Source organism: Acinetobacter sp. YH12205, assembly GCF_013418125.1.
Classification (GTDB): Bacteria; Pseudomonadota; Gammaproteobacteria; order Pseudomonadales; family Moraxellaceae; genus Acinetobacter; species Acinetobacter towneri.
In genome coordinates this window covers 1-115,343 of the sequence record NZ_VPCQ01000001.1, presented here as the reverse complement: position 1 = coordinate 115,343, position 115,343 = coordinate 1, and the positions used below count along the sequence as shown (strand labels likewise).

103 protein-coding genes, 1 rRNA gene, 1 pseudogene and 1 riboswitch (1 of these 106 running past the window's edge) are annotated in these 115,343 nt (G+C 41.1%); of the genes and pseudogenes, 70 read left to right on the top strand and 35 right to left on the bottom strand.

Features of this window, described 5'->3' with window-relative positions:
• The 3 genes from FTU92_RS00520 to ilvC all read left to right on the top strand — a co-directional run.
• On the top strand, positions 1-1,315 hold the 3' portion of the coding sequence (locus tag FTU92_RS00520) for an acetolactate synthase 3 large subunit (protein ID WP_096902629.1). 413 nt of this gene lie to the left of the window's left edge; only the last 1,315 of its 1,728 coding nucleotides appear in the window; its start codon lies off the left edge, out of view; it ends in the stop codon at positions 1,313-1,315.
• Positions 1,312-1,803 carry an acetolactate synthase small subunit gene (gene ilvN, locus FTU92_RS00515; protein ID WP_004974986.1) on the top strand — a complete coding sequence of 164 codons (492 nt, stop codon included), beginning with the start codon at positions 1,312-1,314 and terminating at the stop codon, positions 1,801-1,803. The genes FTU92_RS00520 and ilvN overlap by 4 nt, the downstream gene beginning before the upstream one ends.
• A 124-nt stretch (positions 1,804-1,927) precedes the next feature.
• Positions 1,928-2,944: a ketol-acid reductoisomerase gene (ilvC, locus tag FTU92_RS00510; RefSeq protein WP_004974988.1), complete on the top strand. Its 1,017-nt coding sequence runs from the start codon at positions 1,928-1,930 to the stop codon at positions 2,942-2,944.
• A 57-nt stretch (positions 2,945-3,001) separates the two neighbouring features.
• Here the strand turns inward: ilvC and FTU92_RS00505 are convergent, their stop codons facing one another.
• Positions 3,002-4,171, bottom strand: coding sequence for a nucleotide sugar dehydrogenase (locus FTU92_RS00505; RefSeq protein WP_180009006.1), 1,170 nt, complete (start codon positions 4,169-4,171; stop codon positions 3,002-3,004).
• Between the two features lie 177 nt (positions 4,172-4,348).
• Between FTU92_RS00505 and FTU92_RS00500 the strand changes: the two genes are divergently transcribed.
• From FTU92_RS00500 to FTU92_RS00480, 5 genes are all read left to right on the top strand, one after another.
• Positions 4,349-5,239 carry a mitochondrial fission ELM1 family protein gene (locus FTU92_RS00500; RefSeq protein ID WP_180009008.1) on the top strand — a complete coding sequence of 297 codons (891 nt, stop codon included), beginning with the start codon at positions 4,349-4,351 and terminating at the stop codon, positions 5,237-5,239.
• Between the two features lie 116 nt (positions 5,240-5,355).
• Positions 5,356-6,384, top strand: coding sequence for a glycosyltransferase (locus FTU92_RS00495; RefSeq protein WP_180043948.1), 1,029 nt, complete (start codon positions 5,356-5,358; stop codon positions 6,382-6,384).
• A complete protein-coding gene (locus FTU92_RS00490) occupies positions 6,384-7,136 on the top strand; it encodes a polysaccharide deacetylase family protein (RefSeq protein ID WP_180009012.1) in 753 nt (250 codons plus the stop codon). Before FTU92_RS00495 ends, FTU92_RS00490 begins: the two co-directional genes overlap by 1 nt.
• Complete coding sequence (locus FTU92_RS00485) at positions 7,133-7,903, top strand: glycosyltransferase family 2 protein (protein ID WP_178318719.1); 771 nt, start codon at positions 7,133-7,135, stop codon at positions 7,901-7,903. Before FTU92_RS00490 ends, FTU92_RS00485 begins: the two co-directional genes overlap by 4 nt.
• A complete protein-coding gene (locus FTU92_RS00480) occupies positions 7,900-8,931 on the top strand; it encodes a glycosyltransferase (protein ID WP_180009014.1) in 1,032 nt (343 codons plus the stop codon). Before FTU92_RS00485 ends, FTU92_RS00480 begins: the two co-directional genes overlap by 4 nt.
• Before the next feature lie 15 nt (positions 8,932-8,946).
• Here FTU92_RS00480 and FTU92_RS00475 read toward each other — a convergent pair whose 3' ends face one another.
• Positions 8,947-9,831 (bottom strand): hypothetical protein, encoded by an 885-nt coding sequence (locus tag FTU92_RS00475; RefSeq protein ID WP_180009016.1) that lies wholly within the window; start codon positions 9,829-9,831, stop codon positions 8,947-8,949.
• A 78-nt stretch (positions 9,832-9,909) separates the two neighbouring features.
• On the opposite strand from FTU92_RS00475, the gene FTU92_RS00470 reads away from it, so the two are divergent.
• Both FTU92_RS00470 and wecB read left to right on the top strand, forming a co-directional pair.
• Positions 9,910-10,671, top strand: a complete 762-nt coding sequence (locus FTU92_RS00470) for a glycosyltransferase family 25 protein (protein ID WP_180095295.1) — start codon at positions 9,910-9,912, stop codon at positions 10,669-10,671.
• Positions 10,672-10,685: 14 nt separating this feature from the next.
• Complete coding sequence (gene wecB / locus FTU92_RS00465) at positions 10,686-11,807, top strand: non-hydrolyzing UDP-N-acetylglucosamine 2-epimerase (protein WP_180095292.1); 1,122 nt, start codon at positions 10,686-10,688, stop codon at positions 11,805-11,807.
• A gap of 1 nt (position 11,808) precedes the next feature.
• Here wecB and FTU92_RS00460 read toward each other — a convergent pair whose 3' ends face one another.
• From FTU92_RS00460 to FTU92_RS00435, 6 genes are all read right to left on the bottom strand, one after another.
• Positions 11,809-12,582, bottom strand: a complete 774-nt coding sequence (locus FTU92_RS00460) for a glycosyltransferase family 32 protein (protein WP_180095289.1) — start codon at positions 12,580-12,582, stop codon at positions 11,809-11,811.
• Between the two features lie 29 nt (positions 12,583-12,611).
• Positions 12,612-13,517, bottom strand: coding sequence for a glycosyltransferase family 2 protein (locus FTU92_RS00455; protein ID WP_180095286.1), 906 nt, complete (start codon positions 13,515-13,517; stop codon positions 12,612-12,614).
• 71 nt (positions 13,518-13,588) lie between these two features.
• The gene (locus FTU92_RS00450) at positions 13,589-13,804 is read right to left on the bottom strand and encodes a hypothetical protein (protein WP_180095283.1); all 216 of its coding nucleotides are present in this window, start codon (positions 13,802-13,804) and stop codon (positions 13,589-13,591) included.
• A 123-nt stretch (positions 13,805-13,927) separates the two neighbouring features.
• The gene (locus FTU92_RS00445; RefSeq protein WP_179988699.1) at positions 13,928-14,797 is read right to left on the bottom strand and encodes a lysophospholipid acyltransferase family protein; all 870 of its coding nucleotides are present in this window, start codon (positions 14,795-14,797) and stop codon (positions 13,928-13,930) included.
• A gap of 297 nt (positions 14,798-15,094) precedes the next feature.
• A complete protein-coding gene (aspS, locus tag FTU92_RS00440) occupies positions 15,095-16,879 on the bottom strand; it encodes an aspartate--tRNA ligase (RefSeq protein WP_180095280.1) in 1,785 nt (594 codons plus the stop codon).
• A 195-nt stretch (positions 16,880-17,074) separates the two neighbouring features.
• A complete protein-coding gene (locus FTU92_RS00435; RefSeq protein ID WP_180095277.1) occupies positions 17,075-17,839 on the bottom strand; it encodes a DUF4184 family protein in 765 nt (254 codons plus the stop codon).
• Positions 17,840-17,987: 148 nt separating this feature from the next.
• Between FTU92_RS00435 and znuD the strand changes: the two genes are divergently transcribed.
• Entirely contained in the window at positions 17,988-20,123 is a 2,136-nt protein-coding gene (znuD, locus tag FTU92_RS00430) for a zinc piracy TonB-dependent receptor ZnuD (RefSeq protein ID WP_180095274.1), read from the top strand.
• A gap of 105 nt (positions 20,124-20,228) precedes the next feature.
• The gene (locus tag FTU92_RS00425) at positions 20,229-21,692 is read left to right on the top strand and encodes a phospholipase D family protein (protein ID WP_180095269.1); all 1,464 of its coding nucleotides are present in this window, start codon (positions 20,229-20,231) and stop codon (positions 21,690-21,692) included.
• Positions 21,693-21,759: 67 nt separating this feature from the next.
• On the opposite strand, the gene FTU92_RS00420 is transcribed toward FTU92_RS00425, so the two are convergent.
• A complete protein-coding gene (locus FTU92_RS00420; RefSeq protein WP_004975032.1) occupies positions 21,760-22,212 on the bottom strand; it encodes a hypothetical protein in 453 nt (150 codons plus the stop codon).
• Between the two features lie 183 nt (positions 22,213-22,395).
• Between FTU92_RS00420 and FTU92_RS00415 the strand changes: the two genes are divergently transcribed.
• Positions 22,396-22,866, top strand: coding sequence for an RcnB family protein (locus FTU92_RS00415; protein ID WP_004975035.1), 471 nt, complete (start codon positions 22,396-22,398; stop codon positions 22,864-22,866).
• A gap of 78 nt (positions 22,867-22,944) precedes the next feature.
• Here the strand turns inward: FTU92_RS00415 and FTU92_RS00410 are convergent, their stop codons facing one another.
• From FTU92_RS00410 to FTU92_RS00395, 4 genes are all read right to left on the bottom strand, one after another.
• Positions 22,945-23,454 (bottom strand): phosphate-starvation-inducible protein PsiE, encoded by a 510-nt coding sequence (locus FTU92_RS00410; protein WP_004975036.1) that lies wholly within the window; start codon positions 23,452-23,454, stop codon positions 22,945-22,947.
• Between the two features lie 138 nt (positions 23,455-23,592).
• Positions 23,593-25,374, bottom strand: coding sequence for an acyl-CoA dehydrogenase C-terminal domain-containing protein (locus FTU92_RS00405; protein ID WP_180095266.1), 1,782 nt, complete (start codon positions 25,372-25,374; stop codon positions 23,593-23,595).
• Positions 25,375-25,593: 219 nt separating this feature from the next.
• Positions 25,594-27,396, bottom strand: coding sequence for an acyl-CoA dehydrogenase C-terminal domain-containing protein (locus tag FTU92_RS00400; protein WP_026438352.1), 1,803 nt, complete (start codon positions 27,394-27,396; stop codon positions 25,594-25,596).
• Between the two features lie 338 nt (positions 27,397-27,734).
• A complete protein-coding gene (locus FTU92_RS00395) occupies positions 27,735-28,361 on the bottom strand; it encodes a hypothetical protein (RefSeq protein ID WP_004975043.1) in 627 nt (208 codons plus the stop codon).
• A 135-nt stretch (positions 28,362-28,496) separates the two neighbouring features.
• On the opposite strand from FTU92_RS00395, the gene baeS reads away from it, so the two are divergent.
• The 4 genes from baeS to FTU92_RS14010 all read left to right on the top strand — a co-directional run bounded on the left by baeS (position 28,497) and on the right by FTU92_RS14010 (position 33,510).
• Positions 28,497-30,152 carry a sensor histidine kinase efflux regulator BaeS gene (gene baeS / locus FTU92_RS00390; RefSeq protein ID WP_180095263.1) on the top strand — a complete coding sequence of 552 codons (1,656 nt, stop codon included), beginning with the start codon at positions 28,497-28,499 and terminating at the stop codon, positions 30,150-30,152.
• 20 nt (positions 30,153-30,172) lie between these two features.
• The gene (locus tag FTU92_RS00385) at positions 30,173-30,859 is read left to right on the top strand and encodes a response regulator (protein ID WP_168418565.1); all 687 of its coding nucleotides are present in this window, start codon (positions 30,173-30,175) and stop codon (positions 30,857-30,859) included.
• 98 nt (positions 30,860-30,957) lie between these two features.
• Entirely contained in the window at positions 30,958-32,358 is a 1,401-nt protein-coding gene (locus FTU92_RS00380) for a hypothetical protein (protein ID WP_180095260.1), read from the top strand.
• Between the two features lie 138 nt (positions 32,359-32,496).
• Positions 32,497-33,510, top strand: a complete 1,014-nt coding sequence (locus FTU92_RS14010; protein ID WP_225543645.1) for a hypothetical protein — start codon at positions 32,497-32,499, stop codon at positions 33,508-33,510.
• A 64-nt stretch (positions 33,511-33,574) separates the two neighbouring features.
• Here the strand turns inward: FTU92_RS14010 and FTU92_RS00370 are convergent, their stop codons facing one another.
• The 6 genes from FTU92_RS00370 to FTU92_RS00345 all read right to left on the bottom strand — a co-directional run bounded on the left by FTU92_RS00370 (position 33,575) and on the right by FTU92_RS00345 (position 40,595).
• The gene (locus FTU92_RS00370) at positions 33,575-33,952 is read right to left on the bottom strand and encodes an MmcQ/YjbR family DNA-binding protein (protein ID WP_131260790.1); all 378 of its coding nucleotides are present in this window, start codon (positions 33,950-33,952) and stop codon (positions 33,575-33,577) included.
• A gap of 128 nt (positions 33,953-34,080) precedes the next feature.
• Positions 34,081-35,526: a YdiU family protein gene (locus FTU92_RS00365; protein WP_180060992.1), complete on the bottom strand. Its 1,446-nt coding sequence runs from the start codon at positions 35,524-35,526 to the stop codon at positions 34,081-34,083.
• A 124-nt stretch (positions 35,527-35,650) separates the two neighbouring features.
• Positions 35,651-36,817 carry an acyl-CoA desaturase gene (locus FTU92_RS00360; RefSeq protein WP_180095255.1) on the bottom strand — a complete coding sequence of 389 codons (1,167 nt, stop codon included), beginning with the start codon at positions 36,815-36,817 and terminating at the stop codon, positions 35,651-35,653.
• A gap of 291 nt (positions 36,818-37,108) precedes the next feature.
• On the bottom strand, positions 37,109-37,822 hold the full coding sequence (locus FTU92_RS00355; protein WP_180095252.1) for a glycerophosphodiester phosphodiesterase: 714 nt from the start codon (positions 37,820-37,822) through the stop codon (positions 37,109-37,111).
• Between the two features lie 168 nt (positions 37,823-37,990).
• Positions 37,991-38,575 (bottom strand): cob(I)yrinic acid a,c-diamide adenosyltransferase, encoded by a 585-nt coding sequence (locus FTU92_RS00350; RefSeq protein WP_178318738.1) that lies wholly within the window; start codon positions 38,573-38,575, stop codon positions 37,991-37,993.
• A gap of 139 nt (positions 38,576-38,714) precedes the next feature.
• Positions 38,715-40,595 (bottom strand): TonB-dependent siderophore receptor, encoded by a 1,881-nt coding sequence (locus tag FTU92_RS00345; RefSeq protein WP_004975058.1) that lies wholly within the window; start codon positions 40,593-40,595, stop codon positions 38,715-38,717.
• A 35-nt stretch (positions 40,596-40,630) separates the two neighbouring features.
• Positions 40,631-40,855, bottom strand: a riboswitch (cobalamin riboswitch).
• Positions 40,856-41,047: 192 nt separating this feature from the next.
• Here FTU92_RS00345 and FTU92_RS00340 point away from each other — a divergent pair.
• The 23 genes from FTU92_RS00340 (at position 41,048) to der (ending at position 66,564) form a co-directional block, all read left to right on the top strand.
• Positions 41,048-41,701 (top strand): phosphoribosylanthranilate isomerase, encoded by a 654-nt coding sequence (locus FTU92_RS00340; protein ID WP_004975062.1) that lies wholly within the window; start codon positions 41,048-41,050, stop codon positions 41,699-41,701.
• Positions 41,673-42,917, top strand: a complete 1,245-nt coding sequence (gene trpB, locus FTU92_RS00335; protein ID WP_004975067.1) for a tryptophan synthase subunit beta — start codon at positions 41,673-41,675, stop codon at positions 42,915-42,917. The genes FTU92_RS00340 and trpB overlap by 29 nt, the downstream gene beginning before the upstream one ends.
• A gap of 174 nt (positions 42,918-43,091) precedes the next feature.
• Positions 43,092-43,613: a DUF1543 domain-containing protein gene (locus FTU92_RS00330; RefSeq protein WP_131260766.1), complete on the top strand. Its 522-nt coding sequence runs from the start codon at positions 43,092-43,094 to the stop codon at positions 43,611-43,613.
• A gap of 203 nt (positions 43,614-43,816) precedes the next feature.
• The gene (locus FTU92_RS00325; protein WP_004975070.1) at positions 43,817-44,809 is read left to right on the top strand and encodes a DUF2804 domain-containing protein; all 993 of its coding nucleotides are present in this window, start codon (positions 43,817-43,819) and stop codon (positions 44,807-44,809) included.
• A 179-nt stretch (positions 44,810-44,988) separates the two neighbouring features.
• Entirely contained in the window at positions 44,989-45,795 is an 807-nt protein-coding gene (locus FTU92_RS00320; RefSeq protein WP_004975071.1) for an enoyl-ACP reductase, read from the top strand.
• A 176-nt stretch (positions 45,796-45,971) separates the two neighbouring features.
• Positions 45,972-48,716 carry a bifunctional [glutamate--ammonia ligase]-adenylyl-L-tyrosine phosphorylase/[glutamate--ammonia-ligase] adenylyltransferase gene (glnE, locus tag FTU92_RS00315; protein WP_180095249.1) on the top strand — a complete coding sequence of 915 codons (2,745 nt, stop codon included), beginning with the start codon at positions 45,972-45,974 and terminating at the stop codon, positions 48,714-48,716.
• A 34-nt stretch (positions 48,717-48,750) separates the two neighbouring features.
• Complete coding sequence (locus tag FTU92_RS00310; protein WP_004975074.1) at positions 48,751-49,677, top strand: branched-chain amino acid transaminase; 927 nt, start codon at positions 48,751-48,753, stop codon at positions 49,675-49,677.
• Positions 49,678-50,430: 753 nt separating this feature from the next.
• Positions 50,431-50,961 (top strand): hypothetical protein, encoded by a 531-nt coding sequence (locus tag FTU92_RS00305; protein WP_004975075.1) that lies wholly within the window; start codon positions 50,431-50,433, stop codon positions 50,959-50,961.
• 98 nt (positions 50,962-51,059) lie between these two features.
• Positions 51,060-51,776 carry a molecular chaperone gene (locus tag FTU92_RS00300; protein ID WP_004975079.1) on the top strand — a complete coding sequence of 239 codons (717 nt, stop codon included), beginning with the start codon at positions 51,060-51,062 and terminating at the stop codon, positions 51,774-51,776.
• A gap of 3 nt (positions 51,777-51,779) precedes the next feature.
• A complete protein-coding gene (locus FTU92_RS00295) occupies positions 51,780-54,098 on the top strand; it encodes a fimbria/pilus outer membrane usher protein (protein WP_180095246.1) in 2,319 nt (772 codons plus the stop codon).
• 31 nt (positions 54,099-54,129) lie between these two features.
• On the top strand, positions 54,130-54,555 hold the full coding sequence (locus tag FTU92_RS00290; RefSeq protein ID WP_004975083.1) for a hypothetical protein: 426 nt from the start codon (positions 54,130-54,132) through the stop codon (positions 54,553-54,555).
• A 266-nt stretch (positions 54,556-54,821) separates the two neighbouring features.
• On the top strand, positions 54,822-56,105 hold the full coding sequence (locus FTU92_RS00285; protein WP_180043967.1) for a glycosyltransferase family 1 protein: 1,284 nt from the start codon (positions 54,822-54,824) through the stop codon (positions 56,103-56,105).
• 25 nt (positions 56,106-56,130) lie between these two features.
• The gene (locus tag FTU92_RS00280) at positions 56,131-56,682 is read left to right on the top strand and encodes a phosphatase PAP2 family protein (protein ID WP_004975087.1); all 552 of its coding nucleotides are present in this window, start codon (positions 56,131-56,133) and stop codon (positions 56,680-56,682) included.
• Positions 56,683-56,783: 101 nt separating this feature from the next.
• Complete coding sequence (gene iscX, locus FTU92_RS00275) at positions 56,784-56,984, top strand: Fe-S cluster assembly protein IscX (protein WP_004975089.1); 201 nt, start codon at positions 56,784-56,786, stop codon at positions 56,982-56,984.
• 161 nt (positions 56,985-57,145) lie between these two features.
• Entirely contained in the window at positions 57,146-57,577 is a 432-nt protein-coding gene (ndk, locus tag FTU92_RS00270; RefSeq protein WP_004975092.1) for a nucleoside-diphosphate kinase, read from the top strand.
• Positions 57,578-57,713: 136 nt separating this feature from the next.
• On the top strand, positions 57,714-58,946 hold the full coding sequence (rlmN, locus tag FTU92_RS00265) for a 23S rRNA (adenine(2503)-C(2))-methyltransferase RlmN (RefSeq protein WP_004975094.1): 1,233 nt from the start codon (positions 57,714-57,716) through the stop codon (positions 58,944-58,946).
• Between the two features lie 75 nt (positions 58,947-59,021).
• Entirely contained in the window at positions 59,022-59,810 is a 789-nt protein-coding gene (gene pilW, locus FTU92_RS00260) for a type IV pilus biogenesis/stability protein PilW (RefSeq protein ID WP_371971077.1), read from the top strand.
• Positions 59,801-60,610, top strand: coding sequence for a RodZ domain-containing protein (locus tag FTU92_RS00255; protein WP_004975098.1), 810 nt, complete (start codon positions 59,801-59,803; stop codon positions 60,608-60,610). The genes pilW and FTU92_RS00255 overlap by 10 nt, the downstream gene beginning before the upstream one ends.
• 22 nt (positions 60,611-60,632) lie before the next feature.
• On the top strand, positions 60,633-61,754 hold the full coding sequence (gene ispG / locus FTU92_RS00250) for a flavodoxin-dependent (E)-4-hydroxy-3-methylbut-2-enyl-diphosphate synthase (RefSeq protein WP_004975100.1): 1,122 nt from the start codon (positions 60,633-60,635) through the stop codon (positions 61,752-61,754).
• Between the two features lie 3 nt (positions 61,755-61,757).
• On the top strand, positions 61,758-63,053 hold the full coding sequence (gene hisS / locus FTU92_RS00245) for a histidine--tRNA ligase (RefSeq protein ID WP_004975101.1): 1,296 nt from the start codon (positions 61,758-61,760) through the stop codon (positions 63,051-63,053).
• Positions 63,054-63,083: 30 nt separating this feature from the next.
• Complete coding sequence (locus tag FTU92_RS00240) at positions 63,084-63,785, top strand: tetratricopeptide repeat protein (RefSeq protein WP_096901519.1); 702 nt, start codon at positions 63,084-63,086, stop codon at positions 63,783-63,785.
• On the top strand, positions 63,785-64,933 hold the full coding sequence (gene bamB, locus FTU92_RS00235; RefSeq protein ID WP_096901518.1) for an outer membrane protein assembly factor BamB: 1,149 nt from the start codon (positions 63,785-63,787) through the stop codon (positions 64,931-64,933). Before FTU92_RS00240 ends, bamB begins: the two co-directional genes overlap by 1 nt.
• Before the next feature lie 218 nt (positions 64,934-65,151).
• Positions 65,152-66,564: a ribosome biogenesis GTPase Der gene (gene der / locus FTU92_RS00230; protein WP_154320373.1), complete on the top strand. Its 1,413-nt coding sequence runs from the start codon at positions 65,152-65,154 to the stop codon at positions 66,562-66,564.
• A gap of 91 nt (positions 66,565-66,655) precedes the next feature.
• On the opposite strand, the gene FTU92_RS00225 is transcribed toward der, so the two are convergent.
• Positions 66,656-67,429 carry an SDR family oxidoreductase gene (locus FTU92_RS00225; RefSeq protein WP_180095243.1) on the bottom strand — a complete coding sequence of 258 codons (774 nt, stop codon included), beginning with the start codon at positions 67,427-67,429 and terminating at the stop codon, positions 66,656-66,658.
• Between the two features lie 107 nt (positions 67,430-67,536).
• On the opposite strand from FTU92_RS00225, the gene mazG reads away from it, so the two are divergent.
• From mazG to yjgA, 9 genes are all read left to right on the top strand, one after another.
• The gene (gene mazG, locus FTU92_RS00220) at positions 67,537-68,298 is read left to right on the top strand and encodes a nucleoside triphosphate pyrophosphohydrolase (RefSeq protein WP_004975111.1); all 762 of its coding nucleotides are present in this window, start codon (positions 67,537-67,539) and stop codon (positions 68,296-68,298) included.
• 16 nt (positions 68,299-68,314) lie between these two features.
• Complete coding sequence (locus FTU92_RS00215) at positions 68,315-68,782, top strand: ComEA family DNA-binding protein (RefSeq protein WP_096901517.1); 468 nt, start codon at positions 68,315-68,317, stop codon at positions 68,780-68,782.
• 129 nt (positions 68,783-68,911) lie between these two features.
• Complete coding sequence (gene pcnB, locus FTU92_RS00210) at positions 68,912-70,378, top strand: polynucleotide adenylyltransferase PcnB (protein ID WP_136144688.1); 1,467 nt, start codon at positions 68,912-68,914, stop codon at positions 70,376-70,378.
• On the top strand, positions 70,375-70,863 hold the full coding sequence (gene folK / locus FTU92_RS00205; protein ID WP_180095240.1) for a 2-amino-4-hydroxy-6-hydroxymethyldihydropteridine diphosphokinase: 489 nt from the start codon (positions 70,375-70,377) through the stop codon (positions 70,861-70,863). The genes pcnB and folK overlap by 4 nt, the downstream gene beginning before the upstream one ends.
• Positions 70,864-70,912: 49 nt before the next feature.
• Positions 70,913-71,722 carry a 3-methyl-2-oxobutanoate hydroxymethyltransferase gene (gene panB / locus FTU92_RS00200; RefSeq protein WP_096901515.1) on the top strand — a complete coding sequence of 270 codons (810 nt, stop codon included), beginning with the start codon at positions 70,913-70,915 and terminating at the stop codon, positions 71,720-71,722.
• A 1-nt stretch (position 71,723) separates the two neighbouring features.
• Positions 71,724-72,569: a pantoate--beta-alanine ligase gene (panC, locus tag FTU92_RS00195; protein WP_004975122.1), complete on the top strand. Its 846-nt coding sequence runs from the start codon at positions 71,724-71,726 to the stop codon at positions 72,567-72,569.
• Between the two features lie 24 nt (positions 72,570-72,593).
• Positions 72,594-73,445 (top strand): RNase adapter RapZ, encoded by an 852-nt coding sequence (rapZ, locus tag FTU92_RS00190; protein ID WP_180095237.1) that lies wholly within the window; start codon positions 72,594-72,596, stop codon positions 73,443-73,445.
• Positions 73,442-73,711: an HPr family phosphocarrier protein gene (locus FTU92_RS00185; protein ID WP_026438354.1), complete on the top strand. Its 270-nt coding sequence runs from the start codon at positions 73,442-73,444 to the stop codon at positions 73,709-73,711. The genes rapZ and FTU92_RS00185 overlap by 4 nt, the downstream gene beginning before the upstream one ends.
• A gap of 2 nt (positions 73,712-73,713) precedes the next feature.
• On the top strand, positions 73,714-74,247 hold the full coding sequence (gene yjgA / locus FTU92_RS00180; protein ID WP_131260753.1) for a ribosome biogenesis factor YjgA: 534 nt from the start codon (positions 73,714-73,716) through the stop codon (positions 74,245-74,247).
• A 107-nt stretch (positions 74,248-74,354) separates the two neighbouring features.
• Here the strand turns inward: yjgA and FTU92_RS00175 are convergent, their stop codons facing one another.
• The 3 genes from FTU92_RS00175 to FTU92_RS14000 form a co-directional block, all read right to left on the bottom strand.
• The gene (locus FTU92_RS00175; RefSeq protein ID WP_131260752.1) at positions 74,355-76,001 is read right to left on the bottom strand and encodes an acyl-CoA synthetase; all 1,647 of its coding nucleotides are present in this window, start codon (positions 75,999-76,001) and stop codon (positions 74,355-74,357) included.
• 202 nt (positions 76,002-76,203) lie between these two features.
• Positions 76,204-76,755 carry a helix-turn-helix domain-containing protein gene (locus tag FTU92_RS14210; protein ID WP_322873888.1) on the bottom strand — a complete coding sequence of 184 codons (552 nt, stop codon included), beginning with the start codon at positions 76,753-76,755 and terminating at the stop codon, positions 76,204-76,206.
• 5 nt (positions 76,756-76,760) lie between these two features.
• A complete protein-coding gene (locus FTU92_RS14000) occupies positions 76,761-77,231 on the bottom strand; it encodes an AraC family transcriptional regulator (RefSeq protein ID WP_257230254.1) in 471 nt (156 codons plus the stop codon).
• 121 nt (positions 77,232-77,352) lie between these two features.
• Here FTU92_RS14000 and FTU92_RS00165 point away from each other — a divergent pair.
• From FTU92_RS00165 to FTU92_RS00130, 8 genes and pseudogenes are all read left to right on the top strand, one after another.
• Positions 77,353-79,136 (top strand): annotated as a pseudogene (locus tag FTU92_RS00165) (neutral/alkaline non-lysosomal ceramidase N-terminal domain-containing protein).
• Positions 79,137-79,261: 125 nt separating this feature from the next.
• Positions 79,262-80,545 carry a D-arabinono-1,4-lactone oxidase gene (locus tag FTU92_RS00160; RefSeq protein WP_131260750.1) on the top strand — a complete coding sequence of 428 codons (1,284 nt, stop codon included), beginning with the start codon at positions 79,262-79,264 and terminating at the stop codon, positions 80,543-80,545.
• Positions 80,546-80,603: 58 nt separating this feature from the next.
• Positions 80,604-81,773, top strand: coding sequence for an alanine racemase (locus FTU92_RS00155; protein WP_178318757.1), 1,170 nt, complete (start codon positions 80,604-80,606; stop codon positions 81,771-81,773).
• Between the two features lie 188 nt (positions 81,774-81,961).
• Positions 81,962-83,884: a threonine--tRNA ligase gene (gene thrS / locus FTU92_RS00150; protein WP_004975142.1), complete on the top strand. Its 1,923-nt coding sequence runs from the start codon at positions 81,962-81,964 to the stop codon at positions 83,882-83,884.
• 5 nt (positions 83,885-83,889) lie between these two features.
• Positions 83,890-84,438: a translation initiation factor IF-3 gene (infC, locus tag FTU92_RS00145; protein ID WP_096902435.1), complete on the top strand. Its 549-nt coding sequence runs from the start codon at positions 83,890-83,892 to the stop codon at positions 84,436-84,438.
• A 211-nt stretch (positions 84,439-84,649) separates the two neighbouring features.
• On the top strand, positions 84,650-85,267 hold the full coding sequence (locus tag FTU92_RS00140; protein WP_004975146.1) for a glutathione S-transferase N-terminal domain-containing protein: 618 nt from the start codon (positions 84,650-84,652) through the stop codon (positions 85,265-85,267).
• Between the two features lie 72 nt (positions 85,268-85,339).
• Positions 85,340-85,624, top strand: coding sequence for a hypothetical protein (locus FTU92_RS00135; RefSeq protein WP_179991363.1), 285 nt, complete (start codon positions 85,340-85,342; stop codon positions 85,622-85,624).
• Between the two features lie 7 nt (positions 85,625-85,631).
• Positions 85,632-86,060: a YqaA family protein gene (locus FTU92_RS00130; protein ID WP_004975149.1), complete on the top strand. Its 429-nt coding sequence runs from the start codon at positions 85,632-85,634 to the stop codon at positions 86,058-86,060.
• 28 nt (positions 86,061-86,088) lie between these two features.
• Here the strand turns inward: FTU92_RS00130 and FTU92_RS00125 are convergent, their stop codons facing one another.
• Positions 86,089-86,847: an energy transducer TonB gene (locus FTU92_RS00125; RefSeq protein WP_026438356.1), complete on the bottom strand. Its 759-nt coding sequence runs from the start codon at positions 86,845-86,847 to the stop codon at positions 86,089-86,091.
• A 340-nt stretch (positions 86,848-87,187) separates the two neighbouring features.
• Here FTU92_RS00125 and rpmI point away from each other — a divergent pair, with 340 nt between their 5' ends.
• A complete protein-coding gene (gene rpmI, locus FTU92_RS00120; protein WP_004975152.1) occupies positions 87,188-87,382 on the top strand; it encodes a 50S ribosomal protein L35 in 195 nt (64 codons plus the stop codon).
• An 11-nt stretch (positions 87,383-87,393) separates the two neighbouring features.
• A complete protein-coding gene (rplT, locus tag FTU92_RS00115; RefSeq protein WP_004975153.1) occupies positions 87,394-87,753 on the top strand; it encodes a 50S ribosomal protein L20 in 360 nt (119 codons plus the stop codon).
• Between the two features lie 292 nt (positions 87,754-88,045).
• Here rplT and FTU92_RS00110 read toward each other — a convergent pair whose 3' ends face one another.
• Complete coding sequence (locus tag FTU92_RS00110) at positions 88,046-89,074, bottom strand: hypothetical protein (RefSeq protein ID WP_180062341.1); 1,029 nt, start codon at positions 89,072-89,074, stop codon at positions 88,046-88,048.
• A gap of 159 nt (positions 89,075-89,233) precedes the next feature.
• Between FTU92_RS00110 and pheS the strand changes: the two genes are divergently transcribed.
• From pheS to FTU92_RS00095, 3 genes are all read left to right on the top strand, one after another.
• Positions 89,234-90,214 (top strand): phenylalanine--tRNA ligase subunit alpha, encoded by a 981-nt coding sequence (pheS, locus tag FTU92_RS00105; protein WP_004975156.1) that lies wholly within the window; start codon positions 89,234-89,236, stop codon positions 90,212-90,214.
• Positions 90,215-90,388: 174 nt separating this feature from the next.
• On the top strand, positions 90,389-92,770 hold the full coding sequence (gene pheT, locus FTU92_RS00100; protein WP_104852457.1) for a phenylalanine--tRNA ligase subunit beta: 2,382 nt from the start codon (positions 90,389-90,391) through the stop codon (positions 92,768-92,770).
• Positions 92,767-93,063 (top strand): integration host factor subunit alpha, encoded by a 297-nt coding sequence (locus FTU92_RS00095; protein ID WP_004649746.1) that lies wholly within the window; start codon positions 92,767-92,769, stop codon positions 93,061-93,063. Before pheT ends, FTU92_RS00095 begins: the two co-directional genes overlap by 4 nt.
• 370 nt (positions 93,064-93,433) lie before the next feature.
• Here FTU92_RS00095 and FTU92_RS00090 read toward each other — a convergent pair whose 3' ends face one another.
• From FTU92_RS00090 to trxA, 3 genes are all read right to left on the bottom strand, one after another.
• Positions 93,434-93,733, bottom strand: coding sequence for a hypothetical protein (locus FTU92_RS00090; protein WP_131260745.1), 300 nt, complete (start codon positions 93,731-93,733; stop codon positions 93,434-93,436).
• A gap of 421 nt (positions 93,734-94,154) precedes the next feature.
• Positions 94,155-95,423: a transcription termination factor Rho gene (gene rho, locus FTU92_RS00085; RefSeq protein ID WP_004975162.1), complete on the bottom strand. Its 1,269-nt coding sequence runs from the start codon at positions 95,421-95,423 to the stop codon at positions 94,155-94,157.
• 336 nt (positions 95,424-95,759) lie between these two features.
• Entirely contained in the window at positions 95,760-96,086 is a 327-nt protein-coding gene (gene trxA / locus FTU92_RS00080) for a thioredoxin (RefSeq protein ID WP_004975164.1), read from the bottom strand.
• 271 nt (positions 96,087-96,357) lie between these two features.
• On the opposite strand from trxA, the gene ppx reads away from it, so the two are divergent.
• Genes ppx through FTU92_RS00055 form a run of 5 tightly spaced genes read left to right on the top strand, consistent with a single transcriptional unit; the run spans position 96,358 to position 101,485 of the window.
• Positions 96,358-97,878: an exopolyphosphatase gene (gene ppx / locus FTU92_RS00075; RefSeq protein WP_004975167.1), complete on the top strand. Its 1,521-nt coding sequence runs from the start codon at positions 96,358-96,360 to the stop codon at positions 97,876-97,878.
• Between the two features lie 32 nt (positions 97,879-97,910).
• A complete protein-coding gene (locus FTU92_RS00070) occupies positions 97,911-98,732 on the top strand; it encodes an acetyl-CoA carboxylase carboxyltransferase subunit alpha (protein ID WP_004975170.1) in 822 nt (273 codons plus the stop codon).
• Positions 98,669-100,015 carry a tRNA lysidine(34) synthetase TilS gene (gene tilS / locus FTU92_RS00065; protein WP_179990638.1) on the top strand — a complete coding sequence of 449 codons (1,347 nt, stop codon included), beginning with the start codon at positions 98,669-98,671 and terminating at the stop codon, positions 100,013-100,015. The genes FTU92_RS00070 and tilS overlap by 64 nt, the downstream gene beginning before the upstream one ends.
• A 30-nt stretch (positions 100,016-100,045) precedes the next feature.
• The gene (proC, locus tag FTU92_RS00060; RefSeq protein WP_096902428.1) at positions 100,046-100,873 is read left to right on the top strand and encodes a pyrroline-5-carboxylate reductase; all 828 of its coding nucleotides are present in this window, start codon (positions 100,046-100,048) and stop codon (positions 100,871-100,873) included.
• 42 nt (positions 100,874-100,915) lie between these two features.
• Positions 100,916-101,485: a YggT family protein gene (locus FTU92_RS00055; RefSeq protein WP_004975174.1), complete on the top strand. Its 570-nt coding sequence runs from the start codon at positions 100,916-100,918 to the stop codon at positions 101,483-101,485.
• Between the two features lie 162 nt (positions 101,486-101,647).
• On the opposite strand, the gene polA is transcribed toward FTU92_RS00055, so the two are convergent.
• On the bottom strand, positions 101,648-104,407 hold the full coding sequence (polA, locus tag FTU92_RS00050) for a DNA polymerase I (RefSeq protein ID WP_004975176.1): 2,760 nt from the start codon (positions 104,405-104,407) through the stop codon (positions 101,648-101,650).
• Positions 104,408-104,589: 182 nt separating this feature from the next.
• Between polA and FTU92_RS00045 the strand changes: the two genes are divergently transcribed.
• Entirely contained in the window at positions 104,590-107,601 is a 3,012-nt protein-coding gene (locus FTU92_RS00045; RefSeq protein ID WP_180095234.1) for a DUF2339 domain-containing protein, read from the top strand.
• A gap of 48 nt (positions 107,602-107,649) precedes the next feature.
• On the opposite strand, the gene FTU92_RS00040 is transcribed toward FTU92_RS00045, so the two are convergent.
• Entirely contained in the window at positions 107,650-108,573 is a 924-nt protein-coding gene (locus FTU92_RS00040) for a mechanosensitive ion channel family protein (RefSeq protein ID WP_096902425.1), read from the bottom strand.
• 9 nt (positions 108,574-108,582) lie between these two features.
• A complete protein-coding gene (locus tag FTU92_RS00035; protein WP_004975182.1) occupies positions 108,583-109,404 on the bottom strand; it encodes a hypothetical protein in 822 nt (273 codons plus the stop codon).
• A 102-nt stretch (positions 109,405-109,506) separates the two neighbouring features.
• Here FTU92_RS00035 and gspE point away from each other — a divergent pair, with 102 nt between their 5' ends.
• A complete protein-coding gene (gene gspE / locus FTU92_RS00030) occupies positions 109,507-110,994 on the top strand; it encodes a type II secretion system ATPase GspE (protein WP_004975184.1) in 1,488 nt (495 codons plus the stop codon).
• Between the two features lie 80 nt (positions 110,995-111,074).
• Here the strand turns inward: gspE and FTU92_RS00025 are convergent, their stop codons facing one another.
• From FTU92_RS00025 to FTU92_RS00010, 4 genes are all read right to left on the bottom strand, one after another.
• Positions 111,075-111,899, bottom strand: a complete 825-nt coding sequence (locus FTU92_RS00025; RefSeq protein WP_004975186.1) for a carbon-nitrogen hydrolase family protein — start codon at positions 111,897-111,899, stop codon at positions 111,075-111,077.
• A 21-nt stretch (positions 111,900-111,920) separates the two neighbouring features.
• Positions 111,921-112,448, bottom strand: a complete 528-nt coding sequence (gigB, locus tag FTU92_RS00020; protein ID WP_004975187.1) for an anti-anti-sigma factor GigB — start codon at positions 112,446-112,448, stop codon at positions 111,921-111,923.
• Between the two features lie 113 nt (positions 112,449-112,561).
• Complete coding sequence (gene gigA / locus FTU92_RS00015) at positions 112,562-113,530, bottom strand: RsbU family protein phosphatase GigA (RefSeq protein ID WP_131260741.1); 969 nt, start codon at positions 113,528-113,530, stop codon at positions 112,562-112,564.
• A 101-nt stretch (positions 113,531-113,631) separates the two neighbouring features.
• The gene (locus FTU92_RS00010; protein WP_180095231.1) at positions 113,632-114,555 is read right to left on the bottom strand and encodes a VacJ family lipoprotein; all 924 of its coding nucleotides are present in this window, start codon (positions 114,553-114,555) and stop codon (positions 113,632-113,634) included.
• 546 nt (positions 114,556-115,101) lie between these two features.
• Here FTU92_RS00010 and FTU92_RS00005 point away from each other — a divergent pair.
• A 16S ribosomal RNA gene (locus FTU92_RS00005) occupies positions 115,102-115,343 on the top strand; the annotation flags it as partial.

The following is a 115,343-nucleotide window of genomic DNA, read 5'->3' as shown; positions in this document are numbered from 1 at the left end:
TCCTTCAGTGATTAAGAAGGCATTCTATATTGCATCTTCAGGTCGTCCTGGTCCTGTGGTGGTTGATATTCCTAAGGATGCAACCAACCCAGCAGAAAAATTTGCTTACGAATACCCAGAAAAAGTGAAGATGCGTTCGTATCAACCGCCGCATCGTGGTCACTCAGGTCAAATTCGCAAAGCAATTGATGAGCTATTAAATGCCAAACGTCCTGTGATTTATTCAGGCGGTGGTGTTGTACAAGGCAATGCTTCTGAGCAATTGACTGAACTTGCACACATCTTGGGCTTCCCTGTAACCAATACATTAATGGGCTTGGGCGCGTTCCCGGGTAATGATCCACAATTTATTGGTATGTTGGGCATGCATGGTACGTATGAAGCCAACATGACCATGCACAATGCCGATGTGATTTTGTGTATTGGTGCGCGTTTTGATGACCGTGTAACCAATAACCCTGCAAAATTCTGTCCAAATGCTAAAGTCATTCATATTGACATTGACCCTGCGACAATTTCAAAAACCATCATGGCACACATTCCAATTGTAGGTGCGGTTGAACCTGTACTTCAGGAAATGTTGGTTCAATTGAAGCAATTAAATGTGTCCAAGCCAAACCCTGAAGCGATTGCTGCATGGTGGAATCAGATCAATGAATGGCGTAAAGTTCATGGTTTGAAATATGACAAACCAACCGATGGCACGATGAAGCCGCAACAAGTAGTTGAAGCTTTAGACAAAGTGACCAATGGTGATGCGATCATTACTTCTGACGTAGGTCAGCACCAAATGTTTGGCGCGAACTACTATAAGTACAAGCGTCCACGTCAATGGTTGAACTCTGGTGGTCTAGGTACTATGGGTGTAGGTTTACCGTATGCTATGGCGGCTAAACTGGCTTATCCAGATCAACAGGTTGTATGTATCACGGGTGAAGCATCGATTCAGATGTGTATCCAAGAGCTTTCTACCTGTAAGCAATATGGTTTAAACGTTAAGATCTTATGCTTGAATAACCAAGCTTTAGGTATGGTTAAACAATGGCAAGATATGAATTATGAAGGTCGTCACTCAAGTTCTTATGTTGACTCATTGCCTGACTTCCCTAAATTGATGGAAGCTTATGGTCACGTTGGTATTCAAATTAACCATGCCGATGAGCTTGAGTCTAAGCTTGCAGAAGCGATGGCGATTAATGACAAATGCGTATTCATTAACGTAATGGTTGACCGTACAGAGCACGTTTATCCGATGCAAATTGCGGGTCAATCCATGAAAGATATGTGGTTAGGTAAAGGGGAGCGCACAGAATGAGACACATTATTTCCGTTCTCGTTGAAAACGAATCAGGTGCGCTTTCTCGTTTAGTGGGTTTATTCTCTCAACGTGGTTATAACATTGAGACTTTAAACGTTGCGCCAACCGAAGACCCAACACTTTCACGTTTAACGCTTACAACTTATGGTGATGATCATAAAATTGAGCAAATCACCAAACAACTGAATAAATTGGTTGAAGTGGTTAAAGTGGTCGACCTGTCAGAAGGCCCGCATATTGAACGCGAATTGATGCTGATTAAAGTCAAAGCATCGGGTGCTGCACGTGCTGAAATTAAACGTACTGCAGACATCTTCCGTGGTCAAATTGTGGATGTCACACCAACGACTTATACGGTGCAGCTTGCGGGTACAACTGAAAAACTTGACGGTTTTATTGATGCGATTGCAGAAAATACGATTTTAGAAGTTGTACGTTCAGGTGTATCTGGTATTGCACGTGGCGAAAAAGTTTTAACCATTTAACTGAATTTAGTTAATTTTATTCATCGAATTCATTCCATCTCAAAGGATGGAGAGCTTGCTCAAGTACTGAATAGACAAGTACTTGAGTAAGATAGGAATCCTAAGCATTTTAGCGGAGACAGCAATGCAAATTTTTTACGATAAAGACTGCGACTTATCTATCATTCAATCTAAGAAAGTAGCGATCATTGGTTACGGTTCACAAGGTCACGCGCACGCGCTTAACCTTAAAGATTCAGGTGTTGACGTAACTGTAGGTTTACGTGCTGGTTCTGCTTCTTGGAAAAAAGCTGAAAATTCGGGTCTTAAAGTTTCTGAAGTTCCTGCTGCTGTTGCTCAAGCTGACTTAGTTATGATTTTGACTCCAGATGAGTTCCAATCACAACTTTATCGTGACGTAATCGAGCCAAATATCAAGCAAGGCGCAACTTTAGCATTTGCTCACGGCTTCTCTGTACTTTATAACCAAGTTGTTCCACGTGCAGACTTAGATGTAATCATGGTTGCACCTAAAGCACCTGGTCACACTGTACGTTCTGAATTCCAACGTGGTTCAGGTGTTCCTGATCTTATCGCGATTCATCAAGATGCTTCTGGTAATGCACGTAACGTTGCACTTTCTTACGCTTCAGGTGTAGGTGGTGGTCGTACAGGTATCATCGAAACTTCTTTCCGTGAAGAAACTGAAACTGACTTATTTGGTGAGCAAGCAGTTCTTTGTGGTGGTGCTGTTGAATTGGTTAAAATGGGCTTCGAAACTCTTGTTGAAGCTGGTTATGCACCAGAAATGGCTTACTTCGAATGCTTACACGAGCTTAAATTGATCGTTGACTTGATGTTCGAAGGCGGTATCGCTGACATGAACTATTCAGTATCTAACAACGCTGAATATGGCGAGTATGTAACGGGTACTGAAGTGATTAACGAACAGTCTCGTGAAGCAATGCGCAATGCACTTAAACGTATTCAATCTGGTGAATATGCGAAAATGTTCATCCAAGAAGGTGCGTTGAACTACCCATCAATGACAGCTCGTCGTCGTCAAAATGCGGCGCATGGTATCGAAGTTACGGGTAACAAATTACGTGCAATGATGCCTTGGATTCAAGCGAACAAGATTGTAGATAAAGAGAAAAACTAATTTCTCGAATCAGTCGATTTGAATGCGAAAACCCACTCAATTTGAGTGGGTTTTTATTTAATCATCCATCCCAAATACGTCGCGCGTATACACCTTGTTTTGCACATCATGAAGTAATGAACATTTACGGTTACAGACAATTAAATCAGCACGTTGTTTAAACTCGGCTAAATCGTGAATCACTTTGGAATTTAAAAACTTTTTCTGATCTAATTCGGGTTCATAAATAATCACTTTTATGCCATAGGCTTTCAGATATTGCATCACGCCTTGTATAGCAGAGGCACGAAAATTATCTGAACCACTTTTCATGGTCAGGCGATAAATCCCAACCACTTTGGGTTGCTGTTTGCGAATGGATTCTGCAATAAATTCTTGACGGGTTTGATTGGCATCTACCACGGCTTTAATCAAGTTGCTTGGAACTTGAGCATAGTTTGCCAGTAATTGTTTGGTGTCTTTGGGTAAGCAATATCCGCCATAACCGAAGGATGGGTTATTGTAAAACTGACCAATACGTGAGTCTAAACAGACACCATCAATAATTTGACGTGTGTCTAGGTTGTAGATTTGAGCATAGGTATCTAACTCATTGAAATAAGCGACACGCATCGCCAGAAAAGTATTGGCGAATAGCTTAATCGCTTCGGCTTCGGTAGCTTCGGTAAACAGCACTGGACAGTCTTTTATGATTGAGCCTTCTAACAGCATATTCGCAAAAAGTTTGGCACGTTCTGATTTTTCACCCACAATAATCCGCGAAGGATAAAGGTTGTCATGTAGCGCTTTACCTTCGCGCAAAAATTCAGGTGAAAAAATAATATTTTCGGTGTGATATTTTTGTTTGATGTGTTGGGTAAAACCTACAGGTACAGTGGATTTAATCACCATGGTTGCCAAAGGATTAATCGCCAATACATCTTGAATGACCGCTTCAACACTTTGTGTATTGAAGTAATTGGTTTCTGGGTCATAATCGGTAGGGGTGGCAATAATCACAAAATCGGCATGTTGATAGGCATCGATTTTGCAATGAGTGGCTTGAAAATTTAATTCTGATTTTGTTAAAAATTCAGAAATTTCTTGGTCGCGAATGGGTGAGATGCGTTGATTGAGTAGTTTAATTTTTTCTGCTTGAAGATCGTAGGCCACGACCTGATGATGTTGAGCAAAAATCATGGCATTAGATAAACCGACGTAACCTGTACCTGCAATTGCGATTTTCATATTCAATCAAATTTCTTATTATTTATATGTTTTTAATGTGGTGAAAATTTGTTCAAGCTCGATGACGGTTTGGTGAAGGTTATATGTCGAATCATTGGGGATAGATCGCTTTGCTTACTTTAACTGCTTTGATCGAGTAAAATAATATGATTCGTGCTTTAGATCTGGTGGGTGAATATGCATATTGTATATGTGAGTGATGGCAAGGCTGGTCATCGCTCTCAGGCATTAGGTCTTTTTAAGGCAATGCAAAAGCAAACACATATTGAGCTCACTTTTGAAGAAATTTCGATTGATCATTTACCATTGTTGAGTTTGTTGGCCGCATATAAGAAACAAAAACTTGCAGCAGTATCGCAGCCACCAGATTATATTGTTGGGGTAGGCAGTCATACACAATTCCGTGTTTTTTGGATGGGCAAGGTTTTTCCGCAAGCGAAAACTGTAATTTTAATGAAGCCAAATTTTCCATTGTCTTGGTTTGATCATGTGATTATTCCTGAACATGATGGTCTTACTGAACAGGGCAATGTGATTGTTACACAAGGTGCGCTGAATCCAATTGAAAATGAGCAGCGACACATAGCAAACCGTATTTTGATTGCATTAGGTGGTTCATCTAAACGGCATGTATGGAATGCAGATAAGGTGTTGTCTGCGATTGAGCAGATCGTGCAGCAGAATATGCAGTGTGAGATTATTTTGACGAGTTCTAGGCGTACACCTGCAGATTTTTTAGCGACATTGGCTCAGCAAAGTTTTGCTTCACGACTACAAATTTTTCCAGTTGAAGAAACGCCGCAGGGTTGGATTTTTGAAGAGATGCAAAAAGCGGAAGCTGTATGGGTGACTGAAGATAGTGTATCTATGATATACGAGGCACTCACCGCAGGCTGTAAAGTGGGGCTTATTCAGATAGATCGAGCGAAAGAGGATCGTATCACGCGTTCGGTACAGCATTTGATTGATCAGAAACTTGTATCGAATGCTAGACAAATTGCTGAATTATATTCTACTACTGCTTTTAAAGAAGCTGAGCGTGTGGCGAATAGGATGCTAGGTAAATGAGATGTAGTTGTTTAAATTTTTATGATGGACTAGTTTATATCCTATTATTCTTTTTTAACAATGATTAAAATATACCAATCTATAAATGGAACATTCATTTGTTTCTTGAGTGATTTATGAAAATATTACATATTGCAAATTTTGGGTTTAACAAACAAGGTTCTCATTTTTATTGTACTGACCGTAAGATTTCTGCGGGTTTGATTGAAAATGGTCATTTTGTATATGACTTTAGTTTTCGTGATATGGCTAGAATGGGAACTATTTTTAAAACAAAAAAATTAGGGGCAAATTGGGCAAATAAAGAAGTTCTTAAAATAGTTTCTAATTTAGAACCAGATCTAGTTTTGATTGGACATAGCGATTTAATGAGTCCAACGGTGTTAAAAGAGATAAAGCAACAATTCCCAAAGACAAAAATTGCATTTTGGTATGTTGATCCTTTGTATTTGGAGCAAAAACTTGGTTTTGTTCGTGAATTTTCTCCATATTTAGATGCTATTTTTTGTACGACTGGTGGAGAATATCTTCAAAAATTGAAACAGCCAAATTTAAAAGTAGCTTATTTTCCTAACGTCGGGCATTCAAATGTTGAAATACTAAAACAATTTGAATCTACAAATATTGATAAAGAATTTATATTCTGTGGTGTTGTTTATAAAGAGCCAGAACGTGAAAAATTTTTGAAAGACTTGGCAAATACTCTCCAAGCACATTCATTGAAATACCAATATTATGGTTGTTTTGAGCAAGCTGGCGTGTATGGAAAAGGTTATTATAAAGTGCTTTCAGAAGCGCGTATGGGGTTAAATTATTCACGTAAAAACGATGTAACTTTATACAGTTCAGATCGTATTGTGCAGTTAACGGGTAATGGCCTATTGACTTTTAGCCCTCGTATCCCTGATTTTGAAAAACTGTATAGTGAACAAGAAATTGTCTATTTTAACGACCAAAATGATTTAGCTGAAAAAATTAAGTACTATGCAGATCATCCTGATGAGGCAAGAAAAATTGCAGAATTGGGTTGGAGCAAAACGCGTCATAGTTTTAATGCTAAACGTATTACTCAATTTATGCTTGAAGTTACTTTTGATCAGCCTTTATCTGAAGCATATGAGTGGGCACATGAGGTGTATATCTAATGTGGTTTATTTATGTGGTACTTGGTTTAATTGTTTTTGCTGCAATACTTTACTTATTAGGTAATTATACCTTTTGGTTACCATTACGCAGTGCGAAATTGCCACGTATTGTGATGTTGCATCAAGTAACTCCCCATGCAGAAGCTTCAGGTATGAATATGCCACCGGCTAAATTTGAACAGTTGTTGCAGTATTTGGTAAAAAAACAGGCTGTTTTTTGTTTCGTTTCCGAACTTGACCAGTATGAGGGGCAGAGTAATGTTTTTGCCCTGTCATTTGATGATGGCTTTCAGGATAACTACCAATATGCATTTCCTTTACTCAAAAAATATAATGCGAAAGCAACAATTTATTTAGCAACACAAATTGAAGGTATTGAGAAGTTAGATACAGCACAAATTCAAGAAATGTCAGCTTCGGGCTTAATTGAGTTTGGTGCACATACTCAGCATCATGTAAATTTGTTGAAATTATCTGATGAGGAAGCATTTGCAGAAATGCAGGCATCAAAAAAAGATGTAGAAGTTTTAGTAGGGAAATGTCCAAGCTTTGCTTATCCATTTGGGCGTTTTAATGACAAACATCAACAAATGGCAAAAAAAATTGGTTTTAAAAATGCTGTATCTACACGTAAAAAAGTAGAAGCTTATACAGAAACTAACCAATTTAATATTCCACGTGTCAGTACACATGGCGCAATGAATGCTTTGCAAATGCGTATTGCTTTAGCCAAAGGACGTTATAAATTATGATTCCGTGTAGTGTTTATATCGTAACCTTAAATTGTGCTGAATGGCTTGAGAGTACACTGGAAAGTGTAAAAGACTTTTCAGAGGTCATTATTTTAGACTCAGGCAGTACAGATCTTACTTATGCTATTGCAGAATCATTTCCCAATACGCGAATTTCTCATCAAGATTGGCAGGGGTATGCGGGTCAAAAAAGCTTAGCTTTAGCGCAATGTAAAAATGATTGGGTTTTAAATTTAGATGGTGATGAAGTTTTATCTTCTGAATTAAAAGCTGAAATTGAGCAAACGATACAAAGTAATCAATTGGATGCTTTAATTACACCAATTAACGATGTGTTTTTAGGTGTTCCCAATAGTAAATATACAAAAAAGCATGCCAAGGTACGTTTTTTTCGTAAATCTAAAGGGCGATATGACTTGGAAAATAAAGTGCATGAAAATGTGATTGTAGATGGTCAGAGTGTTCGTGCAGAAGGTGATATTTACCATTATGGTGAATCAAGTATTTTTGTTAAAGTTGAAAAGAATAATCAATATTCTGAATTAAAAGCACAAGAAAAATACCAAAAAGGTAAAGTGCCGAGTTTATTAAAGTTGGTTTTAGTTATGCCTCTTACTTTTATAAAGTCTTATTTTATTAGACGTAGCTGCTTAAATGGGTGGAGAGGCTTTGTAAACAGCATGGTAAATGCTTTTTATGCATTTTTAAAGGAAGCTAAATTATTTGAGCAACATCAAAAAATGAAAAATAAACAGGATAATCTATGAAGATTGTTCAAGTTTTGGCAACAAGTGGTGGTGTTGGTGGTTTAGAACAACACACTTTTAACTTGGTTAATGAATTATCTCAGCAACATGAAGTACATATTATTGCACACCCTTGCTACGCGGATAAATTTAATGCGCATGTATGTTTTCATGCTGTAGATTTTTCTCGTAGTCGTTGGAATATATTTTTACTTTGCCAGCTAAAATCTATTATTAATAAAATTCAGCCAGATATTGTACATGCACAAGCAGGAAAAGCTGCTGAATTGATCTCTAAAATAAGAACATGGCTAAAACCTGTTAAATTTGTAACAACAGTCCATGGTACGAAAAAGAACAAATCAATTTATACTTTTGCAGATGCCGTTATTGCAGTTAGTCAGGCTTTAACGCAGGGAATTCCTAGTGAAAAAGCGTATGTGGTTTATAATGGGGTATATACACAACCAAATTTATCTGACGAGCAAAAACAACAACTAAAGTCGGAAATCTACATTCAACATTCTTTATTAAATTCTTCTAAAAAAATAGTAATGTGTATCGGACGTTTAGAGCCTGTAAAAAATATAAGTTTACTACTTCACGCAATGTCTAATATAGATGCACATCTTTTTATTGTTGGTGATGGGTCATTGCGATCAGATTTAGAACAACAAACAGCAGCACAAAAAATGCAAGATCGTGTTGCTTTTTTAGGTTTTAGGACAGATGCTCGTGATTTAATCCAAATCGCTGATGTTGTTGTATTGTCCTCGGATCGTGAAGGATTTCCATTAGTGATGGTTGAAGCTTTACAAGCAAATAAAACGATGGCATCTACTCGTGTAAATGGTGTTATTGAATGGTTGCCAGAGCCATATCTTGCAAATATTGGACAAGCGAAAGAGTTGCAACAAGCAATAGAAAATGCTTTAACTGTACAAGCACAAGAAGATTTCTCCCCTTTATTTATGAAAGCAAAGCAAGAATTAACTGTTACAGCTATGGCACAGCAAACGCTCAATATTTATGAGCATTTGCTAAAATAGTTGTTTTGGGCTTATTTACTTTTTAACTGATAAGCGTATTGCATCTAAAACTACAAAATTATGTTCAACATTTATTGTATGGCAACCATCATCATTATTGTTCCATGTGGGTAAAACAACTTCTAAAAGTTGCTCTTTATATGAGGTTGGGCTAAGTTCAAGAATTTCTTTGAATTCAATATTTCCACCATAACGCTTTAATGAGTCTTGACTAGGTCGTATAAGTTTTTCTTTATAAATAAAAGGCTTACCAGCCATTCTGAATTGCTGATGACCTTTGCAGACTGGATTTTGTGGGTGTTCTTGCCAGTTAGGATTTAAAATATCTTCAGTAAAGAAAATATCTAAACGGTCACCAAATTTTTTGCAGTTTCTACGTGTGGACGTCAATAAATACCACATCCCGTCATGATGAAGAGGAGTGGTATCTACAGCATCAATATTTTCAAATAAGTTTGAATGTTTTTCCCATTTGAGAGGGAAATCAGTACATTTCCATAGTTCAATAGTTTTATTAGCACTGGTTTCAGGAATCATGTACCAGTTATTTTCTACCTTAAATACACAAGGATAAGATAGGTGATAGTCCAATTTTAAAATAGTTTGTGGCTTTGAGTAGCTTCCATCTTTAAAAACCTCTAAGACTGATAAAAAGCCCACGGGATGAACATCATCTACTTCTTCAAAAAATATAAAGTGTTGATTATTCTCTTGTGCATAAAAACAATCAGCAAAAGTGAATTTTTGAGGTGAATGAATTTCAAAAAGATCTTTTAGCTGTTTTTGATTGTTAAAGGATTCGTCTAACCAACCAAAACGCATATACCAGTGCGAATTAAATTTTTTTGCTTGTTGGTTTTGTTGAAATTTATACCATTTCTTTAAAATTGTACGCATCATAAAAATTGGATATATAAGACTATCTATCTAATTCTACATTAGATATTATGTTCAGCAATACAGTATTGGCTTATATGTATGAAAGTTTTTGTTATTAGTATCGAAGAAGAAAACTCTCTAAGACTAAATACATTTTTATGTCAGTCTTTTTTTCAGAATGGAAATTTAGAATATACAAAAGTTGGGGTGAAGGGGGGAGAACTTTCCGCAAAAGAATATTTTGAATTAGCTGTTAAAGGGCGTGATAAGCCATTAACACCAGGTGAGTTAGGCTGTACCTTATCACATTTGGCAGCATTAAAGAGGTTCTTGGAAACTAGTGATGAGTTTGCATTAATTTTAGAAGATGATGCTATTTTGAAAAATGATCTTTCATATCAAATGCTGAGTGACGGATTAAGCAAGATAGATTTGCCTAAAAATTTGCTATTAAGTATTGGTGGTATTCAAATGAAAGAATGCCGTAAAGTTAGAGGGAAATTTTGCGAATTTAGTCTATTAAATAAAAAAGTTTTAAAGGTGGTTCCTGATTTTTATCATCGAGTAAATTATACAGTATCTTATATCGTAGATCGAAAAATGGCGAAAACTTTATTGGAATATCATAAGCCAGTTAGACGTGCAGATGATTGGAGTTATCTATATGATTTTGACACTTCTTCTAACATTTTAATGACTTATCTTGTTGATCATCCTGTTATCGATAAAGGAGAGAGGGATCAGGGTTTAAGTATTATTGAAAGTGAAAGAAATACTACTGCTGACCTTCTCAAAAGTAAATATGGTACGAATTTGCGTAAGAGTATTGCTAAAATTAAATTCAAAAAGTTTACAATTTAAAGGTTATTTTTTTCATGATTAAAGTCTTAGTTTCCTTCGGTACTCGTCCTGAAGCGATAAAAATGATTCCTTTAATTCAATGTCTGAAAAAAGATAGTAGATTTGAAGTAAAGGTATTGGTGACGGCACAACATCGTGAAATGTTAGATCAAGTGTTGGAAATTTTTAATATTATTCCTGACTTTGATTTGGACTTAATGAGAGAGAATCAAAGCCTTAGTCTACTTGCATCAAATATTTTAAAAAAAATGGATGATATTTACAAAAAATTTCATCCTAATATTGTATTGGTACATGGTGATACTTTATCAGCCTTTGTTGTTGCTCAATCTGCATTTTATAATCAGATTGATATTGGGCATGTGGAAGCAGGTTTAAGAACTTTTAATTTAAAGTCACCTTGGCCTGAGGAGGGAAATAGACAATTAATATCTAAAATTTCTAATTTACATTTTGCTCCTACTGAATTGGCTGCAAGCTATTTAATAAAAGAGAAAATTAGTTCTGAGAAAGTTTTTATAACTGGAAATACAGTAATAGATATATTGCTTGATGTTTCTATAAGAAAATTACCTGAACCAATAGGCTTTGATGGCAATAAACTTAATTTGGATGCAAGCATTAAAAAAGTTTTGATAACAGGGCATCGTCGTGAAAATTTTGGTCAAGGTTTTATAAATATATGTTCTGCTATAAAAAGTTTAGCATTAAATAATCCTGAAATAGAATTTATTTATCCTGTACACTTGAATCCTAATGTTAAAAATATTGTTTTTGAAATCTTGAAAAATATAAATAATATTATTCTTTTACCTCCACAAGCTTACTTGGAGTTCGTTAATTTAATGAAAAATAGCTATATTATTTTGACTGATTCGGGAGGAATTCAAGAGGAAGCCCCTAGTCTTGGTATACCTGTTCTAGTTATGCGGAATACAACAGAAAGACAAGAGGCTGTAAATGCTGGTACTGTCAAGTTGGTAGGAACTGATGAAAGCTCTATTAAACTTGCTGTTCAGAGTTTATTGGATAATAAGCAATTATATAGGAAAATGGCAAATGCTAATAATCCATATGGTGATGGAAATGCTAGTCTAAAAATAAAAAATATTTTAGTCGAAAAATATAAAATATAAGTTATTGAAACTTATATTTTATAAAATAACGTATCAGATTTAGAATGTCTCTAAGTGTAGCTTTTTTTGCTATAATTTTGAGAAAATCTTTATTGTGAATAATGTTATTTGATGACTCAATTTGCTCATTAAAGTAATTTTCTGCTGTATTTTCTTTGTAGCTTCTTACTTTATTGGGTAACCATGAGCCATAAAAATGATGTGTTGCAAAATTTTTAGGTAAGTCTAAACAAAAATGTGTTGATGGATATATATGAATAGTATTTTTTGTATCACTCCCTATTTGTAATATATTTTTTAATGGGTCGATAAGAAACTGATTTTTTAAAATCTCAGATATTGAATAGGTGTTTGTATTTTCTTTTTCAGTATATATTCGATTATCATAATAGCTTAATACAGTATCAGTTAAGCTGTGATTTGCTATTGCTCCCCAAACAGCAGTAAAAGGTGCTCCTTTATTTTCAAATCCAGAGAATGCTTGATGATGTAAAAATACATCTAGACTTTCTTTTAATTCAACATCGGTATCGAGATATATTCCACCATAATTTTTAAGAGCATAAGCTCTTACGTAATCAGATACATAAGCATACTTCTTTTTTTCATACGCTGTCTTTGTAAAAGGATGGCTATTTACATCAAATGAACTTTCATTCCAAATTTTGATTTCGTAATCAGGACAGAATACCTTCCATGACTGCATATATTGAAGTAATTGATCAGGTATTTTGTTAGGACCAAACCAACAGTAATGTATTATACGTGGAATCATATTTAAAACCTTTTATAGAATTTAAAATATTATAACTTAAATTTTAAATATAGCTTTATGTATGGGCGTATTATTTTATAAAAAAACCATGGAAGGATTATAGATTTTTTATTGTATTTTTTTAGTTCATTGAATAATTTTACATTTCTTTTTTTTATAGAGTAGTATAACCAATATTGAAATTCTTTATTTGTTAAGTCATCAATTGAAGTTAAAATATTCGTATTTTCTTTAATTTTTGATAGAAAGTCACGAGCCTCTGTATAGCTTTCAAGAATTGAAATGGCTGCCTTTTCAGAAGGGTTATTTGTTGCAGAGTCAACTCGACCTAAACGATACTCAAATAAATTTTCTGGACAAGCATTTACATTGGCAAGAGCGAGTAGTTTTATTAAAAAAGCTGTGTCTTCACCATTAGTTTTTCCATTGTTAAACTTAATATTATTATGTTTTAAAAATGAAGAGCTTATTAATACTGAACAAATTGATAAAATATGTTTTTGTTTCTTTAAGAAGTTCAAGTAATCATAAATTATATTTCCATTTTTTTGAAAAATTTGACTTGTATTAGAGAAATGATTATTAATGTATCGATTAAAACCACAATAACTAGCATCATACAGAATATTTTTTGTTTGTACTGAATTTAGTAATTTGCGTAAAAAATCTTGATGATAGGTATCATCGGAATCTAAAAAAGATATATAGTCCCCGTTACATATATTTATTCCTCTATTTCTTGAATATGAAACCCCACTATTAGTTTGTGTATAAACTTTTATTTTAGGGTTTTTTTTTGAATATTTTTGACAAATTTTTAATGTGTTATCTGTTGAGCCATCATTAATAATGATTAACTCCCATTTTTTGTATGTTTGGTTAATAACGGAAAGAATAGATTTTTCTATATAATTCTCGCAATTATATGTGGGCATAATTATTGAGATCAGAGGTTTTTTTGAGATTTTCAATTAAATATACTCAAGACGCTTACAAATTAATAGTTTTATTTATCCGCATTCCCCGCCAACACCATATAAATCAGCCCCACAAAAATCACAAATGCACCGCCAATAGAACTTAAGCTAAAGTATAAAATACGGTCATTGGTGTCTAAGGCAAATAGGTTATTGGCCAGAATATAACGCATGAACAACCATTGAGCGACAGCAAATACAATTAGCATAATGCCACGATTACGAACTGCAGGACGCATAGCCATAGTAACGCTCAACTTAAAACTCAAAACGAAGCGCTATTATGCCATTGTTGAAAATTGATCTCAATTGAATAACCTAAATCTTGGTTTTATACGTGCAAAAAGAGCAAACGTATTTAAAAAAATCTACTCTTTACGGTACATATTGACATTGCCCAAGCAATTTCTAAAGCGCTTGTATGACCAAATATATTGCTCAGGTGCTTGTTCAATCATATTTTGCATTGAAAGGTTTAGACAGTCTACAGAGTGTTGTAAATCTTGAGACAGAATAGCATCTGGCAATTTTTGACAGTGAATATTGAAATATCTTAAATTTGGACTTCGAATACAGCTTAAACCAATAATATTGCACTGTGTTTTTGCTGCAAGCTTGGAAACTAGTGTGATGGATAAAGTCTTTTTCCCAAAAAAAGCAGAATATATACCACCAGATGGCTTGGGTAAATGATCTGGTAAAATGACTGTTAAACCGCCGTGTTTCAAATGTTTAAAAATAGAACGAATACCAGTTTCATTGGTGGGTACTAAAGTGGCATTAAATTTTTCTCTAGCTTCTAGTAAATATCTGTTTATCCCTTTGTTTTTATTGGGCTTATACATAATCATGGGGGCTGTATATACACTGAGCCATGCATTGAGTAACTCCCAGCAACCAAAATGAGGAACTACCACGATAACTCCTTTTTTATTTGCAAGAGCGTCAGTTAAAACCGTTTCACCATAAACATTTTTTAGCAGATTCAAACTGTAATTTGGTGGCATTCCCCAGCATTTAATAAACTCTAGATAACTGAGACATTGACTTTGTACACTCTTTTTTATGAGCTGTTCTTGTTCGGCAGATGAAAGCTTTGGATAAGCCAGTTTAATATTAATTGCAGTGATGCGTTTGATAGATAAATTAAAATAATAAATAAGACCAGCAGCCATCATTGCAATTGCTTGCAGCAGGCGTAACGGAAAGACAGATATTATTTTTAAAATTAAGTACATCAGACAGCCGATCTCAAAATATAAGGTACAAATGAAGCATAAATTTTGCAGTGAACGCGAACGTGCTTGTTTCACAAGAAAAATGATCAGAAGCCTTAAAACAAAATAAAATGAGGTATGAAATTGAATTATTCAATGTTATTTATAATTAGCCAGTTTAGCATAGTGCAGTGTAATCGTTTTGCTATTAGCCAAGTAAAGTAATTATTATTTTTATTGTTCAACTTGGAATTTATCCAAATTGAAGTTAATAAAAAACCCTGCAAATTTGCAGGGTTCTTCTCACATTCTCAAAACTTATTCTTGAGATTCTGCTTTTGGTTTTTCACGTAAACGAATACCTAAATCACGCAATTGAGTCGCCTCAACTGGTGCAGGTGCTTGAGTCAATGGACATTCAGCTGTCTTGGTTTTCGGGAAGGCAATCACATCACGAATAGACGATGCACCTGTCATCAACATCACCAAACGGTCTAAACCAAATGCCAAACCACCGTGCGGAGGCGCACCGTATTTCAATGCATTCAGTAAGAAGCTGAATTTCTCTTCGGCTTCTTCTTCTTCAATACCTAAAGCTTCAAAAATCGCTTTTTGCATTTCTAAAGTATAAATACGCAGTGAACCACCACCAATTTCAGTACCGTTCAATACCATGTCATACGCGACAGATAAAGCTTCACCAGGGTTGCTTTTCACATCTTCAACGCTTGATTTTGGTAAAGTGAATGGGTGATGCACAGAGGTCCATTTACCATCATCAGTTTCTTCAAACATTGGGAAATCAACCACCCAAAGCGGTGCCCATTCGCAGGTTGCAAGGTTCAAATCGTGACCGATTTTGACACGGAGTGCGCCCATTGCATCGTTTACCACTTTGGCTTTATCTGCACCAAAGAATACGATGTCGCCATTTTCAGCGCCTACACGTTTTAATAAATCAAGCACGATTGGCTCAATAAATTTCACAATTGGAGATTGTAAACCTTCAATGCCTTTTTCAAGTTCATTGACTTTAATATACGCCAAACCTTTCGCACCGTAGATGCCAACATATTTAGTGTATTCATCAATCGCACTACGTGGTAATGAACCCGCGCCAGGAACACGAAGCGCAACAATACGACCTTTCGGATCTTTCGCTGGGCCAGAAAACACTTTGAACTCAACGTCTTGCATTAAGTCTGCTACGTCTACCAATTTCAGTGGAATACGCAAGTCTGGCTTATCAGACGCATAATCACGCATTGCTTCTGAATACGGCATACGTTGGAATTTGTCGAATTTCACGCCTAGAAGTTCATCGAACATCTTCACGGTCATGCCTTCCATCAAATCCATAATGTCATCGTCACTCATGAACGATGTTTCAATGTCGATTTGAGTAAATTCAGGCTGACGGTCTGCGCGTAAATCTTCGTCACGGAAACATTTAGCGATTTGGTAGTAACGGTCAATACCGCCCACCATCAACAATTGTTTAAATAATTGTGGAGATTGTGGCAGGGCATAGAAGCTACCGTTAGATACTCGGCTTGGTACTAAATAGTCACGCGCGCCTTCAGGCGTTGCACGTGTCAAAATTGGTGTTTCAACATCCAAGAAACCATGATCGTCTAAATAGTTACGAATTAGGTTGGTGACTTTAGAACGGAAACGTAAGCGATCTAACATTTCTGGACGACGGATGTCCAAGAAACGGTATTTCAAACGAATTTCTTCTGAAATGTTGGTATTTTCATCGTTCAATGGGAACGGAGGCGTTTCAGATGCTGCAAGAACTTCAATTTCCTTGCCTAAAACTTCAATTTGTCCACTGACCATATTGGCATTTTCTGTGCCTGCATAGCGACGACGTACACGACCTGTGATTTTTAATACAAATTCTGAACGTGCTTTGTCTGCAGTTGCAAATGCTTCTGGAGTGTCTGGGTCAATTACGACTTGCACAAGACCATCGCGGTCACGCATGTCTAGGAAAATTACACCACCGTGGTCACGACGACGGTGTACCCAACCACACAGGGTCACGGTTTGATCAATTTGAGCTTCGGTTAAAGAACCGCAATAATGAGTTCGCATCATAGCGTTAAAAATCCAACTATATGGGTTAAGGAAGCGAATACGTAAACAGCGCACCGCCTTTAGCAAAGGTAGGATTATGCCTCTTTGGACATGTGGCTACAAGAACCTGCTGCAAAAACAGTGGGTTTTTAGCGGGAATCTGCTTGAAACTGAAGAATGTCGGCAGATGAAAGCGAAAGTAGAGCGATAGAGTTTTTATTCCATCCGCCTTTGAAAATCTAAAATCAGAAATAGCAGGCAGCCCAAACTCAACATAAGTAACGTACCTTGGCTAAACTCATTGATGGCACGTCCCATAAAGTAATACAGTTCGGCTTGCCAAGTCGCATCGGGGATATAACGCGCATAATCCCAAAGGGAAAAACCACCAAATACAATCGACAAGATAATTAGAGCAATGGCATAAACGCGAATTTTAGTGCTTACAGAACTGACCTGCCGATGCTTGCGATAATAATGCAGGCTCATCCATAACAAAAAAGGCAACGCCAAAATAGAACTGCCAATTTGTAGTACGCGATGCATCGGATAAACACCTGTTCCTAATTGTACCGATTGTGCTAAAAAATCCTGAAAGGCAAAACTACGAAAGTCGTGATGGGTTAAACCATCCCAAATTAAATGGGTGGCATTGCCAATCAATAAGGCGAGAATCATGCCACCTACAAACCCAAGTGCAGATTTTATTGTGTTTAGATTTAAAGGGTGATGCACGCCCACAAAGCGATACAATGCAGGGCGATAGAGCAAATACCACAGCGCACAAAACACAAGACCCAATAATAAATTCGGATACAGCAATGCTGACCATAAATGAGGAGTGGGATCATGACGCAAAGTAAACAGGCGATGTAAATCTGGCAACATCGTACCTATAGCGAGTGCAGCGATGGGCAGACGTTGTCCTGAAAGCTTGGCGAGTGGTGGGGCAAGTACTGCATGTGAGAGCGTAAAGGGCATACCAATTCAAAGTAAAGAATATAAAAAATCAGAATAAATTGTGATGAATAGCTTAATTGAGAATACAGAATAACAATGTTTTTTATTGCAATGTTAATGAAATGTTATATTATAACATCAATTATTTTTGCTAATTTGAGCATGGGTCATGTCGTTCCATAAAAATTTAATAACACTTTCCATTTTTTCAGTGCTGACACCTGCAGCATTCGCCAATACTGAAAGCAGTAGCACACAACTGGCAACCATTCAGTTACAAGCACATCCTTTGGTGCAAACTGCTGCAGACTTTGCAGTGGCAGATCATGTGATTGATCAAAAAACGTTGGCAGAGCGCAGTACCACCATTGGTGATGCGATGGCAGATGAGCTAGGTGTATATTCCAATCAATATGGCTCAGGTTCTAGCCGCCCTGTGATTCGTGGACAAGATGGCCCACGGGTTAAAGTGCTGCAACATGCTTCAGAAACTGCCGATGTATCTACCCTTTCACCTGACCATGCCATCACTGTCGACCCAATTTTAGCCAAGCAAGTTGAAATTATTCGTGGCCCATCAACATTACTTTATGGTGCAGGAACGGTTGGTGGCTTAGTCAATGTGACCGATCAAAAAATTCCAACTCAAATGCCAAATAATGGTTTAGAAGGACAGGTAGGTTTACGTTACAACACAGCTAGCGATGAAAAGCTAGTGAGTGCGGGGGTAACTGCAGCACTCAGTGATCAATTTGCGCTGCGTATTGAAGGTTCAAAACGTAAAGCCAATGATTACATCACGCCAAATTATTGGGTAGAACACCATGATGATGAAGCAGGGCATGAAGATCATGATCATGATGATGAGGGCACACATTTAGATAAAGCACGCCGTGTAGACAATACCTTTGCCGAAGGCCAAACGGTGAATATTGGTGGATCATGGATTCATGACCGTGGTTTTGTGGGGTTGTCGTACAGTAACCGTCAGGACAAATATGGTTTGCCAGGGCATAGTCATGAGTATCATGATTGCCATCCACATGGAAATAAATTGCATTGCGGAAGTCATGACCCTGCACCACAACCAGATCCACATGACGAACACGAACATACACATGGTGGCCCGTGGATTGATTTGGAATCACACCGTTATGATTTGCGTACTGAACTTGATCAGCCCTTTGCAGGCTTTGAGAAACTTCGTGCGCATGCCAGCTTTACCGATTATGAGCATGATGAATTAGAAGAAAGTAAAGTCATCAGTAACTTTAGAAGTAAAGGCTACGATGCTCGATTAGAGTTGGTTCATCAACCTATTGCGGGTTGGGAAGGGGTGTTTGGTACACAGTATAGTCAGCAAAAAATTGATTTAACTGGACAAGTAGAACAACACGGCGATCATTCTCACGAAACCGTACCTATGCCTGATACCAAAACTCAAAAATATAGTTTGTTCGGTTTAGAACATAAACAATTTGGCGATGTGCATGTTGAACTTGGTGCACGGGTTGAACATCAAAAAATTGATGTCGATGCAGAGCTAAGAGATTATTCAGATACAGGTATATCTGCTTCTGCAGCAGCCACCTGGCAGTTTGCACCGAACTATAAACTATCCTTTACAGGCTCACATCAGCAGCGCTTACCGTTGGCACAAGAGCTTTATGCAAATGGCATCCACTTTGCAACCAACACCTATGAGCGTGGAAATGCAAATTTAGATGTGGAAAAGTCGAATAATTTAGAACTTGGTTTGCACTATGAAGCTGACAAACTGGATTATTCATTGCATGTCTATCATAACTGGTTTGATAACTATATTTATGGTGCAACCACCGACCATAAAGAAACTTTCCGTTTAATTGATTATCAACAAGACAAAGCCAAGTTTTATGGCACAGAAGCCAAGCTAGGTTATCAGATCAGCCCAGATTATAAACTCAGTGTATTTGGTGATTATGTCCGTGGTGAGATTGACAATCAAAATGCACCACGTGTACCTGCAGGGCGTTTGGGGACTAAAGTGGATGCCAACTTTGCCGATGGTTGGTCGGGTATGGCGGAATATTATCGTGTCTTCAAACAAGACAAGGTTGCTTATTTAGAGCAAGAAACAGCAGGCTATAATATGGTCAATGTTGGTGTGGCTTATGCGGGCAACTATGCCAACAAACAAGATTACCGTGTGTATTTTAAAGCCAACAACTTGCTCGATGATGAAGTGTATTCACATACATCGTTCTTGTCGAATATTCCACAAGTGGGTCGTAACTTTACAGTCGGCGTGGAATTTGGCTTCTAAAATTCAATTTGCCTTGAGCAGGATGTCTGCGTGAAAACACAGAAATCCTCTTGAAAATCCAAACAATTAAACCTAGTCTGAGCGCATCGGACTAGGTTTTTTGTTATGCGTATCTTTCAGCGAATTCATCAAAAATTGAATTGGTCGCCTCGGGCGTATGTGGGACTTATTTTAGGTTTTTTAGCTTTAGGTTATTTGGCGTCTGCGACCTACCACAGCTTAAAACCATTACCCGAAGGGCTGAATTACACTGGAAAATTACGTCATGCGCCTATTAAATTTATTGCCGATCAGACCTATATTGATGCGCAAGGCGTTCAGCAACAACAGCATCAAATTTTTAATGAAATTTTAGGGCTGATTGATGCAGCACAAAGCACCATTGTGTTGGATATGTTCTTATTTAACTCTGAAGTGGGAACGTCTAAACAGCAGCATCAACCGCTAACGCAGCAACTCACCGATGCTTTAATTCATAAACGTCGGATGCAGCCGAATATTGAAATCAAAGTCATTACCGATCCCATTAATTCGGTATATGGCGGCATCGCGCCTGAGCATTATCGTCAATTGCGTCAGGCGGGCATTGATGTGATTGAAACAGATTTAACCCCGCTGCGCGCATCGAATCCTTTGTGGTCAGGTTTTTGGTATCTCTGCTGTCAGGGTATTCCAAATAATGCAGAAAAAGGTTGGCTACCCAGTCCTTTCGGGCAAGATAAAATTACCCTGCGCAGTTATTTCAGCCTGTTTAATTTTAAAGCCAACCATCGTAAAACCATTGTGGTTGATACCACCGAAGGTTGGAAAGCGTTGGTGACCTCATTGAATCCGCATGATGGTAGTTCGCGTCATTCTAATATTGCCTTAGTGGTCACAGGCAATACAGCGGTTGATATTTTGCAGACTGAACAAGCCGTAGCACGTATGTCGCAAGGCAATGTGTCTGGGGTGATTGTGGGAGAGTTTGAGGCAGATCGCTCTTACCCTCAAGTGCAAGTTTTAACGGAAAAGGCTATTTGGGATGCTAGTTTAGCAATGATTGAAAATGCTAAGGCGCAAGAGCATCTTGATTTGGCAATGTTTTATTTGTCAGAACGTAAAGTGATTCAGGCTTTAATTGCTGCACAGCAACGTGGCGTACAGGTACGGGTATTGTTAGACCCGAATAAAGATGCCTTTGGTCGTGAAAAAAATGGCATTCCAAACCGACAAGTAGCAGCAGAATTGCATGCTGCAGGGGTGAAGATACGTTGGTGTAATACCCAAGGCGAGCAATGCCACAATAAAATGCTGATAAAATCGAATGCCACACAGGCCGAATTGATTTTAGGTTCTGCCAATTTCACCGCACGTAATTTAAAAAACTATAATTTAGAAAGCAACTTGCGTGTGGTCGGACAGGTGCAAGACCCTGTATTTCAGGATGCTCAACACTATTTTAATACCGCATGGTCAAACCTTGAGGGTAAAAATATGAGTGTGGATTATGCGGTGTATGCCGATGAGTCGAAGTGGAAATATGCGTTGTATCGCTTTATGGAATGGAGTGGTTTATCGACCTTTTGATTTTTAAATTCTATGCCTTGAACTCAAAAATCCCTCTTGTTGAAAGAGGGATTTTTTGAGCCGAATATTACTTTACAGGATTTGGCGGCACCATTTCATCCAAATCTTTATCACTCATTTGATCTAACTCGGCAATATCGGTTTTGATTTTCCATTGTGCTTCATCATCCACAGGATTCGGTAAACGCGCTTCTAACCAATCACAAACCACATCTGGGCTAAATTCTGGATGGTTGCATTGAATTACCCACGATAAAAAATCTTTGGCTTCACCATTCATATACGGTGGCGGTGAAACAGGTAAGAATTGAGTCGGTAAGCGTTCATCTCTGGAAATATAATTCAGCACATGTCCCAATTCCTGCACAGTTTGCCATGCCAACGGGTGTTCTACATCAATTTGAAATTTGAACCACCATGCATGCTGACCGTCTGAACCATAAGCGTCTACACGGGCTTGCTGTACACTTGGAACTTTGCAGAAAAACTGATGAAGGCGGTCAAAATTTAATTCAGGCACGAGGTTTCATCCAATTTCAAAAAAAATGTATCTTAGCATAGGGGTTGGAGATATTTCATAAATGGCGAGCCGTGTCGGTGAAATCTGCGGAGACGAAAGTTTAAAATTGCTGATTTTTTATTCATTGTTTATCCTTAATTTGAGCTTAGAATAAAAATATGAAAAAAAATAGGAGTGCTAGATATGAAAGTGGCGATTTTAACTGCATTGAGTGGCATGCTATTTTTAGGTGTGTCGATGCAGAGCTTGGCCGAAACCAATCGTTGGGCAGGATATACAGGCGTCAATACACAGCGTGATCAGCATCGTCCTTATTCGCCACAACATCGTCCTGCTTATCCGCAGCATCGACCTTATCATTCACAGCAACCCTATTCCTATCCACCACATTATCCATACCATCAACGACCTGTGCCGCAGTGGGGGCAGCCCACGATTCGTAGTGGCATCAATATTCAATACAATGCGCCAAGTACTGTGCAATATAACCACCAAAGTTACAGTTGGGTAAATGGTGAGCCAAGTAGCGCACATATTGAAAGTTCGACCTATCGTGTGGTGACCGACTGGCAGCACTTGGGTTTACCCGCTCCGCCACGAGGTATGTACTGGATTTTTGAACATGGGCGTTATGTGTTGGTGGCAAATCGTTGAGAAAAAAGTGAAATCATAGACATCAATGCTTCTAGATATTGAGTATCTAGAAGCATTTTTTTGACCTATTTTAGATTTTTACGCCAATTCATCATCTTCTGGGCGAGGGGTTTTGCCTTGTGCTAAAGGCTTTTCACTGTGCTTGTCTCGAATAACGGAAGGGTAATGCCAAGATGCAAAACGCACCACTAAAATTGCAGCGGCTAAAATTAAAATTGAACCAGTAATAATCACTAAGTCGAGATCAGCTTTATGGTCGTGTTGAATATCTGAAATTAGCAAACGGGTTAGTGCGGTAATGGCAATATAAATTAAAAAACGCACAGGCATGTGATTGGTTTTAAAATAAATACCCACCATTGCACCTAGTTCTAAATAGATAAAAAGCAATAAGATGTCATCAATAGTGGCATATTGTTTGATGGTGAAAATATCAATTACCGTATGTCCAGCAGACCAAATGACCATACAGCCAATGATAAAGAGCGCAAGATAATGAAAACTTTCTACAGCCCAATTGCCATATTTGTCTAATAGGCTTTCAACTGCTTGAATATTTTTATCTATTTTTGAACGACGTACTGCCATTTTCACCTCCTGTTTGAGTATGGATATTCAGACTTCAACAAAGGTGATGCAAATTTCATGCACAAATTAGAATAGGGATATAAAATTTAGTACAAAAAAACGCCTGATGATTCAGGCGTTTTTGCGATAATGTATTAATTAAGACTGGTTAGTGAAGTAATCTTCGCTGAAGTTCATCACCACTTCTGCACCCGCTTTCACTTTGGTAATGCGTAAAGTCAGTTCTGGCAAAATACGTTGTACAAAGTACAGTGCCAATGACAATTTGTTTTGATAGAACTCACCCTCTTTTTGCTTGGCTGCATTGGCAATGCGCGCAAACATATATGAGAAGCTGAGCAAACCTACCGCATGTAAATAATCAACCGCTGCTGCGTTCGGGAAATCTACATTTTCTTTGGCTGCATTTAAAACGTATTGAGTCACGGATTCAACTTCAGTCGCTGCATCTAAAGTTGCATCTTTAATGAAGTTGAGGTCTGCATCTAAACCATTGGTGAAATCACGGATTTCTGCAATGTATTCTGCAATAAATTCGCCATTACATTTAATGGTTTTACGACCAATCAAGTCTTGCGATTGTACGCCGTTGGTGCCTTCATAAATTTGGGCGATACGTAAATCACGAACACATTGCTCCATACCCCATTCACGGATATAACCATGACCACCGAAGACCATTTGCGCATCAAGTGTCGCATTGAAAGCAGTATCGGTTAAGTAGGCTTTGGCAATTGGAGTTAACAATGCAACACGGTCATTGGCTTTTTTCACAGCTTCTGCATCGGTAGAGAATTTAGTGATATCCAATTGTTGACCCACATATACCGCAAATGCACGCGAAGCTTCATTATTGGCACGCGCATTAAGTAACATACGACGTACATCGCCATGTACCAAAATGCTGTCTGCAGCTTTGTTTGGTGATTTTACACCCGATGCACTACGACCTTGGATACGGTCAGTCGCATATTGTGCAGCATTTTGATAGGCAAATTCTGATGCACCTAAACCTTGAATTCCCATAGACAGGCGTTCGTAGTTCATCATGATGAACATGGCTGCCAAACCTTCATTTTCTTTGCCGACCAAGTAACCTTTGGCGCCATCAAAGTTCATCACACAAGTTGCAGAGGCTTTAATGCCCATTTTGTGTTCGATTGAGCCTGGACCTACTGGGTTGCGCTCACCCAACGAACCATCTTCATTCACCAAGAATTTTGGCACGATGAATAAAGAAATACCGCGTGAACCTGCAGGAGCGTCTGGTGTTTTCGCTAAAACTAAGTGAATGATGTTTTCTGCGAGGTCGTGATCACCACCTGTAATAAAGATTTTAGTCCCTGTGATGTTGTACGTACCATCTGCATTTGGCTCTGCTTTGGTTTTAATAATCCCGAGGTCTGTTCCTGCATGTGGTTCAGTCAAACACATGGTACCTGACCATTCACCTGAGTAAATTTTAGGTAAATAGGTTTCTTTCTGTTCTTGTGATGCATAGCTGCTTAATGCCATGCCTGCACCGACAGATAGCAGTGGATACAACATGAAGGATGGGTTGGTGGCAAACAGCATTTCATCTGACAATACTGTCAGCATTTTTGGCATGCCTTGACCACCCCATTCTTCATCTGCGCCTAAACCAATCCAGCCGCCTTCGGCATATTGTTTAAATGCTTCTTTAAATCCAGCAGGTGTGGTGACTTCGCCATTGTTATAGGTCGCGCCTTCTTCATCACCGCTACGGTTAATAGGCAACGTCACATTTTGGGCAAATTTTGCCATTTCTTCCAAAATTGCTTCAGCCGTTGCAGCATCAAGGTGAGCGAGGTTTTCATTGTTTTGCCAGAATTGTTCTGCATTGAATACATCATTTAAGATGAATTTCATATCGGCAAGTGGGGCATTATAAATTGGCATGTGAGTTCACCTGTTTATTGTTTGAATCTTGATTCGTTGAGTTCAGTGTAATCTACAATTGTGAATGTTGTAGGCGACTAAAGCGAAAGAATGCTTTATTTATAAAGAAAAAGGACTGTCAATGCTATGACCGTCCTTTCTCAATTTCTGTACTCAAGAGTACAACATTTTGAATATCCCGCTAAATATGTTCAATATTTAGCGAGTTTCAATTTTCGCTTAGAAAGCAAAGTGTTCAGCATCTAATGCAAATAGTGGCTCTACACCTGTTGCAATCACGTCTACGTGTGAGCGAACACGTGGCAAGATTTTCTTGAAGTAGAAACGTGCAGTCGTCACTTTAGCATTGTAGAAGTCTACATCGGTTGTGCCTGCTGCAAGTGCTTCTTGAGCGACCAATGCCATACGTGCCCATAGGTAAGCTAGTGTTACATAACCAGAGAAGTACATGTAGTCTACTGCTGCAGCACCTACTTCCTCAGGGTTTTGCATTGCACGCATACCAATTTGCATGGTCAAATCGCCCCATTCTTTATTGAGCGCTGCGAGCGGTTCAACAAATTCTTGCATTGCTGCGTTGTCTTTGTTGGCTTCTGCAAATTTATGGATGATTTTGGTGAAGTCTTTCAACATTGCACCTTGTGTACCCAAAACTTTACGACCTAACAAATCGATTGCTTGAATTTCAGTTGTACCTTCGTACAAGCATGAAATACGTGTATCACGCACAATTTGTTCCATGCCATGCTCAGAAATGAAGCCATGACCGCCGAAGACTTGCACACCATGTTTTGCAGATTCAGAACCTGTTTCAGTTAAGAATGCTTTTGCAATAGGCGTCAATAAAGACAAGATGTTGTCAGAGAACTTACGTTCTTCTTCAGTTGCACCTTGTTCAACGATATCTGCGTGTAGAGACAACAGATACACTAGTGCGCGACCACCTTCAGCAAACGCTTTTTGAGTCAATAGCATATTGCGTACAGCAGGATGCACAATAATTGGATCTGCTTCTTTTTCAGGAGCTTTCGGACCAGAAAGTGAGCGCATTGCTAAACGGTCTTTGGCATAAGTCAACGCACCTTGGAAAGAACCTTCAGATGCTGCAAGACCTTGTACCGCTGTACCGATACGTGCAGTGTTCATGAACGTGAACATGCAGTTTAGACCACGGTTTTCAGGGCCAATCAAGAAACCTTTCGCATTATCAAAGTTGATGACGCAAGTTGCATTGCCATGAATACCCATTTTGTGTTCGATTGAACCACAACGTACACCATTACGCTCCCCTAAAGAACCATCTGCATTCAGGTTGAACTTAGGAACGATGAACAGAGAAATACCTTTAGTTCCTTTAGGTGCACCAGGTAAACGTGCCAATACGATGTGCACGATATTCTCTGCCATGTCATGTTCACCAGCAGAGATAAAGATTTTCTCGCCCGAGATTGCATAGCTTCCGTCGGCCTGAGGTTCAGCTTTAGTACGGATAATACCCAAGTCAGAACCTGCATGAGATTCGGTTAAACACATGGTACCTGTCCACTCACCTGAAACAAGCTTTGGCAGATAGGTTGCTTTTTGTTCATCTGAACCGTGGTGTTCTAAAGTACGTACAGCACCATGAGAAAGACCTGGGTACATGCCCCATGCCCAGTTTGCTGTACCTACCATTTCTGAAATCACGTTTCCTAGAGAAACAGGTAGACCTTGACCGCCGTATTGTTCTTCAGCAGAAAGAGACGGGAAGCCAAGTTCGATATATTTTTGATACGCTTCTTTAAAGCCCGTTGGTGTAGTCACCACGCCATCATTCCAAGTACAACCTTCACGGTCACCCACTTGGTTTAACGGAGATAATTCGTTTTCACAGAAATCTGCTGCAGCTTCCAAATATTGGTCAACCAATTCACGGCTTACGTTTTCTTGGAATGCAGGTAATTTTGCATAGTGATCTTCGGCATTTAATAATTCATGCAAAACGAATTGCATATCACGTAAAGGCGCTTTGTATTGTGGCATATCGGTTTCCTCAATACTGGTTTGACCAGCGTTATATTTTAAATGGATTTCAGCGCATGCCTTCTCAGACATGCCATGTTGGAATGGTTGTAATCGTGCAACATCTTCTAATTCGGTACAAGCATCTGCATAGCATTTCTTGGTGACTGCAAAGTCAAAGATTTTTATCTTGAAATGGCTAAGTTACTTGAGTGTAAACAGTTTTGCTGAATTTGAAATGATACAAATAGTCAAAAAGCGTAAAGAGATATGTCTAAGTGAAGTGGATAAAAAGGTAAATAAAAAGGCACTCAATCGAGTGCCTTAGAGTCGTGTAAGTGTGTGCTCACCTGAATGCATTAGCGCGAAGTAGGTGATATTCTCATTTGTTGCATAGGTTGATTCGGCTGAAAACGAACCAAGCATTGTCCCTTGAGTTGTAGTTCGCCCAGTTTCACTTGAACGTGTTGTCCATGCATTTTTCCTTCACAGGCAGCACGCATGGCCTTTTGATGCGCTTGATGTTGTGCTAATCGTTGATCGTACCGTTTGGTCATTTCAGCACGTTGCGCATCGGTCAGCACTTCACCACGTTGTTGCATACGCGGCATTTTTGCACGCATGGCTTGGTGTTGTTGCATCGCATATTGGCGATGTTGTTTAAATGACTGGCGATCAGGCTGGAAACGCATCGTACAGGTACCTGCGAGTGTTTGATCACCTACTTTTAATTGTAGATTTGTACCTACTGCTTTGTTGTCACAAGCCTGTTGCATCTGCCCACGAAATGCGCGGTGTTCTGCACGCATGGCACGATATTGCTCGCGTTGTTCAGGACTGAAGCGTTGTCCATCTTGAGCATAATGTTGTTTAAACATACGTGTTTGTTGTCGTTCGGTCAGATCATTACTGGTTTGGCATGCAGTTAAAATCCCCATGCCCAAAACACTTGCCCCAAGTAATGCGATTTTCGTCATCTGTTTCATCTTCAAACTCCCCAACCTGCTTTTAACTTCACTCAGTTAAGATTAAATAATAAAGATGAAGAAACAATGGAGAGTTTTTTCTAGCACTGTTGGTTACAATGCTCAAAATCAATAAGAAAAGCTGAGATTGCGCTTTTGAAAATTCGCCGTATTCCCATCGCATTACGCCTGTTTCTCACAGTGCTGCTGACGACCTTACTGATCACCACGGTCAGTTTGGGGGTATTGCATGTCAATATGCAGCGTAATTTCAGTAAATACGTGGCTGATGTCGAAATGCAAAAGCTGGACTTAGTCATTCAAAACTTGGCAGAAGTCTATGCGGTATATCACGATTGGGGCAACGCCATTCAGGCGCAAATTCTCCAAATTGAAGGTGAAGCTGCGCCCGATGATTATGACCGTTTATCGCGGTGGTGGTTACGTCGTCAGTATGACATTGCTTTGCAGCAGCGTTATTTTCAGGAACACACCCTCGCCAATGTAAACTCAAGTGTAGTCGAGCCTGAGCCAGGCAAACGACAAGCCAATGCGGAAGAACTTCGCTGGTTAGAGCTGAATTTACCTTCACAATTTCAGCCATTTGAAGGTTTAGTGTTTCCTTTGAGTGCCAATCAGAATGCTTTCCGTCCTGATCGTAAAAATGAAGGACACCAAAACACGACAGAATCATCTGGAAAAAAACAATTTATTTCGATGCCTGACCGTTTAGGCTTGAGTTCACGCTTATCTTTATATGATGCCCAGCGGCAATTTGTAGTGGGAGAGCCTGCTGAAACTCAAATTTCCTTTCGTCCAATTATGGTCGGTGAAAAAATCGTGGGTTATCTGGGCTTAAAACCTGTGTTAGATCAGGAAGATGCTTTAAGTATTAATTTTTTTAGTAAACAAACTCGTTATTTATTATTGGCTTATGCTTTAAGTATTTTGGCGAGCTTGATTGCTGCCTTATTGTTGGCGACCTATTTTAAAAAGCCAATTCAGCGCTTATTAAATGGCACACGTGAATTAACCAAAGGCCATTATCAGCATCAGGTCAAGGTCAATCGTAATGATGAGTTGGGTGATTTATCTACCGAATTGAATCATTTGGCGGTGATTTTAGATCAACATGAAACTTCACGTCGTCAGTGGGTGGCTGATACTTCGCATGAATTAAAAACGCCATTGGCGGTGTTGCAGGCGCAAATTGAAGCCATGCAAGATGGTATCCGCAAAGCCACACCAGAGCATTTGGCTGCGATGATGCATCAGGTCAATAGTCTGAAAAAACTCACACAGGATTTATCGGAATTGGCGCAAGCCGAAGCCATGCAGCTGAAATGCTATTTCTCGAGCATTGATCCATGGCAAGTGATTGAGCAGGAAATCGAAAGCTTTAAGCCGAAATTTGAGCAGGCTCAGTTGGACTTGATCGTGTCGGGTGAAGGCACGCAATTACAATTGGATATAGACCGTTTTAAACAAATTATGCTCAACTTGCTCAGTAATAGTATTCGCTATACTGAAGCAGGTGGGCAGGTGCATATTCACACCGGTCAAAGCGCAACCGAGTGGACAGTGTATGTAGATGACAGCCCGTTTGGCCTAAGTGATGAACAACTGGCCCGTTTGGGTGAGCGTTTTTATCGCGCCGATGATTCACGTACACGTGCCACAGGCGGGACAGGTTTAGGTCTGGCTTTATCGGTCAAAATTGCTAAAGCATTGGGCGGAGAGTTAAGTTTTGCACATTCACCATTGGGTGGTTTACGTTGCAAATTAAGCTTTCCCAAAACAATCAAATCTTGAAAGACTTTAAGGAATCGTGCATGAAACATATCTTGCTGGTTGAAGATGAAATTGAACTTGCCCAATTGGTGCGAGATTATTTAGAAGCTGCTGGTTTTGAAGTCAGTATGTTTCATGATGGACAAGAAGCCTATGACAGCTTTTTGCAGCGTAAACCGAGCTTGATGATTTTAGATTTAATGGTACCGCGTATGGATGGTTTGACCATTTGCCGCAAAGTGCGTGAACAGTCCGATGTGCCTATTATTATGGTCACGGCACGTACTGAAGAAATTGATCGGGTGCTAGGCTTGAACATGGGCGCAGATGATTATGTATGTAAGCCTTTTAGCCCGAAAGAATTGGTGGCACGTGTGCAAGCGGTGTTGCGCCGTTTGGAGCGTAAAGTTGAACCTGAAAGCAATGATTTATTCCGCATGGATAAAGCACAGCAGCGCATTTGGTATCAACAAAAAACCTTGAATTTGACCCCAACCGAATTCCGTTTATTGGAATTGTTTTTAGAGCATGTCGGGCAGGTGTATTCACGCGCGCAGTTGCTAGACCATATTAACCCAGACAGTTTTGAAGTGGCAGATCGTGTAATTGATAGCCACATTAAAAACTTGCGCCGTAAAATTTCTGACGCTGCCGAAACGGGAAATCGTCATGAATGGATTCAGGCGGTGTATGGTGTGGGCTATCGTTTTGAGTATCCTGAAGAGTGATTTAGAATAAAAGATATATTTATAATATATTGTTAAGCGGTTGAAAAAGTGATATTTTTCAACCGTTTTTTTATAACAATTATTTTAGAGGGAAACTCATGATGAAAAAAACGATTTTAACTGTGTCTTGTGCCTTAATTTTGACAGCTTGTGGTGGTGGTGGTGGTGGAAGTGACACTTCACCCAAAAATCCTGCAGATGGTAGTGTCATTCAACAACCAGCCAATGATTTGTCTAATGCAAAAGAGTTGATTCAGACGGTAAATAATATTGTTGCGTATTATGATGGCTTTGCTGATATTAGTGAACGTTATCAACAACCAATACAGGCGATTAATGGTACAACAAGTGATTTGATTGACGCTGCGGATATTGTTATTACATTAGTACGTTTGGCACAGGCAGATGCGGGTGGGAGTAATAAAACATATACAGCCAAAGATTTAGAAAAATTATTAGCATTAGGTGGTTTTACTCAAGAGTACAACATAAAAAATAATACGTTGCAGGTGGTAACGAGTGCAAATAGTGTAAAAGTATCGGGTACATTAAAAGCTGAAACTTTTCAGAATTTTGATTTTGATAAAGCTCAACAAGATAATTGGCCTGATGGTTGGTTTTCAAATCCAGAATATGCTATTTATGGTGATGAAATGGCTATTACTGTAGGTAATTTTACAGTTGAGGAACCTGTTTTAGATCAGGTAAATACTACTTTAAATGCGACAATTGGTGCTAACAGTATTTTAGAAGTACAAAACTTAGCTAATAATAAAAAAGCAAAATTAAGTTTTAGTAACACCAGTGCAATTGCAGTAACGTATGCGGATGCAATGAAAATGGATGAGCGAGCTGCAGAAGAATTACCACAAAATGCTCAATTAAAGTTTTTAAATGTACAGTTTGAAAGTGAAGGATTAACTGCTATTTTGACTGAGTTTTCAGCTCAAGCTAAAGTTGCAAAGTTGACTGATGGCGTAGCTAGTTATGATCAGTTAATACCTGCAGAAATTATTTTAAAAGGTAGTCTTGATCTCAATGATGAATTGCTTCAACTAGATGCAAAGTTAAACTTAAATAATGATTTTAATAAAGTTTATAATATTCTTGTAGAAACACCAGATAATTTTATGGATGCAAGCGTATATCTTAAATTAGCTGGTAATTTAAAAGGTGCTCAAGCTACGACAAAACCATTTGTGTTAAGTGTAAATGCAAAGCGTTCAGAACTCACTAAGGGAACAGCGAATATTGAAGTTGCCGTAGATAAGTCTGTACTAGATATTAATCTAGTAGCACAACAGTTGAATGCTGAACCATTTTTATCTGCTGTTATTAAAAATAAAACAGGTGCTTCGGTCACTATTGAAAATATTGATACATTTACTCAGGCAGATATTATGGTAAATGGAAAATCTCAAGGTAAGGTGACAAAAAACTCAACAGGAAACTATATCGCTTCATTTGTTGATAATCAGATTCTTGTTATAGCTCCTTAATATTATAAGGAAATGGTTTCTTGATACAGTGATGTCTATACAAATAGATTTTTCTGAAATTAAGAAACCATTTTATTTTTTATGAAATATCTATTTTTAATTCTATGTTTTTTTTCAGTTTTCACCTATGCTGCGAGCGTGGAATATCGAGCGGATGCGTCATTATATAGTGAGCCTATTGCTATTGATGCTTTTTTAGATGATTGGCAAGATCCTGATTTTAAAAGTGGCAAGTACGCCTTTGCTCATGGTTTGATGCAGCTTTCTGTGCAACAAGATCAATGGAATTTAGGTTGGTTGTGGCGTTATGATTACATTTTAAAATTTAGTCCAGATATGGCAAAGCTTTATTACCAAATTGAAAATGATTTGCCTTTAGATGCAGAGAGTATGTATGAATTAACACTACATGCACAACATTTAGAGCGTATTGGCGCACGTATAGCATATGACTGGGTGCCCCAATCAAATTGGATACTTACAGCCGGTGTAAGTGCATTATATGGTCGACATTTTGTAGACGGTCAATTTAATGCTTTTGGTGAAACTAATTTAATGCCTCGTTTAGCAGACCGTGTGCAATGGTTGAATGGACAACTTAATTATTATTATGACCAGCCAGCATTAAAAGAGGATGAGTTAGGTCTTGGAGATTTTAGAGCAAAAGAAGGTTATGGTTATGCTTTAGATCTTACTTTACAAGGGGAGTGGTTAGAAAAATGGTACTTGAAATTCCAATTGGAGGATATTTTTAGCTATATGTATTGGGATGAAGCTCCCTATAGCCAATACCAAGCAACATTTGATCAAAACTCTCGACCTCGAATTAATTTAACCGGCACAGTAGCTACAGATAAGAGTTATAAGCAAAAAATTCCATATAAAATTTCGACCGAATTACTTTACAATATTCATTCAGAAATCCAATTAGGAGTTAGTAGTTTTTCTAACCCGTTCACAAGTTTATGGCAAATGCACTTTTTATGGCAACCTGACTCATTGCAATTAGGTCTACATTTTGAGCCACAAACCAAAAGCTTAGGTGTTTCTTTTAGGCATGAAAATATTGGAATGAAGTATTTGACGGATAATTTAAACACAAATCAAGCGCATAGAATGGAAGCCTATTTATTTGCACAATATCAATGGTAAAACTTATTTATTATATTTTTTTCTTTAAATAGGTGTGAGATATAATGATTCCAAAAGAAGAATATTAGGGTGATTTTGTATGAAATGCTTTAATTAGCCCAACCCGTTGTTTTTCTACTTTCCTTAATTTTGCGACCACCAATTCATACGAGTTTAAGACCAAATCTTGCACCAATTGCTCATCTAAATTGTCATCTGCAAAAATTGAAATCCAATGTTGTTTATTCATGTGCCAGCCCGCACGAATATAAGGATAAAAATCACGTAACATCGCACCATGCTCAGGTTTAACTTTTAGATTGATGATGGCATGACCATTTAAATACAGACTCAGCATAAATACTTTATCGAAAATTTTATGCACCAAGCAGCCATCACCAAAAGGTTCGCTCAGGCTAACCGCAGGCAATTGTGTTGCAACCCTTGCTGCGATTTGATGCATAGATGACGGTGTTTGTGCCACTTATTTTCTCCTAAAAAGTTTATCCTGTGGATAACCACAGCTTTTTCCACAGAAAATGTGTATAACTTTGTTGGAATTCTAAACGTCCTTTGGCGAGTGCATCAGTATTAAGATGAACAACTCACCATCACTTCTGGCACATCACTTGGTAAAGGTGCTAAATCTTCAGGTTTTTCCAATGCTGTTTGCTGAATATACGGCTGGCTGAGCAAGTTAAATAAACGCTCAACTTCTGAAAAATCATCACGTTCTGCTTGCTCAATCGCCTTTTGTGCCATGTGATTGCGCAAAATATAGTGAGGGTTTACCTGTTGCATTGCAGCATCTAAAGCATCGGTATCTTGATGTTCACGAATCTGTAAATACTGTGCCAAAAAGCTTTCCCACTGTCTACGATCCAAACAATCATCCAGTATTTTAGTATATTGTTTATTTTGTAGGCGGATGAAGCTCTGGGTGTAATCCAGTTGTTCACTTTGCAAAATGCGTAAGAAGTTGGTAGCGCAATCAAAACTGTCTTTATGGAAGCTTGGCAGTCCCATTTTTTCACATAAACCGAGTTTATAATGCTCCAAAAAAGTGGGTTCAAAATGTTCTAAGCATGCTGCCAGTGCTTGTTTCCAGTGTTCTTTCTGATCTGGGTTTTGCTCAAGTGGAATTAAATTATTTAACCAGACCCATAAATTCCAGTGTGCTACGCTGGGTTGTTGTTGGTAGGTATAACGTCCTTGATAGTCCGAATGATTGTTGATCCAATTGGGACGAAAACGCTCCATAAAGCCATAAGGACCGAAATCGAGTGTTGAACCTGTGATATTTAAATTGTCGGTGTTCATCACGCCATGCGCAAAACCGACCAGTTGCCACTTTGCAATCATGACAGCGGTACGTTGAATGACTTTCGTAGCAAAAGCGAGTATCGGCTGTTCGGTTGCCAAGCATTCTGGGTAGTGCCATTCAATACACTTTTGCACAAATTCAGGCAGTAATTCAGGTTGATAATGATTGATCCATTCAAAATGTCCCAAGCGAATATGACAGTCTGATGTGCGTAATAGCATTGCGCCAAGTTCTAATTTTTCACGTTGTACACCTTGAGTGGATGAGGTAAATCCAACGGCATTGCTTGATGGCACACCCAGCGCATTTAAAGCATGACCTGCCAAATATTCACGAATCACGGAACGTAATACTGCACGTCCATCGCCCATACGAGAATATGGCGTTGCCCCCGCACCTTTTAAATGCAGGTCAATAGTACGTTGTTGTGTGTCCAAAACTTGCGCAATGAGTAAACCGCGTCCATCTCCCAATTGACCTGCCCACTGACCAAATTGATGTCCTGCATAGACCATTGCCAAAGCAGGAAATTCTTTAAACGTCTTTTGACCACTGCAAATTTCCACCCATTGCTGTTGTTCTTCGGCTGTCCATTGCAGTTCTTTTGCCAATGCTGCATTAAAGTGTCCTGCTTTTGCGCCTTTTAAGGGGAGAGGCTGCTGCATGTGATAAAGACGGGCGGGCAGGGTCGGATAACGTGGATTAAATTGCATGATGATGAAGCGCTTGGCACAAAGTGAGTTTCACTATAGCAAACTTAGACTTTAAAAACTGTAGTCTAAAAATGCAGAAAGCCCTGAACAGGTCAGGGCTTTCGCAGTGCATCAGAACAGAGGTTTATTCAGATACAGGATTCTTTTTCAGGTTGCGCATCAGCAAGTTCAAGGTTTCACGATGGTGTGAAAGACGCTGTTCAACCAACTGGAATTCAACTTTCAATTTGTCATCCATTTGGTGAATTTTTTCTGCTACAGAAGCTTTTTTCGCCTGAATTTCTTGCTCTTTTAACTTTGCCCAATCGTTCAGGGTTTGGGTAAAGGCATCATATTCTTGCGCAAGACGGCTTTTAACTTGACCAATGTCATCATTTACATTGTGACCATAAACTGCCAAGTCTTGCTCTGCATATTTAAAACGCATCGCCAATTCTGCTTTTTTAATGTTAAAGCTTGGAATACGACGTAAATTTTTAGCCAAACCTAATTTAGAGCATGTCCAAATTAACCATTTAGTTGGGTCATATTGCCACCATTTTACGCCATTACGATAATCGTATTGGAAAATATGGTGATAGTTATGATAACCCTCGCCCCAAGTGGCAATGGCTAACCAGAAGTTATCACGCGCGGTGTTTTCGTCAGTATAAGGACGTGAACCCCACATGTGGCACAGCGAGTTAATAAAGAAGGTAACATGGTGGCTTAAAATCAGACGCATTAAACCGCCCAATAGCAACACACCCCACATATCACCAACAGCCCAGCCAATTGGCACTAAAATGCCAACATGAACTGCAATTACCATTGGCACATAATATTTGTGCTGGAACATCACCAATTTGTCATTTAACAAATCTGGCGCATTTTTAAAGTTTGGCTCTGCGGCAGGGTAGTCACGTAACATCCAGCCCATGTGCGCAAACCAAAAACCATTGTTGATTGAATATGGGTCTTTTTCGACATCATCAACATGGCGGTGATGGGTACGGTGACCTGAACCCCAGAACAAAATACTGTTCTGAACGGCAAAAGTCCCCATAATCATCAAAAGAATTTTTAAAGGAAGCGTAGCTTCGTAGGCACGGTGTGCCCATAAACGGTGATAACCTGCTGTAATACCCAAGCTACTTACGCCAAGTAATACAAACATACTGATCCAAGCGGCTAAGCTAAAATCATGGTGATAGGCATACCAAGGAATTGCAATCACGGCAACAATAGGTAAGAAAACCAGTGCAAAGATGGCAATCCAGTTGATTGGGGCTTTGGGTAAGGGAGCATTCATCTCCAACAGCACTCCTAGAACCTTTGGGAGGTATAAGTAGACGCTTAATCCGTTATAAAATCATGATCTGCCCGAAGGAAATGATCATAGTATTAAAGTTTATAGGGATTAATTTTTTCGCATATTAGCATGAGCGTATTCACGATCACAGCATTATTGTACAGTTGTATTGTACTGGGTGGTAACAGAATATAATGGTATTTGTAGGTTTTTACGAAAATGTGCGGTATGACAGCCAAACCAGCACAGAAAATCTGTTATTTAAACATATATATGCGCTTAGCCTGCACTTTACAAGTGTTGCATCATTAGTTTTGGATAATCGGTAATTAACCCCTGAACACCCAAATCTTTAAGTTGTTTGGCGCGTTCAATTTGGTTGACTGTCCAAACACTAATATTCAGTTTGGCCTGTTGTGTCGCTTGAATGAGGGCATTTGTGGCGAGTTCGTCCATCCAGCCAATTTGGCAACACCCTAATGCTAAAGCTTGATCAATGGCTTGGTATTGCAAATCATCTTCTACCAACAAACCACGTTTAAAGCGTGATTTTTGTTGTTGTAATGCCCAATGAATTTTAGGATCAAAACTGGTGATGATGGCGTTGTGTTCAAAGCCCTGTAAATGTTGCTCTAGGCTTTGAGTGATTTTTTCGGCATCGGCATGTGAATTAACTGCTTTAACCTCAACCTCAATATGATCAAAATTTTGAATAATGGTCATGGTTTGATTAAGCAGGGGCGTGGTTTCAACTTTATTCCAGTCCGACCACATCACTGCGTGGTTATAATGGTTTAAATCTTCCAGACTACATTCATACAGCGCTTTGTCTTGTCCTGTGGTACGAATGAATTGATCATCATGCATAACCACTAAGGCATTGTCTTTGAGTTGACGCACATCAAACTCAACCGCACGAATGCCAATATTTTGAATATATTCAAAACCACCAAGCGTGTTTTCAGGCGCTTCGCCACGCGCACCTCGATGACCAATTATGCGCATAATGTGCCCATGAATTGAAAGTTTGCTTTCATTTTGCAAGTACGACGTGACAAAGAGATGACATCTCTTATTTTGGTCGGATGATGTAAAATTTCAAGCAGCATCCGACGTGATTTTTTAGATGCAAAATCAGGGCTTTATTTTAGTTTCCGATTTTAGCTTGTAATGTTAGTTACCAATACTGTCATTGATGTTCTTTTGCCATAATACTTCGCTGCCTCCTTCGGCGCGTTGCAAGCTGCGAGATGCCACAAATAGCCAGTCAGACAGTCGGTTCAGTAATTGCAAAGATGGTGCCTGAATATTTTGATCACGGTTGTGTACGGTCATTAAACTACGTTCTGCACGACGACATACGGCACGGGCTTGATGTGCATAACTGCATGCCAATGTACCTGCAGGCAGAATAAATTCTTTGAGCATTGGCAGGCTTTCATTCATGCGGTCAATGTCTTGTTCTAGGAACTCAATCGCAAGTGGTTGTACGAGATGGTAATTGGGGATACAGACTTCACCGCCTAAATCGAATAGCCAGTGCTGAATCAGGCTAAGCGATTTGTCCCAAGTGTTTTTGTCTTGAATGTTGCTATGTGTAATTTGTGAGCGCAATACGCCTATGCAGGCATTGAGTTCATCGACATCGCCCAGTGCATGAATGCGTAAGTCGTCTTTGGCGACACGTGAGCCATCGCCCAGTCCTGTTGTGCCTGAATCGCCTGTGCGGGTGTAGATTTTGCTTAAACGGTGGCCCATGATCGTTCCTTGTTTGAAAGTGAAAGTTGCGTTTACTTGGTTGTAAGAAATAAAAGCTGGCGCAATAAAAAAGGATAATGTCGGTCATTACATTATCCATAAACTGCGCTGTTTTAAAGTTTTTGTTGTTATGCGGGTTTTAGTAGCGGAAAGTTACACCTGCTGAAGCGAGGCGACCGCCGTTGATGTACCAACCATCACTAAAGTTATCTGCAATTTTGTATTCAACATCTCCGATATTTTGAATATTGCTAAAAACCTTAATATTCGGGTTAATATTCCAGTACATATTTAAATCAACTGTAGCATAACCAGGTACTTTAACTTTGTTTGCATGATCGGCATAAATGTCTGAACGTGCAATTACAGAAGCACTCACTCCATAAGAGGCATTTTCTAGACCGGTGGATAGAGTAAAGGTCTGTTTTGGTCGGTATGCAATATTATTGTTGGTTTTCTTATTTTTTGAATCTGCATAGGCATATTCAGTGGTTAAGAAGATATCTTGCTCTTTCCATTTAAAGCCAATTTCACCACCATTGACTTCAGATTTTTCTATATTGGCAAAGCTTGATTTGTTTTGCCCAAGATAGTTGGTAACAATAAGATTTTTAATGCGAGTGTGATAGGTAGAAAAATATGCTGTTAATTGGTTATTTATTTTTTGATCTACACCAATTTCATAGGCCATACTTTTTTCTGGTTTTAAATTGGGATTACCATAAGTTGGATAAGAACCCTCTACAAAATAATATAACTCTGTCAAAGATGGCGTTTTAAATGCAGAGCCAATATTTGCATAAATGCTTGTGGTTGGTAAAATTTGATAGCGAATAGCGCCTTGTCCAACAGTATGTGTTCCAAACAATTCATTATCTTCGGTGCGAATGCCTACTTGTGTATTTAATTTTTCAGATTTATGTTGATGTTGTAAATAATAACCAACTGAATCTATATCCTGTTTTTCATTTTTTATAGATTTGCTTTCAAAGTTGGACTTTAGATAAGTGCTACCTAATAAAATACTTTGCTGCGGTGTTAATGACCATCGAAGATTTAAATCCCCTTCTTTGTTTTCTGTGTCAAAATGACCAGGTTCGCTGTCTAAGACATATTGATTATCTATAAAGTTAGAAAGTCTTGCAGAAAGTGTTAGGTTATCTTGAAGATCAAATTCAGTATTTACGTTGATTAAACGATTTTCAAAAAAACGTTTAGCTTTATTTTGACTAGTTGCCCAATCATAGAACTGGTTCGTTCCTTCATTTTGGCTAATAGCAATATTCGCTTTTATATTATCTTTATTATCGTATCCGACCTTTGCACTGTATCCTTTTTGATCATAACTCGCTTTTTGGCTTTTATTTTGATAGTCGAGAATTTTTGTTCCATCCGTTTCTAGACGTTGGCCTCTAATCTGTGCATAAAAATTATCCTGTACAAGATCACTACCAATAATAGTTTTATATGTTTTATTTTCTGCATAAATACCAGTAATAAATCCAGAATTTTGGGTTGGAGTTGTTGTTATCATTTGTACAACACCACCAATGGCATCAGTACCATATTGTACTGATGCTGGACCCTTTAGAATTTCAATTTGTTTTAGGTCAGAGGTATCGATAAATGTCGGGAAAAGAGCACTAAAGTGGTTTTGGCTATTTAAACGGGCACCATCTTTAAGAACAAGGGTATGGTTGGATTTTGTACCACGAATTGAAATTTCTGTAGTTTGTCCCATGCCACCATATTGTTTCATAAAAACACTAGGGTCTTTTTGTACTTCATCTGACAAATTTAGAATAGGATTACGCTCAATACTATTTTGATCAATTACATTAATCCGTGCAGGCACATCTTTAATATTTTGTTCACTACGTGAAGCAGTAACAACAAGCGTATCTAAAGCAGCATTCACCACACGCTGATCTTGCGATTCTGCAGCAAAAACTGAAGTTGAAAAACCCATTGCAAGCGCAATTGCGCCCACTAAAGCAGTAGGCTGAAAAAGAGTAGACATGACTTTGCTCCATACATTCACCCCACGTGAATGATTGAGTTAAGGGCACAACAAGCAGGTCTCCGGACTTCAATGTGCCAAGCATCTTCTAATTTATGATTGCTTCGCTATATATCCACCTTCCCATATTGTTCATACAGTGGTGTAAATCATAAGATTTAAATTGATATACGTTTCATGGTTACCGTTGCGGGGGCAGTGTTGGACTTTCACCAACTTCCCTAAAGCTCAAAGCTAGGACTCGTTGCATTTGCGCGAAGTATAAAGTCTGTATGCCATTTAAACAACGGAAATGCAGAATAATCCGCCTGAACTTCACTCAACCCCTTAAAATTGCATTACAATGATTCGCCCCAATATCTGATTCTGTGAGTGTGAACAGACAATTTTAAAGTCACGCACAGCAAGATCAGCAAAATGAAGATTGAAAATCAGGATTAGAGTCCAAAACGATGCGTACCCGTGCCAAAATTTGCGGAATCACGCGAATTCAAGATATAAACAGTGTTGTGCATGCGGGTGCAGATGCAATTGGCTTGGTGTTTTATCCTCCAAGTCCACGCAATGTGAGCATTGAGCAAGCACAAGGCTTGCTGCAACACATTCCCGCTTATGTGCAAGTGGTTGGTTTATTTGTCAATGCAACGGCAGAAGAAATAGCCGCTGTACTGAAACAAGTACCTTTAGATATTCTGCAATTTCATGGTGATGAAACACCCTTGCAATGTCAGCAAATAGCACAGCAAGTTGGACGTCGATGGTACAAAGCCATTCAGGTCAAACCTGATTTAAATGTGTTAGATGCGATAAAAAGCTATCAACAAGCAGGTGCAAGCGCAGTATTATTAGACGCGTGGCATCCTGAACTCAAAGGTGGAACAGGACACAGTTTTGACTGGTCAAAATTCCCCAAACTCGATATTCCTTTAATTTTGGCGGGTGGTTTAAACCCTGAAAATATTGAAGATGCAATTCAGACGACTCAAGCCTATGCCGTTGATGTCAGTGGCGGAGTTGAGTCTGCAAAAGGTATTAAAGACCAACAACTCATAGAAAACTTCATGCAAGGAGTCCAACGTGGATCAGCAAAGTACAAATCACAATAACTCAGTGATTGACTATACCCAATTCCCAGATGCAAAAGGGCATTTTGGTATCCATGGCGGACGTTTTGTGTCAGAAACGCTGATGGCGGCTTTACAAGATTTAGAGAAATTGTATTTCCGCATGAAAGATGATCCGCAGTTTTTGGCAGAATTCGACCGCGATCTCGCCTACTATGTAGGTCGTCCTAGTCCTTTGTATTATGCTGAGCGATGGTCAAAAGAGTTGGGTGGTGCACAAATTTACTTAAAACGTGAAGATTTGAACCATACTGGCTCACATAAAGTGAACAACACCATTGGTCAGGCACTGTTGGCAAAACTGTCTGGTAAAAAACGCATTATTGCCGAAACAGGTGCAGGTCAGCACGGTGTAGCAACCGCGACCATTGCCGCTCGTTTAGGCTTGGAATGTGTGGTGTTCATGGGTGCAGAAGACGTGAAGCGTCAGGCCATGAACGTGTACCGTATGCGTTTACTTGGTGCAACTGTTGTACCTGTAGAAAGTGGCTCAAAAACCTTAAAAGATGCCATGAACGAAGCCATGCGTGACTGGGTCACCAATGTTGACTCTACATATTACGTGATTGGTACGGTCGCTGGCCCACACCCATATCCACAATTGGTACGTGATTTCCAGTCGATTATTGGTCGTGAAGCGCGTCGCCAAATTCAAGAGCAGGCAGGTCGTTTACCTGATGCATTAGTAGCTTGTGTAGGCGGTGGTTCTAATGCCATGGGCTTGTTCTATCCATTCTTGAACGATGCCGAAGTGAAAATGTACGGTGTCGAAGCTGCAGGTTTAGGCATTGAAACAGGCAAACACTCTGCACCATTGAATGCAGGACACGTGGGCGTATTACACGGTAACCGTACTTATTTAATGTCGGATGCACAAGGTCAGATCATTGAAACCCACTCTATTTCTGCAGGTCTGGATTATCCAGGTGTAGGGCCAGAGCACAGCTTCCTGAAAGATATGCACCGTGTCGATTACGTGCCAATCAATGACCAAGAAGCCTTGCAAGGTTTCCGTGATTTAACCCGCATTGAAGGGATTATTCCTGCTTTAGAAAGCTCGCATGCTATGGCTTATGTAAGCAAGCTTGCACCAACGATGGATAAAGACCAAATCATTATTGCGACTGTTTCAGGTCGTGGTGATAAAGACTTAATGACTGTTGCCCGCATTGATGGCGTGGAAATGGTCGATATGTAAATCGCAAGCTGCTTGAAATAAAGCATGCTACATTTCAATTCAATCGTGCTGAAGCAATTCGGCACGATTTTTTATTTGGAGGATTGAAAAATTCTCGCTACTTTAAACAATCATGCTTAAAAAGCATCAACCTTAAAAGCCATCATGCTTAGGAAATTTGCGTAGGAGTCGGATATGCCCAGTTTATTTATCGTGATGTTAGGCGGGCGTCATGCGCGAGCCAATACTGAAGTGCATGATGTGGTACTTGCGGTAGGCGATTCTTTAGAACAGACCTATCCGCAACTCAAGCAGGCTTGGTTTGCAGAGCCGAAAGGTTTACATATTGACGCATGGGCGCAAATTAATGGTGTTGAGTTTGAAGGTAAATCCTACTATTTAAAATTTACCGATGCACAGCCGAATCAGGCAGAAAACCGACTGTATTTAATTAATTTAGGTGGATATGACCCGCGTGAGTTTGGCGAATTACATCGTTATGTTTTGGTGGTGGCGCAAAATCCAATGGTGGCAAAACAGCGTGGTAAAACCTATTTTGCTAAGCATTGGCAAAAACAACATACCGATCGGGTCTTAGAGGTAGATGATTGTATTGCCATAGATCAGGTGTATGGTCGCTATGTGCAGTTGGTTGAAGGCTCATTTTCAGGCAATCGTTGGGAAAATACCTATCTGACTTTGAATGCTGATGCTTAAATACCTTCAGAATATTGAGGGGAAGATATCTATTAATTTATATTTTGTATATTTAGTGAACGCTCAAGCCTTAAAATAGTAAAACAATCTATGCTTTTATAGTTTTTTGAACAAAATCATAAGCTGCGGGTTTTTTGTACATGCATTTGTAGGCATAATACGACCAAAGATGAATTGTTTTTAGACAATAGGGAATGTCTTCAATGGATTTAATTCAGGCGAATGGACAACCGCATTATGGACGTTTTAGTGAACTTCCCAAAAAAATTGATTATCAGGCTTATCAATATAAATCACCGTATGGTGAAGTATTGTCGGGTTGGCGTAAACGCTTAAAATATAAAAAGTTTAAATTTTGTAGTATTCAGCACGAACACTATACCATTGGGCTTGCGATTGCCGATATTGCTTGGGCAGGGCACGGTTTTGTCTATATTTATAATCACATGACGGGCGAAGTGCAGGAATGGAATGCGATTAATTTTTTATCGCGTAATACGGTTTTAGATGAGCAACCGTTATTTAATCAAAGTTTTTTTGAAAAATCGCCATTTCAAATTGAAATTCAACATGCCAATGGTGTGCGTTATATCCGCGTGACCAAATATGGTGAAATTAAACTCAGTGCGCGGATATTTTGTGCAGGCACAGACCCGCTAAGTATGTGTAGCCCAACAGGTATTAATGGTTGGACTTACACCCAAAAACTGACCACACTCGGCTGTGAAGGCTATTTTGTTAATAAAACAGGACAAACCATTCAATTCCATGAACGCACCTTTGCTTCTTTAGATGATACCTGCGGTTTTTTACGCCCTGAAACAGCATGGTTTTGGTTGTCGTGCAACTTTTGGGATACCGAAGACCGTCGTGTAGGCTTGAATCTGGCTTCTGGTGTGAATGAAAGTTTTGGCAACGAAAACTGTTTGTGGATTAATGGCGTGCTGTATCCCTTAACAGATGTGTTGTTCCAACCTGAGGATGATGGCTCGTGGAGCATTCGCTCACTGGATCATCGTTTGAATTTAACTGTCAGCACAGGTTGGCGCCGTTATGAAAACCTGAATTTGCGTCTAGTCGGCAGTCAGTTCAGCCAATGGCAAGCTAAAATTAGTGGTACTATTCAACAAGACGATACCGAAATTATTTTGTTAAACGAATACGGCTTGCTTGAACAGCATTATGCCAAGTGGTAGGGCAAGTTTTTAACCAAGATTGTACGTCACCACTTGCAGATCATCATGTGACGTCATCTATCACTCACTTGAATCGCCATTGAGTTTTTACATAAACGGCAAAAAAAGGCGCATTATGCAATTTCACTATGCGTTCAGAATTGGCATGATATTGCGAAATATATCAAGGTGAGTTTCACATGGCACAAGGTCTTTTGGCGGGTAAGCGTTTTTTAATTGCTGGTATTGCAAGTAAATTATCTATCGCATTTGGTATTGCAGAAGCATTGCATCGTGAAGGTGCAGAATTAGCATTTACTTATCCGAATGAAAAACTCAAAAAACGTGTTGATGACTTCGCTGCACAATTTGGCTCAAGCATTGTATTGCCTTGCGATGTAGGCGTAGATGCAGAAATTGAGCAAGCTTTTGCTGACTTGGCAAAGCACTGGGATGGTTTGGATGGTTTGGTTCACTCGATTGGTTTTGCGCCTGCGCATACTTTAGATGGTGACTTTACCGATGTTACAGATCGTGATGGTTTTAAAGTTGCGCATGACATTAGTGCTTATAGCTTTATTGCGATGGCACGTGCTGCAAAACCATTATTACAAGCACGCCAAGGTTGCTTATTGACTTTGACTTATCAAGGTTCTGAGCGTGTGATGCCAAACTACAACGTCATGGGTATGGCGAAAGCATCTTTAGAAGCAGGTGTACGCTACTTGGCTTCAAGCTTGGGTGCTGACGGTATTCGCGTGAATGCAATTTCTGCAGGTCCGATTCGTACGCTTGCCGCATCGGGCATTAAATCATTCCGTAAAATGTTAGACCTGAATGAAAAAGTTGCACCTTTAAAACGTAACGTGACCATTGAAGATGTTGGTAATGCGGCATTATTCCTTTGCTCACCATGGGCGAATGGTATTACTGGTGAAATTCTGTATGTCGATGCTGGTTTTAACACGGTTGGTATGAGCGCAGAATTAATGCTAGATGCTGAATAAGCATTGCATCAAGCAGATAAAACCGAAGTTTAGGCTTCGGTTTTTTTATCGCTGCATTTTAAGTAAGAGGTATTTTGCAGATTGCTGTAATTTTATTTTCTTCTTTGACGCATCTGCTGCTATAAATAGATGGGTTGACAATATTTCAAAATAAAACTGGGTTTTAGGTCTTAAAAATGAATGCGGAACAATTGCAAAAAACGTTACATGCCAGTCAATATGCAGAACAAGTCTTGGCAAATCACGAAAGCCTGTTACAGCAGGATTATGCAATTGACCAATTTCTAAAACCGCTGAGCGCAGACTATATTCATCAATTGGTGATTTCGACTTTACAAGACATTCAAGATGAAACCTTGTGGATGAAAACCCTGCGAATTTTACGCGCGCGTTTAATGTTCCGCTGGATTTGGCAAGATGCCAACCAACTCACCGATGTGGTGACGTTGACGCAGGAACTTTCAGACTTTGCTGATATTTGTGTGCAAGTAGCCAAAGATTTTGCTCGGATTCCGTTGGTCGCCAAGCATGGCGAACCGATGGGGTATAACGGTAAAGTCCAAGACCTGATTGTGGTCGCCATGGGCAAACATGGCGCGCAGGAACTGAATTTATCCAGCGACATCGACCTGATTTTTGCCTTTGATGAACAAGGCGAAACCAATGGACGCAAGTGTATTGAAGTGCAGCAATTCTGCATTTTATGGGGACAAAAATTGATCTATCTATTAGATCATATCACCGCCGATGGTTTTGTTTTCCGCGTCGATATGCGTTTACGCCCGTGGGGCGATGGTTCTGCTTTGGCGATTAGCCATGTCGCACTGGAAAAATATTTAAGCCAGCATGGACGCGAATGGGAACGCTATGCTTGGATTAAGGCACGTATTATCACAGGTGGGCAAGAAGGTTATGAACTGCTGGAAATGACCCGACCTTTCGTATTCCGCAAATATGTCGATTACACCGCCTTTGAAGCCATGCGCGAAATGAAAGCCATGATTGAGCGCGAAGTGCAGCGTCGTAATATTGAAGACAATATTAAATTGGGCGCGGGCGGTATTCGTGAAGTTGAATTTATTGTGCAGGTTTTTCAGCTGATTTACGGTGGTTCAAAACTAGAATTACAAGACCGCCAGTGTTTGGTGAGTTTGCGCCATTTGGGCGAAGCTGAATTGCTAGAGCCACGAGCCGTACTGGATTTGGAAGATGCCTATTTATTCCTGCGTCGAGTAGAACATGCCATTCAAGCCTTGAATGATCAGCAAAGCCAAGCTTTACCGACTGAACCTGAGTTACGCGCACGCATTAGCGATACTTTGGGCTTTGCCGATTGGGACAGCTTTATGCAGACCCTAAATGAAAAGCGTGTCAAAGTCATTTATCAGTTTGAGCATTTAATTAAAGAAAATGAACCCGATTCTTTGCTGGAAAATTACAGTCAGCTAGAAAAACAGCTCGATGCGGTACTAGACGATCAAGCGAAAAATTTAGTGCATGAGTTCTGGTATGGACATGCCATTAAAAAACTCACCGCCAAAGCTTTACAGCGTTTAAAAACCTTTTGGCCACACTTGATTGAAGCAGTGTTGCAGTCAGAAAATCCACAAATGGCATTGATGCGTTTAATGCCACTGGTCGAATCTGTTCTGCGTCGTACCGTGTATTTGGTCATGCTGATTGAAAGCAAGGGGGCACTGCAACGCTTGGTAAAAATGGCCACAGTCAGCCCGTGGATTTGTGAAGAATTAACGCAATATCCTGTGTTGTTAGATGAATTTTTATCTATGGATTTTGAATTGCCAAAACGCAGTGATTTGGAAGATTCTTTACGCCAACAATTGCTGCGCATTGAACTGGATGAAGTTGAAGACCTCATGCGGGTGCTGCGTTTATTCAAAAAATCCAACGTATTGACAGTTGCGGCCAGCGATGTACTGGCAGAAAGCCACTTAATGAAAGTGTCAGATGCGTTAACTGATATTGCCGAAGTGACTGCAAATGCAGCCCTGCAACTGGCCTATCAGATGATTGTCAAAAAACATGGTTATCCGCTAGACAGTGAAGGGCAGCGCTGTGGTTTGGAGCATAACGCTTTTGCCATTATTGGTTATGGCAAAGTAGGTGGCATCGAACTGGGTTACGGCTCAGATTTAGACGTGGTTTTTATTCACAACATGGATGAACAAGCCGATACTGATGGCATTAAACCGATCAGTGGCTTTGAATTTGCTATGCGGGTGGCACGTAAATTTGTATCTTTAATGACCACGCAAACTTTAGATGGTCGCGTTTATGATGTCGATACCCGTTTACGTCCTTCGGGAGATGCGGGTTTACTGGTGACCAGTTTACGCGCCTTTGAGCAATATCAACTGAAAAGTGCGTGGCTGTGGGAGCATCAGGCTTTAGTGCGTGCGCGCAGTATTGCGGGTGAGCAATGTTTACGTGACAAGTTTGAAGTGTTGCGTTGTCAGATTTTAACCCAGCCGCGAGATGAAGCTTATGTCCGCAGTGAAGTGCTGAAAATGCGTCAAAAAATGAAAGATCATTTGGGTTCATCTAAAGAGCAAAAAAAAGATGGAATTTTTCATTTAAAACAGGATGCAGGTGGTATCGTTGATATCGAATTTATGGCACAGTATGCGGTATTAGCCTGGAGTGGGTCGAATCCTGATCTCGCCCATTATTCCGACAACGTAAGAATCCTTGAAGATGCCGCAAAAACAGGTTGCTTATCCAGCGACGATGCGACAGCATTGATTCAAGCTTATCTCCGTGAACGAGCCGAAAGCCACCGCTTAGCCCTTGCAAATCAATCCATGCAAGTCAATGCTGCGGACTGGTACGATACCCGTGAGGTCGTTTGCAAGTTATGGCAAAGATTAATTGATCCGACTGCTATGTCTGCGTTGGATTAAAATGACTATTGTATAAACATTTGGAGTGTGTGCCATGAATTTGGCTGATCGTGATGGTTTTATTTGGCAAGATGGACAATTGGTTGACTGGCGTGATGCAAAAATTCACGTCTTAACGCATACCTTACACTACAGTATGGGTGTGTTTGAGGGTGTCCGCGCTTATGAAACGCCAAACGGAACTGCGATTTTCCGTCTTCAGGACCATACTAAGCGTTTGTTAAACTCTGCAAAAATCTATCAAATGAAAGTACCATTTGATCAAGCAGCTTTAGAACAGGCGCAAATTGATGTGGTACGTGAAAACAAACTTTCATCGTGCTATTTACGTCCATTAATTTGGATTGGTTCTGAAAAACTGGGTATTGCTGCAACCAATAACACCATTCATGCTGCTGTTGCGGCTTGGGGTTGGGGTGCATACTTGGGTGAAGAAGCGATGGCTAAAGGTATTCGCGTTAAAACTTCATCGTTTACGCATCATCATCCAAACGTGACCATGTGTAAAGCTAAAGCTTCTGGTAACTACACTTTGTCTATTCTTGCACACCAAGAAGTAGCGCAAGCAGGCTATGACGAAGCGATGTTGATGGATCCACAAGGTTATGTATGCCAAGGTTCTGGCGAAAACGTATTCTTAATTAAAGATGGCGTTTTACATACACCAGACATCGCAGGCGGTGCTTTAGATGGTATTACGCGTCAAACGGTGATCACCATTGCTAAAGACTTGGGTTATGAGGTAGTTGAACGCCGTATTACGCGTGATGAATTCTACATTGCCGATGAAGCCTTCTTTACAGGTACAGCAGCAGAAGTTACCCCAATTCGTGAATACGATGACCGTGTAATTGGCTGTGGTTCACGTGGCCCAATTACTACTGAAATTCAAAAAACTTTCTTTGACGCAGTTCAAGGCAAGAATGACAAATATGCACATTGGTTGACTTACGTTAAATAAGTCACGCGTGTGTACCTGAGTCAACATGATTGACTCAGGTGTGATGACCCCGTTCAGGCAATAGTTTGAATGGGGTTTTATTTTGTCTGCTATTGCGTTATGAGTTAGCTAAACATCTTGCGAGGTTTATCTCTCACGTTACAGATATAGATGAATGATCAACTGTTTCTTCGTTGAGTTGGTGGTGTGCAAATTTGATCTTTTGGATAGATTCAGCCGCCCAAAACATGGCTTTTTTATAGCGAGAGGCAATCCCTGTAATTGGTGAGATTTGATGTTAAAAAACGCTCAGTCTGTTGAATGTGATAGGAGATAGTGAATTAAATACGTGAAAAGTGTAGTAAAAATTAGGCTAAAAACTGAATTTTGACCATTCTTTAAAAAATAAACCTACTTAAAATGTAACAAAAGTTAAAATAAAAATGTTGTTAAAGTTAAATAAAAACAATGTGTTGGTTTAAATGTAAATAAATATATTTTTTGGGTATCCCTAGAATTGGTATCACAAGTTTTAGGGAGTGGGCTGCTCCCTAGTTTTTTGCGATGTCATTTAAAACAGTACTTTAATCTCCTAATTAGCTGAATTCCAAGGTTTATTTAATATTGTGTGAATTAGGGCGTATAGATGGCTTTTTGTGAGAAATACCTAAAATGAAGAAGCTCGCTAAGGATTGAGTTTCAATAATTCTAACGATATCTCAAGTGAGTGAATGATTAAAAAATGGTTTTTTATAAGAGTTATGGAGAAGTGACATGTCTAAATTTATTAAAACTGCTGCTGCTTTGATGGTTTTCGGAGCTTTTTCAACGGTAACAATGGCGGGAGGTAATCATCATCCTAAACCAGACCCTAAGCCAACCCCAGTATGTAACGAAGGGCCATGTACAGGAAGTATTCCAATTCAAGTGATTGTGCCTAAGCGCTGTGAGCTGAAAGTGAAAACACCAAGTATCTCATTAAAAGATGGTGCAGAAGCTTCTGGTCAATTTATGGTTGGGGCGAATGCAAAGTACAACTTATTGGTCGATACCGACAACCGTGTTGGTGGAGGCAAAACAACCAAATCTGCAGCCAAATCAGGTAGCCATGCAGTGGGCTTAACAGTTGAAACCAAGCTTACGGGTTCATCGTCTGTGATTCAGTTAAATGATCAGCAAACCAACATTGCGCCAGGTAGCAATGGCTGGAATTCTTACAATGTCTTGGTTAAAAGTGAGGGCGTAGGTATTTCTAAACCAGCGGGTACTTACACCGATAAATACAACATTCGAGTGTCATTCTAATTCGCTTGAACTCAATCTAAATCAGTTGGCTTTACCGACAGGGTGGAGTCAACTTTTTAGTCTAAAGAAATACAAAATAAGACATTGCTGGGGGAAGTATGAAACGATTATTGAAATATATGCTGGTTGCAGGTTGCTTATGTGTAGAAGCTGTTTATGCAAACTTGGTCATTTCACCTACGCAAATGTATTTGGGCGATAAAGCACGACAACGCAGTGCAACAGTAGTCATGGAAGCCACCGATCTTACTGAACCGAAAAGCTTTGAAATGTCTGCCTATAAATGGTCGCAAAATGCACAGGGTGAAGATGTGCTAGAACCAGAACAAGACATCTTAATTAATCCTAAAAACTTTGTTTTACAACCGAATGCACAACAAGTGATACGCGTAGGTTTTAGCCGACCACTTTCTAAGGAAGAAATGGCGCAAGAAAAAACTTGGCGTATTGTTTTTAAAGAAATTGCCCCTGTGGTGGAAGAAGACGCCTTACAATTTTTATTTACGATTTCTGTACCGTTGTTTGTTGGTAAGCAAGATGCCATTCAGGTGACTGCAACCCCGCGTTACCAGAACGACCACTTATTTTTAGAGATAGAAAATCATGCTGCATCGCATGTGCAAATTTCTTCAATCAGCATTTTAAATCAACAAAAACAACCCATTGCAACCACACGTGAAATGAAATATTTGTTAAATCAACAAAAACACAGCTTTGATATGGGGCAAATCAAACTTAGTGATTTGAAAAATTACATACTCAAACTTGAAACAGATAAAAGTGAGCAAGCCATTGAGTTAAAAATGAAGGGCTAAATCATGCATAGAACTCGACTGTTTTTTGCGCTGCAATGTGTCCTGTGGGGGATACCATTACCTGCCAATGCTGCCAATGCTGCCAATGCTGAAATGGCGTTGAATAGTGTTTGGCTGAATGGCGTAGATCGTGTCATTGAAAGTTTGGTGTTGCAGCAGGATGGGCAACGCTATATGGAATGCGAGGTCTTGCAGCAACTTGGTTTACAGCAAGACCGTTTACAAAAACACAGTGCACAAACTCAGTTCTGTTCTGTAACCACCAATGAAATTCAGTCTGAACAAGACTTTGCGCTGCAAGCGATTAAATTGACCGTACCTGCCAGCTATTTTATAGATGCACAACTGAGCCAAACCCATGCGATTCCGTCTAAAGCAGAGTTGGGCGGTTTTTTAAATTATAATGTGCTGTATGCACGTTATGATAATTACAATGAATTAAATGGTTTGGCGGAGCTTGGTATTTTTAAAGATTACTGGATTTTTAAAAATGGCATGATGTATCGCAAAGAGGCAGAACAGGATCAAGATAAGCTACTGCGTTTGAATACCAGTTTTGAAATTGAATTTCCATCACGTTATCAGCGTTTAACTTTGGGTGATAACACCAGCGTTTACAATCCTTTATTAGATACATTCAGATTTGGTGGTGTGTCTTTTGGTTCAAATTTTAGTAGTTATCCAGACTTTATTTATTGGAATGTACCCACCTTAAGAGGCAGTGCTGTACTGCCATCCACCGTCGATTTATACATTAATGGCATCAATCTATATCAGCAACAAGTGACGCCTGGGCACTATACCTTAAATACGGGTGCAAATATTCAGCAGTCGGGCGAGGCGCAAGTGGTGGTGGAAGATGTATTGGGAAATCGTACCGTGCAATCTTTTCCAGTTTATGTCACCACGCAACTACTCAAACCAGGACTGAACGAATACAACTTTTCTGCAGGAAAGCTGCGTTATGACTACGACTACGTGTCGGATGATTATCGGGAGTTTTTTGGCAACCTTTATTTCAGACGTGGAATTACAGACAGCACGACTTTAGGAACCAATTTAAGTTATAGCAAAGATGTGCAGAATGTCGGGTTGCTATGGACGCAATCTCTCAGCAAATATGCCTTGTTAGATACGCATGCTGCGTCTAGCCACAGTGATTGGGGCGATGGTTATACCTTTGGCGCTTCGTTAAGCCGTAATGGAAGTCGGGTTGCACTTGGTGCAAGTCATAAATACTACAGTCCTGAATATCGTGGTTTGGGTTATAGCGATATGACACAAACAGTGGAATACGACAACTTAGCTTATGTCAGTATTTTTAATATTCCTTTAATCAATACCTTAAATGTGAACTATCTAGAGCGCCGTTATCATCCCAATGCAAATAATAGCTTTGCAGATAGCCAAATGCTTACAGTTGGTTTTTCTCGTATGTTTGGGCGTCAAACTTCACTGTCGTTTTCTTATTATAAAGATTTGAAAGTGCAGGATAGTGACGGGGCATATTTAACACTGAATTATCAATTTGACCAACGCCGCAGTGCGCAGCTTTCGCATAATTTTGATGAGCAAACCCAGTTGCGTTATGCACAGAGCAGCCTGACGCAAAATGGTGTGGATTACACTCTTGCTGTGCGTCACCAACAAACAGAAGGGGATATTGGGGTAAATGCCTATACCGCCCTGAAAATGCCGATGGGTAATTTATATTTAAGCCACGATGAAAGTGAGAGCTTTAGCTACAGTCAAGCCAATTATCAGGGTGCAGTAGTGTGGTTAGACCGTAAATGGGCCATGACCAAATATGTAGACAATGCTTTTGCTTTGGTGAATGTTGGTGATATTCCAAATGTGGAAGTACAACGTGCCTTAACACCTGTTGGTAAAACCAATCAACACGGTTATGTGTTTGTGCACGACATTGTGCCTTACGTCAATTACGACGTGTCTTTTGATCAAGACCAGTTAGATTTGTATGACAGCTTTGAATATTCAAGCCAAAAAGTGATTGGTATGAATCAACGCGGCTATAAAGTGAATTTCCCTGTTCAGCGTACAGGATTGATCATATTGCGTTTACTCACGCCCGATCAGCAGACCTTTGTGCAGGGCAGTGAAGTGTATTTAAGTGATGATGCAACCGAATTTGTACCTGTGGGCAGCGATGGAAAAGTACATTTATATGGTGTGAAAGCAGGCAGTTATACGCTGAAAGTCAAAACCAAAGGTGGAAAAGTTTGCCATAGTTCACTTGAAGTCCCTCAAATTAAAGCAGGCACTGTTCCACAAACCAGACAGTTAGATTTGATTTGTCAGTAAGTATATCAGCAGGATGATTGAGGATGAGAACATGAAAAAATTAGGGATGGTAAAAAAATTAAGTCTAGTGCTGTGTGGATGCTGGATTTGTTTTCCTGCACAGGCTTGCACCATTGGTTCGGTCAGTGAATCTTTATTGCAAATGAGCTCACAATACCGTAGCCAGACTGCAACCAGTTTTAATGTGCGCTGTGATCGAGGTTATAGCATTCAGTTCAGTAGTCGTAATTTACGTGACAAACATGGCAGCAGTTTTGTGAATAATGGCACACACCGTTTACGCACCAGTATGAGTATTATGGGAGCAAAAACAAATCTGTGGAACACGCCCATCGCAGGGCATGTTTCTACGACAGGACATAAATACAGTGTCGCGGTACGCTTGGATGAACAACCGAGTTTGACAACGCCAGCAGGTCGTTATACCGATGAGTTGTATATTAATTTACTTTTTTAGAGGGCTTCGATGTGCAGCAGATCAGGTATTCAGCAAACAAGATATTCAGCAGGCAGGTATCCAATATCTGCTTTTTTTATCTATTTAGGGTGAATGACAGCAAACGATTTACATTAAATTTATACATAAAACTATGTGTGCAAAACTAGGTATAGGCGATCATCGAGTTGTTAAAAAAATGACAAATGTGTCACCAAAGCATCATATTACTGCAATGCAGCTGCTCTATGCTAGCAAGCATAAAATAAGAATTGAGCAAAAAGGCGATGAGCAATGTATTGGCAAAGCAGAGCAGTAAATTAGAGCGTTACAGCGATGCATTTAAATTTCATTTCAAACAAGATCAAAAACAAAAAAGCAGCCAGCCTACCTCTGAACTCTCAGACCTTGTCCGCCCACGTTTAAAAATTGCCCTTGTAACAGAAACTTGGCCACCTGAAATTAATGGTGTGGCACGTTCACTGTTGCAGCTTTGCAAAGGATTGCAGGAACTTGGACACAAAATTTTATTGATTCGCCCTGAACAAAAACAAGCCTGCACTCAATTCCAACCGTATCAAGAATGTCTGGTAAAAGCACAAGCCATTCCTAAATATCATAATTTACAATTTGGCTGGCCGCAGTGGTCTAAACTTTCGCAGGCTTTAGATGAGTTTCAACCTGATGTGGTGCATATCGTCACTGAAGGCCCTTTAGGGCTTGCCAGTTTACATATTGCAAAATCAAAAAATATTCCAGTATCAAGTGGTTTTCACTCCGCATTTCAAGATTTTAGCCGTTTTTTCGATTTGGCATTTTTACTCAAGCCAATTCAGCACTATCTAAAATGGTTTCATAACAATACCTCGCTGACGTGTGTGCCAAGTAGCCATACTGAAAAATCATTGCGTCAGTTTGGTGTGCAAGGGCCTTTGGTGGTGGTTGGGCGTGGTGTCAATGTTGAATATTTTTCACCAGATTTTCGTTCTACCCAACTGCGAGCAAGCTGGGGTGCGAGTGAAAATACGCGGGTGATGTTGTATGTAGGGCGTTTATCACCTGAAAAAGAAGTCAATCTTATTATTAATGCCTATCAGCGTATGCCAAAAAATACCGAACAGCCTGTGAAATTGGTGATTGTTGGAGATGGGCCAGACCGTGAACGTTTAGAAGCCATGAACGCTCAGGGAGATATCATTTTTACAGGTAGTTTAAGTGGCACAGCACTTGCACAAGCCTATGCCAGTGCCGATGTGTTTGCTTTTGCCAGTCAGGTCGAAACCTTTGGCAATGTCGTGTTAGAAGCTATGGCCAGTGGCTTGCCTGTCATTGCTTATGACTATGCTTGCGCACGTTTACATCTAAAACCGAATGAAACAGGCTGGTTGAGTCCACTCGGTCAGCCAGAAGATTTGGTCGGTCATATCCACCGACTTCCCGATCTTACAACCCTTAGACAGATGGGCGAACACGCCCGCAAAGCGACTTTAAATATTGGCTGGCAGTATCCAGTCCAACAATTTGAGCAGGCGTTATATCTGGTGGCGAAGGAGCTACACATGCCATCTTAGCTATACGCCAAAGAGGAGAGAACTGATGAAGTTTAAAAATGCAAAAATAAGAATGCTGGATCTCGACTTAAAAGGCTGTTTGTATCTTAACCATTTTTCCCACTCTCAGCGGGTGGCACAATTTTTTAAAGTTATTAGCCGTTTGGGCGATGGTGTGTTCTGGTATGTCATGCTCGCAAGTGCATGGATGATGCAGGGCATTGGTTATAGTTTACAAATTATTTATCTGTTGTTAGGCGGATCTGTCGGCACAGGTATTTATAAATATTTAAAACAAAAAACCGTCCGTCCACGTCCGTATCAGGTACACCAAGTGATCCGTTTGGGTGAACGTCCCTTAGATCATTTTAGCTTCCCATCAGGTCACACTTTGCATGCAGTCATGACCACAACGGTTTTGGGTTATATCCAGCCAGTATTGTTGATGTTGATGTTGCCCTTTACGATTTTGGTGGCCGTTTCCCGTATGATTTTAGGCTTGCACTATCCGAGTGATGTGGCAGTCGGGGCGATGATTGGCGGTTCAGTGGCGAGTGCGATTATTTTGGCTGCACCTTATGTAAATATTGTTTTATAAGTCTGGATAAAACCAAATCGAAAATTCAGTGCAGTAATGGCAGGCAGCCCATGCGAAATTTGTTAAAGTAGTCGCTGTCTTGACTAGAATAGGGAATACACATGGGTTTACGTTGGACCGACAGCATCGACATTGCCATTGAGTTATATGAGGCGCATCCCGATGTCGATCCGCAATGGATTCGTTTTACCGATTTACACGCTTGGGTCTGTGCTTTGCCAGAGTTTCAAGATGATCCCGAAAAATCGACTGAAGGCATCTTAGAAGCCATTCAAATGGCGTGGATTGACGAAGCACGTTAATCTAGCGGTGTGAAGCAAGATTGATTTGCCGATCAAGGTCCTGCACAATGCGCTTCATATCGAAAAAAGCAATTTTTTTACACATCAAAAGCAGAAAATAGCCCATTATTCGGTATAATGCGGCAAAATTTTCGCGTCAACATTGACTTAAGGAGCCAATCATGGCTATTGAACGTACTTTATCTATCGTAAAACCAGATGCAGTTGCTAAAAACCACATCGGTGACATCTTTGCTCGTTTCGAAAAAGCTGGTCTTAAAATCGTTGCGACTAAAATGAAACACCTTTCTCAAGCTGAAGCTGAAGGCTTCTACGCTGAGCACAAAGAACGTGGTTTCTTTGGTGACCTAGTTGCGTTCATGACTTCTGGTCCAGTCGTTGTTTCAGTTCTTGAAGGTGAAAACGCAGTTCTTGCTCACCGTGAAATTTTAGGTGCAACAAACCCTAAAGAAGCTGCACCTGGTACAATCCGTGCAGATTTCGCTGTAAGCATCGATGAAAACGCTGCTCACGGTTCAGACTCAGTTGCATCTGCAGAGCGTGAAGTAAACTACTTCTTTGCTCAAACTGAAGTTTGCCCACGTACTCGTTAATACGCAGTATTCAAACCAGATAAGTGTTATTATGCTTATCTGGTTTTTTATTCTCCGATTTTTATTTTCTGAATAAACCTTTGCTCACCTCTTGAGCTTCTCCTTTCATCTTTAGACATGGTTTAGGTATACACACATGAGTACAGAAGTCCTCGCTGCATCTGCGACAGATGTTCAGCAAGCATCTGCGTCCGCTCCTGCACAGTCTGCGACTGCAGAGAAAGTGAATCTCCTTGGCATGTCACGTCCACAAATGGAAAAATTTTTTGAAGATTTAGGCGAGAAGAAATTCCGTGCAGGGCAGGTGATGAAATGGATTCACCAGTTTTTTGTCACAGATTTTGCCGAAATGACCAATATTTCAGGCAAGTTACGTGAAAAACTGGAAAAGATTTGTGAAATTAAAGCGCCTGAAGTGGTGCATAAAAATTATTCTAAAGACGGTACCCGTAAGTGGGTATTCCGTGTGGGTGATGGTGAAGGCTCATTGGTCGAAACCGTTCTGATTCCTGCCGAAGATAAAACTGGCTCACGTAAAACCCTGTGTATTTCATCGCAAGTAGGTTGTGCACTGGACTGTTCATTTTGTTCTACGGGTAAACAAGGTTTTCAGCGTGACCTAACCCAAGCCGAAATTATTGGTCAGTTGTGGATGGCAAACTATTCCTATATGGAAGATGTGCCTGTGATTGAACGTGAGCGTTCTGTGACCAACGTGGTGATGATGGGTATGGGCGAACCGTTGTTGAATTACGATGCCGTCTTGAACGCCATGCGCATTATGCTAGATGACTTTGCTTATGGCATGTCTAAGCGTCGTGTGACTTTATCGACTTCGGGTGTTGTACCTAAAATTGACCAATTGGCACAAGATATTGATGTGGCTTTGGCAATTTCTTTGCACGCCACCAATAACGAACTGCGTGATGAACTTGTTCCAATCAATAAAAAATATCCATTGGAACAATTAATCGCAGCTTGTCAGCGTTATATTGGCAAAGATGGCAACGAAAGTGCGCGTAAACACGTGACCATTGAATATGTCATGTTAGATGGTGTAAATGACCATCCTGAACATGCGCAGCAAATGATTAAGCTACTCAAGAACCTGCCAAGCAAGATTAATTTGATTCCATTTAACCCATTTCCGCACGCGCCGTATGGACGTTCAAGCCGAAATCGAATTATTTCTTTCCAAAAAACTTTGTCTGATGCAGGTTTTGTGTGTACGATTCGTCAGACACGTGGTGATGATATTGATGCTGCGTGTGGGCAATTGGTCGGACAAGTGGCAGACCGCACCCGCCGTGCCGAACAGTGGAAAAAGAAAGTTGCAGCGCAAAATGAAATCATACGCTCGCAAGGATAATGACTTGTATAGATAACTAACTTGCATCGAACGAAGACGCAAAGGGGATGTCCATTGAATAAGCCTGTATTTAAAATCGCACAAATTACAACTGTTTGTATTTCGGCAATTTTTGCTGCAGCTTGTCAAACCACAGCTCCAACCTTAGGGCAAAAAGACCCTGAAAAAGCGGTGCAAGTACGTACGCAGTTGGCAGCAGAATACTTAAAAAATGGCGATTTAGACTCAGCCAAACGTGCACTTGATCAAGCTTTGGAAAGCGATTCACGTGATTCCACCGCTAATATGATGATGGGCGTGTTGCTGCAACAAGAAGGCAGCAAGCTGAATTTAGAAAAAGCCGATGCGTATTTTAAGCGTGCCATTGCCGCTGACCCAAAAAATGCACAAGCGCGTAACAACTATGGTACGTATTTATATCAAGTAGAACGCTATAATGATGCGATTGAGCAGCTCAGTATTGCAGGTGCAACACTGGGTTATGATCAACGCTTTAGAGCATTGGAAAATGTAGGTCGTATTTACTTGAAATTAGGCGATATAGAGAATGCCGAAAAGTCATTCAAACAAGCCTTGCAAGCCAATCGCGATTCTTATGTTTCAATGTTAGAGTTGTCGGAAATTTTATATTTAAGACAACAATTTGCACCCGCGCGACAATTGTATGAACAATTTGTACGTGCTGTGGGGCAAAAAAATCAGGGTGCGCGTGCCTTATGGATTGGGATTCGTTTAGCACGTGCCAATGGCGATCAATTGGGAACTCAGGTTTTAGTGAACCAGCTGCGTGCATTATTTCCCAATAGCCAAGAATACCAACGTTATTTGCAATTACAGTACAGTACTGAGGCCGTATGGAAGTAAATCCTAATTCACCGCAACCCACACAGGGGACAACGCCTGTACCCCATGCATTAGGAAATGTTCAACGTCCAGGTGAGTACCTTCGTCAAATTCGCGTCAATCAAAAACGCGAACTGGATGATGTTTCAAAAGATTTGAAAATTCCATTAAAAACGCTGATGGCGCTAGAGCAAGACGAATATACCGCTTTGCCTGAAGCGACCTTTATTAAAGGTTATTATCGTACCTATGCCAAATATTTACAGGTCGATGCTTCAGCCATTATTCAGCGTTTTGATGAAATTTATGCCAACGATACAGGGTTGTTGCCAAATCACGCCTTGAACAATTCACCCATCAAAATTATGGGAAAACTGCCAGGCTCTAACCGCGATCGCAATAAAAAGTGGCTCACACGTATCGCTGTGATTGTGGCGGTATTGCTGTTGTTGTGGGCATTGGTCGCGCTAATTCAAAACTGGATGTCGTCTGGTCAAGAGGGTGCAGAACCTGAAATTGCAGTACTGCAATCCGATGTGCAAATCATTTCTGACAATGCGACAGGCAGCACGCCTGCACTTGCTTCGGGCGATCAGCTGAATTTGCAATTTGCTCGTCCAACTTCAGTGCATATTGTTGACTCTGCTGGCAATGTTTTAGCGACAGGACGTCAAGCCTCTACTTTAAATTTACAAGGCGAAGCCCCATTTCAAATTCGCTTAGATGATGCGACTGCTGTGTCATTAAGTTTGAACAATGAGTCGATTTCATTATCGCCATATACTGTGAACGGAAAAGCAGAATTCCGTTTATCTCGATAATGCAGCAAGGTAGAGCGATATCATGATTGTAAATCCAATTCAACGCCGTCCGACCCGTAAAATTCGTGTGGGTTCTGTCTATGTGGGTGGTGATGCGCCCATTAGCATCCAAAGTATGACCAATACGGAAACCTGCGATGTTGCTGCAACCGTGGCGCAAATTCAGCGTTGTGTAGATGCGGGCGTAGACATCATGCGTGTTTCTGTACCGACCATGGAAGCCGCAGCTGCATTTGGTGAAATTCGAAAGCAAGTATCTGTGCCGTTGGTGGCAGACATTCACTTTGACTATAAAATTGCGTTGGCAGTTGCTGATGCGGGTGCAGACTGTTTGCGGATTAACCCGGGTAATATTGGTTCGGAAGCTAAAATTCGTGAAGTCGTAGCTGCTGCCAAACATCATGATATTTCTATGCGGATTGGTGTGAATGCGGGATCGCTGGAAAAAGATATTCAGAAAAAATATGGCGAGCCGACAGGTGCAGCATTGCTGGAATCTGCTATGCGTCATATTGATATTTTAGACCGTTTAGATTTTCAGGAATTTAAAGTTTCAGTCAAAGCATCGAATGTGTTTTTAACCATGGATGCTTATCGTTTGTTATCACAACAAATTGATAATCCATTACATTTAGGCGTAACTGAAGCAGGTATTTACCGTACAGGCACCGTAAAATCTGCAATTGCCTTGGGCGGTCTGCTCATGGAAGGTATTGGCGATACTATGCGTATTTCGCTTGCGGCAGAACCTGAAGATGAAGTCAAAATCGGTTTTGATATTCTAAAATCTTTAGGTTTACGCTCTAACGGGATTAACTTTATTGCCTGCCCAAGCTGTTCACGTCAGGAATTTAACGTCATTTCTGTAATGCAGGCATTGGAGGAGCGTTTAGAAGATATTCGTACTCCAATGGATGTATCGGTCATTGGTTGTAAAGTGAATGGCCCGGGCGAAGCTAAAGAAGCTGATATTGGTGTGGTGGGCGCAAGTCCGCGTTCATTGGTTTATCGTAATGGTGAAAAGAGCCATTTAATTGATACCAATCAACTCGTTGATGAAATCGAAAGCATGGTTCGTCAGCGTGTTACAGAGCTTGAACAAGCTAAATCTAAAGAGATTATTCGTACAAATTTTTCTGAGTAAGTCATGAGTTCAATTGTTGCAATTAAAGGTTTTAATGACATTCTTCCAACGCAAACACCTGCGTGGAGACGTCTAGAGCAACATTTAGCATCTTTAATGGATGCTTATGGTTATCAACAAATTCGTTTGCCAATGGTTGAGCAAACCAATTTGTTTAAGCGTTCAATTGGTGATGCGACCGATATTGTTGAAAAAGAAATGTACACATTCTTAGACAAGGGTAATCCGCCTGAGTCTTTGACTTTGCGTCCTGAAGGAACTGCGGGTTGTGTACGTGCCATGTTAGAGCACAATTTGCTACGTGGTGCGACACCGCGCGTGTGGTATATCGGCCCAATGTTTCGTTATGAAAAACCGCAAAAAGGTCGTTATCGTCAATTCCACCAATTTGGTGTAGAAACTTTTGGCGTTGCAACACCAGATATGGATGCCGAACTTATTTTAATGACTGCGCGTTTATGGAAACGTATGGGCGTTGCCGATAAAGTTCGCTTAGAGTTGAATACGCTGGGTGAGTCGGATGAGCGCGCAGCGTATCGTGCCGCTTTGGTTGAGTTTTTGGAAGCGCACAAAGCCGATTTAGATGAAGATTCACAGCGTCGTTTAAGTACTAACCCACTGCGTATTTTGGACTCGAAAGATGCTAAAACGCAAAGCATCCTAGAAAATGCTCCAAAATTGCATGATTTTATGGGTGAAGATACGCTGAATCACTTTGCCCAATTACAGCAGTATTTAACCGATGCAGGCATTGAGTTTGTGATTAATCAAAAACTGGTACGCGGTTTAGATTATTACAATAAAACCGTTTTTGAATGGACAACCACGCATTTAGGTTCGCAAGGCACAGTTTGTGCAGGCGGGCGCTATGATGGTTTGGTTGGGCAGTTGAAGGGTAAGGCAGATCAGTCCGTACCTGCCGTGGGCTTCGCCATGGGCATTGAGCGTTTATTGTTGTTGCTTGAGCAAGTCGAAGACAATACGCCTGTACGTGATTGTGAAGTATTCTTGTTGGCAGATCCAACAACTCAAGGCAAGGCGTTGGTTTTAGCTGAGCAAATTCGTGACCAATTCGAACAAGCGGGCAGCCAGATTCGCTTAAAAGTTGGTTCACAAGGCTCAATGAAAAGCCAAATGAAAAAAGCCGATCAATCAGGTGCAATCTATGCCTTGATTTTTGGTGAGCGCGAAGCGGAAGCACAGCAATTGGCAGTGAAAACCTTGGCAACTGCTGAGCAAACGACTGTTGCAGTGACCAAAATTGTGCCTTTCATCATTGAAAAATTTTCTTCACAATAAGCCAAATAACATAAGGAAAAGGGTAATCCAATGAGCGCATTGAGTGATGACGAACAACTTGATAGTTTAAAATCGTTTGCGAAAAAATATGGTTCAGCCATGATTAGCGGGATTTTAATTGCGTTGATTGCCTTTTTCGGATGGCAATATTGGCAGAAAAAAACCTTGGCAGAGCAGCAAATGAATACTGCTAAAGTGCAACAACTGATGGATGATGCACGTACAGCAGAAGGCAATCCAGATGCCTTCAGTCAATTGTCTGCAACTGCCGATAAAATTGTGAAAGAAGCCCCTGATTCTGCGCAAGCTATTCAAACTCAATTCTTAATGGCTAAACTCGCTTACGATCAGCAAGATTTTGCTGCCGCAGAAAAAGCCTTAAAGAAAGTTGAAAACTCTAAAGTAAAAGACCAAGGCTTAGTGCAATTGGTTAAGTTGCGTTTGGCTTATGCACAGTTGGCGCAAAAGAAATACGATGAAGCTATTCAAAGTTTGGCCGCGGTGACTGATCCTGCATTTAAAGCGACTGCAGATGAAGCGCGTGGCGATGTTTATGTCGCGAAAAATGACCGTGAAAATGCCCAAAAAGCGTATCAAAGTGCATGGGATACTTTGGTGGAACGTAAACAAGAACGTCAAATTTTACAAATAAAACTCGAAAGTGTTGGTGTTTTGGTGGATGATCCTGAAATTGAACGCCCAGTATTAGAAACACAAGTGGATGAGAGCTAATGAATAGAAAGTATAAAATACCGTTTGCACTGACCGTTTTAACCCTCGCTTTAGTGGGGTGTTCTACCAATAAAATTAAAGTTGCAGAAGTTAAGCCAAATCCACTGCCAAAACTTGAGCAAGCACAAAGTCTAGTTCCTGTATTTTCACAAAGCGTTGCATCGACTACATCAGCCGATCCACTACGCCTGCAATTAGATGCCGAAAACGGGGTAATTTATACTGTTGATCCTAAAGGTGAGATGGCAGCCTATCAAGGCAAGCAACGTCTTTGGCAAAAACAAGTGTCTAAGCAAGGCTTAACTGCAGGTGTCAATGCTGCTGATGGCATTGTGGTTGCAGGAAACAGTAAAGGACAATTGTTTGCTTTAGATCAGCAAACAGGTGAGCAAAAGTGGGTTGCACAGTTAACAGGTGCAATTCTTGCGCCATCGTTAATTCAGGCGGGTCGTGTGGTGACTGTAAGTAATGACGGCACGGTATATGCACACAATGCCGAAACAGGTCAGTTGGTGTGGACTTACAACTTGCCAAACGTGCAATTTAGTTTGCGTGGTATGGCTGCACCTGTGGCGCTCGATTCACGTACTGTACTGATTGCTTCTGCAAATGCCTATGTCTATGCACTGGATATTGTTACAGGCGTACCACGTATGCAGCGCCGCGTTGCCATTAGTGAAGGCCGTTCAGACATTCAACGCTTAAATGACATTGATGGCGACCCAGTGGTTGCTGGTCAATTCTTGGTGACCACAAGCTACCAAGGTCAGGTCACCGTATTGGACTTGGCTTCACAACAAGTGATTTGGAGTGAAGATGCAAGCAGTACCAAACGTCCAGAAGTTGCGGGGAATGGTGTATTTGTCAGCACTGCAGATGGTAAAATTGCAGCTTACGAAATCACATCAGGACAAGCACTTTGGGAAAATGACAGTTTACTCAACCGTCGTTTATCTAATCCTGTATTGTTTGGACAATATTTAGTGGTCGGTGATTTAGATGGTGTCTTACACCTTATTGATCCAAGCTCAGGGCAACTGGTTGGACGTTCAAAAACCAATGGCGAAGTCCGTTCATTGCGTGTAATTGACAATCAACTCTATGTCGCAACGCAAAAGGGCGCATTAAGCGTTTGGCAGAACCGCTAATTTTGTTCTGACTTTTATGCTAAAATAGTTGTCCGTATTTTTACGCGGGGTAATTGAATCATCAATGCCCCGTGTTTTTATTTAATAGAGTGGTCGATGTTTTCTCTGTCGTTTGCGTGGTCGCAACGCTGAATCCAACATCCATACTCTGTTCTTTCTTCCACAGTTTCGGATGTACAGACCATTGAAACTGACTGATCTTGAATAAAGGTTAATCTATGAAACCCGTAATTGCGCTCATTGGTCGTCCGAACGTCGGAAAATCAACGCTGTTTAACCAGATTACCAAGAGCCGTGATGCACTTGTTGCCGACTTTGCAGGTCTGACACGTGACCGCAAATATGGTGATGCAAGCTATCAAAATAAATCTTTCATTGTGGTCGATACTGGCGGTATTGGCGAAAGTGAAGGTGGCATCGACTCTTACATGGCTGAACAATCTAAAACAGCCATCCACGAAGCCGATATGATCATTTTTGTGGTCGATGCGCGTGCAGGCTTGTTGGCATCGGATGAGCAAATTGCGCGTGAATTGCGTACTTTGGGCAAAAAAGTATTCTTGGTGGCGAACAAAGTAGATGGCGTACATGCCGAAGCCGCTTTGGTTGAGTTCTTTAAACTAGGTATGGGCGAGCCATTGCAAGTGGCTGCCAGTCATGGTCGAGGCGTTCAGCAAATGCTGGAAGACGTTTTGGCGGATGTTCCTGAAGATGAAAACCCAGATGCACATGATCAAGACACAGGTTTGCGTTTAGCCATCATTGGACGTCCAAACGTGGGTAAATCGACACTGGTTAACCGTTTATTGGGCGAAGAACGTGTAGTGGCATACGATCAGCCGGGTACGACACGTGACTCTGTCTATATTCCGTTTGAGCGCAACGAACGTAAATACACCTTAATTGATACTGCAGGTGTGCGTCGTAAAGGTAAGGTCGATGAAATGATCGAGAAATTCTCGATTGTGAAAACCTTGCAAGCCATGAAAGATGCACACGTGGTGGTGATTGTAGTCGATGCACGTGATGGTATTGTCGAGCAAGATTTACACTTGATTGGTTACGCACTTGAAGCAGGGCGTGCCATGGTGATCGCAATTAACAAATGGGACAATATGTCCGAATATGATCGCAAACAATGTAAGTTAGATGTTGAGCGTCGTTTTGACTTTATTCCATGGGCAAAAATCCACCTAATTTCTGCCTTGCATGGTACAGGCGTGGGCGATTTATATCCTTCTATTCATCGTGCTTATGAATCATCACACTTAAAAGTGTCACCTGCGAAACTGACTCAAATCTTGAATGATGCAACAGATGCACACCATCCACCTAAAGTGCAAGGTCGTGCTATTAAAATGCGTTATGCACACATGGGTGGACAGAACCCGCCAACCATCGTGATTCATGGTAATAAGGTCGATAAAACTCCTGCAGATTACCGTCGCTATTTAGAAAACGTGTTCCGTAAAGTGTATAAGCTAGAAGGCACACCTGTAAAAATTGAATTTAAAACTTCTGAAAACCCATTTGAAGGGCGTAAGTCACAAGTGGATGAACGCACAGCGGCACGTCGTCGTCGTTATGTGCAGAAGTTTAAGAAAGCTGAGAAGAAGTTTAAACGAGGTTAAGGCTTAAACTTTGATGAGTTTGATAAAAAATCCCGAATGTGAATTCGGGATTTTTTTTGAGCGACTTAATTTAAATATGATAGATGTAGAATTAATGACGCTTCGCCAACAAGCTATTTGACAGACGATTTAACCATTGTGGGCTAATACTCGAAAGCTGCATTAGGGTTTTGGCTTTTAAACCGACCGCACGATGCGTATTGGTCAGAATTGAATCTTTAACCGTCGCTTGTTGATACACCACCTGTGCAACATCTTCTGTTGATAAATGCACGCCCATGTTCTGAATGGTGGCTGCATCCATATCTTTAACCATTGCAGTTTGTACAAATAGCGGCATGACATCTAAGACCCGAATGCCATATTTTTGCAACTCTATATCTAAACCTTCTGTAATGCCACGCACTGCAAACTTGGAAGCAGAATAAGAAATTAAATCGGCTTGTCCATAAATCGCAGATGCCGAAGACAGGTTAATCACCCGTGCAAAATTCGCTTGTTTTAAATAAGGCAAAGCCGCATGACAGCCGTTCAACACACCATTCACATTCACCGCCATAGTCCGATGATGCGCTTCTATGGGCGTGTCTTCAAATGCACCTGAGTAGAGAATTCCTGCATTATTCACCAAAATATTCAATTCACCTGCCCATTGGCAAAAATCGGATAATGCAGCTTGCCAACTGGCATAGTCTGCTACATCAAGCAAACCTGCATGCGCACGCTCACCCAATTGTTCTGCCAATTGCTGTGCTTGTGTGAGATGAATATCATAAATACCGACACGGTAACCTTGCCGATAAAACAATTGTGCGATTGCCGCACCAATGCCTTGTGCAGCGCCACTAATCAAGATACTGTGCATTTGAACTTGCTCCCTGATGTTATTTTTGTTGTGCATATCGTCCTTGCCGTCTGAGCATAACAAAAAAATGGTGCATTCGTGCAATAAATTGAAATAAGGAACAACCCATGCAGCAATTGCTTTCAATCATGCAACAGTTACGTCAACAATGCCCGTGGGATCAAAAACAAACCCCAGAAAGTTTGACTCAATACGCAATTGAAGAAGCTTATGAAGTTGAAGCAGCAGTGCGTTCAGGCAAGGTGGATGATGTACGTGATGAGCTGGGTGATTTGTTGTTGCAAGTGGTGTTTCAGGCACAAATGTATAGCGAGCAAGGTGCATTTGATTTTCAAGATGTGGTACAAGCCATTTGCGATAAATTAATTCGTCGGCATCCACATGTGTTTCAGGCAGAACAGTTTGCGCAGCTTAGCGCAGAAGATGTCGCTGCCTTATGGAAAACCATCAAACAACAAGAAAAACAGGGTAAAGCAAAGTCACGTTTAGATGAGGTGAAACATGCACCCGCTTTGGTGCAGGCACAGCAAATTCAGCAGCATGCGGCACAATTGGGCTTTGACTTTCATACCGTGCAAGATGCGTATGGCAAGTTAGAAGAAGAATTGCAAGAATTACAACAGGCGATTCAACAGCAACAATCCGATGAAATACAGGATGAGTTAGGGGATTGTTTGTTTTCTTTAATCAATGTTGGGCGTAAACTTGGCGTGTCCAGTGAGTTGGCATTATTGGGCACAATTCATAAATTTAGAACACGCTTTGCTTACATTGAAGATCAGGCCGAATTACAACAAAAAACAATAGAAGATATGACTTTAGAAGAAATGGATCAACTTTGGGAGCAGGCAAAACAACAATTAAAATGACAGGTTTTGCGGCAACATGAATATATCGCAGCAATTAAAAGTTTCTTTTCGCTTTTTTTCTTTCGGATGGCAGTACTGGCTTGCATTGCTGTTATGCAGTATCAGTGTATGGACTACAGCACAAAATGTGCAATCTAAGCCTGCGCAGGTGGGTGGGCACAGCTATGATCAAAACTATTTAAAATGGAAAGCGCAGCAAGCCGCGCAAGATCAGCGTTTAAGTGCGGCTCAAACCACATCATCAAGCGCAGAACATTATTTAGCACGTCCTACTCAGCAAAGTGCGCATACAAATCAAGTGCGTTTAAATAGCGCTTCACTAGAACAATTGCAGCAATTGTCTGGGGTGGGCATGAAAAAAGCACAAGCGATTGTGGAATATCGAAAACAAAATGGAAAATTCCAAAGTATTGAAGAACTTCAGCAAGTCAAAGGGATTGGGTCTGCCTTATTTGCCAAGAATAAACACAAGTTGGCATTGTAGCTGCAAGCAGAATTTTAGCACTGCACATTGCAAAATTAGCATGTGAATCAAATTGCCCTTTGATTGTGTTAGAGATATGATTAGCGACATCTTATCTGTTTTACGTTCAGACGTAGGAGACAGCGTCTTTTGCAAACTTTGCGCGCGTCAAAATGTGGTTTATCTACCGCTCAATTACCTTCTTCCATTTTAGATGTTCTAGATGCTTTAACCAAAGCAGGCTATGAAGCTTATATCGTCGGTGGTGGAGTTCGTGACTTAATGTTAGGGCTAAATCCGAAGGATTTTGATGCCGTAACCAATGCCACACCCTCACAAGTGAAAGAAGTTTTCGGACGACGTTGCCGAATTATTGGACGACGTTTTGAGCTGGCGCATGTCTATGCAGGGCGTGAACTAATTGAAGTGGCCACTTTCCGTGCGCCACCGAAAAAAGCTGTGACTTCTGCGGCGGGGATGATTCTGCGCGATAATAACTGGGGCACAATCGAGCAAGATTTTGCCCGTCGTGACTTTTCAATCAATGCGTTGTATTACCAGCCACGCAAAGGCATCGTGTTAGATTTTTGCAATGCCGTAGATGATATAAAGCACAGAAACTTGCGTTTATTGGGCGATCCAACTTTACGTTTTGAAGAAGACCCAGTGCGTATGCTGCGTACTTTGCGTTTTGCTGCCAAATTAAATTTCAATATTGATCCAAAAATTCTTAAAATTTTTACGCCTGAAATGACGCAGTTATTGCGTGATGTATCGCCACACCGTTTATATGATGAGTCGCAAAAACTCTTTACGATGGGACATTTAAATAAAGTCCTGCCGATGTTGATTGAGTTTGGTATTTGGCGTCAGTTATTTGCCGACATCAAGCCAGACATCAACTCATTTATTGAACGTGCAGCAAAAAATACCGATCAACGGATTACGATTGGTAAAACCATCAACCCTGCATTTTTCTATGCGGTGCTGTTGTGGCAACCGTTTTTAGAGCGTTGTGACTTTTATCTTTCTAAAGGTGTGGTGGCAGCCGAAGCGCGAGCCCAAGCAGGTTTAGATGTACTGAAACGTCAGGCGACACGTACCATTATTCCTCGTTTTGCTGAAACTTTTATTCGTGAAGTTTGGGAAATGCAAACCCGTTTATTGCAACCGAAACCACAGCAAATTGAAGCATTGTCTGGGCATGCGCGTTTCCGTGCAGGTTTTGACTTTTTATTACTGCGTGAAAAAGCAGGCGATAGCTCGACTTTAGGAATGGGTCAGTGGTGGGATGCCTACCAGCTTATGAGCACCGATGAAAAAGAACGTGCGATTGCCCAATATAACCGATTACGTGCCAAGAGCCGCCGTAAAACAGCGCAAGAACCTGTTGATGTGGCACCAGCAACACATGCTGCCGATATGCAGATTGAACCCTTGGTGAATGAGCCTGAGCCTCGTAGTCGACGTGCGCGTAAAGCCAAACAGTATGAAGAAAATCAGGCGCAATTGACTGCTACAGCAAACGGTTCAGGTATTGGTGCAGATCATCCGATTTTAAAACGTAAACGTGTGCAACGTGATTTAAGCCAAGTGATTTTTGGGCCAACACAATGAGCAACATCACCTATATTGGTTTAGGCAGTAATTTGGGCGATTCGCGTCAAATTTTGACTGAAGCGGTGCAAAAACTGGCAACTTTGGGGCAAGTGCAGACTTCTAAACTGTATCAAAGCCCACCAATGGGGCCACAAGATCAGCCTAATTATTTGAATGCTGTGGTACGTTTAGATACCGAACTTGAAGCCTTGGCATTGTTAGATGAATTACAGCGTTTTGAACAAGAGTCGGGTCGGGTGCGTTTACGTCATTGGGGTGAGCGTACGCTAGATTTAGACTTGTTGATTTATGCTGATACCAACATTCAAAATGAACGTCTGACTGTACCGCATGTGGGGGTGTTAGAACGTGATTTTGTCGTCATCCCGTTGTTAGATTTGGATGCTAACTTAAGCGTTAAGGGACAATTATTAAAACACTCGCCATTGCTTGAACATCCGAGCTTAACTGTTGTAGATGCCAGCAATTGGGCAGGGCTATAAAGTTTTAAATTAAGCATGCGTGATGCTTTTTCCATAGAGGAATATTTTCATGATTAGTTTAAGTGACCTAAGAAAATTTAAAGCGGAAGGTCGAAAATTCTCCTGCCTGACTTGCTATGATGCAAGCATGGCGAAAGCAATGGAAATTGCTGAAATTGATACGATTTTAATTGGCGATTCTTTGGGGATGTCCATTCAGGGGCGTGACTCAACCTTGCCTGTCAGCGTGGCGGATATGGCTTATCATACTGCGGCGGTGCGTCGTGGTAATCAACATGCTTTTATTTTGACTGACTTGCCATTTATGAGTTATGCCACCTTAAATGATGCATTGCAAAGCTCGAAAGAGGTGATGCAAGCGGGTGCACAAATGGTCAAAATGGAAGGTGGTGCATGGCTCAGCGAAACCGTTGCAACACTGACCCGTAATGGTATTCCTGTCTGTGTACATTTAGGTTTAACGCCACAATCGGTGCATGTATTTGGCGGTTATAAATTACAGGCACGTACCCGCGAAGCTGCAGATAAACTGATTGCTGACTGTAAAGCTGTGGTAGAAGCAGGCGCGGCGATTCTGTTACTAGAATGTGTGCCAGCACAGCTAGGTCAAGAAATTTCTGCCTTGTTCCCTGAAATTCCAGTGATTGGGATTGGTGCAGGTGCAGACACTGACGGTCAGGTACTAGTGGTGCAAGACATGCTGGGGCTGACTTTTGGTCGTGTCGCAAAATTTGTACGTAACTTTATGAAAGAACAAGCGGGTGAAACTGCCATTTTGGATGCATTTAAAGACTATCATGCTGCAGTTCAAGATGGTTCTTTCCCTGCACGTGAACAAACTTTCCAAGTCGAGTTGTAATATGAAAACTGAAACCACAATTCAAGGCTTAGCGGCTTCATTACAGCCTGCACGCGCTGCGCGTAAAACCATTGGTTTTGTTCCGACTATGGGCAATTTGCACGAAGGGCATTTGACCTTGGTGCGCGAAGCGAAAAAAATATGTGATGTGGTGGTGGTCAGTATTTTTGTCAATCCAATTCAATTTGGCCCTAATGAAGACTTTGACAGTTATCCGCGAACTTTAGACCAAGACAGTCAATTGTTGGCAGAAGTCGGTTGTGACATTATTTTTGCGCCTTCAGTTGAGCAAATGTATGGCAGCAAACCACGTTTGACCAATATTTCAGTGAGCGAGATTACGGCAGACTTATGTGGCTTGCAGCGTCCTGGACACTTTGATGGTGTTGCGGTGGTCGTGACCAAGTTATTCAATATGGTACAGCCAAACTATGCTTTCTTTGGTGAAAAAGACTATCAACAACTGGCAGTCATTCGTCAGTTTGTACGTGACTTGAATATTCCGCTAGAAGTGATTGGTGTGCCAATTGTACGTGCAGCAGATGGTTTGGCACTTAGTTCACGCAATGGGTATTTGAGCGCTGAACAGCGTCAAATTGCACCGACAATCTATCAAAGTTTAAAGGCTGCTGCACAAGCATTACAGCAAGGTGAAACTTTGTCACAAGTGTTAGCGAATATTAAAGCAACATTGACAGCAGCAGGCTTTGTTGTGGACTATGTAGAGGCGCGTACAACAGAATTGCAGAAAATTGAAGCATTTAGTGAAGATCTGGTGTTGTTCGTTGCAGCAAAATTGGGCAATACACGTTTAATTGATAATTTGCAGGTCAAACATTCTGCATAGCTGGCAATAGAAGGGTTGCATGCCATGAAACGTATTTTGATCGTGACAGGTCAATCGGGTTCAGGAAAATCTTCGGCATTACAAGTGTTGGAAGATTTGGGTTATTACTGTATTGATAATTTACCTTTGGCATTGCTTCCCGAAATTGTGGATAAACTGGATCAGGAAAATAACTTGGAACAGTTGGCATTGGGGGTAGATGTACGCAGCACCCGTGCCGACTTGCAAGAGTTTGATTTGGTATTTGAGCAACTGCAAAAGCATGGTTCAGTCGATATTATTTATCTGACCACGCAAGATCAGGAATTGATTGCCCGTTTTAGCGCATCACGCCGTCCGCATCCACTCTCTAGCCGTTTTAAAAGCTTGAATGAATGTATTCAAGAAGAAAAAAACTTGTTGATGCCGATTCAGTTCCGCTCTACGGTTCATATTGATACCACTGACAAAAGCGTGCATGATTTAAAACATGTGTTGTTGTCTAAGCTTGGGCAAACTGACAAATTGATTGTAATTTTACAATCCTTTGGCTATAAGCACGGAATCCCCTTAGATGCCGATTATGTGTTTGATGTGCGTCATTTGCCCAATCCCCATTGGGATTTGGAGCTAAGAAAACATTCAGGCTTAGATGCACCTGTGCAGGAATTCTTGCAACAAAGTCCGCAAACCCATGAAATGTTTCAGGACATCCACCAGTTTTTAGAAAAATGGTTGCCAGCCTTTGCCGAAGGGCATCGTCACTACATCACCATTTCAATTGGCTGTACGGGTGGGCAACACCGTTCCGTTTATATCGTAGATAGACTAAAAAAAGCACTTGAGGCAAAATGGTCTATTCAAGTCTTACACCGAGAAATGAAGCACTGGTCATGATTGACACAACTGTTGACGTAATTAATAAACTAGGTTTACATGCACGGGCATCTGGGAAACTGATTGAAGTGACCACCAAATTCCGTTCGTCAATCCAAATTGGTAAAGGCGACAAATTGGTTGATGCCAAAAATATTATGTCCTTGCTCATGTTAGGTGCAGGCAAGGGAACTACTTTACGCTTGGTGATTGATGGTGCAGATGAAGAAAAAGCTTTATCTGATATTCAAGCACTGTTTGCAGCAAAATTTTACGAGGCAGATTAATCGTGGCACGTCGACCGCAACGTTTTACCGAAGATGACTTTGAATCTTTAGAAGGGCGTGCAAGTAAAACCGAACAGAAAAAAGCCGTACAACGTATGGCTGCACTGGGCGAACAATTGGCGCAGTTAAGCGCCAAACAAATTCAGAAACTTCCAGTAGAAGAGCGTTTAATTGATGCTTTACTGGAATTGCAAAGTATTACTTCACATGAAGCACGTCGTCGTCAGTGTCAGCGTATTGGTAAATTGTTGCGTAATGAAGATGAAAGCGTAATTTTGTCTTATTTGACGCCGCAGCAAGGTGCGAAAAAAACCGCACAGTTACAGCGTTGGGTAGAGCGAATTATTAAAGACGGCGACCCTGTGATTAATGATTTTAGTAAAACCTATAAAGCAGCTGAGCGTCATACGCTGCGTCAGCATGTGTTGCGTATCCACCGTGATATGAAACAGGAAGTGTCTGCGGAAGAACTTGAAGCATCTAAACTTAAGTTGTTTAACTATGTGCAGCAAGTGGCTTTGCTGTCAGAAAACTAAGCTATCAGAGAACCAAGTGATCAAACGCGAGCTTGTCTGATTGCAATAAAAAACGACTCATAACGAGTCGTTTTTTATTGTCTTTTATGTGTAAGGATTTTCAAATTTTAGCCGAACTCACCGACTGAACGCTCTTTGGCCCATTCACGCAGTACAAATTTTTGTAATTTACCTGTCGATGTTTTTGGAATTTCAGTAATCACCACATCCTTTGGTACTTTAAAACGCGCCAAATGTTGACTGCAATAGGCAATAATTTCTTCAGGGCTGACCTGCTTGCCTTCTTTCAGTTCAATAAAGGCACACGGGACTTCCTGCCAACGTGGATCTGGTTTTGCCACCACTGCAGCAGTCAAAATTGCAGGATGTTGATACAACACCTCTTCCACTTCGAGTGAAGAAATATTTTCACCACCTGAAATAATCACATCTTTAGAGCGGTCAGTAATTTTGGCGTAGCCATCGGGTTGGCAGACAGCTAAATCGCCCGTATGGAACCAGCCACCTGCAAATGCTTCTGCGGTGGCTTCTGGGTTTTTCAAATAACCTTTCATCACGATATTGCCACGGAACATAATTTCGCCCATGGTTTTGCCGTCTTTTGGTACAGGTTGCATGGTTTCTGGGTCTAAAACTTTCATGCCATCTTGCAGCGGATAAGGCACGCCTTGACGCGAATGTAATTGTGCTTGTTCTTGAATGGATAGGTCGCTCCAGCCTGCTTGAGAAGCACACAGCGCAGATGGGCCATAGGTTTCAGTTAAGCCATAAACGTGAGTTACGTTAATGCCAATATTGCGCATACCTTCAATAATTGCTGCTGGCGGTGCAGCACCCGCAACCATCACTTCAACACGGTGATCAAACTGGGTCTTTTTCTCCTCAGGGGTGTTGATGAGCATCGACAAGACAATTGGCGCACCGCAGAAATAATCGACTTTGTGCTCTGCAATTAATTTAAAAATCAGTTCAGGGTCGACTTTACGTAAGCAGATATTGGTGCCACCGTTGGCTGCCATCGTCCATGCAAAGCACCAGCCATTACAGTGGAATAGGGGCAGTGTCCATAGGTAGGTTGCACGTGGGGTCATCCCGCAGGCAATAATATTACTGGCTGCATTAATGTAGGCACCGCGATGATGATAGACCACGCCTTTCGGGTTGCCTGTCGTGCCAGACGTATAGTTCAGGCTAATTGCATCCCATTCATCTTGTGGCAAATGCCATTCAAAATTTGGGTCACCTGCAGCTAGCCAAGTTTCGTATTCAATCTGTCCGATGCTAAGGGCATTGGCAGCATGCTCATATTCTGCATCGTTGACATCAATCACGTAAATTTCATGATTGACCATCGCTAAGGCTTCTTGTGCCAAAGCCGCAAATTCAGGGTCAACCAAAAGCACTTTGGATTCTGCATGATCGAGCATAAACGCCAGTGTTTTGGCATCTAAACGAGTGTTTAGTGTGTTCAGCACTGCACCCGCCATTGGCACAGCAAAGTGTGCTTCTAGCATGGCAGGAACATTCGGAAGCAGCACCGAAACAGTGTCATTTTTGCTGATGCCTAAATTTTGAAGTTGATGTGCAAATTGGCAGCAGCGCAAATAAGTTTCGCGCCAGGTAATTTGACGTGAACCGTGAATAATCGCGTTTTGGTGCGGGTAAATATAAGCTGCCCGTTCTAAGTAACGTAACGGGGACAAGGCGACAAAATTCGCAGGGGTACGCGGTAATTCATCGTATGCGCTGACCATTGTTATTCTCCATAATATGTGTCGTTATTTTATCCAACTTAAAAAGATAGGGATTTTATGACAGCTTTGCAGTTATGCTTTAGTCGAAAATCTGTTGTTTTTGTTTTGAATCGCTTGTAAGTAAATTTAAAAAATAGTTTAAGTAAAATTTAGCAGCTATTTTTTATTCAATAAAAGTAGTAGTTTATTGGAAAATATTAACTTATTCTGTCATTTGGCTTTTATAGAGTGATGGGCTGAGACCTGTCCAACGCTTAAATGCACGTCGAAATTCGCGTAATTCACTAAAGCCAAGTTGTTGGCTAATTTCAGTCATGCTCAAAGGCTGTTGTAGCAGTTGTTTGGCTTTATTTTCCAAAACGTGTTGGCGCAGGTTTTGGAAGTTGCAGCCTTCGGCAAGTAATTGTCTGCGTAAATGTCTTTCGCTCATTTGAAAATGTTGTGCCGCTTGGTGCATATCAAAGTGCTGAGGTAAATGCTGTTCGATTAGATAACTCAACACGTGTGCATATTGCTGTTGATTAATCGCCTGCATATCCTGATACGCTTGTTGGCAGACACGCAGGGCGGTGCTGTAATTGGCGGCACTAGAGGTTTTAATTTGGCGTCCTAAAATCTCTGGTCGGAACACCAAAGCATTCATGTATGATGAAAAGTGCAGAGGACATTGATAATGCACCTGATAAGCCTCTAAATAGTCGGGTTGGGCAAAACTAAAATGCACTTCGACCAAATCTTGATGATTGCCAAGCATGACGTCTAAGCAGCTAACAATACTGGAGAGGACTTCATCGCAAAAAAGCGCAGTAAGTTCCCCGTGGGATAACGCTCTTTCATCACCAGTGTAGGAGAGGTCGAGGAAAAATCGTACTCCAAATCCATCACACTGCCTGAAATGGGATGGTACTGCAGTCCTGTCTGTAAGGCTTCTACAACATTTTGACTGGACACCATGGCAAAACCGAGCATGCCCATGGAAATCAGCCCCTTGTCACGTCCAATTTCTAAGCCTAAATGTGCACATTGAGTGTCTTGCAGGGCGCGTGTCACCACTTTGCAAATATCTTGAAATGAAACAAAACCATTGCCTTGGACGATTTGATCAAGATCTTGAGAAATTCCCTGAAACCATGGTTGATAGGGGATCTGTTGTTCTTTGGCGTAATGAATCAGACCTGACAATAAGGCAGGCGGCACGTGCTGCAGCAAGTAGTTTGAAGTTGCTGACATAAGTCCGATTATCCCCCCATGCCATTGTCGCTTTGACCCTTATTTGCCGTGATGCAATTTTGTTTAATGGCGTTGATCAGCGTCATGACTGATTGTATAGATGAAAAGGAATACGATTGCAATGTATTTGGTGGGTTGGGATAAACAGGAAATTCATATTCAGCCAAAAGGGCTTGCCATGTTTGGTTATGGCAACTGGAAACATCGTGCCTATGAACAACGAACAGCTTTATTTGCCCGCAGTATTTGTATTCAAACCTTAGACAATGACTTATTAATTTTTTGCTGTCTGGATATGGGGTGTGTGACCTATGCCATGCGTCATTTAGCGATACAGCGTTTACAGCGTAAACTGGGGGAGCGTTTTCAGCCGCAGCGTTTGGTATTGATGGCAACGCATACTCATTCTGCACCTGGCGGTTGTGCACATGAAGCGTTGTACAATATGCCCACACCTGGTTTTGTGCCTGAACATTTAAATGCAGTGGTCGATGCGATTGTGGGCAGTGTGCTCAAAGCTTTGGCGACCCAGAAAAAACCGATATTTATATGAGCAATGGTCGTTTTGCAGAAGAAACGCCAGTGGCATGGAATCGCTCTTTAACAGCGTATAACCGTAATCCTGATGTATCTCGTAGAACGCTGGAACAGGCACATTTGGCCTTAGATCGTGATATGCAATTGCTTGGTTTTTATCGCGAAGGTAATTTACAGGCAGTTTTTTCTTTATTTGGGGTGCATGCTACCTGTTTAAGCAGTCGTTTAAGCGCTCATGATGGTGATAACAAAGGTTATGCCGCACTTTGTACCGAGCGTGCACTGCAACAACGTGGGGTCAAAAATCCTGTGGCAATTTTTGCCCAAGCCGCAGCGGGTGATGTTTCTCCACATTATCATGGCCCTGAGCAGTCACAGGTACGTGCTGCAATGCGCGATGAAAAAGAATACGAATATACACAGCAAAATGGTCGCTATCAAAGTGAATTGGCACTGAAAGCTTTGGCACATAGAGGTACGCCGTTAATGGGAGCTTTAGATGCTGTGTGCCATTATGTCGATTTAAGCAATATTGAAATTCCAGTTGAATTTGCGATGGGGCAAACAGATGCAAAAACCAGTGCAGCCTGTCATGGTGCAGCATTTTTTGCAGGAACACCTGTAGATGGTGCAGGTGTGGCACAACCGATTTTTAAAGGTATGCAATGGTTAGCGCAGCGAGTGAAAAAGAAAAAGTTGAGTAATCCTCAAGCCGCAGATTATACCTATTATCAACAGCTATATGCCTCACAAGGCCCCAAAGATATTGTGCTGGAATGTGGTTCTAAAACCATTTTTGGCAAGCCACTGAATCATTATCCTAAATTTTTAGACAAACTGATTGCAGAAATGAACAAGCAGGCCAGTGTAGGCGCAATTGATCATAGCTTGTTGGTACCGAATGTAGTGCCATTACAATTAATTAAAATTGGCGACTTAACCTTGCTGTGCTGTCCTGGGGAAATTACTACTGTTGCAGCTAAGCGGCTCAAAGTAACCGTACAACAAGAATTGGAATCGACTCAAAAAGTATGGTTGGCTTCATGTTGCAATGATTATATGGGCTATGTGACCACCTTCGAGGAATATCAACAACAAGCCTATGAAGGTGGTCACACTTTATATGGACAGTGGACTTTGGCAGCGTTGCAAACTAAATTTCAATATTTCGCAGAGCAATTGAATTTGCCTATTCCACAACGCGATACAGCATCGTTATTACCGCCCGCTGTACCTTTGGATGAATTAGAAAAAAGAACATATCGTGACAGTTTGAAAGCTAATGCGCTAAATGAATTGTGGTTTTTTTATACATTGTTCCATGTGAAACATATTCTAAATCATGTACTAGTCAGGAGGTTAATCTAAATCAATATGGATAGAGAGGTCATTTATCTCATCCATGTGTCTCTATTTTTTTAATGCGGTACTTTAAAAAGTAACGCAAAACAAACTGCAATAAAAATAAATGCCACGCAGAAAAAGGAAGGATTATGAAACAGCGTTGGAGTAACTGGTCTGGAAAGCAAACAGCCTATCCAGACTTTTTACAGCCGAAAAATGTAGATGAACTGAAAAAAATTGTGCGAAAGCACGACAAAATTAGAATGGTCGGAGCAGGGCATTCCTTTAGCCCCTTAGCCACAACCGATGATGTGATGGTGAATTTAGATCATATTCAGGGGGTGCATCAATTTAATGCACAAAAGCAGCAATGCACCTTACATGCAGGGACTCGGCTGTACAAACTGGGTGAATGTCTAGCACCGATTCATCAGGCGCTGCAAAATCAGGGCGATATTGATCATCAGAGTTTGGCAGGTGTGGTTGCAACAGGAACACATGGCACAGGTGTGGATTTACCTTGTCTATCGGCTTTGGTGACTGATTTTGAACTGCTCACAGCAGAGGGTGAGGTGTTGCAATGTTCACCTGAACACAATGCTGAAATTTTTCAGGCAGGTCGGGTCGCGCTGGGCAGTTTTGGGGTGATGACCAAAATCACTTTACAAAACCGTTCGCGCTATAAACTCAAAGAGCAGCTACGTTTATGTGCCTTGAGTGATATTTATCAATATATAGACCGTTGGAAGCATCAACATCGCCATATTGAGTTTTGGGCATTTTTACACAGTGATCAGGTGATTTTAAAAACCTTAGATGAGAGCCGAGGATTGACGGATCCTCGTCCGCAACATTGGTTATCAGAAGACCGTTTATTAAATTTTTGTTCGGAAATAACCCGTGTTTTTCCACAGTTAAATCCGTATTTACAATCTTTGTTGGGCGTGTTTATCAAACCGAGTACTCATGTCGATTGGTCAAGTCAAATTTTCCCAACGCCACGCAATACCAAATTTAACGAAATGGAATACCAATTGCCTGCCGAGCAAGGTTTGGCGTGTTTAGAAGAATTATTGGCGGTTTTGAAACAACAGCGTGTCGCCATGTTTTTCCCAATCGAGTTTCGCTATGTCAAAGGCGATGATATTTGGCTGAGTCCTTTTTATGGACGGGATTCGGTGTCTATTTCAATCCACCAATTTTATAAACAAGATTGCCAACATATTTTTAAATGGGTCGAACCGATTTTACAAAAATATCAGGGACGTCCACATTGGGGCAAATTGCACAGTATGCAAGCGGATCAATTACGTGAGTTATATCCAAAATGGGATGATTTTATGCAACTTCGTGAGCAGCTTGATCCACAGCAAAAATGGATTAATCCATATTTAAGACAAATTTTCACGATTCCAAGTTTGAGTGCAGCGTGATGTTCAATAAACAACTCAAGCAATCGCAAAATAAGAGCATTCAATTAGGGAGCGTGACATGCAAAGTGATTATTTTCAGCAACTCACCCACAGTTTGCAGCAACAGGGTACAGGAACACCGCAACTGATTGTGGATATGGCACGTTTTCAGCATAACTTGGATTATGTTGCAGCCCATTTGCCTGCACGGTTGCAACCACGACTGGTGGTGAAATCGCTAGCGTGTTTGGAGATATTGCAACACGCAAGCCAAAGTCTGAATACGCAGCGTTTTATGTTGTTTCATCTGCCACATTTGTATGAAGTGATGCAGCACTTTCCACAAGCAGATGTACTGTTTGGCAAGCCAATGCCAATACGTGCGGTAGATGCTTTTTATCAGCAGGTGATGGCGTCTGCTGAGAATATCCAATTGCATTTACAATGGTTGGTTGATCAACCTGCACGTTTACAACAGTATTTACATTTGGCACAACAACGCCAGCTTTGTTTGAATATTAATCTTGAAATTGATATCGGTTTGCATCGTGGTGGGGCGCAAGATCATGCTGGATTTATGCAAATGCTGGAATTGATTCAGCAGCATCCACAACATTTAAAACTGTCAGGTTTGATGGGGTACGATGCGCATGTGGTGAAATTACCAAATGTATTTCATGCACAAGCCAAAGCCTATCAACACTCACAGCAGCAATATAGAAATTATAAACAACTGATTCAGCATCATTTTCCAAAGTTGTGGCAGGATGACTTGTGTTTTAACGGTGGTGGTAGCCTGACATTTATGCAGCATTGTCAGCACAGTGAATGTAATGATCTGGCTTTTGGTTCGATGTTGCTTAAACCCAGTGATTTTGATTTAAAAATCTTGTCAGATTTGCAATCGGCTTTGTGGATTGCAACACCTGTTTTAAAGGTATTGGCTGCGGTACAAGTGCCAGGCTTAGATCGTTTGCAGTCCTATTTGCCACAATCCAATCAAGCCGTTTTTGTTTATGGTGGCTATTGGATGGCAGATTATGTTTATCCTGAGAGCAGTCATCCACATGCTTTATACGGACGCAGTAGCAATCAAGAGTTGATTCAAGTACCCAAACAGCATCGCATCCAAATAGATGATTATGTATTTTTACGCCCGCAACAGAGTGAGGCGGTGTTGCCACAGTTTGAAGCGGTGTATGCCTATCAACATGGACAATTCACGCCGTGGGCAACCTTTAGGGAATAAAAACAGCTGAAATGCCGATTCTTTGGCTTTTTTAGTACACAAAGGTTTAAACCTGTACGCAAGCCGTGTAAAATTTAAGGCGCTTTTTATTTATACACCGTTTTTATCTTTTGAGGGTCTCCCTTAATCATAATCTCGCGGTGATATGCTCCATGGTACGGGGCATCACTCCTTAAGGATTTTTATCTATGCCTATTATCACTTTGCCAAATGGCGATCAAAAACAGTTTGATCAAGCCGTATCTGTGATGGAAGTTGCTCAAAGCATCGGTCCGGGTCTTGCCAAAAATACAGTTGCTGGACGTGTGAATGATCGTTTGGTCGATGCCTGCGATTTAATTACCGAAGATGCAACCCTACAAATTATTACGCCTAAAGATGAAGAAGGCGTAGAGATTATCCGTCACTCATGTGCGCACTTAGTGGGGCATGCGGTAAAACAGCTTTTCCCTGAAGCGAAAATGGTGATTGGCCCTGTCATTGAAGAAGGTTTCTACTATGACATCTGGATGCCTCGTCCATTTACGTTAGATGATTTGGCAGCAATCGAAGAGCGTATGAAAAAGCTCATCGACCAAGATTATGATGTTGTGAAAAAAATGACCCCGCGTGATGAAGTAATTGCAGAATTCACAGCGCGTGGCGAAGAATATAAATTACGTTTGATTGCAGACATGCCAAACGAAACTCAAATGGGTTTGTACTATCATCAAGACTATTTGGATATGTGCCGTGGTCCACACGTTCCAAACACTAAATTCTTAAAGTCGTTCAAACTCACCAAAATTTCTGGCGCTTACTGGCGCGGTGATGCGAAAAACGAACAGTTACAACGTATTTATGGTACGGCTTGGGCAGACAAAAAGCAGCTCGCGGCGTATATCAAACGTATTGAAGAAGCAGAAAAGCGTGACCACCGTAAAATTGGTAAAGCTTTGGACTTGTTCCACATGCAGGAAGAAGCGCCGGGCATGGTGTTTTGGCATCCAAATGGTTGGACGATTTACCAAGTACTTGAGCAATACATGCGTAAAGTACAACAAGACAACGGTTACCTAGAAATTCGTACCCCGCAAGTGGTCGATTTCACGCTATGGGAAAAATCAGGACATGCTGCCAACTACGCAGACAATATGTTTACCACCCATTCTGAAAACCGTAACTATGCAGTAAAACCAATGAACTGCCCATGTCACGTACAAGTCTTTAACCAAGGGCTAAAGTCATATCGTGATTTGCCAATTCGTCTGGCAGAATTTGGTTCATGTCACCGTAACGAGCCATCAGGTTCACTGCACGGCATTATGCGCGTACGTGGCTTTACTCAAGACGATGCCCACATTTTCTGTACCAAAGAACAAATTGGGCCAGAAGTTGCAGACTTCATCAAACTGACTTTAGATGTTTATAAAGATTTCGGTTTTGAAGAGGTGCAAATGAAACTGTCTACACGTCCTGAAAAACGTGTGGGAGATGATGCACTTTGGGATATGGCAGAAAAATCTTTGGCTGATGCCTTGGATGCTGCAGGTCTGGAATGGGAGTTACAACCGGGTGAAGGTGCGTTCTACGGCCCGAAAATTGAATTCTCACTGAAAGACTGCTTAGGTCGTGTGTGGCAATGTGGTACAATTCAGTGTGACTTTAACTTGCCTGAGCGTTTAGAGGCATCTTATGTCACTGAAGACAATGATCGTGATCAGCCTGTAATGTTGCACCGCGCAATTCTTGGCAGCTTTGAACGATTTATTGGTATACTTATTGAGCACTATGCAGGCTTTATGCCACCATGGTTAGCGCCAGTGCAAGCTTGTGTCATGAATATTACCGATTCACAAGCTGCTGCAAGTGAACAGGTCGTCGCAAAACTTAAAGAAAACGGTATTCGTGCTATTTCTGACTTGAGAAATGAGAAAATCGGCTTTAAGATTCGTGAGCGTACATTAGAGCGTATTCCATACTTACTGGTACTTGGGGACCGTGAAGTGGAAGAAGGAACGGTAAACGTCCGTACTCGCTCAGGAACAAATTTGGGTACTATGTCAATTGATGCTTTCATTGACCTAGTGAAAACAGCCGTCGCAGAACGCGGCCGGTATATTGTGGAGTAACAGCGATTAAACAGCCTGACCGTAATCAACAGGGCGGAAAATCTAACCGTCCTGCTTTGAATGATGAAATTCGTGCAAAAGAAGTCCGTCTTGTAGACGAAAATGGTGAGCAAAAAGGTATTGTAAGCTTGGCTGATGCATTACGCGCAGCAGAAAGCGTTGACCTTGACTTGGTGGAAATTGTGGCAAATGCCGAACCACCGGTGTGCAAAATCATGGACTTTAACAAGCATTTGTTTGATCTAAAGCAAAAGCAGAAAGAAGCGAAGAAAAAACAGCATCAAGTACAGGTGAAAGAAATCAAGCTCCGCCCTGCGACTGATGTTGGTGATTACAACGTAAAATTACGTGCAATTATCAAATTCCTTGAAGAAGGGAACAAGGTAAAAATCACTTTACGCTTCCGTGGTCGTGAAATGGCTCACCAACAGTTAGGTTTGGCTCAATTGCAAAAAGTTGAAGCAGATGTAATTGAATATGGTGTAGTTGAACAAGCACCAAAAATGGAAGGTCGTCAAATGGGTATGTTGCTTGGTCCTAAAAAGAAAAAGTAATCCCATCTTGAACAAAAGAAGCACTGCACCTTGGCGGTGCTTTTTTTTGCGTGATGAAAGTGAGCATCTATGTTTCATGTTTATGAGATATGCCATTCGATAAAAAAACTCTACGCAGCGACACGCAACAAACGCTTAAAAACATGCTATAACTAAAACCGCAGTAGAAGAATGCTGGTCAAAAAGCAAAAAAAGTAATGAAGGATAAAACATGATTGATCTTTATTATTGGGGCACCCCCAACGGTCATAAAATTAGTATTGCACTTGAAGAAATGGGTTTGGAATATCAAATTTTCCCCATCAATATTTCAGAAGATGATCAATTTCAGCCAGATTTTTTAAAAATTTCGCCCAATAATAAAATTCCTGCAATTGTCGATCAGAACGGTCCGCGTGGTGAGCCAATCTCTGTGTTTGAGTCGGGTGCAATTTTGCAATATCTAGGGCGCAAAACTGGCATGTTTTATCCTACCGATGAACAGGAGCGTGTTGAAGTAGAGCAGTGGCTCATGTGGCAAATGGGTGGTTTTGGTCCAATGTTAGGACAGAATCATCATTTTAGCCGTTATGCACCAGAGAAAATTCCTTATGCGATTGAACGCTATATCAATGAATCCAAGCGTTTGTATGGCGTGTTAAATAAGCAGTTGATGGGGCAAAAGTACGTGGCGGGCGAATATTCAATTGCTGATATGGCTATTTTGCCGTGGGCGTTACGTCATGACTGGCAAAATATTTCGCTGGAAGATTATCCGTATGTACAAGACTATATTACACGGCTGACTGCGCGCCCTGCAGTGCAGAAAGCACTCGCGATTCAAGTTTAAATCTACTTTTATGCTAAGATGCCAGCCACCTGATACCTCACTTTTTCAGGTGGCTTTTTTATTGGATGAGCTATGCAAGAATTTTTTTTAAACTTTACCAAGATTGTTGAGCAAAATGCCAAAGTGTATTGGAGCATTATTTTGGGCATTGTGTCTTGCTTGATCTTATTTGTGATCGAAGCATTTCATGTGCAGAATATGATTGCGGCTTTAAATAGCACAGATCAACAGGTTTTACGTGCTGCGATTGAGCCTGTTACTCAGCGTTATACATGGGCACGTGCGGCACTTATTTTGCTTAGTATTTTTTGGGCGAGCTGGGAATATCGTAAAACCAAGCAGGCTTTAGGGCTTTAAATCGTCTATGCTTTGGACGCTGTTTGGTTTATTTTTATCTGCATTTGGTGCGGCAACTTTATTGCCTTTACAGTCCGAAGCTGTGTTGTTGGGGCTGTTATATGAAGGCAGCTATGCACCCATTTGGCTGATTAGCATTGCCAGTCTAGGCAATATTTTAGGTTCTTGTGTGAACTGGTATTTGGGACTCAAGATCGAACATTATAAAGATAAAAAGTGGTTTCCTGTTTCGGCTACACAATTAGAAAAAGCACAGCACACCTACGCCAAATATGGGTTTTGGTCTTTACTGCTCAGTTGGGTGCCGATTATTGGTGATCCAATTACGCTGATTGCAGGTTTAATGAAAGAACATTTTGCCCGTTTTGTGTTGATGGTGAGTCTAGCCAAAATCGGGCGTTATCTGTTTATTTATTTTGTTTATACATGGGTTTAAGCAAGCAACCCCTATTATTTATAGACACTTATGACTGTTCTTGAGCATCACACGTGTTTAAATCAAAATAAATTTCATCTTTTAATTTTGACTTTTTATACAGCCAAAATTGACGCGGTACATCTACTTGAGCAGCTTTCACTGCAGCTAAAACTTGTTGATCAAGTGCGTATTGTCCCGAACCTTGTGTCAATTTCACACGTTTCACTTCGCCATGCTTATTTACTTTGAATTGAAACTTTAACTTACGTGAGTGATTTTTTAAATCTTCCGCACTTAAGTTTAATTGTGGTTGACTACGATACTTAAATTGAACTTTTTGCTGTTGTTGCTGTGCTAACCATTGTTTAGATTGAAAATCAAACTGGCAATCTTCGTGCTGGTTATCCTGAAATCTTAAATTAAAGCTTTGAAAACCAATGGTCGGTACGGCAGTATCTTCTACATAGGTCGGTTGAATTTCAGCAGTGCGAACCGCTTGTAATAAGGCATCATCTAATTTTTTCAGCCCTGTACTTTCTTGAATAGTGGCTTGACTGATTTTGCCGGTTTCATCTGCATAAATACGCACAATTGCAGCTCGGTTTTGTTGATTTAAATCTTCATTTTTATATTTGGGTTGTGGAAACTTGCGCCATGCTAAGCGTGTGGTGAGATGAGCAGGCAAGGCAGCACTTTTTTGTACTTCGAGTGTGGCTTTTGGTGTCGATTTCTGCTGCGGTGGTTTTGCAAAAAGATGCGTCGCACTGAGTCCAAGCAATAGAGTTATATATAAAGATGTTTTCATCATATTACGGTCTTTTTTATCTCACACAAGACGAGGCGAAGTATTGATGGAATTGTGGATAATCGCAAGGGTAATCCGCAACTTATTGCAAGTTTTTAGGGTGTTGATCTGCACAATTTTTGACAGAGCTTTAGCTTTATTTTGAATTGTAGTGGGTGTTCACAATTCCAGTATTTTTTCCTGAGTTGAATTACGGCAAATGAGTGAGGTAATGATCATTTTTTATTTAGCCAATATGCTTTTGTTTTAAGCAAAGATGCTTTAGAATACTCGCTCCCTTACCTGCAGGTCGTTTTTGCAATGGTGCAGACGTGCCGAACAGGTGTTTAAAGAGGTTGTTATGGCTAAGTTAAAAACTCGCCGTGGTGCAGCTAAACGTTTCAAAGCGACTGCTAACGGTTTCAAGCGTAAACAAGCGTTCAAACGCCACATTTTGACCAAAAAATCTGCTAAACGTATCCGTCAATTGCGCGGCTGTGTAATGGTTCACGTGAGTGACGTTGCTGCTGTTCGTGCTATGTGCCCATACATCTAAGGAGATTATAAATGGCTCGTGTAAAACGTGGTGTACAGGCTCATCGCCGTCATAAAAAAATTCTTGCTCGTGCTAAAGGTTACTATGGTGCTCGTTCACGCGTATATCGCGTAGCGTTCCAAGCGGTAATCAAAGCAGGTCAATACGCTTACCGTGACCGTCGTCAAAAGAAACGTCAATTCCGTGCTTTATGGATTGCGCGTATCAATGCGGGCGCTCGTCAAAATGGTTTATCGTACAGCCGTATGATCGCTGGCTTGAAAAAAGCACAAGTGATTATCGACCGTCGCGTACTTGCTGACATCGCTATGCATGACGCAGTTGCATTTGCTGCTTTAGCTACAAAAGCTAAAGATGCATTAGCTGCATAAGTCTTTATGACTTAAAAGAAAGACCGCATTTGCGGTCTTTTTTTATGCCTGAAATTTAGGGTCTCTGCCAAGTTTCATAACTCAATCTGAGAAATTTTTAGCCACAGCCTGAGCAAAAACAAGCACTGCTTTGTTTGCAGCGGAAGGCGCAGCGAAGGACAAGCATATTTTTTGCTGCTATTGCGTTATGTGCCGGTCATTTAGAATGACTAAATTTCCTGTCCCATGCCTTATATCAGCTAAAAAATATGCGTTGTCGCAAACATAGACGAATTGTCAACAGCCCCTAAGCTTATAAACCAAAATAATAGGCAGCTGCACAAATAACCACAGTCATTAAAATCAGTTTAATCACGGCAGATGTACCCACTTTATGCGTAGCTGCAGGTGTTGGTATTTGTGGTGAAGCGATGTTTTGTACTTGGCTAGGCGTTGATTCAAAAGGATCAGGTGTTTGCACTGGCGTGAGCTGTGCGGTCTTATAATGGTTTGCCACCTTAGTGATAAATTTGGCGTGTAAATCTTCAAGTTTCTGAGAAAAATGACGTAAATTGAGTTGTTCGCTTGGTTCAAGTTCTGTGCCATCGGCATGATAAGGATGCTGGATTTTATTCTGGATGAATTGATCCAGTGCATCTAAACGATACAGCATCTGATGTGCATAGGCAGCAGGGTAGTCTGCGGGAATTAACGCCAAAGTTGGGTACATGCTTTCAGTTGCGTTTTGAGTAAGATCTACACCGAAATAAGGTTTAGCGCTTTGCTCTGGTTCAACAAACTCTGTAGCACAAGGATTTAAAAATAACTCGGAGCGAATAAAGCGATCAATTTCATCCCAGTTTGGAGAGGCAAAATCTGTATCGAGCTGTCTGGCAAGTTTGTGATTTAATTGATAACGCCACATGACTTCTTGACGTAGCTCGCTCTGTTGGGAAACAGGCGCCATATAATCTTGTTCTGCGGTATACCATTCTGCAAGCTCTTTTCCGAAAATCCAAGCAGATTTGTGCTGTGCCTCGTGACTCACAATAAAGTGTGCAAAAGGCAATAACTCTACATTTGGATTGGGGTTTTTTTCATCATTTAAAATACTTGCCTGATGTAGGCTTAAACGTCGCACACCTTGTTGTTTAAGATGCTCTAACCAGATTTGAAAGTGTTGTGCCAGTAAATGTTGTGACAATAAATCACGAAACTGAATTTGATGCTGGTTAAACACTTGATGCTTGAGCCAATGATTAAAACTTAAATCTTGAGCCAAATATTCATTGCCATAAGTCACAAGGGCAAGTTGCTGTTTCCAAATCTGATCGAGCGCCATAATGTTGAGATCTCGTGGTGATTGGCTTTATCTTATACTTTTTGTATTTCAAGATGCTAATCTAATTTTCATTACATCGAAGCTTCATCAAAGCGACTAAAAACTGTTAGAATACGGGGTTTTTAAATTATTTCTAAATTGTTGCTTTTGAGAGTTACTATGTCACTGGAAGCCCTGACCAATGAAGCGCTCGCTGCAATTGCAGCAGCAGAGGACCTTGCTACACTCGACCAGGTGCGAGTGCAATTTACGGGGAAAAAAAGCCAGCTTGCGGAACAATCCAAAGCACTGGGTAAAATGGACCCTGAACAGCGTAAAGAATTTGGTGCACAAATTCATGCTGTGCGTGAAGCAATCAATGCGGCATTAACTGCGCGTCAAACTGAATTACAACAAGCGGCTTTGGCACAAAAACTGGCGAATGAAACCGTTGATATTACTTTGCCAGGTCGTGGTCAAAGCATCGGCAGTATTCACCCAGTTACGCAGGTACAGGAACGTATTTGCCAATTCTTTACCAAAGCAGGTTTTACCGTGGCAACGGGCCCAGAAGTTGAAGATGACTATCACAACTTTGAAGCGTTGAATATTCCAGGACATCACCCTGCGCGTGCCATGCACGATACTTTCTATTTTGATGTGAATCATTTATTGCGTACCCACACGTCGGGCGTACAAATTCGCACCATGGAAAATCAACAGCCGCCTATTCGTATTGTTTGTCCAGGTCGTGTGTATCGCTGCGACTCAGACCAAACACACTCACCAATGTTCCATCAAATTGAAGGCTTATACGTCGCAGAAAATACCAGTTTTGCAGAACTCAAAGGTTTGTTGATTAACTTATTAAATGAATTCTTTGAAAAAGACTTAAAAGTACGTTTCCGCCCATCTTATTTCCCATTCACAGAGCCAAGTGCCGAAGTGGATATTATGGATGAACGTGGTCGCTGGTTGGAAGTTTTGGGCTGCGGTATGGTGCATCCAAATGTGTTACGCGCTTCAGGCATTGATCCAGAAAAATATAAAGGTTTTGCCTTCGGTTTAGGGGTAGAGCGTTTTGCGATGTTGCGTTATGGCATCAATGACTTGCGTATGTTCTACCAAAATGATGTGCGTTTCTTGCGCCAGTTTGCTTAAAACTTTTTAAACAACCTTTCCTAAAATTAGGAGAGGGAAAAGAGATTATTTTTAAATTTTAAAAATCCCCCTAAATCCCCCTTTGTAAAAGGGGGACTTACGCGAAATAAATAGAAGTGTGGGAATTCCCCTCTTTGTTAAAGAGGGGTTAGGGGAGATTCAGGAAATGAATGTATGAAAATTAGCGAAAATTGGCTACGCACGTGGGTTAACCCAGCCATTGACAGCGATACTTTATCGAATCAACTCACGATGCTGGGTCTAGAAGTTGATGATATGTCACCAGCAGCAAAGCCATTTACAGGCGTTGTGGTGGGTGAAGTCTTAACGGTTGAACAGCATCCAGATGCAGATCGTTTACGTGTGACTACGGTAAATATTGGTTCAGGTGAGCCGTTGCAGATTGTGTGTGGTGCGCCAAACGTGCGTGTAGGTATGAAAGCACCTGTGGCAACCATTGGTGCGGTATTGCCAGGCGACTTTAAAATCAAAAAAGGCAAACTGCGTGGTGTGGAATCACAAGGGATGCTCTGCGGCGCATCAGAAATTGACCTTGAAGATAAACTTGATGGTTTATTGGAACTGCCTGCAGATGCACCTGTAGGTGTGAATGTACGTGAATATCTTGATCTAGATGACCATGTCATTGATATCAGTATTACTCCAAACCGTGGTGATTGTTTCAGTATTCGTGGTATTGCCCGTGAAATTGGGGTGATTAACCAATTGCCAGTGAATACACCTGACATTCAGGCAGTAGCGGCAACTATTCAGGATGAAAAAACTGTACAAAGTTTGACGGAAGGCTGCCCACGTTATTTAGGTCGTGTGATTAAAAATGTAAATACCAAAGCCGCTACACCTGAGTGGATGGAGCGCGCGTTGGCACGTTCAGGTATCCGTCAGCACAGTATTTTGGTTGATATTACCAACTATGTCTTGATTGAATTGGGTCAGCCAATGCACGCTTTTGATGGTGCTAAAATTCAAGGTGGCATTCAAGTTCGTCAAGCGACTGCAGCAGAAAAATTGGTGCTGTTAAACGAGCAAGAAGTTGAGCTGCAAGATGATGTGATGGTGATTGCCGATGACGCAAAAGTATTGGCGATGGCGGGCATCATGGGTGGTTTATCTTCTGCGGTAAGTGATGAAACCACAGAAATTTTCCTTGAATCCGCTTTCTTTGCACCATTGCATATCGCAGGTCGTGCACGTCGTTATGGTTTGCATACCGATGCCTCACAGCGTTATGAACGTGGTGTCGATTTTGAATTGCCATTATTGGCGATGAACCGTGCATCACAACTGATTGCAGAATTTGCTGGCGGCGAATTTGGTCCAATTACAGTGGCAGAACAAGCAGCACAATTGCCAACACGTGAAGCAATTGCGTTAAATCAAGCGCAAGTCGATCAGCTCTTGGGTTATCACGTTGATGCTACATTTATTGCCGATGCTTTAACTCGTTTAGGCTGCGAAGTTACTGTTCAAGCTGAAGGTCAGTGGAGCGTTGTACCACCATCACATCGTTTTGATATGGCAATTTACCAAGACTTAATTGAAGAAGTTGCTCGTATTCACGGTTATGACAACATTCAAATCAGTTTGCCTGTGATTGATGTGCAATTAGCAAAATACCAAGATCAGTTTGAAGTTGCGCAATTACGTCAAACCGCAGTGACTTTAGGTTATCAAGAAGCAATTAGTTTTAGCTTTGCCGATGCAAAATTGGAAAAACAATTAAACCCTGCAGTGAATCCGTTGGCATTGGCGAATCCAATTTCAAGCGATTTGGCAGTAATGCGCTCAACGTTGTTATCCAGCTTAATTCCATGCGTTCAGTACAACGTGAATCGTCAACAAAACCGTGTGCGTTTCTTTGAGTTGGGTTTACGTTTTGATTATCAACATGCAGCAAGCATTCATGACTTGAAGCAAATTCCAACTTTGGCATTGATTGCGGTGGGTGCTAAACATGCAGAATCTTGGCATGCTAAAGCTCAGCCTATGGATTTCTTCGATTTTAAAGGCGATATTGAAGAAATTTTAGCTGCAGGTCGTGTGCAGGTAGAGTATGTTCGTTCAGAGCGTACTTGGTTGCATCCTGGACAATCTGCTGAAATTTTGGTAGATGGTCAGTCTATTGGTTACTTTGGTCGTTTACATCCATCTTTAGAAGATGAGCTGGATTTAGGCACGGCTTGGGTAGCAGAACTCGATCAAACAGCAGTTTTGCAAACTTATGTATCTAATTTTACAGAATTATCACGTTTTCCATCGGTTAGACGTGATATTGCGCTTTTAATTAGTGATAAGATAAATGTAAGCGAAATTCAGCAACTTATTGAAAAAACGGGTGGAGCGCTGTTAGACTCAACTTGGTTATTCGATGTGTATACTGGACAAGGTGTTGAACAAGGCAAGCGTTCTTTGGCTTTTGCTCTGTTATGGCAACATCCAACACGTACACTTGAAGATGCTGAAATTAAATCTGGTATGGATAACATTCTGCAAGTGTTGGAAAACACTTACCAAGCGACATTGAGGGCTTCATGACAGCATTAACAAAAGCAGAAATGGCTGATCATTTAAGTGAGCTCACGAGTTTAAACCGCCGTGAAGCGAAACAAATGGTCGAGTTATTTTTTGATGAGATCAGCCAAGCACTGATCTCTGGCGAGCAAGTTAAACTTTCAGGGTTTGGGAACTTCGAGTTACGTGATAAACGTCAACGACCTGGTCGCAACCCGAAAACAGGCGAAGAAATTCCAATTTCAGCCCGCCGTGTAGTCACATTCCGCGCAGGGCAGAAATTCCGCCAGCGTGTGGGAAATGAGCAGATCGATTGATCTGCTTTTTTTTATGCTTTTTATAAGAGATTTTAGAAAGACGCTGTGATTTAGCAAGACATAGTGATTGATCTTGCAATTGAGAGACTTGAATCAAACTATGGATATGAATGAAAACACTGTAGAGCTGAACAAGACGCTACCTAAGAATTGAGCGTGGAGATGAGAAACCAAAAGGTTATATCGAAATAAATGCCGAATGGGGTTAAGTGTTTTGGTTAAATGCTTTTATATGCTGAATCATCTACTTGAAAAAGATGGATTGAGCGATTTGGAGATATTGTGCTGAGTAAAATAAATTTTAGACAAAACATTCAGAAATAAAAAAGAGAGCCATCGGCTCTCTTTTTGTACTGCATAATCGTATCGATTATTGAGCAGCAGCTTCAGAAGCAGCAGCAGCAGCGTCTACAGCAGCATCAGCAGCGTCAGTTGCAGCAGCAGCAGCAGTGTCAGCAGCATCAGTAGCAGCGTCTACAGCAGCTTCAGCGCCAGAAGCAACTTCTACAGCAGCAGCGTCAGCAGCAGCTTCAGCTTCAGATGCAGCTACAACAGCTTCAGATGCAGCAGCGTTAGCGTCAGCAGCAGCTTCTTCAGTTTTTTTAGCACAACCAACGAAAGCTAAAGTAGTAGCAACTGCAGCAGCAATAGCGATTTTTTTGAATAACATGGCATCACTCTCTAAAATATGAGATTAAAAAAAACCGACGTTAGTCTGTTGTATGCTTTTATTATTCCTAAATTTTGTTAGGCACTAACAACGCAGGCGCAGTCTAACTGGTCTGCGAATATGCTATCACTGCGCTTTTTGAATTGCTACTAGGTTGATTGAAAAAAAGGCAAAAAAACGCGAAAAATACGTGCTTTTTTAACAGAAAATAACAATTAATTTGGCATTTTAGATTGGAGAGTTGCACGGTAACTGGCTAAAAACTAAAAGGTTTTTACTAAATATTTTTTTATAATCATTTACTTAAAAATAAGTTTACATATACCGCGTGCAATTGTGTCTTTATGTAAATTTTGTCAACCAAATAAAAAAGCCATCGTTTTAAGATGACTTTTTTAGGTGTTCTAATATTTATAGCCGTTTAATTGGCTGCTTTACGTTTCATTTGATCAAAGAAGTCGTCATTAGTTTTGGTTTCTTTCATGCGATCAAGCAAGAATTCCATTGCTGCCAATTCATCTTGAGTGTGTAACAATTTACGCAAAATCCAAACTTTACGCAAATTATCTTCACTCATTAAGCGCTCTTCACGACGTGTACCTGATTTTTTGATGTTCATGGCAGGGAAAACACGTTTTTCTGCAATACGACGGTCTAAGGTAATCTCTTGGTTGCCTGTACCTTTAAACTCTTCGTAAATCACTTCATCCATTTTACTGCCAGTTTCAATCAGTGCAGTTGAAATAATGGTTAGAGAACCACCTTCTTCAATATTACGTGCAGCACCAAAGAAGCGTTTTGGACGTTCTAAAGCGTGCGCATCAACACCACCTGTTAAAACCTTGCCTGAAGAAGGTACGACAGTGTTGTAGGCGCGTGCCAAACGGGTAATCGAATCCAGTAAAATCACCACGTCTTTTTTATGTTCAACTAAACGCTTGGCTTTTTCAATGACCATTTCTGCAACTTGAACGTGACGAGCAGGTGACTCATCAAATGTTGATGCAATCACTTCACCGCGCACGGTGCGTTCCATTTCAGTCACTTCTTCAGGGCGTTCATCAATGAGAAGTACAATCAAGAACACTTCTGGGTTGTTACGAACAATCGACTGAGCGATGTTTTGTAGCAACATGGTTTTACCCGCTTTAGGCGGAGCCACAATAATTGAACGCTGACCTTTACCAATTGGCGCAACCAAATCTACCACACGTGCAGTTAAGTCTTCAGTTGTTCCATTACCTAACTCCATCACCAACTGTTCTGTTGGGAAAAGCGGGGTTAAGTTTTCAAATAAGATTTTATTACGTGAATTTTCAGGGGTGTCATAGTTAATTTGATTGACTTTGAGCAAAGCAAAATAACGTTCGCCTTCTTTTGGTGGACGAATCGTACCTGTAATGGTGTCACCCGTGCGCAGGTTAAAGCGACGAATTTGCGAAGGGCTGACATAAATATCATCTGGGCCAGCAAGGTATGAACCTGCAGCTGAGCGTAAGAAACCAAAACCATCAGAGAGAATTTCTAGAACGCCATCACCAAAAATCTCTTCACCATTCATGGCATGGCGCTTTAAGATGGCAAAAATAATGTCTTGCTTGCGGTTACGCGCCATTCCTTCAAGGCCCATAAACTCGGCAATCTTGATGAGTTCGCCAATCGGTTTTTTCTTGAGTTCGGTTAAATTCATAGAGGTTCTGATAGAATTAAAATTCTGGGGTACAGGTTAGAGAGGGAGCAACATTTAGCCGCATTCATACAATAAAATGAAAGCAATTGTATTTGCACAATAACGATTCAGAGCACTGATTCATTGTTTGATTGAAAAATGTGAAAAACAATTTCTGTTGCCGAGCGGCATTTTTGTGTTGTGTCTTTTCAGAAAGAGGATGAAAGATCCTGCGTTTCCTGAGCATGCAATATAAGAGAGAAACGTCTACTTGTCAATTTGTAGGCAAAAAAAATACGCCAATGCGTGGCGTATTTTTTTTCATCATCTCTATAAATAGACGATGGATCAATCGACTTAGATATTTTCGTCAATAAACGCAGTCAATTTAGATTTAGGTGCTGCACCGACTTGCTGTGCAACCACTTCACCATTTTTGAACATCAATAATGCTGGAATATTACGGATGTTGTAGTTCACTGCAGTTTGTTCGCAAGAGGTTACATCAACTTTTACAATTTTAACTTTGCCTTGGTATTCGTCTGCAAGTACTTCAAGTACAGGTGCAATTGCTTTACATGGCGCACACCAGCCAGCCCAGAAGTCAACCAATACAGGAGTATCCGATTGAAGAACATCTGCTTCGAAGTTTGCATCAGTGGTGTTTACGATGTTGCCAGACATGGATTACGCTCCAAATAATTTTTAAGATAGCTTTAGTTAGTATTACATAGCCATCTTGAACAAAGTAGGGGAATCTGTGGATTTTCCATTCAAAATACAAATTTGTCTAATTGATCGTGACGATAACGCTAAACGAAAATGCTAATTCTGTAACACAATTGTCATATATGCAGAAAATTTAAATAGTCGTCAAATTGTGCTGATAAATGGCTTTTAAATTAGGTGTATGTGAATTACTCTAGGCACAATTCTGTCTAGGTTTGTTTGAAGAATGTCTGATTTTTTAATTGATGAAGAGTTACTCGCAGCCATCGATATGGGGTCGAATAGTTTTCACTTGGCAATTGCACGGGTGGATCATGGTGAAGTAAAAAAAGTGGCATCAATGTCAGAAAAAGTACAGTTGGCCGCAGGTTTAGATGAAAATAAGAATTTGACCGAAGCTGCTCAACAACGTGGTTTGGCATGTTTGGCGCGTTTTGTAGGACGTTTAACTGCGGTGCAGTCAAATCGTTTGCGTATTGTGGCAACCAACGCATTGCGTCAGGCCAAAAATGGACATGAATTTATTCAAAAAGCCGCAGAAATTTTGCCTAAACCTATTGAAATTATTGCAGGGCGTGAAGAAGCCCGTTTAATTTATTTAGGCGTATCGCACACGATGGCAAATAGTGGTCGTCGTTTGGTAATTGACATTGGCGGTGGTTCGACAGAGTTGATTATTGGCGAAGAATTTGAGCCAATTCATACCGAATCTTTACAAATGGGCTGTGTGGCCTATACCAAAGCCTATTTTGCCGATGGTGAAATTAGCAAGAGCAGTTTTGAAAAAGCAGTGGTTGCAGCGCGTAAAGAACTGTATTCGATTGCCAATACTTATAAAGAAGCAGGTTGGGATACCGTTGCAGGTTCGAGCGGTACCATTAAAGCCTGTCGTCAAATTACGGTAAATATGGGCTGGAGCAATGAGCAGGAAAATCTGACTCGTGAAGGTTTAGAAAAACTCAAAGACCGTTTGCTCAAGTTTAAACACGTATCAGAAATGGAATTTGATGGTCTAAAAGAAGACCGTCGAGCAGTTTTGCCAGCAGGTTTGGCAATTTTATATGCGGTATTTGATGTATTAGATATCGATAAACTGGTGTATTCCGATGGGGCTTTGCGTGAAGGCGTAATGTATGACTTGTTGGGACGTTTCCAGCATGAAGACATTCGTGATCGCAGTGTACAGGCCTTGATGGGGCGTTATAACTCAGACCCGAAACAGGCTGGACGTGTGGTGAAAACTGCGCAACATTTATTTGACAGCGTGGCAGAATCATTAAAATTAAATAACGAAGATAGTGACTTATTGCGTCGTGCTGCGTACCTACATGAAATTGGTTTAGCCATCAGTCACAGCAGTTATCATCGTCACGGTGCATATTTATTGCAACATTCGGACATTCCCGGTTTCTCACAAATTGACCAAAACTATCTCTCGCATTTGGTCGGCAACCATCGTCGAAAGTTGCGCCAAGACGCGAAAACAGAAGCACTGAAAGCGGGTGGCAATAAAATTGTTTACTTAAGTTTGTTGCTTCGCCTTGCAGTTTTGGTCAACGCAAGTCGTAGCGATGCGATGCTTCCTGCCATTGAATTAAGCATCCGCAATGCGCAACAATGGCAGCTCAGCGTGTCGGGTGATGCCAAACAATGGCCATTGCTTGTCGCTGAATTGCACGATGAACAAGTGCAATTCAAGAATTGGGACATTGAATTGAATATTCAGTCGGAACAATTTGTCGATTAAGATTTGGTTAATTTAGGGATAACAGTCGACTTATGAAAAAAGCTGCTCAATCTAAAGCATGGAAAACCGTGCAAATTGCACGTCATCCTGAACGTCCGCAATTTCTAGACTATGTGGGTGAAATTTTCACTGAATTTGATGCCTTACATGGCGATCGTTTATTTGGTGATGATGGTGCAATGATCGGTGGATTGGCACGCTTTGATGGTCAGCCTGTCATGGTGATAGGTCAACATCGTGGTCGCAGTACCCGCGAAAAATTACAACACAACTTCGGGATGTGTAATCCAGAAGGCTACCGTAAGGCACAGCGTCTTATGGATATGGCAGAGCGTTTTAATCTGCCAGTTTTCACTTTTGTTGATACGATGGGTGCATACCCAGGTGTAGGTGCAGAGGAACGTGGTCAGGCAGAAGCGATTGCGACCAGCTTGGCACAACTGTCGAACTTAAAAGTACCTGTAATTGCTACAGTATTGGGCGAAGGTGGTTCAGGCGGTGCGTTGGGTATTGGTGTGGCTGACCGTGTGGTGATGTTGTCACACAGTATTTACTCTGTTATTTCGCCAGAAGGCTGTGCGTCTATTCTGTGGAAAACTGCAGAAAAAGCCGAACAAGCCAGTGAAGCATTGGCATTGACTGCAGAAAAACTGCAAAAGATTGGTATTGTAGAATATGTGGTTGATGAAGGTGAGGGTGCGCATTTAAACCCTGAACAAGTCATGCACAGTCTGAAAAATGTGTTAAAAGAAGCTTTGGATGAATTGCAAGCGATGGATGCAACACAACGATGCGAAGAACGTTACCAGCGTTTAATGAAGTTTGGCAGCGACAATTTAGGTCTAGCGTCTTAAGTCAATTACAGGCTTTTCCTGCACAGACAAAATTTTTAATCGGATGTAGTGGCGGTATGGATTCCATGCTGCTACTGCATCTTTTGTCATTTTTGTGTCCTGAAAAAGTGCGCGCGATTTACATTGATCATCAATTGCAAAGCTCAAGTGCTGAGTGGGGTGCATTGGTGCAAGCCACCTGCCAGAATTTAAATGTACCGTGTGTGTTGCAAAAAGTTAATGTGTCTGAGGGTAATTTAGAAAACCAGGCACGTCAGGCGCGTTATCAGGCCTATATGCAGCACTTAGATAGCAACGAAGTTCTAGTGTTGGCACATCATCAGCAAGATCAGGCAGAAACCGTATTGCTGCGTTTGTTTTCAGGCGCAGGTGTGCAAGGACTTGCTGCCATGCAAGCTGTCGATGTGCGTGATGACATCAGTATTTGGCGTCCGTTATTGGATATTTCGCGTGAGCAGATTTGCCAATGGAGTGCTGAATTAAAGCTCGATTATGTGCAAGACCCAAGCAATCAGGATGTGCATTATGACCGAGCTTGGGCAAGAGAAATATTGTGGCCTGTCGTGCAACAGCGTTTTCCTAAAATGCAGCAAGCTGTGACGCGTACTGCAAACTTGATGCAAGATACTGAAAACATTTTGGCAGAAGTTTTGGCGCAGGATTTAGCTGCATGTGGCACAGACTCGCAGTTGAATTTAATTCAGTTACAACAATTGTCTTTGTCACGGCAACGTCAGCTATTATCGGCATGGATGAAAGGACAGGCACAATATCGCCCAAGTTTTGATATGGTCGAACGCTTGCAACGTGAGGTGATTCAAGCCAAAGCCGATGCACAAGCGGCATTACATTGTCAGGATTATTATTATCTGCGTTATCAGCAACAATTATTTCGTTTGCCGAAAGCGGAGTATTTAGCTGCAGAACATTTTGAGGCAGAAGAACAAGTGTTATGTTTGCAGGCAGATCAGACTTTTCAAGTGTGGTCTGGCTGTTATCAACTGCAACAAGCCAAAGTCGGTTTATCTGCAACTTTGCTGAATCGTCCGTTAACTTTACGGCCACGTTTGGGTGGTGAAAAAATTCATTTGTATGGTCGGGTGGGCACATGGCCACTGAAAAAAGCCATTCAGGAAGCACAAATTTTTCCGTGGACGCGTCATACAATTCAAATATTAAGCCTAGATAATGTTATGCTAGGCGTTTTTAGCCCCAAAGGCTTTTGGCTTGCACAGTCGGACTATTGTGTCGCAGATGGATGGCAACCGAATTTAGTCTCTTAACGACAAAGAACTCAACGAAGAGCGTGAATCATGAGTGCAGTATTGAATTGTAATATTAGTTTCATTGGCGGTGGCAACATGGCGCAAGCCTTGATTGGTGGTTTGATTGCCAGAGGTTTGCCGCCAACCCGTATTACAGTTTCAGACCCTGTAGAACAAGTGCGTGAATTATTAAAAGAAAAAGATGTGCATGTCACTGAGGATAATTTGGCCGCGATTGCAGATGCAGATATTGTGGTATTTGCAGTCAAACCACAGGTTTTGGCACAAGTATTGCGTCCATTGCACGGTCAGTTTGAAGATAAGCTGGTGATTTCGATTGTTGCGGGCGCAGAAATTGCCACGATTTCTGAGTTATTACGTACAGAACGTGTAGTGCGGGTAATGCCAAATACGCCTGCTTTGGTGCAAACAGGTGCACATGGTTTGTATGCAACCGAACAGGTCAATAGCACTGACCGTGAATTGGCAAGTCAGGTTTTGGCAGCGACAGGTTTAACTATTTGGGTAAACTCTGAGGCGCAAATTGATGCTGTGACTGCAGTATCTGGTTCAGGGCCAGCATATTTCTTCTATTTGATGGAAAGTATGATTCGTGCAGGCAAGAACTTAGGTTTAGATGAAAAAGTGGCGACAGCACTGACGTTACAAACTGCTTTGGGTGCAGCACAAATGGCAATTACCAGCTCGAATACACCTGCAGAATTACGCAAAAATGTAACTTCACCAAATGGCACGACCCAAGCGGCAATTGAAGTGTTTGATCATGCGCAAATTTCACAAAATATTCAGGCGGCATTGGCTGCTGCTAAAACGCGTAGTCAAGAATTAGCGCAAGAGTTGAGTGATAGTATTTAATTATTGAAAAACAATGAATTTAAATTTTAGGAAAGTTTAAGTATGGGTGCAAATTCTGCGCTAATTTTTGGCATTATCATTAACGTAGCGATTTTGCTCGTATTCTTCCGTTTCTTAATGCAATTGGCAGCGGTGAGTCCTTATAACCCTGTGGTGCTTTCAACCATTAAAGCCACCAAAATTGTAGATGTATTTGGACGTATTTTTCCAACGGTTGGCAAAGGTCGAGTTAACTCTGCAGCCTTGGCTTTGTTGGTGGTGTTGTATCTACTCAAAATTTTTGGTGTTATGTATCTCAATGGTGCGATGCCGAATAGTCCAATTCACTTACTGATTCTGACTTTTGTGACCATGATTCAGGATTTAATCCGTTTCTGTCGTTATTTGATTTTTGCCACCATTATTTTGAGTTGGGTGGTGATGTTTACTCAATCTCGTGGCCCTTATATTGAGGTGATTCAAGAGTTGGCAGAGCCGTTATTAGCACCATTTCGTCGTTTATTGCCGAACATGGGCATGATTGATTTGTCGCCAATTATTGCATTTTTGGCTTTATATATCGCTGAAATTATTATGAATCAGGTAGCGATTGTATTGCTGACTGGCTTATAAGTCGCATTATCCTAAAACATTAAAAAGGACTCGATTTGAGTCCTTTTTTTGTAGTTTAAGTTTGGGCTGACGACCTTAATGAGTCTTCAGAAATACAAATAACCTGCATCCTGACCTCCTTCTAGGCGAAGGAAGGTGCTGGAAAAAGAGAGCGCAACGACTTTAGTGCGCTTCATCCCAGTTATTGCCTTTTCCGACTTCCACCACCAATGGTACAGAAATTTCCACCACAGATTGCATGACTTCTGCCAACTTCGGCGCGAGTTCATCTGCCGCATCTGCATCGACTTCAAATACCAATTCATCGTGTACTTGCAGCAACATTTTGGCTTGCGCTTGCGGTAACATTTTGTCGACTTCAATCATCGCCATTTTAATAATATCAGCTGCAGAGCCTTGTAATGGCGCGTTAATTGCCGCACGTTCTGCCGCTTTACGTACCATCATATTACGTGCAGCAATATCTGGCGTATAGAGGCGACGACCTAAAATAGTTTCTACAAAACCTTGTTCTAGCGCGACTTGGCGGGTACGTTGCATATATTCATAAATGCCCGGATAACGCTGGAAGTATTGCTTGATGTAGTTTTGTGATTCTTCACGGGTAAACCCAAGCTGACGAATTAAGCCAAATTCCGACATGCCGTAGAGCAGACCGAAGTTTACAGCTTTGGCCTGACGACGCTGATCTGAGGTTACGTCTTCTAAGGCAATACCCAAGACTTCTGCCGCAGTACGGCGGTGCACGTCTTGTCCATGGTTAAAGGCATCGAGTAGGGCATCATCTTGTGAAAAATGTGCCATTAAACGCAATTCGATTTGCGAGTAGTCGGCTGCCAGCAACACGCGACCTTCAGGTGCGACAAAGGCTTTACGAATTTGACGACCAATTTCGGTACGAATTGGAATGTTTTGTAAGTTTGGATCAGTAGAAGATAAACGCCCTGTTGCAGTCAAAGCTTGGTGATAACTGGTATGCACTCGATGCGTATCGTTGTTGGCTTGTTTCAGTAAGCCATCGGTATAGGTGCTTTTGAGTTTAGATAAACCACGGTAGTCTAAAATTAAACTACTGATCGGATGCTCAATTTTTTCCAAAACACTTTCACTGGTACTGTATTGACCTGTTGCGGTTTTCTTGCCGCCTTTGAGTCCGAGTTTATCAAACAGGATTTCGCCCACTTGTTTCGGTGAGCTGACATTAAAGTTTTCACCTGCCAATTCTACAATTTGGTTTTCCAAATCTTGCATGGTTTGGGAAAAATCGACACCCAATTGATCTAAAAATTTCAGATCAAGCTGAATGCCATTTTCTTCCATACTGGTCAGCACACGCGCCACAGGCATTTCGATGTTGTGCAAAATATTGACCAATTCAGGATGCTTTTGTAGCTTCGCAGACAGCACTTCATATAAACGATACGTAACATGCGCATCTTCTGCAGCGTAGTGCGCAGCCGTTTCAATTTCAATTTGATTGAAAGTTTTTTGCTTGACGCCTTTGCCTGCAATTTGCTCATAAGATGTGGTCAGGTGGCTTAAATATAAGCGTGCCACATCATCCATGCCGTGACGGGTTGCGACAGAGTTAAGCACATAAGATGCCAACATGGTATCGAAATACCAACCTTGTAAATGAATACCGTGATTTTCAAGCACATGCGCATCATATTTTAAATGATGCCCAATTTTATCCACCGCATTATTTTCTAAAATAGGTTTGATTTGTGCCAAAACCTGATCACGGTTGAGCTGCTGTGGTGCGCCCTCATAATCATGCGCCAAAGGTACGTAATAGGCATCTTTGGCATCGAACGCGATAGAAAAACCAACAATTTCTGCAACGCGATAATCCAGACTGGTGGTTTCTGTATCAAAGGCAAAACGCTGTGCAGTTTGCAAGCGTTGCAGCAAAGCATCCCAATGCGCCTGATCTAAAATGGTGTGGTATGTTGCTGCACCGAGTTGATCATCAACACTGCTTTGCGTGGCTTGATCTTCAGTTTCAATTTCATTGGCTGTCGGTGCGGCGACTGTTTTTGCAGCTTGTTTATAATTGCTGTTATTTGGATTATTTGGATGATCGAGCGATTGTAATTGATTACGGAATTCTAGCTCGGTATATAAATTGCGTAAGGCTTCAACATTAGGGTCTTGTAGTTTTAGATCGGCATAACCAAAGTTCAGATCAAGGTCACAAACAATGCTGGCGAGTTGATGATCTAGCGCGATGCCATCGGCATTGTCTTTAATATTTTGTCCGACTTTGCCTTTAATATGATCGACATTTTCTAAAATCGCACCAATCGAGCCATATTCGGTCAGTAGTTTTGCAGCAGTTTTGGCGCCAATGCCGGGCACGCCCATAATACCATCGGAAGCATCACCCATGAGGGTCAGATAATCAATAATTTGATGCGGCCATACGCCAAACTTGTCAAATACAGCCTGAATATCCATTGGCTTTTCTTTGAAGCTGTCTTCAAGGGTAACTTTTTCAGTCACCAACTGCGCCATGTCTTTATCGCCCGTAGAAATCAGTACTTGCTGTCCTTCGGCTTCGGCACGTTTGGCTAAAGTTCCAATAATATCATCGGCTTCTGCGCCTGGTAGCATGTAAAGTGGAATACCCAAAGCACGAATTAAAGCATGTAAGTATGGAATTTGCTGAGAAAGTTCCTCAGGCATACTTGGGCGGTCACCTTTATAAATTGGCGATAGTTCGTGACGGAAAGTCGGCTCAGGCGTATCAAAAATTACCGCCATGTGAGTAGGCTGAGTACGACGCATCAACTTTTGAATCGCAGAGATCGCGCCACGAATAGCATTGGTATGTAAACCAGTTGACGTGGTTAATGGTGGTAGTGCGTGAAAGGCACGAAATAGAAAATATGAGCCATCGACCAAGACAAATGGTGGCATGGATTGATTCCTTCTGCAAATAAGCAGTTTATTGTACGTGATTTTTGCAGTTGTCGCAGAAACTGATTTTTAAGGCAAGTGTTGCAGACGCACAGTTACCGAATTGCTGATGAATCCTGATTCAGAATCGTGCTGTCTGTTGTATGATCGGAGCCATGACAATATCAATAAAATGAAGAGCAATGCAGACAGGGCAGAATGAAATTCGAATCATTTGGTTCATGCTATTAATCATAATTTCAATTGGCGCATGGTGGCTCGGTGTGCCGATGCTGAGTTATATCTGTGCAGTTGCTGCGGTGGTCAGCGTGATGTTTTTTGTGGGACGAGTGCAGAACTCACTGGAACAGGTTGTGGATGCACAGTCACAAGTACAACGCCAAAGCTCTAAAACTCCTTTATATATCGCCGCTTTTATTGCTTTTTTAGGAATATTGCTGGATAGGTATTTACTGACATCTATTGCTTTAAGTGCATGGATTTTTATGTTGTTGCGATGGTTGCAGCGTTTGGAGCAAGGACTGTATCAATTACAGCAATTACAAAGTGCCGCTAAGCTTCAGGCGCATGCTCAAAAGAGCTATCCTCAAAAGACCAATGCTCAAGAGAAAAAGGTTCAAACGCAATTCGCAGAGCATATTTTAGCCAATACATCTGAAGTTGATGCAAGTCTTTCATCAGTTAAGGCAAATGTGGATGATGGTGTTATATCAACCGCTTCTCAACCTGAAACCATCGCTATTCAATCTGATTCCACATTATCGAGCGAGCCGAATTCTGTTCGGGAACAAGCAGCTCAAGTTTCTTATCCATATCAAGACCAAGAGTATCTACATCAAGAATATTCAGCTCCAGATTTAGCCAAATCCTCAAGGTCTGTTGCACCTTTTGCAACTCAGTCGCGCTCATCAAGTAACAGTTTATTGCAACAAGCTCAATCATGGCTGATACATGGTAATCCTGTATTAAAAGCAGCAATTGTAGTGTTACTCATAGGCGTGGTGTTACTGCTACGTTTTGCTACTGAACATTGGCAATTTAGTTTGGCAGTGAAACTTTTGTTCGTTGCTGGCGTGAGTGCAGCAGTGACAGTATTCGGTTATCTGTTACGCAACAAAAATCGCAGCTTTGCTTTGGGTGTGCAAGGTTTGGGGTTGGCTGGGCTGTGTCTGACCTTATTTTTTGCCTATTACAATTTGGTCATTCCAAATTTAGCTATCGCCAGTCTGTGTTTTATTGTGGTGATGTTGCTCACGCTCTGGCTGAGTTTAAAACAACAATCAGTCGAACTTGCCCTCATGGCAATGCTGATTGCGTATTTCGCACCGTTTACTTTACCTGTTCGTAATGCAACAGCCATTGAATTTATTGCCTATTATTTGCTGATTAATATTTCGGTTGCCATTTTAAGTAGTTTACGTCCGTGGAAATATTTAAATCAAATTGCGTTTTTAATGACGGTTGTGGTGGGTGGCAGCTATGCCTTTTATCATGGTTATATCTTTGAAAGGCAGGTGCTAACGCTTTTAGTTTTGGCGCATGCGGCTATTTTTATTTGGTTGGGTTTTCGCTTTAGTCAGCTTTTGGCACAGGAAGATGTCGCCACGTTTCAGCTGAAACCTATTTTAGACCTTGCCTTGATTTTTGGCGCACCCATTGTCGGTTATGCCTGTTTATATCTGATGTATTTTGAAGAAACAGCAGAGCAGGCAGCCTTTAGTTTGTTATTTGCGGTGGTTTTTGCAGGTTTGTATTGGCTGACCAAACAGCATCGGCAGACACAATTTATTGCACAAAGTTATTTCAGTTTGATGCTGATTTTTAGTGTGTTGATTCCACCTATTTTACTGCCTGAACAATGGAGTGTCATTGGTTGGGCATTACAAGGCGTGGCTGTGTTTATTTTTGCCTTTATTCAATATTCTAAAATTAGCCGTTATTTGGCACTAGGTTTGTTTGCCGTAGCGGGCTTATCTGGGCTGTATTATTTAGTAGAGTTGCCTTATTTCGAGCGCAGTATTTATTGGGTACTGAGCCTAAGTTATGCCACGGTTGTGGTGTTTTCCAACAGCCGTGCAGCTTTCAGACAACAACTGAGCACAGCAACCACGAGCGTACTGTGTTTAATGATGTTGTCTGCAACCAGTTTATGGCTATGGTTAGGTTTAGATTACTTTGATGGAGAACTTGCAACCGTACAGACGCTTTTGGCGGTGGTGGTCATCTATTTACTCATCAATGAAGTACTACTTTCTCGTCAAGCGACATGGTCATGGTTATTGCCCAAATGGTTAGGTTTAACGCCTGTTTCACTCACTGCAGCAGGATTATTATTCAGCCGTAGCTATGATGGAGCGGTGCATTGGGTTTCGGGTACTGAACGTCTGCTATTTGCCTTGTTTGCAGGCGTGCTCAGTGTGTTGTGGTTGCGTCCTTTATGGACTGTCCGCAGCGACAAAGAATGGCTGAGTTTAGGACTGTTACCCATTTTGGCGATGGCGAGTTTAACGCTGTTACCACAGCATCCGTATAGCAGCGTGGTGATTTTACCATTGCTCTTTGCGGCGTGGTGTTGGTGGCAACAACCGGATTCAGATTGGCGCAAATTTTGGTATGCGCGTAGCAATTTAATCTTCATGTTGATGTGGATGCTATGTTCACAACTGTTGACTGAACACGCATTTTACGGCTATGTACTGCCTATTTTGAATCCATTTGATTTGGTCAGTATAGCCATGTTGGTGGCTATTTTGTGGATGTTGAATCTGCAACGCAAAACCCATTTAGACCAAGGCTTGGCAGCGGTAATTATGGTCTTGAGTTTACTGTGGCTAAGTAGTTATGTGCTATTACGTGCCTTACATCTGTATTTGGGAACGCCAATCAACCAAATTGCTGTTTGGCAAGATGCCACTGTGCAGCTCAGTTTGACCTTGCTTTGGGTGAGTTTGGCTTGTATCGCCATGTGGATTGCCAGTCTGAAACAATTACGTGCCTTGTGGATTTTAGGCAGCAGTATTTTGGTGATTGTGATCTTAAAATTGGTGCTTTTAGATTTATCTAATATTGGAACTTTAATGCGCGTGCTGTCATTCTTTGCTGCAGGTTTAGGTATGCTACTGATTGCATATATTGCCCCAATTCCCGAGCCAGATCTCGTAAAAAACAACACTTCGCCGTCTTCCAAAGCTTGAGCAGATCCTCAAGTTTAGTTAGAGGCAAAGTGTCGAAGACTGAAACGATTACTTTAAGTCAGGTTCTCGTTTCAGTGCTTGGGCATTGGCATATTGATCAAGTTCTTCATTATTTAAAGGGCGCGATAAAGGATGATCAACAAAACCCATTTTGGGTACAGGAATTTCGATTTGGTTGTCTAGGAAACCATTACGGATACGTTCCTGCATTTCATCACGTACCTTTAAAAAGTTTTCTTGCTGACACCACACCGCAAACAACAATTCAATTGAAGATTCACGGAAAGCTGTAACTGTCACCGCGGGTTTAGGGTCAGACAGCACGAGCGGATATTGATTGGCGACACTGAGCAACACTTCACGCACTTTAATAATATCTTCGTGAAAATTAATCGCGAGGGTAATGGGCACACGTCGGATTGGAAACTTGGACAAGTTATGCACGGGTGCACGAATCAATTGTTCATTGGGTAAACGCACATAAATATTGTCTTGGGTCAGCAATTTAACTGAAAGTAAGTCAATTGAGATCACTTCACCTTCAATGGTGTGTCCGCGAATCAGGGTGATTTGAATGGTATCGCCCACTTCAAAAGAACCTTCGCCAATCAGGAACATACCACTAATTAAATTGGATGCCGAGGTTTGTGAGGCAAAACCCAAAGCCACGGTTAAAATACCCGCTGCACCTAAAAACACGCTGAGTTTAAAGCCTGCTTCTTTCAGGCTCGCCATCACAAACAGCAGGAAAATAAAGTAAAAAATCCCGCGTCGCCAAACTAAGCGTTGATGCGCATTAAAACGTGCGCCAATAGTGCGTACAAAAGTATTGGAAACAAAACGTGCAATTAAGAAACCAATCAAAGACAATACAATTGCGACCAAAATTTCGGTCAGACGATCTGTATTGATACTGGTAAAAATTCCTTTGAGGCTGTTGGTGATTTCTTTGGAAATATTGGAATCTGCCATAACATCCTCTTAGAAAAATGAATCAAACATATTAAATAAAGCACCTGCCGTTTCACGCGGTGGTTGCAAATAGGTCACTTCACCTGCATGTGGCGGGGTGCGATTTTCAATCCGAATTCGTGGCGGGCGGTCTAAACCTTCATGCATCACTTTAATTTGTGAAGTCCATAAACGACCTGTACTTTCGCTGAAAAATAAAGGCAGCGCAGGCACAGGCACATTCATTCGGTCAAAACGCAATTGTTGATTGCTGGTGTTGTGAAATTCAATCGGCGTGACGGCACGAAATGCACGTGGTTTTAATTGATGTAATTCGGTACGGCCATCGACTGCTGTGGCATAGCAAATTTCACCTGTACGATGATTGGGGCCAAACCAAGTATCTTTCGGGCGAATAATCGGCAAATCAAAAATGGGTTCACGTTGACCATCGACAAAGGCAGACATCCACAACGGTGTGCTGATATACAAGGTGCCGCGTTGCCCCGCAGGAATATAAATTGGATCGACAGGTTTAATCACCACTGAACGGTCTGCCAAACGAGGCATGAGCTGTAATTTACTTTGTGTAGATTTGAACATATAGCGTTCAATTTTCACAGGTTGTGGAAAGGCAAATTCAGGATCATCAATGTTATGCCATTGCTGTTCATAATCGTATTGAACCTGCGGGCGATAATATTCCAAACGCCATTCTTGCATACCACGGGTCAAACGTACTAAGAGTGAGCCAAATTGCCACGTTTTAGGACGATTGAGCTCAAACTCATAGTCACCCCACCATTTTAATTTAGCCGAATCAGTTTCTGAAATCTCATGATTTTGTGACAATGGCCTATCCCTTTCTTGATAAATCAGCGAAAACAGACTTCACGCTGTCATACGCTTAGAGTACACTCAAATTAAATTTTTTCATCATTATTATAATCGCTGATGCAAGTACTGAAACAATTACAAATACCGTATAGCTTTGCCAAACGCCATGGGGTGTTAATTCGTTATGAGGGCGATCATGCCTTTATTGTACGTCGTGAAAATACGCCGATGCTTGCCATTCAGGAGGCGCGTCGTTTTTTGGGGCATCCTGCACAGCATCAACTTTGTAGCGATCAGGAATTTCACCAATTATTAAGCAGCAGTTTTGCAGGTGATACAGGCGAGTCGCAGCAAGTCGCTGCGGGATTGGAAGATCACCCTGACTTGCTTAGTTTGGCAGATTCAGTTCCTGAAGCAGAAGACCTGATGGATCAGGAAGATGATGCACCGATTGTACGTTTAATCAATGCTTTACTGTCTGAAGCGATTCGGGTTGGCGCATCGGATATTCATATCGAATCTTTTGAGAAAAAACTGTCAGTCCGTTTGCGGGTCGATGGTCAGTTGCGTGAAATCGTGCAACCGCGCCGTGAACTTGCGCCTTTATTGGTGTCACGTATTAAAGTCATGGCAAAACTGGATATTGCCGAAAAACGTATCCCTCAAGATGGTCGTATTTCGCTCAGACTAGCAGGTCGTGAGGTCGATGTACGTGTGTCAACGCTGCCATCTTCGCATGGTGAGCGGGTGGTAATGCGTTTGCTGGATAAGCAAGCAGGTCGTTTAAACATGACGCACTTGGGGCTGATGCAAAATGATTATGAGCGCTTAAAGCAACTGGTACATCGACCACACGGGATTATTTTGGTTACAGGGCCGACAGGTTCGGGTAAAACTACGACCTTATATGCAGCTTTGTCAGACCTGAATGACGGTTCTAAAAATATTTTGACTGCAGAAGACCCGATTGAATATCAACTTGAAGGGATTGGGCAAACACAGGTCAATACCAAAGTGGATATGACCTTCGCTCGTGCTTTAAAAGCCATGCTGCGCCAAGACCCAGATGTGGTGATGGTGGGGGAGATTCGTGACTTAGAAACCGCCGAAATTGCAGTGCAGGCTTCCTTAACTGGTCACTTGGTACTGTCTACCCTACATACCAATACGGCCATTGGTGCAGTCACCCGTTTAAAAGATATGGGCATCGAGCCGTTCTTGCTGTCAAGTTCATTAATTGGGGTGATCGCACAGCGTTTAGTGCGCACCTTATGTTCGCACTGCGCCACATGGCATGCTGCAGATGACTTTGAACAAGAACTCTTTAAAAGTGTGACCGATGCAAGCGATTTAAAACTTCCGCAACCGAAAGGCTGTGAACATTGCTCACATACAGGTTTTACTGGGCGGACTGCAATTTATGAAATTGTCCCTGTGGATGAAGCAATGCGCCGTTTGATTCATGGCAATGCCGCGGAATATGAACTGGAAGATTATGCACGACAGCAATCAGGTTCGATTCGTGAAGATGGATTGCGTAAGGTATTGGCAGGTAAAACCACTTTGGAAGAAGTGCTGCGCGTGACCAATGAAGCGGCTGAATAGCTAAAAAGTAAGGTTAAGATAAGAAATACAAAGAGTTGATCACTATATTGTTGATCAACCCTTTTTATTGAAATTCAATTTTAAAATTGCAATAAACGACGATGCTGCATTAACGGCATCGACTCTCGAATTTTGCTTTGTTCATCTAAATCAAAGGGCACTGTAATCAGTTGCGTACCTTCGTCTTGCACCATTGACAATAACTGTCCGCGTGAATTGGCAGCGCCTGAATGTCCCCAAGTCTGACGTTTTTCACCATGCCAACCTTGTTGGGCTGCACCTAAAACCTGACATTGACTGTCCATGCCACGCGCCTGCAAGAGCAATTGCCAATGCATTTGACCTGTGGTGTAAGTAAAAGCCGATGGCGCAGTTAAAATATTGGCGCCTTGCGCACGTAAAGTTAAGGCCAATTCAGGAAAGCGCAAGTCATAACACACCATTAAGCCAATGTTGCCAAACGGTGTTTTCGCCACAACGACTTCAGAGCCGGGTTCAAAAAACTTAGATTCCTGATAACCACCAACAGAGTCACCAACTTGCACATCAAACAAATGAATTTTGTCATAACGTGCTTCAGTTTTTTCTGGGCTAATACATAAACTGACCGTACGCACACGACCATCTGCAATTGTTGAACCATCAGGGCGATATGGGCAGGGCAATGTACCCGCCACAATCCAGATTTGATATTGATGTGCAAGCTGTTCCAAACGCTGTTGAATACTTTCAAACTGTGCCGCGGTTTCGCATTGTTTGCCTGCTGCAAAGCAAACAAAGTTTTCTGGAAAAACGATCAGTTCTGCACCATCGGCTTTACTTTGTTGAATCAATGTTTCAATGATTTTGAAGTTTTCCTCAATATCATTTTGTGAGTTCATTTGAGCAACAGAAAGTAAAGTCATCAAAGCATTCCTGAGTGAAGATCAAGCGTTCTGCTGATTTTGCTCAGCACATTGATCGAGATTATCTTGTTCTTTTTGTAGCTGTTTCACCAAAGGTTCGAACATATTTTGGTTGTTTTCATTCAGCTTCATGAGGGTTTTATGGGCATCTAATACCGTAGTGAGCATATTGCTATGCGTGACGTGTTCTTCTACCAGCTCACGCGTGCAGACAGTTGGGTCACCACAGTAATTTAAAATCACAAACACCTGTCCTAAGCCCATGCTATTGGCGAGCGTAGTAATGTCTGGATTAGTAGAGAGCATAACTGCCTGAATGTTATGGATTTGTTTCAGTTTTAAGCCTAGCTTAGCCAATACACCTAAAACTGTACTGTCAATAAATGTAGTTTGGGTTAAATCTACAATTGCACCCACCACATTAGATTGCTGTTCAATTTTACTGAGTAGTTTGTCTAGACTAATACAAGATTGGGCACGCACTTCGCCAAAAAGCTTAAAGATATGCGTTCCATTCAAACTTGCATATTCAACATGACCTGTTGACATATAAATGCCATTTGCAGAGAAGGATTAGATAATTATCCCATAGCGACTATATAGACTCAAGTGGCTTACAGTCGTATATCTTGGGTTGAGAAGTTAACTGGCTGATTTATTGGTTATTTTGTTCGACACAAACTCAAGATCGCAATATCATCTGCTACATGATCGGGGGCTTGGAATGATTGATTTTGCAAGTGAAAGACCAATTGTTCAAACTGTTCATTCAAACCACCACTATAAGGTTCTAACGCACCATCGGAGCAGATAATAAACCGCGCCTGTTTATTTAATACGCACTCAAATTCCTCAACTTCTAAATCTTCAGTCAGTCCTAAAGGAAAACTACTGGTATTTAAAATTTTAGGTGCCTGATTGGGTTCAATAATAATGGCAGGTGGATAATGCCCCGCACTCGACCAACGCAGTTCGTGGGTTTCAATATTTAAAATCCCACTAATCATGGTGATATGCTTTTCGATATTTTCTTGAACCAGCATACCGTTCAACTTTTTAATCAACTCGCGTGGTGTTTTGGAGCGACCATGAAATGCAGCCATCCAAGACGTTAGTAAACTACTAGTTACACCATGCCCAGAGACATCGGCTAAATAGAACATGATTTCTTTATCACTGATTTTCCAGTAATCAAACCAATCGCCCGACAAATAAGCCGAAGGCTTAAATAACGTATCTACACGGTAGTTGTACAGTTCGATAGGATTGGGCAGTAATTTTTTTTGTAGTTCAGCAGCTGAAGGTAAGTCGCGGCTGTCTTGATTGCGTTTATATTGTGCGTCTATTTTGCGTAAGGCTTGTGGTGGATTTTCTGGTAAACGACTCCACAACCAACCTGCTAAAGCACCTTGTTCCCATGCTTGTACCAATGCCGTGCCTTCATCTTCAAAGGCCAATACAATCGTAGGTAAATCCCATTGATGGGTTAAATAATCTTGCACATCGGCAATTGCAATAATGGTTGGGTCATACAAGCTGATGTCATCTATGTGAATCATTTGCACACTAGGAAGTGTGTCGAGCACCTGTTCTAGATATGGAATATCACGTGTGGGTTGAATGAAATACATAGAGTTTTGTGTTGACCCTGAACCTAAACAAAGCGTTACTATAACAATGCCTGAATACTCAAGGAAAGTAAAAACTCACCTTGAGTAAAATGTTTTACAAATTATTCTTTGCTTTCTTCAGGCGGGTTTATTTCTTCTTGATCATCAAAAAGTTCTTCGGTTTCATCATCTACAAAAGAAATACTATCTGCATCGAGTCCTTTCTTTTCCGCAATTTCAAAGTTTTTACGTTGCAAGTAAATATCCCGAATCGCGGCATATTTATCGCCCTGTAATACTTGTTCTACATCTAGGAGTTGCGAGCGCGTATCTAGGCCGCGCATAACTTGCTCCGACCAATATAAACGGTCATTGCCATCTAAAATGTATTTTTGTGGACGTGCCTGACCATCTACAAGTGTGCCGAAACCATCACGGAAAGTACTTGGGCCGTAAATTGGTAGCATGACATAAGGCCCTGAAGGGACACCGTAGTAGCCCAAGGTTGTACCAAATTTTTCTTCTTCCGTGTCTAAACCTAAACGACGTGCAGGGTCAGCCATGCCTAAAGTAGTAATCGTATTTAAACTAAAACGACCTAAAGTTTTTGCGGCACGTAAAGGACGACCTTGAATCAATTGGTTAACCGCATTCCAAGGTTCGCCCAAGTTTTTACGAAATTGACGATATGAACCGCGCACTTCACCAGGGACTTTCTTTGTATATTGAACCGCAAGTGGACGCGCGATATTACGATCTAACATATCGTTGAATGCATAAATCTGACGGTTTAAAGGTTGCAGTGGGTCTTTGACTTCATCGGGTTGTGCAGCATTTGCATTCACTTTTAAATCTTTGGCTTTTACATTTTTTAATTCTTTAAGCGCATTCAAACGACTACTTTTAGTTTCAGAAGATGAGTCTGCCGCAATAACTTCAGTAGTTTCTTCTTGAGCAACTTCTTCAGTAGAAGGCGTTGTCGCATGTGTTGAGGTGATGAATCCTAAAGAAACAAGGCACACCCAAAGATATTTTTGTTGATACATAAAGAATCCTAGCGCTTAAATCTGAGTAAGCAAAAGCTGTTATATCGCCGATGGGTATATAGTAACAGTTAATTGAAACGATGTATTAAAGCAAATTTGCTCAAAATGTGTGTAGAAAAAGCAAAAATGAACAAAAAATAAACACCCGATATATTTCTTTTGAAAAAAGTCTTGCAAGGTAAAATATTTGCCCTATAATGCACATCCATCGGCGGTGATGAAGATTAAAACTTCTGATAAAACAATGACTTGGTTAAGAATGATTGAGTTGGGTTTTAGAAAAAAAGTTTAAAATAATTTAAATTACCAGTTGACACTTTAGAAATAAAGCGTAATATAGCCGACCTAGCTTGATGCTGACGAAGCATCGAGAAGATCATTAAGAGATTATGAAGAACAACTTGTGTGGATTTTTACTGATTGATTGATCGAAGATATTTCATTGATTGATTGGTTTAAATTACTCGAAGTTTATTTGAGCGAAATTTAAGTCAGAGAATTGATGAGCCAGATTTGGAAGTTTAGATTAAAGCTTCAAAATGATTTTAACTGAAGAGTTTGATCATGGCTCAGATTGAACGCTGGCGGCAGGCTTAACACATGCAAGTCGAGCGGGCAAGGTTGCTTCGGTAACTGAGCTAGCGGCGGACGGGTGAGTAATGCTTAGGAATCTGCCTATTAGTGGGGGACAACATTCCGAAAGGGATGCTAATACCGCATACGTCCTACGGGAGAAAGCAGGGGCTCTTTATGACCTTGCGCTAATAGATGAGCCTAAGTCGGATTAG

Excerpts from the sequence above, each read along its gene's own strand:
- ilvN (WP_004974986.1), top strand. The coding sequence starts at position 1,312 with ATGAGACACATTATTTCCGTTCTCGTTGAAAACGAATCAGGTGCGCTT.
- ilvC (WP_004974988.1), top strand. The coding sequence starts at position 1,928 with ATGCAAATTTTTTACGATAAAGACTGCGACTTATCTATCATTCAATCT.
- FTU92_RS00505 (WP_180009006.1), bottom strand. The coding sequence starts at position 4,171 with ATGAAAATCGCAATTGCAGGTACAGGTTACGTCGGTTTATCTAATGCC.
- FTU92_RS00500 (WP_180009008.1), top strand. The coding sequence starts at position 4,349 with ATGCATATTGTATATGTGAGTGATGGCAAGGCTGGTCATCGCTCTCAG.
- FTU92_RS00495 (WP_180043948.1), top strand. The coding sequence starts at position 5,356 with ATGAAAATATTACATATTGCAAATTTTGGGTTTAACAAACAAGGTTCT.
- FTU92_RS00490 (WP_180009012.1), top strand. The coding sequence starts at position 6,384 with ATGTGGTTTATTTATGTGGTACTTGGTTTAATTGTTTTTGCTGCAATA.
- FTU92_RS00485 (WP_178318719.1), top strand. The coding sequence starts at position 7,133 with ATGATTCCGTGTAGTGTTTATATCGTAACCTTAAATTGTGCTGAATGG.
- FTU92_RS00480 (WP_180009014.1), top strand. The coding sequence starts at position 7,900 with ATGAAGATTGTTCAAGTTTTGGCAACAAGTGGTGGTGTTGGTGGTTTA.
- FTU92_RS00475 (WP_180009016.1), bottom strand. The coding sequence starts at position 9,831 with ATGATGCGTACAATTTTAAAGAAATGGTATAAATTTCAACAAAACCAA.
- FTU92_RS00470 (WP_180095295.1), top strand. The coding sequence starts at position 9,910 with ATGAAAGTTTTTGTTATTAGTATCGAAGAAGAAAACTCTCTAAGACTA.
- wecB (WP_180095292.1), top strand. The coding sequence starts at position 10,686 with ATGATTAAAGTCTTAGTTTCCTTCGGTACTCGTCCTGAAGCGATAAAA.
- FTU92_RS00460 (WP_180095289.1), bottom strand. The coding sequence starts at position 12,582 with ATGATTCCACGTATAATACATTACTGTTGGTTTGGTCCTAACAAAATA.
- FTU92_RS00455 (WP_180095286.1), bottom strand. The coding sequence starts at position 13,517 with ATGCCCACATATAATTGCGAGAATTATATAGAAAAATCTATTCTTTCC.
- FTU92_RS00450 (WP_180095283.1), bottom strand. The coding sequence starts at position 13,804 with ATGGCTATGCGTCCTGCAGTTCGTAATCGTGGCATTATGCTAATTGTA.
- FTU92_RS00445 (WP_179988699.1), bottom strand. The coding sequence starts at position 14,797 with ATGTACTTAATTTTAAAAATAATATCTGTCTTTCCGTTACGCCTGCTG.
- aspS (WP_180095280.1), bottom strand. The coding sequence starts at position 16,879 with ATGATGCGAACTCATTATTGCGGTTCTTTAACCGAAGCTCAAATTGAT.
- FTU92_RS00435 (WP_180095277.1), bottom strand. The coding sequence starts at position 17,839 with ATGCCCTTTACGCTCTCACATGCAGTACTTGCCCCACCACTCGCCAAG.
- znuD (WP_180095274.1), top strand. The coding sequence starts at position 17,988 with ATGTCGTTCCATAAAAATTTAATAACACTTTCCATTTTTTCAGTGCTG.
- FTU92_RS00425 (WP_180095269.1), top strand. The coding sequence starts at position 20,229 with ATGCGTATCTTTCAGCGAATTCATCAAAAATTGAATTGGTCGCCTCGG.
- FTU92_RS00415 (WP_004975035.1), top strand. The coding sequence starts at position 22,396 with ATGAAAGTGGCGATTTTAACTGCATTGAGTGGCATGCTATTTTTAGGT.
- FTU92_RS00410 (WP_004975036.1), bottom strand. The coding sequence starts at position 23,454 with ATGGCAGTACGTCGTTCAAAAATAGATAAAAATATTCAAGCAGTTGAA.
- FTU92_RS00405 (WP_180095266.1), bottom strand. The coding sequence starts at position 25,374 with ATGCCAATTTATAATGCCCCACTTGCCGATATGAAATTCATCTTAAAT.
- FTU92_RS00400 (WP_026438352.1), bottom strand. The coding sequence starts at position 27,396 with ATGCCACAATACAAAGCGCCTTTACGTGATATGCAATTCGTTTTGCAT.
- FTU92_RS00395 (WP_004975043.1), bottom strand. The coding sequence starts at position 28,361 with ATGAAACAGATGACGAAAATCGCATTACTTGGGGCAAGTGTTTTGGGC.
- FTU92_RS00385 (WP_168418565.1), top strand. The coding sequence starts at position 30,173 with ATGAAACATATCTTGCTGGTTGAAGATGAAATTGAACTTGCCCAATTG.
- FTU92_RS00380 (WP_180095260.1), top strand. The coding sequence starts at position 30,958 with ATGATGAAAAAAACGATTTTAACTGTGTCTTGTGCCTTAATTTTGACA.
- FTU92_RS00370 (WP_131260790.1), bottom strand. The coding sequence starts at position 33,952 with ATGCATCAAATCGCAGCAAGGGTTGCAACACAATTGCCTGCGGTTAGC.
- FTU92_RS00365 (WP_180060992.1), bottom strand. The coding sequence starts at position 35,526 with ATGCAATTTAATCCACGTTATCCGACCCTGCCCGCCCGTCTTTATCAC.
- FTU92_RS00360 (WP_180095255.1), bottom strand. The coding sequence starts at position 36,817 with ATGAATGCTCCCTTACCCAAAGCCCCAATCAACTGGATTGCCATCTTT.
- FTU92_RS00355 (WP_180095252.1), bottom strand. The coding sequence starts at position 37,822 with ATGCGCATAATTGGTCATCGAGGTGCGCGTGGCGAAGCGCCTGAAAAC.
- FTU92_RS00350 (WP_178318738.1), bottom strand. The coding sequence starts at position 38,575 with ATGGGCCACCGTTTAAGCAAAATCTACACCCGCACAGGCGATTCAGGC.
- FTU92_RS00345 (WP_004975058.1), bottom strand. The coding sequence starts at position 40,595 with ATGTCTACTCTTTTTCAGCCTACTGCTTTAGTGGGCGCAATTGCGCTT.
- FTU92_RS00340 (WP_004975062.1), top strand. The coding sequence starts at position 41,048 with ATGCGTACCCGTGCCAAAATTTGCGGAATCACGCGAATTCAAGATATA.
- FTU92_RS00330 (WP_131260766.1), top strand. The coding sequence starts at position 43,092 with ATGCCCAGTTTATTTATCGTGATGTTAGGCGGGCGTCATGCGCGAGCC.
- FTU92_RS00325 (WP_004975070.1), top strand. The coding sequence starts at position 43,817 with ATGGATTTAATTCAGGCGAATGGACAACCGCATTATGGACGTTTTAGT.
- FTU92_RS00320 (WP_004975071.1), top strand. The coding sequence starts at position 44,989 with ATGGCACAAGGTCTTTTGGCGGGTAAGCGTTTTTTAATTGCTGGTATT.
- glnE (WP_180095249.1), top strand. The coding sequence starts at position 45,972 with ATGAATGCGGAACAATTGCAAAAAACGTTACATGCCAGTCAATATGCA.
- FTU92_RS00310 (WP_004975074.1), top strand. The coding sequence starts at position 48,751 with ATGAATTTGGCTGATCGTGATGGTTTTATTTGGCAAGATGGACAATTG.
- FTU92_RS00305 (WP_004975075.1), top strand. The coding sequence starts at position 50,431 with ATGTCTAAATTTATTAAAACTGCTGCTGCTTTGATGGTTTTCGGAGCT.
- FTU92_RS00300 (WP_004975079.1), top strand. The coding sequence starts at position 51,060 with ATGAAACGATTATTGAAATATATGCTGGTTGCAGGTTGCTTATGTGTA.
- FTU92_RS00295 (WP_180095246.1), top strand. The coding sequence starts at position 51,780 with ATGCATAGAACTCGACTGTTTTTTGCGCTGCAATGTGTCCTGTGGGGG.
- FTU92_RS00290 (WP_004975083.1), top strand. The coding sequence starts at position 54,130 with ATGAAAAAATTAGGGATGGTAAAAAAATTAAGTCTAGTGCTGTGTGGA.
- FTU92_RS00285 (WP_180043967.1), top strand. The coding sequence starts at position 54,822 with ATGAGCAATGTATTGGCAAAGCAGAGCAGTAAATTAGAGCGTTACAGC.
- FTU92_RS00280 (WP_004975087.1), top strand. The coding sequence starts at position 56,131 with ATGAAGTTTAAAAATGCAAAAATAAGAATGCTGGATCTCGACTTAAAA.
- iscX (WP_004975089.1), top strand. The coding sequence starts at position 56,784 with ATGGGTTTACGTTGGACCGACAGCATCGACATTGCCATTGAGTTATAT.
- ndk (WP_004975092.1), top strand. The coding sequence starts at position 57,146 with ATGGCTATTGAACGTACTTTATCTATCGTAAAACCAGATGCAGTTGCT.
- rlmN (WP_004975094.1), top strand. The coding sequence starts at position 57,714 with ATGAGTACAGAAGTCCTCGCTGCATCTGCGACAGATGTTCAGCAAGCA.
- FTU92_RS00255 (WP_004975098.1), top strand. The coding sequence starts at position 59,801 with ATGGAAGTAAATCCTAATTCACCGCAACCCACACAGGGGACAACGCCT.
- ispG (WP_004975100.1), top strand. The coding sequence starts at position 60,633 with ATGATTGTAAATCCAATTCAACGCCGTCCGACCCGTAAAATTCGTGTG.
- hisS (WP_004975101.1), top strand. The coding sequence starts at position 61,758 with ATGAGTTCAATTGTTGCAATTAAAGGTTTTAATGACATTCTTCCAACG.
- FTU92_RS00240 (WP_096901519.1), top strand. The coding sequence starts at position 63,084 with ATGAGCGCATTGAGTGATGACGAACAACTTGATAGTTTAAAATCGTTT.
- bamB (WP_096901518.1), top strand. The coding sequence starts at position 63,785 with ATGAATAGAAAGTATAAAATACCGTTTGCACTGACCGTTTTAACCCTC.
- der (WP_154320373.1), top strand. The coding sequence starts at position 65,152 with ATGAAACCCGTAATTGCGCTCATTGGTCGTCCGAACGTCGGAAAATCA.
- FTU92_RS00225 (WP_180095243.1), bottom strand. The coding sequence starts at position 67,429 with ATGCACAGTATCTTGATTAGTGGCGCTGCACAAGGCATTGGTGCGGCA.
- mazG (WP_004975111.1), top strand. The coding sequence starts at position 67,537 with ATGCAGCAATTGCTTTCAATCATGCAACAGTTACGTCAACAATGCCCG.
- FTU92_RS00215 (WP_096901517.1), top strand. The coding sequence starts at position 68,315 with ATGAATATATCGCAGCAATTAAAAGTTTCTTTTCGCTTTTTTTCTTTC.
- folK (WP_180095240.1), top strand. The coding sequence starts at position 70,375 with ATGAGCAACATCACCTATATTGGTTTAGGCAGTAATTTGGGCGATTCG.
- panB (WP_096901515.1), top strand. The coding sequence starts at position 70,913 with ATGATTAGTTTAAGTGACCTAAGAAAATTTAAAGCGGAAGGTCGAAAA.
- panC (WP_004975122.1), top strand. The coding sequence starts at position 71,724 with ATGAAAACTGAAACCACAATTCAAGGCTTAGCGGCTTCATTACAGCCT.
- rapZ (WP_180095237.1), top strand. The coding sequence starts at position 72,594 with ATGAAACGTATTTTGATCGTGACAGGTCAATCGGGTTCAGGAAAATCT.
- FTU92_RS00185 (WP_026438354.1), top strand. The coding sequence starts at position 73,442 with ATGATTGACACAACTGTTGACGTAATTAATAAACTAGGTTTACATGCA.
- FTU92_RS00175 (WP_131260752.1), bottom strand. The coding sequence starts at position 76,001 with ATGGTCAGCGCATACGATGAATTACCGCGTACCCCTGCGAATTTTGTC.
- FTU92_RS14210 (WP_322873888.1), bottom strand. The coding sequence starts at position 76,755 with ATGCTTGGCAATCATCAAGATTTGGTCGAAGTGCATTTTAGTTTTGCC.
- FTU92_RS14000 (WP_257230254.1), bottom strand. The coding sequence starts at position 77,231 with ATGTCAGCAACTTCAAACTACTTGCTGCAGCACGTGCCGCCTGCCTTA.
- FTU92_RS00160 (WP_131260750.1), top strand. The coding sequence starts at position 79,262 with ATGAAACAGCGTTGGAGTAACTGGTCTGGAAAGCAAACAGCCTATCCA.
- FTU92_RS00155 (WP_178318757.1), top strand. The coding sequence starts at position 80,604 with ATGCAAAGTGATTATTTTCAGCAACTCACCCACAGTTTGCAGCAACAG.
- thrS (WP_004975142.1), top strand. The coding sequence starts at position 81,962 with ATGCCTATTATCACTTTGCCAAATGGCGATCAAAAACAGTTTGATCAA.
- FTU92_RS00140 (WP_004975146.1), top strand. The coding sequence starts at position 84,650 with ATGATTGATCTTTATTATTGGGGCACCCCCAACGGTCATAAAATTAGT.
- FTU92_RS00135 (WP_179991363.1), top strand. The coding sequence starts at position 85,340 with ATGCAAGAATTTTTTTTAAACTTTACCAAGATTGTTGAGCAAAATGCC.
- FTU92_RS00130 (WP_004975149.1), top strand. The coding sequence starts at position 85,632 with ATGCTTTGGACGCTGTTTGGTTTATTTTTATCTGCATTTGGTGCGGCA.
- FTU92_RS00125 (WP_026438356.1), bottom strand. The coding sequence starts at position 86,847 with ATGAAAACATCTTTATATATAACTCTATTGCTTGGACTCAGTGCGACG.
- rpmI (WP_004975152.1), top strand. The coding sequence starts at position 87,188 with ATGGCTAAGTTAAAAACTCGCCGTGGTGCAGCTAAACGTTTCAAAGCG.
- rplT (WP_004975153.1), top strand. The coding sequence starts at position 87,394 with ATGGCTCGTGTAAAACGTGGTGTACAGGCTCATCGCCGTCATAAAAAA.
- FTU92_RS00110 (WP_180062341.1), bottom strand. The coding sequence starts at position 89,074 with ATGGCGCTCGATCAGATTTGGAAACAGCAACTTGCCCTTGTGACTTAT.
- pheS (WP_004975156.1), top strand. The coding sequence starts at position 89,234 with ATGTCACTGGAAGCCCTGACCAATGAAGCGCTCGCTGCAATTGCAGCA.
- pheT (WP_104852457.1), top strand. The coding sequence starts at position 90,389 with ATGAAAATTAGCGAAAATTGGCTACGCACGTGGGTTAACCCAGCCATT.
- FTU92_RS00095 (WP_004649746.1), top strand. The coding sequence starts at position 92,767 with ATGACAGCATTAACAAAAGCAGAAATGGCTGATCATTTAAGTGAGCTC.
- FTU92_RS00090 (WP_131260745.1), bottom strand. The coding sequence starts at position 93,733 with ATGTTATTCAAAAAAATCGCTATTGCTGCTGCAGTTGCTACTACTTTA.
- rho (WP_004975162.1), bottom strand. The coding sequence starts at position 95,423 with ATGAATTTAACCGAACTCAAGAAAAAACCGATTGGCGAACTCATCAAG.
- trxA (WP_004975164.1), bottom strand. The coding sequence starts at position 96,086 with ATGTCTGGCAACATCGTAAACACCACTGATGCAAACTTCGAAGCAGAT.
- ppx (WP_004975167.1), top strand. The coding sequence starts at position 96,358 with ATGTCTGATTTTTTAATTGATGAAGAGTTACTCGCAGCCATCGATATG.
- FTU92_RS00070 (WP_004975170.1), top strand. The coding sequence starts at position 97,911 with ATGAAAAAAGCTGCTCAATCTAAAGCATGGAAAACCGTGCAAATTGCA.
- tilS (WP_179990638.1), top strand. The coding sequence starts at position 98,669 with ATGCGAAGAACGTTACCAGCGTTTAATGAAGTTTGGCAGCGACAATTT.
- proC (WP_096902428.1), top strand. The coding sequence starts at position 100,046 with ATGAGTGCAGTATTGAATTGTAATATTAGTTTCATTGGCGGTGGCAAC.
- FTU92_RS00055 (WP_004975174.1), top strand. The coding sequence starts at position 100,916 with ATGGGTGCAAATTCTGCGCTAATTTTTGGCATTATCATTAACGTAGCG.
- polA (WP_004975176.1), bottom strand. The coding sequence starts at position 104,407 with ATGCCACCATTTGTCTTGGTCGATGGCTCATATTTTCTATTTCGTGCC.
- FTU92_RS00045 (WP_180095234.1), top strand. The coding sequence starts at position 104,590 with ATGCAGACAGGGCAGAATGAAATTCGAATCATTTGGTTCATGCTATTA.
- FTU92_RS00040 (WP_096902425.1), bottom strand. The coding sequence starts at position 108,573 with ATGGCAGATTCCAATATTTCCAAAGAAATCACCAACAGCCTCAAAGGA.
- gspE (WP_004975184.1), top strand. The coding sequence starts at position 109,507 with ATGCAAGTACTGAAACAATTACAAATACCGTATAGCTTTGCCAAACGC.
- FTU92_RS00025 (WP_004975186.1), bottom strand. The coding sequence starts at position 111,899 with ATGACTTTACTTTCTGTTGCTCAAATGAACTCACAAAATGATATTGAG.
- gigB (WP_004975187.1), bottom strand. The coding sequence starts at position 112,448 with ATGTCAACAGGTCATGTTGAATATGCAAGTTTGAATGGAACGCATATC.
- gigA (WP_131260741.1), bottom strand. The coding sequence starts at position 113,530 with ATGTATTTCATTCAACCCACACGTGATATTCCATATCTAGAACAGGTG.
- FTU92_RS00010 (WP_180095231.1), bottom strand. The coding sequence starts at position 114,555 with ATGTATCAACAAAAATATCTTTGGGTGTGCCTTGTTTCTTTAGGATTC.